The 91,723-nt window shown below is 71.0% G+C and carries 92 protein-coding genes and 1 pseudogene; 58 read left to right on the top strand and 35 right to left on the bottom strand.

The window, feature by feature from the left end; translation table 11 throughout:
• Window positions 1–112: 112 nt before the first annotated feature.
• The 8 genes from ACFVJX_RS21315 (at window position 113) to ACFVJX_RS21280 (ending at window position 7,036) form a co-directional block, all read left to right on the top strand.
• Window positions 113–757, top strand: coding sequence for an HAD family hydrolase (locus tag ACFVJX_RS21315; RefSeq protein WP_384135997.1), 645 nt, complete (start codon window positions 113–115; stop codon window positions 755–757).
• Window positions 758–799: 42 nt separating this feature from the next.
• The gene (locus tag ACFVJX_RS21310) at window positions 800–2,005 is read left to right on the top strand and encodes an MFS transporter (RefSeq protein ID WP_384135995.1); all 1,206 of its coding nucleotides are present in this window, start codon (window positions 800–802) and stop codon (window positions 2,003–2,005) included.
• Window positions 1,974–3,146, top strand: coding sequence for an acetoin utilization protein AcuC (locus ACFVJX_RS21305; protein ID WP_384135993.1), 1,173 nt, complete (start codon window positions 1,974–1,976; stop codon window positions 3,144–3,146). The genes ACFVJX_RS21310 and ACFVJX_RS21305 overlap by 32 nt, the downstream gene beginning before the upstream one ends.
• 136 nt (window positions 3,147–3,282) lie before the next feature.
• Window positions 3,283–4,098, top strand: coding sequence for a phosphatase (locus tag ACFVJX_RS21300; protein ID WP_384135991.1), 816 nt, complete (start codon window positions 3,283–3,285; stop codon window positions 4,096–4,098).
• A 128-nt stretch (window positions 4,099–4,226) separates the two neighbouring features.
• Complete coding sequence (locus ACFVJX_RS21295) at window positions 4,227–4,439, top strand: helix-turn-helix domain-containing protein (RefSeq protein ID WP_158072253.1); 213 nt, start codon at window positions 4,227–4,229, stop codon at window positions 4,437–4,439.
• Between the two features lie 110 nt (window positions 4,440–4,549).
• Window positions 4,550–4,648: a 30S ribosomal protein bS22 gene (locus ACFVJX_RS21290; protein WP_003948845.1), complete on the top strand. Its 99-nt coding sequence runs from the start codon at window positions 4,550–4,552 to the stop codon at window positions 4,646–4,648.
• Window positions 4,649–4,894: 246 nt separating this feature from the next.
• Window positions 4,895–5,992, top strand: a complete 1,098-nt coding sequence (locus ACFVJX_RS21285; protein WP_384135990.1) for an NAD-dependent epimerase/dehydratase family protein — start codon at window positions 4,895–4,897, stop codon at window positions 5,990–5,992.
• Window positions 5,993–6,007: 15 nt separating this feature from the next.
• Window positions 6,008–7,036, top strand: coding sequence for a lysophospholipid acyltransferase family protein (locus tag ACFVJX_RS21280; protein WP_384135988.1), 1,029 nt, complete (start codon window positions 6,008–6,010; stop codon window positions 7,034–7,036).
• Window positions 7,037–7,182: 146 nt separating this feature from the next.
• On the opposite strand, the gene ACFVJX_RS21275 is transcribed toward ACFVJX_RS21280, so the two are convergent.
• The 3 genes from ACFVJX_RS21275 to ACFVJX_RS21265 all read right to left on the bottom strand — a co-directional run bounded on the left by ACFVJX_RS21275 (window position 7,183) and on the right by ACFVJX_RS21265 (window position 10,672).
• On the bottom strand, window positions 7,183–8,379 hold the full coding sequence (locus tag ACFVJX_RS21275) for a DUF5667 domain-containing protein (protein WP_384135986.1): 1,197 nt from the start codon (window positions 8,377–8,379) through the stop codon (window positions 7,183–7,185).
• A gap of 225 nt (window positions 8,380–8,604) precedes the next feature.
• Window positions 8,605–9,381 (bottom strand): ECF subfamily RNA polymerase sigma factor, BldN family, encoded by a 777-nt coding sequence (locus ACFVJX_RS21270; protein WP_123460007.1) that lies wholly within the window; start codon window positions 9,379–9,381, stop codon window positions 8,605–8,607.
• Window positions 9,382–9,718: 337 nt separating this feature from the next.
• Window positions 9,719–10,672, bottom strand: a complete 954-nt coding sequence (locus tag ACFVJX_RS21265; protein WP_384135983.1) for an HAD family hydrolase — start codon at window positions 10,670–10,672, stop codon at window positions 9,719–9,721.
• A 148-nt stretch (window positions 10,673–10,820) separates the two neighbouring features.
• Here ACFVJX_RS21265 and ACFVJX_RS21260 point away from each other — a divergent pair, with 148 nt between their 5' ends.
• The 6 genes from ACFVJX_RS21260 (at window position 10,821) to hemB (ending at window position 17,408) form a co-directional block, all read left to right on the top strand.
• On the top strand, window positions 10,821–11,096 hold the full coding sequence (locus ACFVJX_RS21260) for a glutaredoxin family protein (protein ID WP_384135982.1): 276 nt from the start codon (window positions 10,821–10,823) through the stop codon (window positions 11,094–11,096).
• 272 nt (window positions 11,097–11,368) lie between these two features.
• A complete protein-coding gene (locus tag ACFVJX_RS21255) occupies window positions 11,369–12,136 on the top strand; it encodes a redox-sensing transcriptional repressor Rex (protein ID WP_384135980.1) in 768 nt (255 codons plus the stop codon).
• A complete protein-coding gene (locus ACFVJX_RS21250) occupies window positions 12,133–13,632 on the top strand; it encodes a glutamyl-tRNA reductase (RefSeq protein ID WP_384135978.1) in 1,500 nt (499 codons plus the stop codon). Before ACFVJX_RS21255 ends, ACFVJX_RS21250 begins: the two co-directional genes overlap by 4 nt.
• The gene (gene hemC / locus ACFVJX_RS21245) at window positions 13,629–14,615 is read left to right on the top strand and encodes a hydroxymethylbilane synthase (RefSeq protein WP_384135976.1); all 987 of its coding nucleotides are present in this window, start codon (window positions 13,629–13,631) and stop codon (window positions 14,613–14,615) included. The genes ACFVJX_RS21250 and hemC overlap by 4 nt, the downstream gene beginning before the upstream one ends.
• Window positions 14,612–16,279 carry a uroporphyrinogen-III synthase gene (locus ACFVJX_RS21240; RefSeq protein WP_384135974.1) on the top strand — a complete coding sequence of 556 codons (1,668 nt, stop codon included), beginning with the start codon at window positions 14,612–14,614 and terminating at the stop codon, window positions 16,277–16,279. The genes hemC and ACFVJX_RS21240 overlap by 4 nt, the downstream gene beginning before the upstream one ends.
• Before the next feature lie 130 nt (window positions 16,280–16,409).
• Complete coding sequence (gene hemB / locus ACFVJX_RS21235; RefSeq protein WP_384135972.1) at window positions 16,410–17,408, top strand: porphobilinogen synthase; 999 nt, start codon at window positions 16,410–16,412, stop codon at window positions 17,406–17,408.
• Window positions 17,409–17,429: 21 nt separating this feature from the next.
• On the opposite strand, the gene ACFVJX_RS21230 is transcribed toward hemB, so the two are convergent.
• The 4 genes from ACFVJX_RS21230 to ACFVJX_RS21215 form a co-directional block, all read right to left on the bottom strand.
• The gene (locus ACFVJX_RS21230) at window positions 17,430–17,960 is read right to left on the bottom strand and encodes a HEAT repeat domain-containing protein (RefSeq protein ID WP_384135970.1); all 531 of its coding nucleotides are present in this window, start codon (window positions 17,958–17,960) and stop codon (window positions 17,430–17,432) included.
• Window positions 17,961–18,009: 49 nt separating this feature from the next.
• Window positions 18,010–18,783, bottom strand: a complete 774-nt coding sequence (locus tag ACFVJX_RS21225) for a DUF4253 domain-containing protein (RefSeq protein ID WP_384135968.1) — start codon at window positions 18,781–18,783, stop codon at window positions 18,010–18,012.
• A 64-nt stretch (window positions 18,784–18,847) separates the two neighbouring features.
• Complete coding sequence (locus ACFVJX_RS21220; protein WP_384135966.1) at window positions 18,848–19,087, bottom strand: DUF397 domain-containing protein; 240 nt, start codon at window positions 19,085–19,087, stop codon at window positions 18,848–18,850.
• Window positions 19,084–19,908 (bottom strand): Scr1 family TA system antitoxin-like transcriptional regulator, encoded by an 825-nt coding sequence (locus tag ACFVJX_RS21215; RefSeq protein ID WP_384135964.1) that lies wholly within the window; start codon window positions 19,906–19,908, stop codon window positions 19,084–19,086. Before ACFVJX_RS21215 ends, ACFVJX_RS21220 begins: the two co-directional genes overlap by 4 nt.
• Window positions 19,909–20,021: 113 nt before the next feature.
• Between ACFVJX_RS21215 and ACFVJX_RS21210 the strand changes: the two genes are divergently transcribed.
• Window positions 20,022–20,417 (top strand): ATP-binding protein, encoded by a 396-nt coding sequence (locus ACFVJX_RS21210; protein ID WP_384135963.1) that lies wholly within the window; start codon window positions 20,022–20,024, stop codon window positions 20,415–20,417.
• An 11-nt stretch (window positions 20,418–20,428) separates the two neighbouring features.
• Here the strand turns inward: ACFVJX_RS21210 and ACFVJX_RS21205 are convergent, their stop codons facing one another.
• From ACFVJX_RS21205 to ACFVJX_RS21195, 3 genes are all read right to left on the bottom strand, one after another.
• A complete protein-coding gene (locus ACFVJX_RS21205) occupies window positions 20,429–21,238 on the bottom strand; it encodes a HEAT repeat domain-containing protein (protein WP_384135961.1) in 810 nt (269 codons plus the stop codon).
• 228 nt (window positions 21,239–21,466) lie between these two features.
• Window positions 21,467–22,207, bottom strand: coding sequence for a DUF4232 domain-containing protein (locus ACFVJX_RS21200; protein WP_384135959.1), 741 nt, complete (start codon window positions 22,205–22,207; stop codon window positions 21,467–21,469).
• 101 nt (window positions 22,208–22,308) lie between these two features.
• Entirely contained in the window at window positions 22,309–23,034 is a 726-nt protein-coding gene (locus tag ACFVJX_RS21195) for a DUF4232 domain-containing protein (protein ID WP_384135957.1), read from the bottom strand.
• 323 nt (window positions 23,035–23,357) lie between these two features.
• Here ACFVJX_RS21195 and ACFVJX_RS21190 point away from each other — a divergent pair, with 323 nt between their 5' ends.
• Window positions 23,358–24,761: a helix-turn-helix domain-containing protein gene (locus tag ACFVJX_RS21190; RefSeq protein WP_384135955.1), complete on the top strand. Its 1,404-nt coding sequence runs from the start codon at window positions 23,358–23,360 to the stop codon at window positions 24,759–24,761.
• A gap of 249 nt (window positions 24,762–25,010) precedes the next feature.
• Window positions 25,011–26,249 (top strand): phosphatidylserine/phosphatidylglycerophosphate/cardiolipin synthase family protein, encoded by a 1,239-nt coding sequence (locus ACFVJX_RS21185; RefSeq protein ID WP_384135953.1) that lies wholly within the window; start codon window positions 25,011–25,013, stop codon window positions 26,247–26,249.
• 19 nt (window positions 26,250–26,268) lie between these two features.
• Here ACFVJX_RS21185 and ACFVJX_RS21180 read toward each other — a convergent pair whose 3' ends face one another.
• Window positions 26,269–26,694 carry an ATP-binding protein gene (locus tag ACFVJX_RS21180; protein ID WP_384135952.1) on the bottom strand — a complete coding sequence of 142 codons (426 nt, stop codon included), beginning with the start codon at window positions 26,692–26,694 and terminating at the stop codon, window positions 26,269–26,271.
• Window positions 26,695–26,954: 260 nt separating this feature from the next.
• On the opposite strand from ACFVJX_RS21180, the gene ACFVJX_RS21175 reads away from it, so the two are divergent.
• Window positions 26,955–27,383 carry a hypothetical protein gene (locus ACFVJX_RS21175; RefSeq protein WP_384135950.1) on the top strand — a complete coding sequence of 143 codons (429 nt, stop codon included), beginning with the start codon at window positions 26,955–26,957 and terminating at the stop codon, window positions 27,381–27,383.
• A 123-nt stretch (window positions 27,384–27,506) separates the two neighbouring features.
• Here ACFVJX_RS21175 and argS read toward each other — a convergent pair whose 3' ends face one another.
• Window positions 27,507–29,279, bottom strand: coding sequence for an arginine--tRNA ligase (argS, locus tag ACFVJX_RS21170; RefSeq protein ID WP_384131297.1), 1,773 nt, complete (start codon window positions 29,277–29,279; stop codon window positions 27,507–27,509).
• Window positions 29,280–29,411: 132 nt separating this feature from the next.
• On the opposite strand from argS, the gene lysS reads away from it, so the two are divergent.
• Complete coding sequence (gene lysS / locus ACFVJX_RS21165) at window positions 29,412–31,172, top strand: lysine--tRNA ligase (RefSeq protein ID WP_384131286.1); 1,761 nt, start codon at window positions 29,412–29,414, stop codon at window positions 31,170–31,172.
• Between the two features lie 81 nt (window positions 31,173–31,253).
• On the opposite strand, the gene ACFVJX_RS21160 is transcribed toward lysS, so the two are convergent.
• From ACFVJX_RS21160 to ACFVJX_RS21150, 3 genes are all read right to left on the bottom strand, one after another.
• On the bottom strand, window positions 31,254–32,696 hold the full coding sequence (locus tag ACFVJX_RS21160; RefSeq protein ID WP_384131283.1) for a DUF2637 domain-containing protein: 1,443 nt from the start codon (window positions 32,694–32,696) through the stop codon (window positions 31,254–31,256).
• Between the two features lie 243 nt (window positions 32,697–32,939).
• Window positions 32,940–33,746, bottom strand: coding sequence for a DUF3558 family protein (locus tag ACFVJX_RS21155; protein ID WP_384131281.1), 807 nt, complete (start codon window positions 33,744–33,746; stop codon window positions 32,940–32,942).
• Between the two features lie 180 nt (window positions 33,747–33,926).
• Complete coding sequence (locus tag ACFVJX_RS21150) at window positions 33,927–34,727, bottom strand: DUF3558 domain-containing protein (RefSeq protein ID WP_384131278.1); 801 nt, start codon at window positions 34,725–34,727, stop codon at window positions 33,927–33,929.
• Between the two features lie 170 nt (window positions 34,728–34,897).
• On the opposite strand from ACFVJX_RS21150, the gene ACFVJX_RS21145 reads away from it, so the two are divergent.
• Entirely contained in the window at window positions 34,898–36,091 is a 1,194-nt protein-coding gene (locus tag ACFVJX_RS21145; protein WP_384131275.1) for an RtcB family protein, read from the top strand.
• 27 nt (window positions 36,092–36,118) lie between these two features.
• Here the strand turns inward: ACFVJX_RS21145 and ACFVJX_RS21140 are convergent, their stop codons facing one another.
• Both ACFVJX_RS21140 and ACFVJX_RS21135 read right to left on the bottom strand, forming a co-directional pair.
• The gene (locus ACFVJX_RS21140) at window positions 36,119–36,877 is read right to left on the bottom strand and encodes an SDR family NAD(P)-dependent oxidoreductase (protein ID WP_384131272.1); all 759 of its coding nucleotides are present in this window, start codon (window positions 36,875–36,877) and stop codon (window positions 36,119–36,121) included.
• Between the two features lie 54 nt (window positions 36,878–36,931).
• The gene (locus tag ACFVJX_RS21135) at window positions 36,932–37,267 is read right to left on the bottom strand and encodes a YnfA family protein (protein WP_384131269.1); all 336 of its coding nucleotides are present in this window, start codon (window positions 37,265–37,267) and stop codon (window positions 36,932–36,934) included.
• Between the two features lie 128 nt (window positions 37,268–37,395).
• Here ACFVJX_RS21135 and ACFVJX_RS21130 point away from each other — a divergent pair, with 128 nt between their 5' ends.
• Window positions 37,396–37,905: a hypothetical protein gene (locus tag ACFVJX_RS21130; RefSeq protein ID WP_384131266.1), complete on the top strand. Its 510-nt coding sequence runs from the start codon at window positions 37,396–37,398 to the stop codon at window positions 37,903–37,905.
• A gap of 60 nt (window positions 37,906–37,965) precedes the next feature.
• A complete protein-coding gene (locus ACFVJX_RS21125) occupies window positions 37,966–38,463 on the top strand; it encodes a MarR family winged helix-turn-helix transcriptional regulator (protein ID WP_384131263.1) in 498 nt (165 codons plus the stop codon).
• Window positions 38,464–38,480: 17 nt separating this feature from the next.
• Here ACFVJX_RS21125 and ACFVJX_RS21120 read toward each other — a convergent pair whose 3' ends face one another.
• From ACFVJX_RS21120 to ACFVJX_RS21100, 5 genes are all read right to left on the bottom strand, one after another.
• Window positions 38,481–39,239: a Mut7-C RNAse domain-containing protein gene (locus tag ACFVJX_RS21120; protein ID WP_384131260.1), complete on the bottom strand. Its 759-nt coding sequence runs from the start codon at window positions 39,237–39,239 to the stop codon at window positions 38,481–38,483.
• A 117-nt stretch (window positions 39,240–39,356) separates the two neighbouring features.
• Window positions 39,357–40,196, bottom strand: coding sequence for an NAD(P)H-binding protein (locus ACFVJX_RS21115; RefSeq protein ID WP_384131257.1), 840 nt, complete (start codon window positions 40,194–40,196; stop codon window positions 39,357–39,359).
• Window positions 40,197–40,405: 209 nt separating this feature from the next.
• Window positions 40,406–40,936, bottom strand: a complete 531-nt coding sequence (locus ACFVJX_RS21110; RefSeq protein WP_384131255.1) for a GNAT family N-acetyltransferase — start codon at window positions 40,934–40,936, stop codon at window positions 40,406–40,408.
• An 83-nt stretch (window positions 40,937–41,019) separates the two neighbouring features.
• Window positions 41,020–41,913 carry a DUF6597 domain-containing transcriptional factor gene (locus tag ACFVJX_RS21105; protein WP_384131252.1) on the bottom strand — a complete coding sequence of 298 codons (894 nt, stop codon included), beginning with the start codon at window positions 41,911–41,913 and terminating at the stop codon, window positions 41,020–41,022.
• 19 nt (window positions 41,914–41,932) lie between these two features.
• Window positions 41,933–42,241 (bottom strand): hypothetical protein, encoded by a 309-nt coding sequence (locus ACFVJX_RS21100; protein ID WP_384131249.1) that lies wholly within the window; start codon window positions 42,239–42,241, stop codon window positions 41,933–41,935.
• A gap of 238 nt (window positions 42,242–42,479) precedes the next feature.
• Here ACFVJX_RS21100 and ACFVJX_RS21095 point away from each other — a divergent pair, with 238 nt between their 5' ends.
• Genes ACFVJX_RS21095 through ACFVJX_RS21075 form a run of 5 tightly spaced genes read left to right on the top strand, consistent with a single transcriptional unit; the run spans window position 42,480 to window position 48,364 of the window.
• Window positions 42,480–44,027, top strand: a complete 1,548-nt coding sequence (locus ACFVJX_RS21095) for an ABC transporter substrate-binding protein (RefSeq protein WP_384131247.1) — start codon at window positions 42,480–42,482, stop codon at window positions 44,025–44,027.
• Between the two features lie 8 nt (window positions 44,028–44,035).
• Entirely contained in the window at window positions 44,036–44,983 is a 948-nt protein-coding gene (locus tag ACFVJX_RS21090) for an ABC transporter permease (protein ID WP_384131245.1), read from the top strand.
• Window positions 44,980–45,858 carry an ABC transporter permease gene (locus ACFVJX_RS21085; RefSeq protein ID WP_384131242.1) on the top strand — a complete coding sequence of 293 codons (879 nt, stop codon included), beginning with the start codon at window positions 44,980–44,982 and terminating at the stop codon, window positions 45,856–45,858. Before ACFVJX_RS21090 ends, ACFVJX_RS21085 begins: the two co-directional genes overlap by 4 nt.
• The gene (locus ACFVJX_RS21080; protein ID WP_384131240.1) at window positions 45,855–47,582 is read left to right on the top strand and encodes an ABC transporter ATP-binding protein; all 1,728 of its coding nucleotides are present in this window, start codon (window positions 45,855–45,857) and stop codon (window positions 47,580–47,582) included. The genes ACFVJX_RS21085 and ACFVJX_RS21080 overlap by 4 nt, the downstream gene beginning before the upstream one ends.
• A complete protein-coding gene (locus ACFVJX_RS21075) occupies window positions 47,531–48,364 on the top strand; it encodes a class I SAM-dependent methyltransferase (RefSeq protein WP_384131237.1) in 834 nt (277 codons plus the stop codon). The genes ACFVJX_RS21080 and ACFVJX_RS21075 overlap by 52 nt, the downstream gene beginning before the upstream one ends.
• A gap of 128 nt (window positions 48,365–48,492) precedes the next feature.
• Here the strand turns inward: ACFVJX_RS21075 and ACFVJX_RS21070 are convergent, their stop codons facing one another.
• Window positions 48,493–49,086, bottom strand: a complete 594-nt coding sequence (locus ACFVJX_RS21070) for a hypothetical protein (RefSeq protein ID WP_384131234.1) — start codon at window positions 49,084–49,086, stop codon at window positions 48,493–48,495.
• Window positions 49,087–49,215: 129 nt separating this feature from the next.
• On the opposite strand from ACFVJX_RS21070, the gene hemL reads away from it, so the two are divergent.
• The 8 genes from hemL (at window position 49,216) to ACFVJX_RS21030 (ending at window position 57,664) form a co-directional block, all read left to right on the top strand.
• Window positions 49,216–50,532, top strand: a complete 1,317-nt coding sequence (gene hemL, locus ACFVJX_RS21065; protein ID WP_384131232.1) for a glutamate-1-semialdehyde 2,1-aminomutase — start codon at window positions 49,216–49,218, stop codon at window positions 50,530–50,532.
• Window positions 50,529–51,224 carry a histidine phosphatase family protein gene (locus ACFVJX_RS21060; protein ID WP_384131229.1) on the top strand — a complete coding sequence of 232 codons (696 nt, stop codon included), beginning with the start codon at window positions 50,529–50,531 and terminating at the stop codon, window positions 51,222–51,224. The genes hemL and ACFVJX_RS21060 overlap by 4 nt, the downstream gene beginning before the upstream one ends.
• A 307-nt stretch (window positions 51,225–51,531) precedes the next feature.
• On the top strand, window positions 51,532–52,785 hold the full coding sequence (locus ACFVJX_RS21055) for a hypothetical protein (protein ID WP_384131226.1): 1,254 nt from the start codon (window positions 51,532–51,534) through the stop codon (window positions 52,783–52,785).
• 67 nt (window positions 52,786–52,852) lie between these two features.
• Complete coding sequence (locus ACFVJX_RS21050) at window positions 52,853–53,461, top strand: TlpA family protein disulfide reductase (protein WP_384131223.1); 609 nt, start codon at window positions 52,853–52,855, stop codon at window positions 53,459–53,461.
• A gap of 4 nt (window positions 53,462–53,465) precedes the next feature.
• Window positions 53,466–54,221, top strand: coding sequence for a cytochrome c biogenesis CcdA family protein (locus tag ACFVJX_RS21045; protein ID WP_384131220.1), 756 nt, complete (start codon window positions 53,466–53,468; stop codon window positions 54,219–54,221).
• A 7-nt stretch (window positions 54,222–54,228) separates the two neighbouring features.
• Entirely contained in the window at window positions 54,229–56,010 is a 1,782-nt protein-coding gene (locus ACFVJX_RS21040; RefSeq protein WP_384131217.1) for a cytochrome c biogenesis protein ResB, read from the top strand.
• Complete coding sequence (gene ccsB / locus ACFVJX_RS21035) at window positions 56,007–57,089, top strand: c-type cytochrome biogenesis protein CcsB (RefSeq protein WP_384131215.1); 1,083 nt, start codon at window positions 56,007–56,009, stop codon at window positions 57,087–57,089. Before ACFVJX_RS21040 ends, ccsB begins: the two co-directional genes overlap by 4 nt.
• Window positions 57,090–57,139: 50 nt before the next feature.
• Window positions 57,140–57,664, top strand: a complete 525-nt coding sequence (locus ACFVJX_RS21030; RefSeq protein ID WP_384131212.1) for an SRPBCC domain-containing protein — start codon at window positions 57,140–57,142, stop codon at window positions 57,662–57,664.
• A 21-nt stretch (window positions 57,665–57,685) separates the two neighbouring features.
• Here the strand turns inward: ACFVJX_RS21030 and ACFVJX_RS21025 are convergent, their stop codons facing one another.
• The 3 genes and pseudogenes from ACFVJX_RS21025 to ACFVJX_RS21015 form a co-directional block, all read right to left on the bottom strand.
• Window positions 57,686–58,141: a nucleoside deaminase gene (locus tag ACFVJX_RS21025; RefSeq protein ID WP_384131209.1), complete on the bottom strand. Its 456-nt coding sequence runs from the start codon at window positions 58,139–58,141 to the stop codon at window positions 57,686–57,688.
• Window positions 58,138–59,454 (bottom strand): aldehyde dehydrogenase family protein, encoded by a 1,317-nt coding sequence (locus ACFVJX_RS21020; RefSeq protein WP_384131295.1) that lies wholly within the window; start codon window positions 59,452–59,454, stop codon window positions 58,138–58,140. Before ACFVJX_RS21020 ends, ACFVJX_RS21025 begins: the two co-directional genes overlap by 4 nt.
• A pseudogene (locus ACFVJX_RS21015) lies at window positions 59,452–60,144 on the bottom strand (type 1 glutamine amidotransferase domain-containing protein); the annotation flags it as partial. The pseudogene ACFVJX_RS21015 and the gene ACFVJX_RS21020, both read right to left, overlap by 3 nt.
• 157 nt (window positions 60,145–60,301) lie before the next feature.
• Between ACFVJX_RS21015 and ACFVJX_RS21010 the strand changes: the two are divergent.
• A complete protein-coding gene (locus ACFVJX_RS21010) occupies window positions 60,302–60,766 on the top strand; it encodes a MarR family winged helix-turn-helix transcriptional regulator (protein ID WP_384131207.1) in 465 nt (154 codons plus the stop codon).
• A gap of 9 nt (window positions 60,767–60,775) precedes the next feature.
• Here ACFVJX_RS21010 and ACFVJX_RS21005 read toward each other — a convergent pair whose 3' ends face one another.
• On the bottom strand, window positions 60,776–61,171 hold the full coding sequence (locus tag ACFVJX_RS21005; protein ID WP_384131204.1) for a PLD nuclease N-terminal domain-containing protein: 396 nt from the start codon (window positions 61,169–61,171) through the stop codon (window positions 60,776–60,778).
• Between the two features lie 272 nt (window positions 61,172–61,443).
• On the opposite strand from ACFVJX_RS21005, the gene ACFVJX_RS21000 reads away from it, so the two are divergent.
• The gene (locus ACFVJX_RS21000; RefSeq protein WP_384131201.1) at window positions 61,444–62,901 is read left to right on the top strand and encodes a menaquinone biosynthesis decarboxylase; all 1,458 of its coding nucleotides are present in this window, start codon (window positions 61,444–61,446) and stop codon (window positions 62,899–62,901) included.
• Window positions 62,898–63,815 carry a menaquinone biosynthesis prenyltransferase MqnP gene (gene mqnP, locus ACFVJX_RS20995; RefSeq protein ID WP_384131199.1) on the top strand — a complete coding sequence of 306 codons (918 nt, stop codon included), beginning with the start codon at window positions 62,898–62,900 and terminating at the stop codon, window positions 63,813–63,815. Before ACFVJX_RS21000 ends, mqnP begins: the two co-directional genes overlap by 4 nt.
• Here mqnP and ACFVJX_RS20990 read toward each other — a convergent pair.
• The gene (locus ACFVJX_RS20990; RefSeq protein WP_384131197.1) at window positions 63,751–64,395 is read right to left on the bottom strand and encodes a rhomboid family intramembrane serine protease; all 645 of its coding nucleotides are present in this window, start codon (window positions 64,393–64,395) and stop codon (window positions 63,751–63,753) included. The genes mqnP and ACFVJX_RS20990 overlap by 65 nt on opposite strands.
• A gap of 98 nt (window positions 64,396–64,493) precedes the next feature.
• Here ACFVJX_RS20990 and ACFVJX_RS20985 point away from each other — a divergent pair, with 98 nt between their 5' ends.
• Entirely contained in the window at window positions 64,494–65,159 is a 666-nt protein-coding gene (locus ACFVJX_RS20985; protein ID WP_384131195.1) for a UbiX family flavin prenyltransferase, read from the top strand.
• 11 nt (window positions 65,160–65,170) lie between these two features.
• Here ACFVJX_RS20985 and ACFVJX_RS20980 read toward each other — a convergent pair whose 3' ends face one another.
• A complete protein-coding gene (locus ACFVJX_RS20980) occupies window positions 65,171–65,305 on the bottom strand; it encodes a hypothetical protein (RefSeq protein WP_384131192.1) in 135 nt (44 codons plus the stop codon).
• Between the two features lie 132 nt (window positions 65,306–65,437).
• Here ACFVJX_RS20980 and ACFVJX_RS20975 point away from each other — a divergent pair, with 132 nt between their 5' ends.
• The 6 genes from ACFVJX_RS20975 to ACFVJX_RS20950 all read left to right on the top strand — a co-directional run bounded on the left by ACFVJX_RS20975 (window position 65,438) and on the right by ACFVJX_RS20950 (window position 70,829).
• A complete protein-coding gene (locus ACFVJX_RS20975) occupies window positions 65,438–65,893 on the top strand; it encodes an Lrp/AsnC family transcriptional regulator (protein WP_363027324.1) in 456 nt (151 codons plus the stop codon).
• Window positions 65,894–65,971: 78 nt separating this feature from the next.
• Window positions 65,972–67,135 carry an aminofutalosine synthase MqnE gene (gene mqnE, locus ACFVJX_RS20970; RefSeq protein ID WP_384131292.1) on the top strand — a complete coding sequence of 388 codons (1,164 nt, stop codon included), beginning with the start codon at window positions 65,972–65,974 and terminating at the stop codon, window positions 67,133–67,135.
• Window positions 67,136–67,264: 129 nt separating this feature from the next.
• Window positions 67,265–67,789, top strand: a complete 525-nt coding sequence (locus ACFVJX_RS20965) for a GNAT family N-acetyltransferase (RefSeq protein WP_384131189.1) — start codon at window positions 67,265–67,267, stop codon at window positions 67,787–67,789.
• A 154-nt stretch (window positions 67,790–67,943) separates the two neighbouring features.
• Entirely contained in the window at window positions 67,944–68,198 is a 255-nt protein-coding gene (locus ACFVJX_RS20960; protein WP_384131186.1) for a DUF4229 domain-containing protein, read from the top strand.
• A gap of 424 nt (window positions 68,199–68,622) precedes the next feature.
• Complete coding sequence (locus tag ACFVJX_RS20955; RefSeq protein WP_384131183.1) at window positions 68,623–69,969, top strand: dicarboxylate/amino acid:cation symporter; 1,347 nt, start codon at window positions 68,623–68,625, stop codon at window positions 69,967–69,969.
• A 227-nt stretch (window positions 69,970–70,196) separates the two neighbouring features.
• Window positions 70,197–70,829 carry a TetR/AcrR family transcriptional regulator gene (locus tag ACFVJX_RS20950; protein WP_384131289.1) on the top strand — a complete coding sequence of 211 codons (633 nt, stop codon included), beginning with the start codon at window positions 70,197–70,199 and terminating at the stop codon, window positions 70,827–70,829.
• A gap of 37 nt (window positions 70,830–70,866) precedes the next feature.
• On the opposite strand, the gene ACFVJX_RS20945 is transcribed toward ACFVJX_RS20950, so the two are convergent.
• Genes ACFVJX_RS20945 through ACFVJX_RS20935 form a run of 3 tightly spaced genes read right to left on the bottom strand, consistent with a single transcriptional unit; the run spans window position 70,867 to window position 72,421 of the window.
• Complete coding sequence (locus ACFVJX_RS20945; protein WP_384131180.1) at window positions 70,867–71,214, bottom strand: hypothetical protein; 348 nt, start codon at window positions 71,212–71,214, stop codon at window positions 70,867–70,869.
• Window positions 71,211–71,834, bottom strand: a complete 624-nt coding sequence (locus tag ACFVJX_RS20940; protein ID WP_384131177.1) for an Asp23/Gls24 family envelope stress response protein — start codon at window positions 71,832–71,834, stop codon at window positions 71,211–71,213. Before ACFVJX_RS20940 ends, ACFVJX_RS20945 begins: the two co-directional genes overlap by 4 nt.
• Window positions 71,831–72,421 carry an RNA polymerase sigma factor gene (locus ACFVJX_RS20935; protein ID WP_384131175.1) on the bottom strand — a complete coding sequence of 197 codons (591 nt, stop codon included), beginning with the start codon at window positions 72,419–72,421 and terminating at the stop codon, window positions 71,831–71,833. Before ACFVJX_RS20935 ends, ACFVJX_RS20940 begins: the two co-directional genes overlap by 4 nt.
• Before the next feature lie 247 nt (window positions 72,422–72,668).
• Here ACFVJX_RS20935 and ACFVJX_RS20930 point away from each other — a divergent pair, with 247 nt between their 5' ends.
• The 4 genes from ACFVJX_RS20930 to ACFVJX_RS20915 all read left to right on the top strand — a co-directional run bounded on the left by ACFVJX_RS20930 (window position 72,669) and on the right by ACFVJX_RS20915 (window position 75,152).
• Window positions 72,669–73,169, top strand: coding sequence for an Asp23/Gls24 family envelope stress response protein (locus tag ACFVJX_RS20930; RefSeq protein WP_384131172.1), 501 nt, complete (start codon window positions 72,669–72,671; stop codon window positions 73,167–73,169).
• A 164-nt stretch (window positions 73,170–73,333) separates the two neighbouring features.
• Window positions 73,334–73,519, top strand: coding sequence for a hypothetical protein (locus ACFVJX_RS20925; protein ID WP_384131170.1), 186 nt, complete (start codon window positions 73,334–73,336; stop codon window positions 73,517–73,519).
• A complete protein-coding gene (locus ACFVJX_RS20920) occupies window positions 73,516–74,574 on the top strand; it encodes a DUF6286 domain-containing Asp23/Gls24 family envelope stress response protein (protein ID WP_384131167.1) in 1,059 nt (352 codons plus the stop codon). The genes ACFVJX_RS20925 and ACFVJX_RS20920 overlap by 4 nt, the downstream gene beginning before the upstream one ends.
• The gene (locus ACFVJX_RS20915; protein WP_384131165.1) at window positions 74,574–75,152 is read left to right on the top strand and encodes a hypothetical protein; all 579 of its coding nucleotides are present in this window, start codon (window positions 74,574–74,576) and stop codon (window positions 75,150–75,152) included. The genes ACFVJX_RS20920 and ACFVJX_RS20915 overlap by 1 nt, the downstream gene beginning before the upstream one ends.
• Here the strand turns inward: ACFVJX_RS20915 and ACFVJX_RS20910 are convergent.
• Together ACFVJX_RS20910 and ACFVJX_RS20905 are read right to left on the bottom strand one after the other, a co-directional pair.
• A complete protein-coding gene (locus ACFVJX_RS20910; protein ID WP_384131163.1) occupies window positions 75,115–76,011 on the bottom strand; it encodes a MaoC family dehydratase in 897 nt (298 codons plus the stop codon). The genes ACFVJX_RS20915 and ACFVJX_RS20910 overlap by 38 nt on opposite strands.
• A 4-nt stretch (window positions 76,012–76,015) precedes the next feature.
• Window positions 76,016–77,335 carry a 3-oxoacyl-ACP reductase gene (locus ACFVJX_RS20905; protein ID WP_384131161.1) on the bottom strand — a complete coding sequence of 440 codons (1,320 nt, stop codon included), beginning with the start codon at window positions 77,333–77,335 and terminating at the stop codon, window positions 76,016–76,018.
• A 76-nt stretch (window positions 77,336–77,411) separates the two neighbouring features.
• Here ACFVJX_RS20905 and ACFVJX_RS20900 point away from each other — a divergent pair, with 76 nt between their 5' ends.
• The 9 genes from ACFVJX_RS20900 (at window position 77,412) to ACFVJX_RS20860 (ending at window position 90,484) form a co-directional block, all read left to right on the top strand.
• Window positions 77,412–78,689: an acetyl-CoA C-acetyltransferase gene (locus ACFVJX_RS20900; protein WP_384131159.1), complete on the top strand. Its 1,278-nt coding sequence runs from the start codon at window positions 77,412–77,414 to the stop codon at window positions 78,687–78,689.
• Window positions 78,690–78,826: 137 nt separating this feature from the next.
• Complete coding sequence (locus tag ACFVJX_RS20895; RefSeq protein WP_384131156.1) at window positions 78,827–80,731, top strand: AMP-dependent synthetase/ligase; 1,905 nt, start codon at window positions 78,827–78,829, stop codon at window positions 80,729–80,731.
• 198 nt (window positions 80,732–80,929) lie between these two features.
• Window positions 80,930–81,925, top strand: coding sequence for a hypothetical protein (locus tag ACFVJX_RS20890; protein ID WP_384131154.1), 996 nt, complete (start codon window positions 80,930–80,932; stop codon window positions 81,923–81,925).
• A 127-nt stretch (window positions 81,926–82,052) separates the two neighbouring features.
• Entirely contained in the window at window positions 82,053–83,006 is a 954-nt protein-coding gene (locus ACFVJX_RS20885) for an LLM class F420-dependent oxidoreductase (RefSeq protein WP_384131151.1), read from the top strand.
• A 10-nt stretch (window positions 83,007–83,016) separates the two neighbouring features.
• Window positions 83,017–83,802: an SDR family NAD(P)-dependent oxidoreductase gene (locus ACFVJX_RS20880; protein WP_384131148.1), complete on the top strand. Its 786-nt coding sequence runs from the start codon at window positions 83,017–83,019 to the stop codon at window positions 83,800–83,802.
• A gap of 121 nt (window positions 83,803–83,923) precedes the next feature.
• On the top strand, window positions 83,924–85,045 hold the full coding sequence (locus ACFVJX_RS20875) for an LLM class flavin-dependent oxidoreductase (RefSeq protein ID WP_384131146.1): 1,122 nt from the start codon (window positions 83,924–83,926) through the stop codon (window positions 85,043–85,045).
• A 181-nt stretch (window positions 85,046–85,226) separates the two neighbouring features.
• Window positions 85,227–86,966, top strand: coding sequence for an amidohydrolase family protein (locus tag ACFVJX_RS20870; RefSeq protein WP_384131143.1), 1,740 nt, complete (start codon window positions 85,227–85,229; stop codon window positions 86,964–86,966).
• On the top strand, window positions 86,963–88,426 hold the full coding sequence (locus ACFVJX_RS20865) for an aldehyde dehydrogenase family protein (RefSeq protein ID WP_384131140.1): 1,464 nt from the start codon (window positions 86,963–86,965) through the stop codon (window positions 88,424–88,426). The genes ACFVJX_RS20870 and ACFVJX_RS20865 overlap by 4 nt, the downstream gene beginning before the upstream one ends.
• Before the next feature lie 642 nt (window positions 88,427–89,068).
• Entirely contained in the window at window positions 89,069–90,484 is a 1,416-nt protein-coding gene (locus ACFVJX_RS20860; RefSeq protein ID WP_384131138.1) for an MFS transporter, read from the top strand.
• Here the strand turns inward: ACFVJX_RS20860 and ACFVJX_RS20855 are convergent.
• The gene (locus ACFVJX_RS20855) at window positions 90,458–91,612 is read right to left on the bottom strand and encodes a serine hydrolase domain-containing protein (RefSeq protein WP_384131135.1); all 1,155 of its coding nucleotides are present in this window, start codon (window positions 91,610–91,612) and stop codon (window positions 90,458–90,460) included. The genes ACFVJX_RS20860 and ACFVJX_RS20855 overlap by 27 nt on opposite strands.
• Window positions 91,613–91,723: the final 111 nt, after the last annotated feature.

Genomic DNA, 91,723 nt, shown 5'->3' with positions numbered 1-91,723 from the left:
CAGGGGGGACCCTGTGGGAGAGTAGGACGCCGCCGAACTCCTTTTGATAGTTAAGCCCCGTGCCCTTGTGGCACGGGGCTTTTCTGCGTTCCCGACAGTTTAAGGTCGTGGCATGCGCTACGAACTGGTCATCTTCGACAACGACGGTGTGCTCGTGGACAGCGAGCCGATCTCCAACACCATCCTGGCCGAGTACCTCACGGAGCTCGGTCACCCCACCACGTACGAGGAATCCCTCCGTGACTACATGGGGGCCGCCATGCACCGGGTGCACGACCTGGTCGAGGAACGGGGCGGGGAGAAGCTGCCCGCCGACTTCGACGACGTGTTCCACTCGCGGGTGTTCGCCGCCTTCCGGCGGGAACTCCAGCCCGTACCCGGCGTCGAAGAGGTGCTGGGCAATCTCGTCGCCGAGGGGGTCCCGTACTGCGTCGCGTCCTCCGGAAGCCACGAGAAGATCCGGGTCGGGCACGTCAGGACCGGGCTCGACCAGTGGTTCGAGGAGGAATGGATCTTCAGCGCGGAGGACGTGGGGCGCGGGAAGCCGGCCCCCGACCTGTTCCTGCACGCCGCAGACCGGATGGGGGTGCCGCCTGAGCGGTGCGTCGTCATCGAGGACAGCCCGCTCGGGGTGGAGGCCGCCAGGGCCGCCGGGATGGATGTGTACGGCTTCACCTCGATGATGCCGGCGGACCGGTTGGCCGGGGTGACCGGGCACTTCTCCGACATGGGTCAGCTGCGGGAATTGCTTGGCTGACGGATCTACCCACGGGTAGAGACTGGCTCTACGCTCGCGCCCATGACAGATGCACGTTTGCGGCACGGCAGAGCCTCCCTCGCGTTGAGCTTCTTCGTGCAAGGCGTCACCTTCGCTCTTCTCGTGACGCGGATTCCCGCCATTCAGGACAGGTACGGGATATCCGACGGCCTGCTGCCCGTGTTCCTCGCCGCCGTGCCGATCCTGGCCGGTGTGGGCAGTGTGGTCACCGAGAAGGTGGTCGCCCGGGTACGGCCGCGAGTGGTTCTGCGCTGGGCACAGCCCGTCGTGCTGCTCGCGCTGCTCGGGGTCGGCGCCGGGAGCGAGTTGTGGGAGGTGGCCCTGGCACTCGGCGCGTTCGGGCTCGCCGTCGGCGCGCTGGACGCGTCCATGAACATGATGGGTGTCAGCCTCCAGCGGGCGTACGGACGTTCCATCATGCTCGGCTTCCATGCCGCGTACAGCCTGGGCGGGATCGCCGGGGCTTCGATGGCGTGGGCCGGGGCGCACTGGGATCTGTCGCTGCTGGTCTCGTACCTGCCGGTGGTCGTGGTGCTGTTGCCCGCCGCGCTCGTCGGGAGCCGTTGGTACGTCGAGGGGAACCACGAGGACGAGGAACAGGGTGCGGCGGCGCAGGGGAAGGCCGCTTCCGTCTCGTTCAGGCTGCTGATGCCGCTCTGCCTGGTGATGAGCTTCGCGTACATCGGGGATTCGACGGTCTCCAACTGGAGCGCCAAGTATCTGCAGGACGTGCTGGGGAGCTCGGAGCAGCTCTCGACCGTTCCGTACAACGTCTACATGGTGACGACACTGCTCGGGCGGGCTGTCGGGGACTTCGGGGTGCGGCGGTTCGGGGCGGTGGCCGTGGTGCGGTGCGGCAGCGTGCTGGCCGCGGCGGGGTTCGGTGTGGTGGCCGTCGCGGGCGGGGCCTGGGTGGGCATGCTCGGGTTCACGATGCTGGGGCTCGGGCTGTGCGTGATCGTGCCGCAGACGTTCGCGGCCGCGGGGCGGCTGTTCCCCGGTGCCAGCGATACCGCGATCGCCCGGCTGAACATCTTCAACTACGTGGGGTTCCTGATCGGCTCGCCCCTCGTGGGTGCACTCGGGGACGCGTGGAGCTACCGGGGCGCGATGCTCGTACCGATGGTGCTGGTGCTGGCGATGCTCGTGTACGCCAAGTCGTTCGGCGCGGAGCCCGCCCGATACGGTGGCGGGCATGAGCGGCCGCGCACAGTTGATGTGGGATGACGCAGTAACGGGTTACGACTTCGGGGACAGTCATCCCATGGACCCGGTCAGACTCGCGCTGACGATGGGCCTGGTGCGGGCGTTCGGCCTCGACCGTGAGGTGGACGTGGTGGCGGCCAAGCCCGCCGGGGAGTCCACTCTGCGGCTCGTGCACCGCTCGGACTATGTGGCGGCCGTGCGTGCGGCCTCCGCCGATCCGGGCCACGCCGACCAGGAATACGGCATCGGGACGGTGGACGATCCGGCGTTCGCCGGGATGCACGAGGTGTCGGCACTGATCGCCGGACAGTCGGTGGCCGCGGCCGAGGCGGTGTGGCGGGGGCGGACCGGGCATGCGGTGAACTTCACGGGTGGGCTCCATCACGCCATGCCGGGCAGCGCGTCGGGCTTCTGTATCTACAACGATCCGGCGCTCGCCATCGCGCGGCTGCTGGAGCTGGGTGCGGAGCGGGTCGCGTACGTGGATGTGGACGTCCACCACGGTGACGGCGTACAGGCGGCCTTCTGGGAGGACCCGAGGGTCCTGACGGTCTCGCTGCACGAGCACCCGCGCACGCTGTTCCCGCAGACCGGCTGGCCGGAGGAGACGGGGGCGGGGGCCGGTGAGGGCGGTGCGGTGAACGTGGCGCTGCCGGCCGGGACGGGCGACGCGGGGTGGCTGCGGGCCTTCCACGCCGTCGTGCCCGAGCTGCTGGCGGACTTCCGGCCGCAGGTCCTGGTGACGCAGCACGGGGCCGATACGCACTTCGAGGACCCGCTGGCCCATCTCGCGGTGTCGCTGGACGCCCAGCGGGCCGTCATGGCGGCCTGTCACGACCTCGCGCACGAGTACGCGGACGACGGGCGCTGGGTGGCGCTCGGCGGGGGCGGCTACGCGGTGGTGGATGTGGTGCCCCGGTCCTGGACGCATCTGGTGGGGATCGCCGCGCACGCGCCCGTCGACCCGGAGTCGGTGATCCCGTCGTCCTGGCGGGACGAGGTCTTCGCGCGGACGCGGCAGCTCGGGCCGGCCCGGATGACGGACGGGCGTACCCCGTCGTGGAAGTCGTGGGAAGAGGGGTACGACCCCGCGGACCGGCTGGACCAGGCCGTGTTGGCGAGCCGTCGGGCGGCCTTCCCGCTGCGTGGGCTGCTGACCTGACGCCCCGGCCGGCGGCTGATCCGACGCGCTTCCGGCCGGTGACCTGATTCCGGCCGGCCGGGAGTGGTTACGCCAACTGTGGGGCGCAACCCGGCTTTTGGCCCCTGGGCGGTGCGGGTACGGGAGCATCGGCAGGGTGTTGAGCACCGGAGCGCTGCGTGCGCATCTGCTGGCGGCCCGGCTGGCCGGGCCCGTGGCGACCTCGCGTGAGGTGAGTCTGCGGAGTTATCGGCTCTTCGCGGCCGGGGACCCCCGGGTCACGCTCGGCCTCGACCCCGGAAGGGGCTGGGGGGAGCTGGACCTGCTCCGTCTCATGGCCGACAGATGCGGGGTCTCGGCCGATCCCGCGCATGTCTCGGGTCCGGATGTGATCGATCCGGAGCGGACGCTCGCGGGGCTGGACGCTTTTGCCGCGCGGCTGTCGTACGCGGCCAGGCGACGGGCCCCGGTGCTGTTCGGTACGGGACATCCGCACCGGCTGCTCGGCTTCTACGCAGCGCTGGCAGACGCTTTGTCGGCGGTGGGATGTGCTGTACTCACCCCCGCGCAGGGGCGATGTATCGACATAACGACCCGGTTCGGCGTACGCACGCACAACCTGGACTACGTACGGGGAGTCGCGCTGGTGCGCGAACCCGGCGTGCGGACGCCAGGGGGTGGCACCGGCGCACACTCCCACTCTCCGCTGCCGGTCAGGGTCGTTCTGGAGGCCGCGGCGGAGGGTCGTGGGCCGCTGCCGGAACTGGTCGTGGGGGACCACGGATGGGTCTGCGGGGCAGGTCAGCTGGGCATCGAGGCGATCGGGCTGGCCGATACCGACGATCCGGCGCTGTTCGTCGGTGAGGCCGAGGGGCGGGTGTCGGTCGCCGTGCCGCTCGACGACGCCGTGCGGTCCGCCTACTACCTGCCGCTCACGCGCTATGTACTCAATCGGGCGTGTCTGTCACAGTAGGCGGCCGATGGCCTCTCCTCTTCCCCACTCGCATCACCCGCCCCTAATCTGGGGAGTGAGCGCACATCGACGAAGAGTCACCGGAGGGGAAGCCGGTGCGCGTCGCGTGCGGAAGGTACAGGTGGATCATGGCTGCTGACAGCGAGAGGCCTCTCAACGAGGTCAAGTTTCTGACCGTGGCGGAAGTCGCCTCGGTCATGCGGGTGTCGAAGATGACCGTGTACCGCTTGGTGCACAGTGGTCATCTGCCGGCGATCCGGGTGGGAAGGTCCTTCCGGGTGCCGGAGCAAGCGGTTCATGAGTATCTCCGGGAGTCCTTCGTGGGGGTGGGGTCGGCCTGACATTCCCCTCGGATTACGTCCCTCACCCGGTGGCGGGTAGGCTAGGCCGACGTAGGTCGTGTGGGCCCAGACGCCCCGCACCAGTGAAGAAGAAGTGAGCGAGGGTAGTCGTGGGCTCTGTCATTAAGAAGCGGCGCAAGCGGATGGCCAAGAAGAAGCACCGCAAGCTGCTCAAGCGCACGCGCGTTCAGCGTCGCAACAAGAAGTAGGCGAACGCAGTTCGTGAAATCCGCAGCCCTTCCGCCATTCCGGCGGGAGGGCTGCGGTGCTGTGCGGGCCCGGTGCTGTGCGGGCTCTGCGCACAACTGGTGCACGCATTCGGGCCATGAAGCACCGGAAGCCTGCCGCGCAGTCATCACAGGGCAACATCCACCGGCTACGGTGACGACCGGGAGAACCTTTTCGAAAGGTCCCTCTCCACTCACTTCACGGGAGACCGACGGAAGGCGCTGATCTTGGGGAAGGTCGTGCTCGTCACGGGAGCCGCCCGACAGCTGGGCGGCCGGTTCGTGCGGCGCATCCAGCGTGATCCGGATGTGGACCGGGTGGTCGCGGTCGACGCGATCGCGCCCGACCATCAGCTGGGCGACGCCGTCTTCGTCCGTGCGGACATCCGCCAGCCCGCCATCGCCAGAGTCCTCGCCGAGTACTCCGTCGACACGGTCGTCCACCTCGACGTCAGCGCGAAGGCGCTCGGGGCCCAGGGCCGTACCGCGGTCAAGGAGACCAACGTCATCGGCACCATGCAGCTGCTCGGGGCGTGCCAGAAGGCGCCGGCCGTGCAGCGGCTGGTGATCAAGTCCAGCACGGGTGTGTACGGCTCGGCCCCGCGCGATCCGGCGGTCTTCCACGAGACGACCCCGCCCAAGTCCCTGCCGAGCGGGGGCTTCGCGAAGGACGCGGTGGAGGTCGAGGGGTACGTACGCGGCTTCGCGCGGCGCAGGCCGGACGTGGCCGTGTGCGTGCTCAGGTTCGCGAACATCCTGGGGCCGGACGCGGATTCGCCGCTGGCGGACTATCTGTCGCTGCCGGTGCTGCCGACGGTGTTCGGCTACGACCCGAGGCTCCAGTTCGTGCACGAGGACGATGTGCTCGACGTGCTGGGCATCGCGGCGAGCGAACCGCGGCGCGGGACGCTGAACAGCGGCACGTTCAACATCGCCGGGGACGGGGTGCTGCTGCTCTCTCAGTGCTCGCGGCGGCTGGGGCGGCCGACGATGCCGCTGCTGCTGCCCGCGGTCACCTGGGTCGGGCAGGCGCTCCGTACGGTCGGGATGACGGACTTCTCACCGGAGCAGATCCGGCTGCTCACTCATGGCAGGGTGGTCTCCACGGTCCAGATGCGCGAGACCCTGGGTTTCCGGCCGAAGTTCACCACGGTGGAGACGTTTGCGGAGTTCGCGCGCAGCCGGGGGCCGGGACTGCTGCCGCCCGAGGCGGTGGGCCGGGCCGTCGGCAGACTGGCGGCGATGCCGTTCGCCGGGGGGACCGGCGAGGCTCCGGGGGTCACCGGGGCCGGCGGCGACACACACCCGACTCCGAGCGTCAGGTAGAGGAGCGCACCGACGATGGCGGATGCCAAGGTCATTCCGTTCGATGACGACCGTTCGCGGTCGGGGGGTCTGTCGCGTGGAGCGCGGCGGCGCTCCCCGGGACGCGGCAACGGGTCCGTGAGCGCCCTGCCGGGGCAGCCGGGCGCTGGGCCGCCGCCGGAGGAGCCGGAGGAGGCCGCGGTGGCCGCGGAGAGCCCGGAGCGGGGCGGCTGGGACCGGCGGATCGCGGGCGGGCTCGCGTTCCTGCGGCGGCGGGTCACGGGCGAGTACGACGTCGACGAGTTCGGCTACGACAAGGAACTCACCGACCAGGTGCTGATGTCGGTGCTGCGACCGATGTACGAGAAGTACTTCCGGGTCGAGGTGAAGGGCATCGAGAACATTCCGTCGGACGGCGGGGCGCTCATCGTGGCCAACCACTCCGGCACGCTGCCGCTGGACGGGCTGATGCTTCAGGTCGCGGTGCACGACAACCACCCGGCCGAGCGGCATCTGCGGCTGCTCGCGGCGGACCTGGTCTTCATGCTGCCGGTCGTCAACGAACTGGCCCGCAAGGCGGGACACACGCTGGCCTGTGCGGAGGACGCGGAGCGGTTGCTGCGGCAGGGCGAGGTCGTCGGTGTGATGCCGGAGGGCTTCAAGGGCATCGGAAAGCCGTTCGGCGAGCGGTACAAGCTCCAGCGCTTCGGGCGGGGCGGCTTCGTGTCCACGGCGCTGCGGGCCGGGGTGCCGATCGTGCCGTGCTCGATCGTGGGGGCGGAGGAGATCTACCCGATGATCGGCAACTCCAAGACGCTGGCGCGGTTGCTGGGGACGCCGTACTTCCCGATCACGCCCACGTTCCCTTGGCTCGGGCCGTTGGGGGCGGTGCCGTTGCCGACGAAGTGGACGATTCAGTTCGGTGAGCCGATTCCTACGGATGGGTATCCGTTGGAGGCGGCGGAGGATCCGATGCTGATGTTCAATCTGACGGATCAGGTGCGGGAGCAGATTCAGCACACGTTGTACAAGTTGCTGGTGCAGCGGCGGTCGGTGTTCTTCTGAGCTTGCCCGGGTGCCCGGGCGGGGGCCTTGTCCTCAATCGCCGGACGGGCTTGGTTTTGCCGGGGTCGGGCTCTTGTCCTCAACCGCCGGACGGGCTCGAATCTGTCGGGCCCGGGGTGGGCGCCCGTCCGGCGAGTTCTGGTGCGTCAGCTCTTGTCGTCCTGGCTGTTGATGCCCAGGCCTCCGATCAGGCCGGGGATCAGCGGGGGCAGGGTGACGTCGGGTGTCGGGGGTGTGCTCGGGGCGTCCTTCCCCGGGGTGGACGTGTCCGGTGTCGGCGGGTCGAAGAGGTTGTCGGCGCCGCCTCCGATCAGGCCCTCGGCGGGGGTGCTGCCCGAGTCCGACGGGCGGGGCGATGAGCTGCTGCCCTTGCCGTCCTCGTGGGCGCCGGTCGGCGACGAGGACGAGGGGGAGGGCTTCCGGGAGGAGGGGGCCGTGCCGGTGTCGGCGGAGCCGGACTCCTGGGATCCGCCGCTCTTCTGCGGGGCGCGGGGGAACAGCGACTGCAGCGGCGCCACTTCCTCGTCTATGGCCGCGAAGACCGAGCTGACCTGGTCACCGACCTCGGTCAGCTGCACGGGCAGCCGGTCGCGGAGGTTGCTCCAGCTGTCCCGGTGCGAGCGGGAGAAGGAGTCCAGGGTCTGCATCGGGCCGATGGCGCCGTCCCGCTCGTACGCCGTGTGCAGAAGGCGGTGGCCTTCGGTGGCGTCGTGGCTCATGCCGTTGAGCGTGCGCCTGACCTCGCCGAGCTGTTCGTGGTCGAGTGAGCCCGCGCGGGCCCGCTCCATCAGCCGCCGGGCCTCGCTGAGCCGGGTCGATGCCTGGTCCAGGTAGACCTCGCCGCGGTCGGTGTCGCTGCCGGCCAGGTTGAGGTGGATGTCCTCCATGCCGCGCTTCAGCCCGTAGAGCGAGTCACCCGGGAGGGCGTCGGAGCTGGCAGCGGCCACTCCGCCGAAGGCTCCGGCCGCCACACCGACGGTGAGTCCGCCGGCCGCGAGGCCCTTCGTCCAGCGCGATCTGGGGCGCAGTTTGCGGAGCGGGGAGGCCCGGTGGGCCCCCTTGCCCCGTTGTTCGGGAACGGTAGGGTCCGCGGGCGTACCGCCCGCGGCGTACATGGCCTCCATGGCCGCGACGAGCTGGGCTCGCTGCACCACTTTGACCTCGGGATCCAACGCCGGCTTCGGTAGCTCACCGAGGCCGTTCGCCAGGGCCAACAGCGGTCCGCGGTCGGCCGGTTCGGCCGGTTCCTCGGGCTGTACGGCCGCCGCACCGCGGAGCGACTGCTCCTCCAGGGCCTGGGCGAAGGCGTTCGCCCGCCGGTGTGCCGAGACGTTTGCGATCACTGGCGGCACCTCCTCTCGTCATGACGGTCGACTCCCCTGAGGGTCCGGAAGGTTGCACCCCTTGAGCGCATCCACACGATTGAGTGAGTGTCTGCGGACAGGGGGTGACGACAGGGGGCCTGCAACCGGCACAACGAGTGGCGCGGCACTTGGGTTACGCAGGAAGGATGATCGGACCAGTGCGTGATGAACGTATCGCCGAGAGTGATTCGGCCCGGGGTGGGGTCAGCGGGCATCGTCCGGAAGGAGCCGGGCAAGGGTGCGGACGGCGCGGTACTGCAGGGTCTTGATCGCGCCCTCGTTCTTGCCCATCACCCGGGCGGTCTCGGCGACCGAGAGTCCCTGCAGGAAGCGCAGGGTCACGCACTCCTGCTGCTGGGGGTTGAGTCGGCGCACGGCTTGCAGCAGTGCGGCATTGGAGAGGGACTCCAGGACGGAGTCCTCGGGGCTGCGCTCGACCTCGTTGGCGTCGAGCATTTCGCCGGTGGTCACTTCCAGCCGGAATCGACTGGATTTGAAGTGGTCGGCGACCAGGTTGCGAGCGATTGTGACCAGCCAGGCACCGAAGTCACGGCCCTGCCAGGTGAACGTGGAGATGCGGCGAAGGGCGCGCAGGAAGGTCTCACTGGTGAGGTCCTCCGCTGTCGCCTTGCCGCCCACGCGGTAGTAGATGTAGCGGTAGACGGTGTCGCTGTACTGGTCGTAGAGGCGGCCGAAGGCGTCAGCCTCACCGGCCTGTGCGCGCTCGACGAGATCCATCATGCGCGCGCTGTCGCTGTCGGCCGTCGGCCGACGAACGGTGGACGTGGTCGTTGCGCCGCGGTTGCTGCGTCTTCCGACCGCCGCACCGCGTTCGGCCAGGGCGTAGCAAGGGCCGGCAGGTGCAGGGGTGGCAAAGGCGGGTACGGCGTACGCGGTGGGGACGAAGCCGCGCAAGCGGTCGGCGACCGTTGCGCGCAGCGTAGCCAGGCCCGAGGCGTCAACCCCGACGTGTGGGTACACGGGACTCCCAGAGGCAGAGCTTCCATCACGTGCAGTTCGAAACCGTCACTCGTCGTAGTGAGTGGTGGGTTCCGGAATGCGTCTGAGGAGAATAACGCTTCGTACAGGCAGTGCTACACCCAGTTGCTCAAATCACCGGTTAGGTCGCTTCTGTAGCGACTATTCGACACATCAAGTAGCACATCGTGACCGGTTATTGATCGAATAGCTTCGAGATCTGCCGTCAGCCGCGACAGGTTGTGGTCGATCGTGGGTAACCCGACTGGCGGGGGCGGCCGCGGGGCACTGGGGCCCGATCGGCGGCGGCGGCCGGGCGTGGCCCGCCCCCGCCGACGGGTCAGCGGCGGCGGCGGTGCAGGGCGACGGCGGCGGCGGTACCGCCCGCGAGGGCGCCCACTCCTGCCGCGGCCGGGATGCCGACCTTGGCCGCCTTGCGGCCCGTCCGGTAGTCGCGCAGCCGCCAGTCGCGGGCGCGGGCGTACTTGCGGAGCTTGGTGTCCGGGTTGATCGCGTACGGGTGTCCGACCAGGGACAGCATCGGGATGTCGTTGTGCGAATCGCTGTACGCGGCGCAGCGTGCCAGCTCAAGGCCCTCCGCCGCCGCCAGCGCGCGGACCGCCTCGGCCTTGGCGGGTCCGTGCAGGGGTTCGCCGACCAGACGTCCGGTGTAGACGCCGTCGACGGATTCGGCGACCGTGCCGAGCGCGCCGGTCAGCCCGAGCCGGCGGGCGATGATCGTGGCGGTCTCCACCGGGGCGGCGGTGACCAGCCAGACCTTCTGGCCGGCGTCGAGGTGGGCCTGGGCCAGGGCGCGGGTGCCGGGCCAGATGCGGTCGGCCATGTACTCGTCGTAGATCTCCTCGCCGATGGACATCAGCTCGGAGACGCGGTGGCCCTTGACGATGGACAGGGCGCTGTCGCGCGCGTCCTGCATGTGTTCGGGGTCCTCGACGCCGGCCAGTCTGAACCAGGCCTGCTGCCAGGCGAACCGGGTGAGTTCGCGGCGCTCGAAGAACTTCCGCTTGTAGAGGCCGCGCCCGAAGTGGAAGATCGCGGCGCCCTGCATCACGGTGTTGTCGAGGTCGAAGAAGGCGGCGGCCCGGTCGTCGCCGACGACGGGGAACTCGGGCTCCTCGGCCTGGGTGCCGGACGGGGCTCCGGCTTCGGTTTCGGCGGACTGCTCGGCGTCGAGCGACGATTTCCGGGCGGCCTCCGCCGCAGCCTCGCCTGCCAGCACGCTCCGCGCTGTCGCGGAACGCCTACGGGGTGTGAGCCATCCAAGAGCGGCCATGTCGTGAGCATAGCCAGTTGGTTCGGCCCTTCCCGACCTGCCTGGATGCGATGGCGTGAACTCTCGGGGACCGAATTGTTAAACGGGCGATTCCGGGCGTAGGGGATGAGGGGCGGAGTGGGTCCGTACCCGGCGCAGAATGAAGGGTATGAGCCCCCTGTTGCGTCGTACGAAGAAGAAGCCCGCGGACCGGGTGGTGACCCTTGTCGGGAAACCCGGGTGTCACCTCTGTGACGATGCCAGGCTGGTGGTGCGGTCGGTCTGTGAGGAGACCGGCGCGTCCTGGGAGGAGAAGGACATCACCCGGGACGAGGAGCTGCACCGGGAGTACTGGGAGCAGGTCCCCGTGGTGCTCATTGATAACGAACAGCACACGTTCTGGCGGGTGGACCCGGCAAGACTGCGCAGCGCGCTGCTTTCCTGAGTGAAACCCGGTTACCATCGTGGGCGTTTTGAGTGGTCTCGGGGGCGTGGCTGTGAGGAGTGTGTACCGCTTTGCCCCCTTCGGGCCTGCAACGGGCTGATGCGATCGGTGGTTCCTGGATCGCGCGACGAATGTGCGTGACCCCGGTCACTTTGACCGGACAAATCGGACACTATCTTTGTGCACGCGTTCACAAAGACATAGCCTGCATTCGACGGGGCGGCCATGGGACATACGGCCGCCTGCAGCCCCGCTCATCCCGCAGGAGCACCGTGGCAACTGGCCGAAATCACCGACCGGCGACCCGTAGCCGAGGAATTCCCGAGGCCACCGTCGCCCGACTTCCGCTGTATCTCCGTGCGCTGACCGCTCTGTCCGAGCGCTCGGTCCCCACGGTCTCCTCCGAGGAGCTCGCCGCGGCGGCGGGGGTCAACTCCGCGAAGCTGCGCAAGGACTTCAGCTATCTCGGCTCGTACGGGACGCGCGGCGTCGGCTACGACGTCGAGTATCTCGTCTACCAGATCTCCCGTGAACTCGGCCTCACCCAGGACTGGCCGGTCGCCATCGTCGGCATCGGTAACCTCGGCGCCGCGCTCGCCAACTACGGCGGTTTCGCCTCCCGCGGTTTCCGGGTCGCCGCGCTGATCGACGCCGATCCCGCGATGGCCGGAACGCCCGTCGCCGGTATCCCCGTCCAGCACGCCGACGACCTGGACCGCATCATCAGCGAGAACGGCGTGTCCATCGGTGTGATCACCACCCCGCCCGGCGCTGCCCAGCAGGTCTGCGACCGGCTCGTGGCCGCCGGAGTCACCTCCATCCTGAACTTCGCCCCGACCGTGCTCTCGGTGCCCGACGGCGTCGACGTGCGCAAGGTCGACCTCTCCATCGAGCTCCAGATCCTCGCCTTCCACGAGCAGCGCAAGGCGGGCGAGGAAGCGGCCGACAACGAGCCCGACCCGGCGGCACCGCCCGTGCGCGCCGCGACCAGCAGCCGGAAGGGACCCGACGGGGACATGCCCGCCGTGATGCCGGCATGAGTCTCCTCGTCGTAGGGCTGAGCCACCGCAGCGCCCCCGTCTCCGTGCTGGAGCGGGCCTCGCTGGCCGCCGACGCCCAGGCCAAGCTGCTCCAGGACACCCTCGCCGCCGAACCCGCGGTCGAGGCCGCCGTCCTCGCCACCTGCAACCGCATCGAGCTGTACGCCGACGTGGACAAGTTCCACGCGGGCGTCGCCGAGCTGTCCACGCTCCTCGCCCAGCACAGCGGCGTCGGCCTGGACGAGCTCACTCCGTATCTCTATGTGCACTACGAGGACCGGGCCGTCCACCACCTCTTCTCGGTGGCCTGCGGACTGGACTCGATGGTCGTGGGCGAGGGGCAGATCCTCGGCCAGATCAAGGACGCGCTGGCGCTGGGGCAGGAGCTGCACACCGCGGGCCGGCTGCTCAACGACCTCTTCCAGCAGGCCCTGCGGGTCGGCAAGCGCGCCCACAGCGAGACCGGGATCGACCGGGCCGGGCAGTCGCTCGTCACCTTTGGTCTGGAACAGCTCGCCGAGGGGCGCGACCCCGCGCTCTGGGCGAAGGGCAAGCGCGCCCTGGTGATCGGCGCGGGCTCGATGTCCTCGCTGGCCGCCGCGACGCTGGCCCGTACCGGCGTCGCCGAGATCGTCGTCGCCAACCGCACCCGGGCCCGCGCCGACCGGCTGGTCGAGATCCTCAACCAGGCCGACGGCACATCGGTGGCCGCGCACGCGGTGGAGATGGCCGCGGTCGACGACGAACTGACACGTGCCGATGTCGTCGTCTCCTGCACCGGAGCCACCGGCCTGGTGCTGAGCACCGAGGCCGTCGCCGGTGCGCTCGGACTGGACACCGGCCCCGCGTACGAGGCGCCCGCCGCCCCCGTCGCCGCGCCGCCCGCCGAGCTGGACCAGCACGCCGCATGGGTGGAGAACGGTTCCGCCACCGTGACCGCCCAGGCGCAGGCCGTCCGCCGGGTCACCGTGCCCGCCCAGTCCACCGGACCGGTCCGCCTCGCCCTGCTGGACCTCGCCATGCCGCGCGACATCGACGGCGGCGCCGCCCGCCTCGACGGTGTGCGCCTCGTCGACATCGAGTCGCTCGCCGAGGCGTCCGCGGACGCCCCGATGGCCGCCGATGTGGACCAGGTGCGCACGATCGTCGCCGACGAGGTCGCCGCCTTCGGCGCCGCCCAGCGCGCCGCCCACATCACTCCCACCGTCGTCGCCCTGCGCACGATGGCCGCCGGAGTGGTCGCGGGCGAGATCGCACGGCTGGACGGGCGCCTCCCCGACCTGGACGAGAAGCAGCGCGCCGAGATCTCGCAGACCGTGCGCCGCGTCGTCGACAAGCTCCTGCACGCGCCCACCGTGCGGGTCAAGCAGCTCGCCAGCGAGCCCGGCGGCGCCGGGTACGCCGATGCGCTGCGGGAACTCTTCGACCTCGACCCGCAGACGGTCGCCGCCGTCTCCCGGGCAGACCTGAACGACCCGAATCGAGGGCGGTCATGACCGACAACTCACCCCGTGGCCCGGCGGCCACCCGGCCGCTGCGGCTGGGGACCCGGCGCAGCAAGCTCGCCATGGCGCAGTCGGGCCTCGTCGCCGAGGCCGTCAGCGAGGTGACCGGGCGGGCCGTCGAGCTCGTCGAGATCACCACGTACGGGGACACGTCCAAGGAGCAGCTTTCGCAGATCGGCGGGACCGGCGTGTTCGTCGCCGCACTGCGCGAGGCGCTGCTGCGCGGCGAGGTGGACTTCGCCGTCCACTCGCTGAAGGACCTGCCGACCACACAGCCCGAGGGACTCGTGCTGGCCGCGGTGCCGGAGCGCGAGGACCCGCGTGACGCACTGGTGGCGCGGGACGGGCTGACCTTCGAGCAGCTGCCGCCCGGTTCCCGTGTCGGCACCGGCTCGCCGCGCCGCATGGCGCAGCTCAACGCGTACGCCCGCAGTCACGGCCTCGACATAGAGACCGTGGCGATCCGCGGGAACGTCGATACGCGTATCGGTTTTGTACGAAGCGGTGAACTGGACGCGGTGGTACTCGCCGCGGCCGGGCTCAGCCGTCTCGGCCGGACCGGTGAGGTGACCGATTTCCTGTCGGTCGACACCGTTCTGCCCGCTCCCGGCCAGGGAGCACTGGCGATCGAGTGCGCTGCTTCCAGCGCCGACCTCGCCGCCGCGCTCGCCGAGCTCGACGACCCGTACACCCGGGCCGCCGTGACCGCCGAGCGTGCCCTGCTCGCCGCCCTGGAGGCCGGCTGCTCCGCACCTGTGGGTGCGCTGGCCGACCTCCTGGCCGACGGTCAGGCTGTCAACGAACTGCGCCTGCGCGGTGTCGTCGGGTCCACCGACGGTTCCTCGCTCGTGCAGCTGTCCACCACCGGTCCCGTCCCCACGTCGCACGACGACGCGGCGGCCCTCGGTCGCGAACTCGCGGCCGAGATGCTCGCCAAGGGTGCGGCCGGTCTTATGGGGGAGCGAGCACTTTGAGCCCCAACGGCCCCGCCGCATCCGATTTTCCTGTCCTGTCCGCAGGGCACGTCACCTTCCTCGGCGCCGGTCCCGGCGACCCGGGACTGCTGACTCTGCGCGCCGTCGAGGCGCTCGCGAGCGCGGACGTTCTTGTCGCCGAGCCGGACGTTCTCGGCGTCGTTCGCTGCCATGCGCGGGCAGGCGTAAGCACGCCTGAGCTGACGGTTGTTGACGCACAGTCAACAGCCGTCGGTGTTCCCGTTCTCAGGGATGCGGCCAATCTTGTCATGGAGGCCGCGAAGGGCGGCAGGCGGGTGGTCCGTGCCGTCGCCGGTGACCCCGGTCTGGACGGCAACGCGGGCGGCGAAATGCTGGCCTGCGCCGCCGCGGGCATTCCCTTCGAGGTCGTGCCCGGTGTCGCCAACGCCGTGGGGGTGCCCGCGTACGCCGGGGTGCCGCTGCGTGACGCGCAGGGCGCCGACGTCCGGTTCATCGACGCCCGTACCGCCTCGGACCGCTGCTGGAGCGAGGTCGGCGCGAGCGACGCCACGTGCGTCATCTCGACGCAGCTCGACGCGGTGGCCGCGGCCGCCGGTGAGCTGGTCTCGGCGGGCCGCAAGCCCGACACCCCGCTGACCGTCACCGTCGCCGGCACGACGACCCGCCAGCGCACCTGGACGGCGACGCTGGGCACCATCGCCCAGCTCTTCAAGCAGTCCAAGGTCCTTCCCTCGCCGGAGGGGCACCGGCCCGTCATAGCCGTGGTCGGGGAGCGCAGCTCCGCCGCCCAGCGCGACCAGCTCGCGTGGTTCGAGTCCAAGCCGATGTTCGGCTGGAAGGTGCTCGTGCCGCGTACGAAGGAGCAGGCGGCGTCGCTCTCCGACCAGTTGCGTTCGTACGGCGCGGTGCCGCACGAGGTCCCGACGATCGCCGTCGAGCCGCCGCGTACGCCCCAGCAGATGGAGCGTGCGGTCAAGGGCCTGGTCACAGGACGCTACGAGTGGATCGCCTTCACCAGCGTGAACGCCGTGAAGGCCGTCCGGGAGAAGTTCGAGGAGTACGGGCTCGACGCCCGCGCCTTCGCGGGGATCAAGGTCGCGGCCGTCGGTGAGCAGACCGCCGCCGCGCTCGTCGACTTCGGTGTGAAGCCGGACCTGGTGCCCTCCGGTGAGCAGTCCGCCGCCGGGCTGCTGGAGGACTGGCCTCCGTACGACCCGGTCTTCGACCCGATCGACCGCGTCTTCCTGCCGCGCGCGGACATCGCCACCGAGACGCTGGTGGCCGGTCTCATCGAGCTCGGCTGGGAGGTCGACGACGTCACCGCGTACCGCACGGTCCGCGCCTCGCCGCCGCCCGCCGACACGCGTGAGGCCATCAAGGGCGGCGGGTTCGACGCGGTGCTCTTCACCTCGTCCTCCACGGTGCGCAACCTCGTCGGTATCGCGGGCAAGCCGCACAACGTGACCGTCATCGCGTGTATCGGCCCGGCCACGGCGAAGACCGCCGAGGAGCACGGTCTGCGCGTGGACGTCCTGTCCCCGGAGCCCTCGGTGCACAAGCTGGCCGAGGCCCTCGCGGCCTTCGGCGCGCAGCGCCGGGACGCGGCGAAGGAGGCCGGTGACCCGGTCACACGGCCGAGCGAGCGCCGCCCGGGTGCGCGGAGGCGTCGTACGACGACCTGATCCGGTGTGCCGAGTGCACGGGCCCGGCCGCTTCTCCCCGAAGCGGCCGGGCCCCGCTCCGTTCCGCGGCTCCCTTTTCCCGGCACAGGTGTCGGTAAGACGGTGATGTGTGCGGGTCTAATCTCGAAGGATGACTGTGTACGGAAACTTCCCCGGCTCTCGCCCCCGACGGCTGCGGACGACCCCCGTCATGCGGCGGATGGTCGCCGAGACACGGCTCGACCCGGCGAACCTGATCCTGCCCGCGTTCGTGCGCGAGGGCGTCGGCGCCCCCGTCCCCATCGCGGCCATGCCCGGCGTGCAGCAGCACACCCTGGACACCCTGCGGAAGGCCGCTGTCGACGCGGTCTCGGCGGGCGTCTCCGGAATCATGCTCTTCGGTGTGCCGCTGGACGAGAAGAAGGACGGCCGCGGCACGGCCGGCACCGACCCGGACGGCATCCTCCAGGCCGGTCTGCGCGCGGTCCGCGAGGAGGTCGGTGACGATCTCGTCATCATGTCCGACCTGTGCCTGGACGAGTACACCGATCACGGCCACTGCGGTGTGCTGACCGAGGACGGCCGCGTCGACAACGACGCGACGCTGGAGCGGTACGCCGAGATGGCCCAGGTCCAGGCCGACGCGGGCGCCCATGTGGTCGGCCCCAGCGGCATGATGGACGGCCAGGTCGGGGTGGTCCGCGACGCGCTGGACCAGACCGGCCACGAGGACGTCTCGATCCTCGCGTACACGGTGAAGTACTCCTCCGCCTTCTACGGCCCGTTCCGTGAGGCCGTCGGCTCCTCGCTCAAGGGCGACCGCAAGACGTACCAGCAGGACCCGGCCAACGCCCGCGAGTCCCTGCGCGAGCTGGCGCTCGACCTGGACGAGGGCGCGGACATGGTCATGGTCAAGCCGGCCGGACCGTACCTGGACATCCTGGCGAAGGTCGCCGAGTCGACGGACGTCCCGGTCGCCGCGTACCAGATCAGTGGCGAGTACTCGATGATCGAGGCCGCCGCCGAGCGCGGCTGGATCGACCGGGACGCGGCGATCCTGGAGAGCCTGACCGGCATCCGGCGGGCGGGCGCGCAGATGATCCTGACGTACTGGGCGACGGAGGTCGCGCAGAAGCTGCGCCGTTCCTGACGGGCCCCGGCCCCGGCGGGCTCAGGCCGCCGGTTCGCGGCCCCAGGACGTGAGGATGCGGGCCGCCTCCCGGCCCAGCGTGCGGTCGTCGGCCAGCCGGTGCAGCACCCGGGCCCGGTCGTCGCTCGGGCCCGCGTGGTTGAGCGCGGCCAGGGCGTTGTCCCGGACGAGCTGGTCCTCGTCGTCCAGGACGGCGGCCGCCATCGCGTCGTGGACCTCGGGATCGTCGGCATAGGGCCCGAGCGCCATGGCCGCGTACTGCCGCACCAGATCTTCGTCCGGCCCGCGCATCACGGCGAGCAACGCGCGGGCCGCCCGCTGCCGTTGCGCGGCGTCCTCGGGCGGCGACAGCCGCAGGGCCGTCGTGGCCTCGACCCTGGCGAGGTCGTACTCCTCGGTGTCGGCCGCCACCGAGGCGAGGAACGTCAGGGCCGCCGGATGACCGGGCCGGTCCGTGAGTATGTCGGCTATCCCCGCGACGAGTTCGCGTCTTCTCTCGCTCTCGGCGGGCTGTGCGTGGAACTCGTCGATGAGGCTCTCTGTCCGGTCCATGGAGTGTGGGTTTCCCCGTGGACAGCGGTGCATTCCTCGGCGGTGCGCCTCAGTCCCACCAGAACGACCAGCCCTCCTGGCCGATGAGAGCGTCCGTGGCGTACTTCTCCAGGGTGTTCAGCGAGGTCTGCTGGATGTTGTCCGGGCAGAACGCGAAGTGCTCGGCGGCCAGTGCCAGCGCCTCGGCCTCCGTCGTGGGCGGACGCCCCACGCTGACGGTCAGGGTGTCGAAGCCGAGCGCCACCACCCGTATCCCGAAGCGGTCCTCCCAGGAGCGCAGTACCGCGCAGAGCCGGGCGACGTCGTTCTCGTGGTTGAGCGGTCCGCTCCAGCCGATCGCCGCCGGGATGTCCGCACTGCGCCTCGCCGGAACGAGCGCCAGGCGTGTGCCGTCATCGGTCAGCACGTCAGCTATCCCGGCCGCCAGCTTCTCCGGGCTGTCCGGGCCGTCGGCCAGGGGCGCGGGCGCCAGCCCGGGCCAGGCGGTTCCGGTGTCGAGCTCGTCCTGCGCGTACGCGTCCCAGACCTCGCTCAGGACGTCCTCGGCGTCATGGTCGCCGGGGTACGACGTACCGGCCGGGTCGAGGTCCCAGGCCTCGGGCCACTGGTTCCGCGGCCCGCCGTCGACGAGCACGGGCAGCAGCCCCAGACCCCGGCCCGCGTCACGGAGCCGGGCCCAGTCGCCCGGGGCCGCGGGCGCGTCCGCGTACCAGAGCAGCGGTTCGTGCCAGGGCCCGTCGGTCGTGGTGTCCACGAGGGCGCCGGGCGGGAGTTGAAGCCCTGACGTGGCCAGGGAAGGGAGCGGGTTCGGAAGCGTCGCCATGTCGGTGAGCGTACGGGCGCCCACTGACAGTCGGCCGCTTGCGGCCGATCCCTGCGCCGGTCGCTCAGGAGCCGATGTGCGCGGCGAAGGCCGACCAGGTGGTGGGGGCGAGGGTGAGCGTGGGGCCCTCGGGGTTCTTGGAGTCCCGGACGTGGACGGCGGCGGGGTGCGCGGCGATCTCTACGCAGGCGCCGCCCTGTTCGCTGCTGTAGCTGGACTTCTGCCAGTCGTAGGCGACTTCGAGGCAGGCGCCGCCTTCACTGCCGCTGTAGCTGGACTTGAACCACTCGTGTGCGGTGCTCATAACTCTCCTAACAGCCGGTCCAACAGGCCTTTTGTGTCTTCGGTGTTGAGGGCCTGCGTTCGCAGCATCGCATATTTCTGCGACAGGATGCTGACCTCGTCCGGGTCCGAAACGATCCGGCTCCCACGCTGGGTTTCGGTGTAGGCGAGGCGTTGGTAGTCCGGTGTTTCGAGCAGGATGAAGGGGCCGTCCAGGGCTGCATGCGTCTGTTGGCCGAACGGCATGACCTGAAGCGTGATCCCCTGGAGATCGGAGCAGGCGCGGAGGTGGCGCAGCATCTCCGCGTACACCTCGTCGCCGCCGAGGCGATCCCTGAGGATGGCCTCGGAGATGATGAAACTCGTGGTCGGCGGCACCCTGCGAGTCAGGATGGCCTTTCGTTCCAAACGGGACGACACCTGGTTGTTGATGTCCTCCTCGCTGATGACGGGCACCTTGCTCCGGAACACCGCGCGCGCATAACTCTCCGTCTGGAGCAGCCCCGGCAGCACCTGGTTCTCGAACCACGACAGGGAGAGCGCCTCCCGCTCCAAGTCGAGGTACTCCTCAGCCCAAGCCGGGATCAGGTCCACCTCCGGCATGTTCTCCACCGCCGTTTCCAAGGCCTCCTTGGTGTCCAGCAGGATGTCCATGCGACGGGCCAGCGGCAGCAGCAGCGCGCGTCTGCCCTGCTCGATCGAGGCGATGGTCTCCGGCTGGGTGCTCGTCTGCTCGGCCAGTTGGCGCTGGGTCAGCCCGGCCGCGATGCGGAACCGCGCAACCAGCGCGCCCACGAGTTTCATTGCCGACGCGTTCTTGCGCTGCCGCTTCCTGGGTTGCATACGGTCCCCACTTCCCACCCGTATTCGTACTTCACGCACGCCGGACCCGTACAAGAAATCTGTACGGGTGCGCACACTGCGACAGCCTAGTCACCGAGTGTGACGCTCGTCGCATGAACGAGACGATGCAACTCCCGCTGCTGCGCGAGCGGTTCTTCCGGCGGGAGCGCCGGTCGGTCCGGGCGGCGAGGGATTTCGTGCGGGACGCGCTGGCCGAGTGGGGGTTCGGCGAGGTGCGGGCGGACGACGTGGTGCTGTGTGTCAGCGAGCTCGCGACGAACGCGTTGGTGCACGGGGTGCCGCCGGGGCGTGGGTACCGGGTGATGCTGTGGCTGCGGGACGAGGGGCAGGTGCGGGTCGAGGTGCATGACAGCGGTGACGGGGAGCCCGGGGTGCGTGTGTCCGACGGGGAGTCGGGGCGGGGGCTGGTGATCGTCGGGGCGCTGGCGGACCGGTGGGGGGTGGGGGAGCGGACACCCGGGAAGGTCGTGTGGTGCGAGTTCGGCTGAGGTGGGCCGGATCAGCCCGGGGTCAGTCGGTCGGTGAGGTCGACGGCCTCGCGTACGTCCGGGTCCGGGTCCTCGGACAGGTGGCGGAGCAGCGCGTCGACGCCGGGGGTCGACCAGCCCGCCACCGTCTCGACCAGGGCGGTACGGACGGTGGCGTCGGGATGGTCGGCGAGGTGGGCGAGTTGGGCGACCGGGCCACGGCGGCGCATCCCGAGCCAGTGGAGGGTCGCGCGCAGTTGGGCGGGGTCGCCGGGGTCACCGGCTTCGGCGATACGGCGCAGGAGGACGGGGGTTGCGGGCGCGGGGCCGTCGAGCGGGTGCGGTCGGCGGCGGCGCAGGCGCTGCGAGCCGTACTCACCGCGCACCCTGCACCCGTAACAGGTGCAGGGCACCTTGCCGTTGGAGTCCGGGAAGTAGCGCCAGCCGGTGACCTGGCGGACGCCGCGTACGCGGTGGATCTCGGACCGGGTGACGGCCCGGGGGACGAAGACCTCCCAGCCGCGCGGGTCCTGGAGTGAGGCCACCCGGTGCACGGCGTCGCTCGCAGTGGTGGTGACGTGGGTCCGGCCGGGCCGTTGGCTGTAGTGGCCGACGGTGACGGTTTCGTCGTCCGGCAGCCGGAGCTGGACCGAGACGAGGCCGCGCGGGCCGCCGTGACGGGCGAGTTCGCGCAGCCACTGGTGGGTCAGCGTGTAGGAGGGCAGCACCGGGAAGCAGAACAGGCCCTTGTCGCCCTCGCGGCCGTGGCTGACGGCGCGTATCCCGGACTTGCGGATGCGGGCCGCGTTCGCGGCGGGTGTCAGGTGCACGAACATGGCCATGGCCGAGATCGTAGGGGAGTTGTGGGGGCCGGACACGCGGTCCGCCTGCGTCGGTTGTCTTCCTTGCGCCCCGCGGGGCTGCGAGGGCAGGCAACAGGGCGGCCAGGTCCGGTGCGGACAGCCAGGGACCGAATGACCTCGGTCTCTGGTTTGTCCCGCGCGTGACCGACCGCCCTCGGGGCCGTGCCTGCGTGCTGCTCCCCACTCGCACGGGGAGGAGCGGCGCGATCAGTAGGCCAGTGCGTCGGCCATCTCGAACTGCCAGTAGGTGACGAAGCCGTTGTCGCCCCAGTAGGTGTTGGCGGGCAGAGTCACGTTGGCCGGGGTGCCCGTGGAGCCTTCGAAGCTCCTGCTGGAGAAGTTCACCTGGAGGTGCTTGCTCGGGTGCAGGTTGTTCTCGTCGCCCTCGCCGGAGAGGCCGATGGCGGCGTACGAGGACTCGCCCGGGTTGAGCGTCACGACGGCCTGCGGCCGGCTCTCGTCGAGGATGCGGAAGACGGCCTGGGCGTCGTCGAAGCGGAGCTTGGGCGCGTGGTAGGCGTAGCAGGGGCGGTCGCCCGTGTTCGTGAGGGTGAGCAGCAGGTGGTTGACGGGGCGGTTCACCTTGCTGACGGTGGTCTTGGTGTTGTCGCCGGTGCAGACGACGGGTTCCAGGCTGGACTTCTTGCTCGCCCGGGGCGTGGAGCCCGTGGAGTGCCGCGCGGTGTTCGCTGCGGGGTGCGCGAGGGCCTTCGTCCCGGCGCCGGCGTCGGTGCGGGTGCCGGCTGCGGCGTCGGTGGTGACCTTCGTCTGGGTGGCGATCGAGGACCGCGTCTGCTCGGCGGCGCTGTTCGCTGCCGGAGCGCCCGACCGGGCCTTGCCGTTGTCGCTCGTGCCGCCGTTGTCACTGCTGCCGCATGCGGTGAGCGAGAGAGCGGCGAGCAGGGCGGTGGCGGCGAGGACGGTGGTGCGGATGCTGTTGCTGCGCATGGTGGAGGTTCTCCTCGTGGTGTGTGGTGGTGGTCCGTGCGTTCAGTTCCGGCGGTTCAGCACCGGGGCGGTCAGCACCGGCTGCGGTTCGGCGCCGGTGGTCAGTAGGCCAGCGCGTCGGCCATCTCGCTCTGCCAGTAGGTGACGAAGCCGTTGTCGCCCCAGGTGGTGCCGGCGGGCAGCTTCACGTTGGCCGGGCTGCCCGTGGAGCCTTCGGGGTTCCTGCCGGAGAAGCTCACCCCGAGGTTCTTGCTCGGGTGCAGGTTCTTCTCGTCGCCCTCGCCGGACAGGCCGATGGAGGCGTACGCGGACTGGCCCGGGTCGAGCGTCACGACGGCCTGCGGCTGGCTGCTGTCGAGGATGCGGAAGACGGCCTGGGCGTCGTCGAAGCGGAGCTTGGGCGCGTAGTAGGCGTAGCAGGGGCTGGAGCCCGAGTTCGTCAGGGTGAGCAGCAGGTGGTTGACGGGGCGGCTCACCTTGCTGACGGTGACCTTGGTGTTCGCGCTGGTGCAGGTGACGGTCTTGGAGTTGGTGGTGCCGCCGGTGTTCTTCCCGCTCGTTCCGCCGTTCTTGGCGGGCTGTGAGGTGGTCTTGGGTGCGGAGCCGGTGGTCGTGCCGGCTCCACTGTCGGCGTCCGGGGCGTTCGTGGCGCCCTTGTCCGGTGCGGCGGACGGGGACTGCTCGGTGGTGCCGGCGTTCGTCGCCGGGGCGGTCGATCCCGACTTCGCGCCGTCGGTGCTCCCGTTGTCGTTGCATGCGGTGAGCGAGAGCGCGGCCAGGAGTGCGGTGGCGGCCAGGACGGTGGTGCGGATGCTGTTGCTGCGCATGGTGGTGCTCCCCGTGAAGTGGTGATGGCGAAATGGTGGTGGTGCGAGGCGTTCAGTGGCTGGTGATCAGTACCAGGACGACTGTGCCGGTCACGATCACTACGCCGATGGCGAGAAGATCGACGATCTCGATGCGGAAGAGGGTTCGCATTGCTCGTCCCCCGGTCTCTGCGGTGTGGTCACAGCTTGTGGGGTGACGGATTCCGGCCGCAACGCCCGCCGGGCCATTGGGGATACTGGAATGCCTGCGCGTACTGTGACCTGGGCAGATTCCACGTCCCTGGAATGGTGTTCCGGGACGAACCAGGAGGGGGAACGCTGCAGTGGCGACGCCGGAGGCCGAAGAGTTCGCGGCCCTGCTCAAGCAATTGAAGGATCGTTCGGGGCGCAGTTACGGGGTGCTCGCCACGAAGCTGCACGTCAGCACATCGACGCTGCACCGGTACTGCAACGGGGACGCCGTGCCCAACGAGTACGGGACGGTGGAGCGGCTGGCCCGGCTGTGCGGGGCCACGTCGGACGAACTGGTGGAACTGCACCGGCGGTGGATCGTCGCGGAGGCCGCGCGGCGGCGCGGGAAGCCGGAGACCCCGGCGGCGGACCCCGTCGCCGATGCGGTTTCCCCTGCGGTGAGTGCGTCCGTCCCGGCTCCCGAGGCCGAGCCCGAGCCCCGGCACGGGCCGGAACCGGAGCCCGGCTCCGGGCCCGCGGCCGAACCCGAGCTCGAACCGGTGGCCGAAGCCGGCCCGGAGCGCGAGCGGGGGCCCGCTCCCGGGCCCTTGGGGGCGGCCCGCTGGCGACGCGCGTCGGCCCGTACCCGCGTGCTGCTCGCGGCTGCCGCCGTCGTCGCGCTCACCGTGCCCACCGCCGTCGTCGCCAACCAACTCGCCGGAGCGAGCGAGGACGCCGCCGTTGGCGGCCCCCGCGCGACCGGCCCCGGGGACGGCGACAAGGCGGACGCCGTGGCCGACGCCTCCGAGAGCGCCTCCACATCACCCAGCCCCACGCACTCGCCCAGTCCTTCCGCGACCACCGGGTCGGCCACCCCTTCCGCCCGTCCCACCACCTCCGCCTCGCACACGTCGGGGGCCGGGCCGAAGAGCAGCACCGGGCGCCCGCCGACCGTCACCGTCGGCTCGTACGACTGGGACGGGCCGTGCGGCCAGTACTACCTGCTGGCCGGCGGCTCCCAGTTCGTGCCCCCGCCGCCCACGCAGCCGCTGGACAACCGCGGGTGGGGCCGTTCGCTCAAAGGGGTGGAGGGCAAGCAGATGCGGCTCGAACTGACCGTGCAGGGAACCTCGGAGGAAGCGGTCGTCCTGCGGAGCATGAGTGTGCGGGTGCAGAGCCAGCGCGCTCCCCTGAAGTGGTCCGCGTACTCGATGGGCGAGGGGTGCGGGAGCGGTATCGAGCCCCAGTCCTTCGACGTGGACCTGGACGACAGCCGTCCCACGCTCACCCCTGTGGCGGGGCAGCAGGGGGACGAGACCGTGCCGGCGAAGAACTTCCCGTTCCGGGTCTCCTCCAGCGATGTGGAGGTCTTCGACCTCGACGCGCACGTGGAGGGCCACGACGTCAACTGGTACCTGGAACTGGCCTGGAGCAGCGGCGGCCGGACTGGCGTCCTGCGCATCGACGACGGCGGCAAGCCGTTCCGTACGAGCAGCATCGCGGGGCGGCCGGAGTACATCTACGACAGGAGCGACTCCAAGTGGGTGCCCCGCTGACCTGCGGGATCAGGGAGTTGTCCCCGATTCGTCCCGGTTCTCGCCGTCCCGGTGCGTGGTCTCGGCCCGTGCCACCTGCGTGACGACGGCCGGCTGTTCGCGGATCGGGGACGAGCGTGGAGAGCAGTGGTCCGAACCTCGCGGAGGGCCTTCGAACGCGTCGCCGACACGGGCATGGGAAGCTGCCCGGGGCCACTTCCGCGGGGAGCGGTGAACCGGGCGGCCCGGTGACGATCGTCGAGGAGACGCATGACCAGCAGCACGGACGACAGACCGGACCTGGATGACAGGAAGCCGGCGGGTTCAGACGGATCCGGGGACTCCGGCCTCTTCGCGGAACGCACCCTGCGGTTGCGGCGCCGGCTGGAACGGCTGATCGGCATCGCCGCCACCGAAGGGAATCTGCTGGTCCCCCTCCGCAACGGCGACGAGATCTTCGCCGCGATGCTGGGAGCCATCCGCGGCGCCGAGCACACCGTGGACATGATGACGTTCGTCTACTGGCGCGGCGACATAGCCCAGGAGTTCGCCGACGCGCTCGCCGAACGGGCCCGCGCCGGGGTGCGCGTCCGGCTGCTGCTGGACGGGTTCGGCAGCAGGCTGATCGAGAAGGACCAGCTCGCGGCGATGGACGAGGCCGGTGTGCAGGTGGCGTGGTTCCGTAAGCCGATCCACCTCTCCCCGCTGAAGCAGAACCACCGCTGCCACCGCAAGGTTCTCGTCGTGGACGAGGAGACGGCGTTCACCGGCGGCGTCGGCATAGCCGAGGAGTGGTGCGGCGACGCGCGCAACGAGAACGAGTGGCGCGACACACATGTGCAGGTGCGCGGCCCGGCCGTGGACGGCCTCGCGGCGGCGTTCGCCCAGAACTGGGCCGAGTGCCACGAGGAGCTCTTCGACACCCGCGACCGCTTCATCGAGGCGCAGCCGTGCGGGAGCGCGGTCGTGCAGGTCGTGCGCGGATCGGCCAGCTTCGGCTGGCAGGACATGCAGACACTGCTCCGGGTCGTACTGGAGTCCGCCGAGGAGCGGGTACGGCTCACCACGGCCTACTTCGCGCCCGACTCGTACTTCGTGGAGCTGCTCTGTGCCACCGCGCGGCGCGGGGTCACGGTCGAGATCCTGCTCCCCGGTCCTTACACGGACAAGCGGGTCTGCCAGCTCGCCGGACAGCGCTACTACGAGCAGCTCACCGACTGCGGCGTGAAGATCTTCCAGTACCGGCCGACCATGATGCACACCAAGGTCATCACCGTCGACCGGGTCGCCGCGCTGATCGGCTCCACGAACTTCAACCGCCGCTCGCTGGACCACGACGAGGAGGTGATGCTCGCCGTGATGGACCCGGCGTTCACCGCGACCCTCGACGGCCACTTCGACCAGGACATGCGGGCGAGCGAGCTGATCGAGGGCCGCCGGTGGAAGCGGCGGTCGGTGGTGCAGCGGCTCCGCGAGGTGTCGGTCGTGCCGATCCGCCGCTATCTGTGAGCGCCGGCCGCGAACCGCATCAGCGCGCCATGGTGGCGAGGATGGTCTTCCCCCGGCTGCCGTGACGGTGGACGGAGACGCTGCTGGCCAGCCGCAGCACCATCGGCCACCCGAAACCGCCCGCCTGGCCGGTCATGTCCGGGACCCGGCACTGCGGAGGGGTGGGGCTGGGGTCGTCGACCCGCACCTGCAGCGTGCCGTGATCGGCGCCGAACGACAGGGCGGTGACGGCTCCGGCGTACCGGATGGCGTTCGTCACCAGTTCCGATGAGAGCAGCAGCAGATCCTGGACCGTGCGGGCGGATGGCGCGGGATTCAGTTTCGCGACGAACGCGGTGGCGGCCGCACGGGCGTCCGCCGCCCGGAGCGGAGCGGCCACGGTCTGCGAGGAGACTTCCGTCGGGACTTCCGTCGGGACTTCCGTCACTTCCGAACGGGCTTCCATGGCGGCTTCCATACCGGCGGGATCGGGTGCGACGCACTGGTCGGTCATGTGGATTCACCCCGTGGAGAAGTTCGTGTCGGCTGGTCTGACCCTCCGTGTACCCGAGCAATTCACGTGTATCCGAAATTGATTCGCACGGGTGACAGCACGCCCGCAGGCGTGCGGCTGTTCCTTCGGGGAAGGTGAGCGGGACCAGACAGTGCGGTCCGCCCGGAAGTGGTTCCGTTCCGGGGCGGCCGCCGCGGCGAAGGGAAGCGCTCATGAACGAGTCCGTCGACATCGCACCGGACTCGACCGCGGTGATCACCGAGCCGGTGCCCGACATCCAGCTCCAGCTGCTGATCCAGTTGCTCGACCGGGAAATGCGTTCCGGTCTGCCGCTCACCCTGACCATTCCGGCCGGTGTACTGCACGGCGACGTGATCGGGCACGAGGCCTGGAAGGCGGACTGGGCCAGGAGCCTGCGACAGGTCGAGGGCGAGGGCGCCAACCTCATCGCCGAGTTCCCCGAGACGGTGGACCAGGGAATCAGGGAGCTGCGCGCCGACGAGGACCCCCAGCAGCTCCCCAGGTGGATCCATCTTCGGGACGCCACGCTCGTCTTCGGCGGGACGGCTCCGCTGCGGCTGCCGCTGTGGCGCGGGCGGCTCTCCGACGTCTCCGGCTGGGCGCTCGGCCGGCCGGAGTAACCGGAACGGAAAAACGGCTTTGGACTAACCGGAACGGGCTGGAACGGAAAAGAGGGCGGGGTCCGGCACACCGATGTGTGCCGGACCCCGCCCTCTGCCGTCCGCCCGCTGCGGCGGAGGCGATCAGAGCCGCTCGGGGGTCCTGATGCCGAGCAGCGTCATGCCCTGGTGCAGGGTGCGGGCGGTGACGTCGCAGAGGAACAGCCGGTTCTCCACGACCTCCGCCGGGTTGTCGTCGCTCAGGACGTGGCACTGGTCGTAGAACGTCGTGTAGAGCGAGGCGAGCTGGTAGAGGTACGCGGCCAGCTTGTGCGGCTCGGAGCCCGCCGCCACCTCGGACAGCACCTCACCGAACTGGTCCAGGTGCAGACCCAGCGCCCGCTCGGCCGGGGCCAGCTCCAGCTCCGGGTGCGCGACCGGCTTCGCGTCGCCCGCCTTGCGCAGGATCGACCGGATACGCGCGTACGCGTACTGGAGGTAGACGGACGTGTCGCCGTTCAGCGAGACCATCTGGTCCAGGTCGAACTTGTAGTCCCGCACGGCCGAGGTCGACAGATCGGCGTACTTCACCGCGCCGACGCCGACGTACCGGCCGTTCTCGACGATCTCCTCCTCGGACAGGCCGACCTTCTCGGCCTTCTCCCGGACCACCGCCGTGGCCCGCTCGACGGCCTCGTCCAGCAGATCCTCCAGCTTGACCGAGACACCCTCACGGGTCTTGAACGGCTTGCCGTCCTTGCCGAGGACCGTGCCGAAGGCGAGCTGGTGCGCCTTCACGTCCTCGTTGAGCCAGCCCGCCCGCCGGGCCGTCTCGAAGACCATCTTGAAGTGCAGGGACTGCCGCGCGTCCACCACGTACAGCAGGGTGTCCGCCTTGAGGTTCTGCACCCGGTCCCGGATCGCGGAGAGGTCGGTCGCGGCGTAGCCGTAACCGCCGTTCGTCTTCTTCACGATCAGCGGTGTCGGGTTCCCGTCCGGTCCCTTCACATCGTCGAAGAAGACACACAGCGCACCCTCGGAGCGGACGGCGACGCCCGTCTCCTCCAGGATCCGGCAGGTCTCCTCCAGCATGTCGTTGTAGCCGGACTCGCCGACGATGTCGGGGTCGCTGATCTCCATGTCGAGCTTGTCGAAGACCGAGTAGAAGTAGATCTTCGACTCGTCGACGAACCGCTGCCACATGGCGAGCGTCTCCGCCTCACCGGCCTGGAGCGCCACCACCCGGTCCCGCGAACGCGCCTTGAACTCCTCGTCCGAGTCGAAAAGGGTCCGCGAGGCCTTGTAGAGCCGGTTGAGCGAGGACATGGCGGCCTCGCCGTCGACCTTGTCGCCCTCGTGGTCCAGCTCGTCGGGGTGCTCGATGAGGTACTGGATGAGCATGCCGAACTGCGTGCCCCAGTCGCCGATGTGGTGGCGCCGGACCACGGACTCCCCGGTGAACTCCAGGATCCGCACCATCGCGTCACCGATCACGGCCGACCGCAGGTGACCGACGTGCATCTCCTTGGCCACGTTCGGCTGCGCGTAGTCGATGACGGTGGTGCCCGCGGAGCCGTTGTACGGCACGCCGAGCCGGCCCTCGTCATCCGCTCCACGGGCGGCGAGCGTCGCGATGATCGCCCTGTCCGACAGCGTGACGTTCAGGAAGCCCGGGCCGGAGACCTCGATGTCCTTGATCAGGTCCGTCGCCGGGAGGGCCGACGTGACCCGGGCGGCCAGCTCGCGCGGGTTGCCCTTGAGCTTCTTGGCGAGCGCGAGGATGCCGTTGGCCTGGAAGTCCGCCCGGTCGCTTCGGCGCAGCAGCGGGTCCGCGGTACCGGCATCCGGCAGCGCTGCCGTCAGGGCGTCCGCCAGCTGCTGCTGGAGCGTGGAAGCGAGGGAATTGACCGAGGCCATCAGCTGGCTGCCGTTTCCGTAGGAGTACAGGGGATGCCCCAAGTATCCCACGGTGTGTAAAGCCGTTTTCGCGCTGTGGGCGGTACCTGGGAGAATGGCTCCGCCCCTATGAGTCCTACAAGAGAGAAGGACGTGCCGACCGTGGCTCAGAGTCAGAGCAGCACCGAGACCGACTGGGTCTCCCGCTTCGCGGACGATGTCATCGCCGAATCGGAGCGTCGTGCGCCTGGCAAACCGGTCGTCGTCGCCTCCGGCCTCTCCCCGTCCGGCCCGATCCACCTGGGCAACCTGCGCGAGGTCATGACCCCGCACCTGGTCGCCGACGAGATCCGCCGCCGCGGCCACACCGTGCGGCACCTGATCTCCTGGGACGACTACGACCGCTACCGCAAGGTCCCCAACGGCGTCCCGGGCGTCGACGAGTCGTGGGCCGAGCACATCGGCAAGCCGCTGACCTCGGTCCCCGCCCCGACGGGCTCCGCCTACCCGAACTGGGCCGAGCACTTCAAGGCCGCCATGACGGCCGCGCTGGACGAGCTGGGCGTCGAGTACGACGGCATCAGCCAGACGGAGCAGTACCTGGCGGGCACCTACCGCGAACAGATCCTGCACGCGATGCGGCACCGCGCCGACATCGACGCCGTCCTGGACCGCTACCGCACCAAGAAGGACCCGGCGGGCGGCGCCAAGGGCGGGAAGAAGCCGCAGCAGAAGAAGGCGGACGAGGCCGAGCTGGAGGCCGAGGCGGGCTCCGGCGCGGCGAGCGAGGACGACGGCAGCGGCGGTTCGTCCGGCTACTTCCCGTACAAGCCCTACTGCGGCAACTGCGAGAAGGACCTCACCACGGTCACGTCGTACGACGACGACAGCACCGAGCTGAACTACACCTGCTCGGCCTGCGGCTTCGCGGAGACGGTCCGGCTGAAGGAGTTCAACCGGGGCAAGCTGGTCTGGAAGGTCGACTGGCCGATGCGCTGGGCGTTCGAGGGCGTGATCTTCGAGCCGAGCGGGGTGGACCACTCCTCGCCCGGTTCCTCGTTCGTCGTCGGCGGCCAGATCGTCCGCGAGATCTTCGACGGCGTGCAGCCGATCGGTCCGATGTACGCCTTCGTCGGCATCTCCGGCATGGCCAAGATGTCCTCCTCCAAGGGCGGGGTGCCGACCCCGGCCGACGCGCTGAAGATCATGGAGGCGCCGCTGCTGCGCTGGCTGTACGCGCGCCGCAGGCCCAACCAGTCCTTCAAGATCGCCTTCGACCAGGAGATCCAGCGGCTCTACGACGAGTGGGACTCGCTGGGCCGCAAGGTCGCCGACGGCTCCGTGCTGCCCGCGGACGCCGCCGCGTACGCCCGCGCGATCGGGACGGCCGCCCGTGAACTGCCGAGCACACCGCACCCGCTCCCGTACCGGACGCTCGCTTCGGTCGCCGACATCACCGCCGGGGCCGAGGACCAGACGCTGCGCATCCTCAGCGAGCTGGACCCCTCGACCCCGCTGACCTCGCTGGACGAGGCCAGGCCGCGACTGGACCGGGCGCAGAACTGGATCACCACCCAGGTCCCGGCCGAAGCCCGCACCGTCGTGCGCGACGAGCCGGACAAGGAGCTGCTCGGCTCGCTGGACGAGGACGGGCGCGCCTCGCTGCGGCTCCTGGTGGAAGGCCTCGACTCGCACTGGTCACTGGACGGGCTGACCACGCTCGTCTACGGCGTGCCGAAGACACTGGCCGGCCTGGAGGCGGACGCCAAGCCGACCCCCGAGCTGAAGACCGCCCAGCGGTCCTTCTTCGCGCTGCTGTACCGGCTGCTCGTCAGCCGGGACACGGGACCGCGACTGCCCACGCTGCTCCTCGCCGTCGGGGCGGACCGGGTGCGCAGGCTGCTCGGAGCGTAGGCACCGCCGATTCCGCACAGGTACGACGAGGGGCCGCTTCCCGCTGGTGCGGGGGCGGCCCTTCGCCGTACGCGGCGTGCCTTACGCGATGTGGTCCGCTTCGAGCTCCGCGTGGTAACGGTTCTTGAAGCCCTGGATCAGCTGGCGGAGCAGGGCGGCGCTGCGCGGGTGCCGCACGTTGTGCCCGTCCGACAGGTGTATGTCGAGGACCTCGATGCTCGGGTACGTGCTGTGCTGCGTCACGAACGCGGCGAAGACCTCGTAGGCGATCTCGCTGAACTCCGCGTCCTCGTGCGCCCACTCCTCGGCCCATTCCTCGGCCGCCACCGCGACGGGCTTCGGCCCGGCCTGCGGCTCGTCGGCCTCGGGGACACCGTCGAAATCGTCGGTCTCGTCGGCCTCGTGCGTCGGCAGCGGCGGCTGCGCGCCACGGGGCCCGGGCATGGCGCCGATCGTGCCCACGTTGCCCAGCGGACGGTTGCGGTTCGGGCCGGCCGGGATCATCACCGGGGAGGGCTCCAGACCGTCGACGTACGTCGGGTTGTACGAACCCTCGTACGCGCCGTCCGGCGCCTGCGCCGCGAACCACGGGCTCTCGTGCGTGGCGGGGGCCTCCTGCTCCCGGGGCAGCTCCTCGGCGGCGGGGGCCGCGCCCTGGGCGTGCACCTGGAAGTCGCTCTGCTGCTGAGCGTGAGCCTGAGTCCGCACCTGGTCCTGCGGGTACTGCGGGTGCTGCTGGGCGTCGGCGTACTGCTCCTGCTGCGGGGCGCCGGCCAGCTCGGGCTGTTGGGACCAGGCGGTCTCGGCAGCGGCGACGGCGGCGGGGGCCGGTGGCAGCAGGACCGGTTCGATACCCGCGGCGGCGAGCCCGGCGGGGCCGGTGTCGGCGAGCGGGACGCCGTACTTCGCGAGCCGGAGCGGCATCAGGGACTCGACGGGTGCCTTGCGGCGCCAGTTGCGCCCGAAGCGGGCCTGGAGGCGGGCCTGGTAGATCAGCCGGTCCTGTTCGAGCTTGATGACCTGCTCGTACGACCGCAGCTCCCACAGCTTCATCCGCCGCCACAGCCGGAACGTCGGCACGGGCGAGAGCAGCCAGCGGGTGAGGCGGACGCCTTCCATGTGCTTGTCGGCCGTGATGTCGGCGATCCGGCCCACGGCGTGCCGCGCGGCCTCGACGGAGACCACGAACAGCACCGGGATCACGGCGTGCATGCCGACGCCGAGCGGGTCGGGCCAGGCAGCCGCGCCGTTGAACGCGATCGTCGCGGCGGTCAGCATCCAGGCCGTCTGGCGCAGCAGCGGGAACGGGATGCGCAGCCAGGTCAGCAGGAGGTCCAGGGCGAGCAGGACACAGATGCCCGCGTCGATGCCGATCGGGAAGACCAGCGAGAAGTTCCCGAAGCCCTTCTGCAGGGCGAGCTCGCGCACGGCGGCGTACGAGCCCGCGAAACCGATCGCCGCGATGAGTACCGCGCCGGCGACCACGAGCCCGATGAGTATCCGGTGCGTGCGTGTCAGCTGCATCGCGGCCACCCGCGATCCCCTCCCCGTTTCTCCGTCTCCGACGTTCGTCCGACGTTCCGTCCGACGCTCTGTCCTGAGGCACGATTTCGAGTTCTGGCGGGCACAGCCTGGCACATGCGGGCGCGCCGCGTTGCGTGGGGAGGGGCGAAGCCCGGTTCTCGGACGAGGACCGGGCTTCGTAAATCCGCTTCGGCGCGGGGGCGTTGGGCCGCCGGAGAGCTGCGGACGGCGGGCGGCGTGGGGCTACTGGGAGGCCTTGTCCGTCGCCTTGCCGGTGGCCTTGTCGCTCGCCTTGCCCGAGGACTTGGTGGCGTCGGGCGACGGGCTCGACTGTCCGCTCCCGTTGGCGGAGGCGACCGCGGCGACGGCGTCCTTGGCCCCCATTTTGGCGCCCTTCAGGATGGTGTCGGCGGACGGGGTCTTCGAGCCCGCGTAACCCGCGCCGTTGTAGGTGAGGGTGACGACGACATTGCCCGTACGGGCGACGATCGTGGCGTACCGGAAGTCCTCACCCGTCTTGTCCAGGTCGTACGTGATCGTGGTCGCCTGGTCGCCGACGCCGCTGAGGGGCGTCGTTTCGAGCTTCTTCGCGCCCTCGGCCGCCTGGGCCTTGGCGACCTGCTTCGTGAGGTCGTCCCCGGCCCGGTCGGCACCGCTGCCCAGGGACTGGTCCGAGGCGAAGCGGGTGAAGCCGACGTCGAGCCAGCGGTACTGGGAGCCCTTCACGCCGTTGTCGTCGAGGCCGTTCCAGGAGCAGCTGCCGCGGGCGGCGGTGTCGCTGGACTTGCCCTGGGTGCCGTTCTTGTCCTTGGCCGACGGGACCAGGGACTTGACCGTCTTCGCGGTGATCGACTTGCACGGGTCGGGCAGCTCGGCGAACCGCGCCGCCGCGACCTTCGCCTCCGACTTCGTCGCATCCGGCGCGGGGGACGAGGACGAGGCCTCGTCCTTCTTGCCGTCGGAGTCCGACGAGCAGCCGGCGACGACGAGCATCACCGGGACGGCGGCGCAGGCGAGTATGCGGGTGAGTCGCGGAGCTGATCGGTGCATGGTTCCTTCACTCGGATGGCGCGGCGGCCGGGCCGCCCGGTGTTCGGTGGGCGGGGGCGCCGGCGTGGTCGGGTGGTCGGCGGACGGTGGTTCCGGAGGGCCACGGTACGACGTACGGCAGCCGGATGCCGCCTCGGCCGGACGGTTCCCGGGGTGGCCCCGGAGGGTCCGGGGGAGGGGTTACTCGCTGAACCTGTCGACCAGTTTCCGGCCCAGTGCCTGGGCCTTCTCCTGGAGTTCCTTGCTGTCGGGGACCTCGGTGGAGAGGTTCGGCTGCGCGGTGTACTCGATGGTCACGACGACGTTCGATGTGCGGAATACCACGCTCACCGTGCGGTGCTGTGCGGCGGAACCTGCCCGGGTGAGCTGATCGTCCAGAAATGCGCTGTCGCCGAGCTCCTCGAGGAGCCGGGGTCGGAGATCCTCGGCGGCGCCGACGCCCGTGCCGTCCCCGTCGGCCGGGTCCGTGCTCCCGTCCGCGCCCTCGCCGGGCTTCGCGCTCCCGGTCGGGGTGTCCGAGGGGTCCGGGGAGTCGTCGGACGGGAGGGAGGAGGAGGGCAGACCCGCGGCGCTCTCCTTCTTCGCGTACACCTGGCGGGCGCTGTCGTCGTCACTGACGGACGGGTCGTAGGAGACGACGCGCTCGAAGTCGACGGAGAGGCTCCGGGCCCCGCCGGGCGCCTCGGTCTTCCAACGGCAGCCGACCCGGCGGTCGGTGTCGTAGGTGACGGCGGGCGAACCGTCGAGCACCTTCTCCTGCTGGGCCTCGGGCAGTTCGGCCGCCCCGGGCAGCAGGTCCTTCAGGGTGGCGGGTGCGATGGAGCGGCAGGCCTCGGGAAGAGTGGCGTACTTGCCGGGAGGCGCGGCGGACGTGGTCGTGGCACCGGGCTTGCTGTCGGCGGCGGAATCGCCGGCTCCGGTGCCGCCGCTGCAGCCGGCCGCGAGCGCTGCGATGAGCACGGCGCCGGATGCGTACGCCATTCGTCGCACGGTCCTGAGCTCCCTTCGTGCGAAAAACGGTTGCCGCTCATGTGCGGCCGATGGACACAATGTGTATCGCACGCGCCGCTGTGAATGCCGGTCGGCCGATACTTTTGCCGACCTTGGCACCGGTTTTGCGCTTTCAGGCTTTTCGGGGGAATCGAGGAAATATGTCATACGTAGAGGTGCCGGGTGCGAAGGTACCCATCCGGATGTGGGCCGATCCGGCGTCGGTCGAGGACGTCGCGATGCAGCAGCTCCGGAACGTCGCCACGCTGCCCTGGATCAAGGGCCTGGCCGTCATGCCGGACGTCCACTTCGGCAAGGGTGCCACGGTCGGCTCGGTGATCGCGATGCACGGTGCGGTCTGCCCGGCCGCGGTCGGCGTGGACATCGGCTGCGGAATGTCAGCGGTGAAGACCTCGCTGACCGCCAACGACCTGCCGGGGGACCTCTCCGGGCTCCGGTCGAAGATCGAGCAGGCCATTCCGGTGGGCCGGGGGATGCACGACGACCCGGTGGACCCGGGTGGGCTGCACGGTCTGGCGGCGACCCGCTGGGACGACTTCTGGGACCGGTTCGACGGGGTGGCCGAAGCGGTCAAATTCCGTCAGGAACGCGCCACGAAGCAGATGGGGACGCTCGGAAGTGGGAATCATTTCATCGAATTTTGTCTCGATGAGGCGGGTTCGGTCTGGTTGATGTTGCACTCCGGGTCCCGGAACATCGGCAAGGAGCTGGCCGACTTCCACATCGGCCGGGCGCAGAAGCTGCCCCACAACCAGGACCTGGTCGACCGCGATCTGGCGGTCTTCATCGCCGATACTCCGGCGATGCAGGATTACCGCAACGATCTGTTCTGGGCGCAGGAGTACGCGAAGCTCAACCGCGCGGTGATGATGGCGCTCTTCCAGGACGTGGTCCGCAAGGAGTTCAAGAAGGCCAAGGTCACCTTTGAACCGGTCATCTCCTGTCACCACAACTACGTGGCGGAGGAGCGGTACGACGGCATGGACCTGTTGGTCACCCGGAAGGGTGCCATCCGGGCCGGCTCCGGTGACTTCGGGATCATTCCGGGCTCGATGGGCACCGGCTCGTACATCGTGAAGGGCCTCGGCAACGAGAAGTCCTTCAACTCCGCCTCGCACGGCGCGGGCCGGAAGATGAGCCGGAACGCGGCGAAGAAGCGCTTCTCGACGAAGGACCTGGAGGAGCAGACGCGGGGCGTGGAGTGCCGTAAGGACTCCGGCGTCGTGGACGAGATCCCGGGCGCGTACAAGCCGATCGAGAAGGTCATCGATCAGCAGCGGGATCTGGTGGAGGTCGTCGCGAAGCTGAAGCAGATCATCTGCGTGAAGGGCTGAGGGGGCCCACGGCGGGGGCCGTGGGTCTCAGTTCGTGCGGTGGACCTTGGAGTTGGAGGCCTGTGCGCGGGGGCGGACCACCAGCAGGTCGATGTTCACGTGGCTGGGGCGGGTGACGGCCCAGGTGATCGTGTCGGCCACGTCGTCGGCGCTGAGGGGGGCGTCGACGCCCGCGTAGACCTTGGCGGCCTTCTCGGTGTCGCCGCGGAAGCGGGTGGTGGCGAACTCCTCCGTCTTGACCATTCCGGGGGCGACCTCGATGACGCGGACCGGGGTGCCGACGATCTCCAGGCGCAGGGTCTCGGCCAGGACGTGCTCGCCGTGCTTGGCGGCCACATAACCGCCGCCGCCCTCGTAGGTGGAGAGGCCGGCGGTCGAGGAGAGGATGACCACCGTGCCGTCGCCGCCCTCGGTGAGGGCGGGGAGCAGGGCCTGGGTGACGTTGAGCGTGCCGATGACGTTCGTCTCGTACATCAGGCGCCAGTCGGCCGGGTCACCGGTGGCGACGGGATCCGCCCCGAGCGCGCCGCCCGCGTTGTTGACCAGCACGGCGAGTGAGCGGAACGCGGTGGCGAACTCGTCGACGGCGGCGCGGTCGGTGACGTCCAGGGCGTACGCCGTGGCCTGGTGGCCCGCTGCGGTGATCTCGGCGGCGAGCGCCTCGATGCGGTCCTTGCGACGAGCGGTCACCACGACGCGGTAGCCGGCGGCAGCCAGCTGCCGGGCGGTCGCGGCACCGATGCCGCTGCTCGCTCCGGTGATGACGGCGATGGGGGTTGCGGCCATGGCGGGCTCCTCGGACAGCAGATCGGTACGGGGCCAGGATAGGCAGGGGCGCCGTCAGTGGTTGCGGGGGGCGTACATGATCACGGCCATGCCGGCCAGGCAGACCAGCGCGCCGGTCACGTCCCAGCGGTCGGGCCGGTAGCCGTCGGCGGCCATGCCCCAGACGATCGACCCCGCGACGAAGACCCCGCCGTACGCGGCGAGCACGCGCCCGAACTCGCCGTCCGGCTGGAGCGTGGCGACGAATCCGTACGTGGCCAGCGCGACGACCCCGGCACCGATCCAGGCCCAGCCGCGGTGTTCCCGGACGCCTTGCCAGACGAGCCAGGCGCCCCCGATCTCGAAGAGCGCGGCGACGGCGAACAGGGCGATGGAGCGGAGCACGGACATGCGAGCAGGGTGCCACGGGTGGTGCGGCGGCAGGCATCCGGACTGCGGCCGGTCAGGGCGGGAACATGCCGACACGCCGAAGTGGTCGGAATATATGGATATTTCGTGCAGATCTGTATCTTCGGGGCATGGTAGTGACGGGTAAGGCCCTGCTGAGGGTGTGCGCTGCGGCGGCGATGGCGTCGGCTCTGGCGCTGTGTGCGGGCGGGACGGCCACGGCCGTCGGTGCGCCGGTGGCGCGGACCATCGCGCCGGAGGCGGATGTCTCGCACCACGGCCATGTCTCGCTGTGGGGCACCGGGCTCGGGGTCTGGCTGATCAGCCAGAACAGCGGCCCCTCCGACCTCGCGGGGGTGACCGTCCGGCTGCGGGTCTCCGTTCCGCTCGCCGGCCGGCAGGAGCTGCCCGGGGAGTGCCTGCAGGCCGACCGCGAGACCGTGCTGTGCCGGACGGGTCCGCTGCGCGCGGACGGCTCGCAGCCGAGGCAGCTCGCGCTCGAACTGCAGCTTCGGGGGCGGCCGGCCGAGGTGGTCGTCCGGATCGACACCGTGTGGAACGGCGATGCGACGGACCGGAATTCGGAGAACAGCGAGCACGAGGTGCTGGCGCCGGCGACCGGTGACGAGTACGTCTTCTGACTTCGCGGGCCCGCTCGGTCCCGGTCTCGATAAATGATCTCCGCTTCGTACACTCTCCGCATGCCGCAGAAGTCCCCCGCCCGCCGCAGCCGCACCGCCATGCTCGCCGAACTCTCCGTCGTGGCGCGCCGCTACATGGCCGCGTACGCCCTGTTCAACCAGGCCGTCGCCGACCGGCTGGGGCTTCACCCCACCGATCTCCAGTGCCTCAACCTGCTCAGCCTGGAGGCGGCTCCCGTCACCACGGGCCGGATCGCGGAGCTGACCGGGCTCACCACGGGCTCCGCGACGAGGCTGGTCGACCGGCTGGAGCGGGCGGGTTACGTCACGCGTGCCCGGGACACGGTGGACCGGCGGCGGGTGCTCGTCGCGACGGTGCCCGAGCGGATGACGGAGTTCGGTGCGGTCTGGGAGCAGCTGAACGCCGGCTGGGCGGCCATGTTCGAGGGCTACGACGATGCCGAAGTCGCCCTGCTCATCGCTCATATGCGGCGGACGGTGGAGCTGAGCGCGGTACAGGTCGCGGGGCTGCGGGAGGGTGACGGCGCCCCGGGCTGAGGCCGCCCGTGTCCCGTTCAGCCGTCCGACGGGCCCTGCGGGCCGGCCGGGGCGCTCCCGAACTCACGGACCGCTTCGCTGACGATCGCCTCCAGCCGGGCGTGGTGCGCGCCCCGCCAGTACACCCGGTCGCACTCCGCGCACTGCGCGAAGACGTCGTACGAGCGCTGCGTGCCGTCCTCCAGCCGCCCGCGCACGGTGTCCTTGCCGGCCGCCGTCAGCCGCCCGTTGCAGGCGGTGCACCGGGTCCACGGGGCGAGCGCGGGCGCGAACCGTTGCAGTACGTCGCGCAGTTGCTCGTCGGGCCGGTCGCTGTAGACGTACGCCCCCGCCCAGAGTTCCCGCCGGTGCAGCAGCCCCCGGTCCCGGGAGAGCAGGACGCGCCGCTCCTTCGCCGAGAGCGTGGCCAGCGCGGGGTCGCCGATGTCCTCGTACGCGTAGGCGGCGTCGATGCCGAGCAGTCGCAGCCGCCGCGCGAGGGTGCCGAGGTGGACGTCGAGGAGGAAGCGCAGGGGTGCGCCCGGCACCTGTTGAGGGCGCCGCACGGCGCGCACGTCGACCACTTCGCCCGCTGCGGGAATGTGCGAGACCGGTACCGGGCGGCCGTCGACGAGGAGTTGACCGGCCTCGGTGAGCGGGACCCCGAGTGACTCGACGACATGGCCGAGGGTGGACGAGCCGTCGGTGGTGACGGCCGTCCGCCCCCTGCGGCGTTCGTGCGCGACGAAGAGTCTGAGTTCAGGGGCGACTTCGAGGTGGATCTCCGGCCCGTTCACCTGGTCAGGATGCCATCGGGCCGGGTGCGCGGGCCAGGGATTTCGAGCCGGGCGGGCGCGCGGGCCCATGGTGCGGGGTGCGGGGTGCGGGGGCGAGCTGCGGAGGCGCGGGGGTGCTCAGGCGCGAAAGGCCGCCGCGTGCTCGGCGGCCCAGGAGGCGAACGTGCGCGGCGGGTGGCCGATGAGCTTCTCGGCGTCGCCGGTGACCGCGGCCGGAGAGCCGTCGGTGGCGGCCCAGTAGGTGAGCAGAGCCTCGGCGATCTCGGCCGGCACGAAGGGGAAGACGGAAGCCTTCCAGTCCTCCCGGCTGACGGCGTTGACGGTCACGGGGCTGCCGGCGGACGCGGCCAGCAGCTCGACCTGCTCGGTGGCGGAGAGCGATTCGGGGCCGGTCAGGTGATAGGCCGCGCCCTGGAGCCGGGTGTCGGTGAGGACGGCGAGGGCCGCCTCGGCGATGTCCGTCTCGTCGATGGGGCTGGTCCGGCTGTGGGGGTAGGGCAGGTCGACGGGTTGCCCGGCGCGGAAGGCGCCCGACCACTGGTACGCGTTGCCCGCGAAGGCGCCGGGACGCAGGAGTGTCGCGGTGAGGGGTGCGGCTGTGAGGGCCTCCTCCACCGCGTGGTGCGAGGCGGCGATCGGGTTGGTGGCCGCGTCCGCATCGAGTACCGAGCTGGAGGAGAGCAGCACGATGTGCCCGACCCCGGCGGTCCGCGCGGCGGTGAGGAAGTCGTGGATGCGGGAGGGCTCGGCGTAGAGGAAGACGGAGTCGACGCCCTCCAGTGCGGCGGCGAAGGTCGCGGGGTCGCCGAGATCGCAGGCCGTGAGCGGGATGTCCGCGGGCAGGGAGAGCTGAGCGGGGTTGCGGGATGCGGCGCGCACGGCGTGCCCGCCGTTGTGCAGGAGCGAGGCGAGTGCGGAGCCGACGCGGCCGCGGCATCCGGTGACGAGGGTGAGCATGGCGGTGGAGTCTCCTCTGGTGTCCGGTTGCACAGAGTGTCTGTGGTGCGCATAAGCTGCGCGACGCAGATAAATATTCAGGAGGGGGGCCCGGCCGTCAAACGCTTTACGCGTGGCGTGCGAGCGCGTGAGCCTTCCGGCGATCCGTCAGTGACCCCGGGGTGGCTTCCGGTGGCCCCTCAGTGATCCGGGTGGCTTCCGGTGATCCGTCAGCGATCCGGGTGGAGGTCCAGCCGCCAGTCGTTCGTCAGCAGGGGGTGGCCCGGCGGGTACTCGATCTCGCACTCGCCGAGCAGGGTGAACCCGGCCTTGCGGCAGACCCCGTTCGACGCGCCGTTGTCCACGGACGGGTAGGCGTGCAGATAGCGGTGCTTGTGCTCGGCACGCGCCTGCTCGGCCACGGCGGCGGTCGCGGCGGAGGCGATGCCCCGCCCCTGGAACCCGGCGAGAACGGCCCACCCCGTCTCGTACACCGCCTGGCCCTGCCAGGTGCGTTCCCAGAATCCGATGGTGCCCACCGCCGCGTCCTCGCCGGTCAGTGCGATGCGGAACATCCTGCCCCGGCCCGTCCGGTCGGCGCTCAGTGCCACGTAGCGCCCATGGCGGCCTATGAGCTGCTCCTCGGACTCGGGGCCGCCGAGGTGGTCCATCAGCTCCGGTGCGTTGGCGCGGCGCAGGAGCTCCAGATCGCTCTCCGACCAGGGCTCGATCCGTACGGATGGTGCTTGGGTGCGCTCCATGACGGAACTGTAGGACGGGGCACTGACAGTCGGCGGCTGTTCGGTGGGTGTTCGGTGGCTGTTCGGCGGGCCGGGGTGCGTGGTCAGTGGTGGCTCAGGGCGGTGGGCGGCACGCCCACCGTTGCCGTGAAGTCCCTGACCAGGTGCGCCTGGTCGCTGTAGCCGAGGTCCGCGGCCAGTGCGGCCCAGTCCACGGCCGGGTCCGTCTCGGCGCGCTCCAGTGCCTCGTGGACGCGGTAGCGCAGGATGACCCACTTCGGGCCGACCCCGACGTACGTGGCGAACAGCCGCTGGAGCGAGCGTGCCGACACTCCCTCGGTGCGGGCGAGTTCGCCGACGCGGCGCACCGTGCGGTCGGTGCGCACCAGCTCGACCAGGGCCATCGCCCGGTCCGCCAGTGGGTCCGGTGCGGGGCCGAGTGCCAGCAGGTACGCGTCGAGTGCGGCGATCCGCTCGTCCTCCCGGGCGGGGTCCAGAACGGCCGACGGAGGGGCGGGTGGTGCGAACACCTCGGGTGCCGGGACCCGCCGCCCCGTCCACCGCGACACCGGCCCCTCCGGCGCGAACGGCCGGAAGCCGCCCGGCCGGAACTGCACCCCGCAGACCCGCCCCCGCCCCTCCAGCCTCTGCGTGAAGAGTTCCAGGCCGATGCCCGAGACCTCGGCGAACCCTGCCTCGTCGTCACCGCAGCCCGCGTACCGCTCGAAGACCAGGTTCACGCTGGGGTGCGGCACCAGGTGGGAGACGTACGGCTGTGGCAGGTCCCAGTCGATCAGCCAGTAGTGCTCCAGGTACGGCCGCAGTTCCGGAGCGGGTTCGCGGCGGCGGAAGCGGACGTGGGTGAAGAGCTCCGGCGCGTCGACGATGCCCCGGGTGTCCCGCCGCGGACCGCGGGCTCCTCGGGGTTCTCGGGCGCCTTGAGACCCTTGGGTTCCTCGGGGGTCCTGAGGTTCTTGGGGTCCTTGAGGTCCGGCCATGGCGGTCGATCCTATGGGCCTAGTTCCGGCGCGCGGGCTCCGACGTCCGCCGGTCGCGGTCCGGGGCGGTGGTGGAACCGGGCCCGGCGTCGTTGGCCGGAAAGCGCGCGTCCGGCCCGTCGTAGAGGCCGCCCAGGGTGACGTAGGCGCTGTCCACGATCCTCTCCGCGTCCACCAGCATCGCGCGCTCGGCGAGCCGGGCGGCCCCATGGGTGTACGGGGACGGCGGGGCGGGGTGCCGGCGTCGCCACCAGCTCTCACACGCGGCGTAGACACCACTGGCGAAGACCAGCACGGGGATCGACAGGGCCAGCAGAGTGTCGCCCATGGCAGGTCTCCTTCGGTGTCGGTGCCTCGTGCATCGGCAGGTTCGACAGGTCGACTGAAGATCATTCTTCGGCCAATGAATGGCCGGATGTGCGTGGATATGGCCGGCCGGCGGGCCGGGCGTCTCCCGGCGGGGCGCGCCGGGGCGGCCTCCGGGGCATATTGCACATGAGTTGCATCTGCGTGTTCAATGCAGATATCTGATCACTCAGCCCCCTGCCTGTGGAAGGACGTCCAGCGTGCCGATCGACCGGACCCGCAGGGGGTTCCTCCGGATCGCGGGCGGCGTGTCGGCGGGCGCGGCCGGTCTGCTCGCGGGCTGCGGCCCCGAGGACGGCCCCGGCTCGTCCACTCCCCGCAAGGGGGGAACCGTCCGGGCCGTGTTCCCGGGCGCGGGGGTGAAGGAGACGCTGGATCCGCACACCCAGAGGCAGTTCGTCGACATCGCCCGGCACAAGGCCGTCTTCGACAAGCTCGTGGACCTGGACCCGTCCCTGCGCCCCGTCCCCAGGCTGGCCACTCGCTGGTGGTCCAACAGCGACGACACCGTATGGCGCTTCGAGCTCCGGCCGGCCCTCTTCCACGACGGGCACGCGCTCGACGCCGACGACGTCCTGTTCAGCATCGCCCGCATCCTCGACCCGGCCGCCGAGGGCCGTCGCGCCAAGGAGACGCTGACGCCGGTGATCGACCTGCCCCGCTGTCGCAGGATCGGGCGGCGCACCGTCGAACTGAGGCTGAAGGCCCCCCACGCGGAACTGCCCTCGCTGCTGGCCATGACCGGGACCGCGGTGGTGCGCGAGGGCTACCGCGACCCCACCCGCCCGGTGGGCACCGGCCCCTTCCGGTACCGGTCCTTCACGGCGGGAAGGTCCTTCACCGCGCGCCGGTTCGACGACCACTGGGCGGGTGCGCCCTACCCGGACGAGATCCGGCTGCTGTCGGCGGACACCGAGGCACGGGCCAACGCCGTGCAGGCCGGCGAGGTGGACTACGCCCACGAGATGAGCGCCACCTTCGCGCGCCTGGCCGACGGCAACCCGCGCATCCGGATCGTCGCCGCACCGCACGCGGGCGCCGAGGGGATCGCCGTCAAGACCGACCGGCCCCCGTTCGACGACCCGCGCGCCACCCTCGCCCTCAAGCTGCTCGCCGACCGCGAACGCCTCGTGGAGGTGGTCTCCGGGGGCCGCGCCGCCGTCGGGAACGACATGTTCGGCAAGGGCTTCGAGTACTACCCCACCGAAATCCCCCAGCGGAAGAGGGACGTCGAGGAGGCGCGGAGCCTGCTGCGGCGCACCGGGGCGCTGAACCGCGAGATCTCCTTCTACACCTCCACCGCCGCCGACGGATTCGTCGAGGCGGCCCATCTGTTCGCGGAGCAGGCGGGCGAGGCGGGGCTGCGGGTGCGGGTGGTCACCGGGCCGCCGGAGACCTACTTCACCGACCAGCTGACCACCGGCACGCTGGGCAGTCACCGCTGCGGTGCGATGCCCATCCCGACCTACCTCGGCGACCGCATGCTCACCAACTCCCCACAGAACGCGACGGCCTGGCGGCACAGCGACTTCGACGCGGCGTTCGCCCGCGCCCGCTCGACCACCGACGGCGAGGAGCGGAGCAAGGAGTACGCCGCCCTCCAGCGTCGTGTGCACGACCAGGGAGGGCTGCTCATGTGGGGCCACTCCGACTGGCTCAACGCCGTCTCGGTCCGGCTCCACGGAGTGGCTCCGGCACCGCCCAACACCGTCGACTGGGCACGGTTCGACACCGTGTGGCTCGGCTGAGGAGGGGCATGCTGCGCTACGTCCTGCGGCGCCTCGCACTCGCCGCCGCGCAACTCGGCCTGCTGGCCGTCCTGGTGTTCCTGCTGACCGCCATGCTGCCGGGCGACGCGGCCACCGTGGCCTTCAACGAACTCGCCACACCGCAGCAGATCGCCGAGTCCCGGCACGCGATGGGCCTCGACCAGCCGCTCGCCGAACGCTTCGTCCACTGGGCCGGCGGCCTCCTCACCGGCGATCTGGGCACATCCCTGGTCGGACACGGACCGGTGAGCGCCGTACTGACGGGCTCGCTCGCCGTCACGGCGCTGCTCGCCACCCTCACACTCGTCGTTCTCGTCCCCCTGGCGACTGCCCTCGGCCTGCTCACGGGAGTGCGCGAGGGCAGCCGCCTCGACCGGGCGGTCTCCGCCGTCGTCCTCTTCCTCAACTCCGTACCGGACTTCGTCCTCGCGCTGTTCCTGGTCGCCGTCGTCTCCCTGCGCCTGGGATGGCTCCCGTCGACCTGGGTCGGTGTGGACGGCGGAGGGTGGTGGGACCGGCCCCAGTTGCTGGTCCTGCCGGTGGCAGTGCTTCTAGCCCGGACCGTCTGCCTGCTCTCCCGGCAGATCAGGGCCGGGACCATCGACGCCGTAAAGGCCGGCTACGTCGCCCAGGCACGGCGGCTGGGCGTTCCGCGACGGGCACTCGTACTGCGCCACGTCCTGCCGAACGCGGCGGTCCCGGGCATTCAGGAACTGGCCCGAGCGGGTGACCAGTTGCTCGGCGGAGTGCTCATCGTCGAGGCGGTCTTCGCCGTCCCCGGCAGCGCCACCGCGCTCGTGGAGGCCGTCCAGAGCCGGGACGTCCCCACGGTGCAGGCGCTGACCCTGCTGCTCGCGGCCCTGGCCCTGCTCCTCAACGTCGCGGCGGACGTGGCCTGTCAGCGGCTCGCCCCGCGCTCGGAGGTCCTGCGATGACATCGGACGCCCCCGCCCTGCCGGCCGCGGGCCGCCGGGTCCCCGCACGGCCCGGTGAGCGGCACGTCCGCTCGCGGGCCGTCACCGTCCTCGCCGCCGTGCTGCTGGTGCTGCCCGTCGGCGCCGCCGTGGCCGGCCCGTTCCTCGCCGGCGCGGTCGCCGGCCCCGACGGGCCGCCCTACGTGCTGCGGGACGGCAACCTCCTGGGCACCGACGGTCTCGGACGTGACGTCCTGGGGCTCCTGCTGCGCGGCGGGCCGAGCACCCTCGGGGTCGCCTGCGGAGCCGTCGCACTCGCCTGCCTCCTGGGAGCCGCCCTGGGGCTGGCGGCCGCCACCACTCCGCGGCGCTGGGTCGACGAGACACTGGTGCGCCCGGTGGAACTGCTCCTGCCGCTGCCGTCCCTGCTGGTGATCAGCGTGGTCGGGGTGCGGTGGCATGCCGCGCCGCTCGCCATCGCACTCGCCGTCGCGGTGCTCAACGTGCCCGCCGTCACGCGACTGGTGCGGGCCGCCGCCCTCACGGCGGCCGGCAGCCCGGTGGCCGAGGCGATGCGCGTGCAGGGCGAGTCCCGGCTGCGCGTCACCCTCGGGTACGTCGGCCGGTCCGTGCTGCCGGTGATGGCCGCGGACATCGGGACCCGGGTGACCGGCGCCGTGTTCACCGTCGCCGCCGCCAACTTCCTGGGGCTCGGCCTGGAGCCGACCTCGGCCGACTGGGGTGTGACGGTGGCGGCGAACCGGCAGGCGCTCCTCGTCCAGCCGTGGGCCGTCTGCGCCCCCGCCGCGATGCTCGTGCTGTTCACCGTCGGCTTCAACCTGCTGGCCGACAGCCTGCTGGGCCGGCGCGGGAAGCGGAAGGAGACGGCCGGATGAGCTCCCACGAGGACGTCGTGGAGGTCCGCGGGCTGCGCGTGTGGACGCCCCGGACGACACTGCTGCACGGAGTGGACCTGACCGTCGCCGCAGGCGGGATCACGGCACTCGTGGGCCCGTCCGGCAGCGGCAAGACCACCACCGCGCTCGCCCTGCTCGGTGAGGCGCCGGCCGGGGCCGGGATCAGCGGCGCGGTACGGGTGGCCGGCGTCGACGTGGTCGACGGCGACGGCATCACCCGGCAGGCGCGCACGATCCGCGGCAGGGGCATCGCCTACATGCCGCAACATCCCGGCAGCGCCCTCAACCCGGTGCGCAGGGTCGGCCCGACCCTGCGCGAACTGTCCCGGCTGCACGGCGCCGACCGCGACGCCGGCCGGACCAGAGCCGCCTCCGCGCTGCGCGAGGCCCAGCTGCCGGACACCAGGGAGGTGCTGCGCCGCCTGCCGCACGAGTTCTCCGGCGGACAGCGGCAACGCGTCGCGCTGGCCCAGGTCCTGGCCTGCGGGCCGCGCGCCCTCGTACTCGACGAACCCAGCACCGGCCTCGACACGGTGACCCGGCTGGGCCTGGTCCGCGAACTCGCCGCACTGGCACGGGGCGGCCTCGCGATCCTGCTGCTCAGCCACGACCACGACATGGTCCGCGCCCTCGCCGACCGGGTCGTCCTGCTCGACGCGGGTCACGTCACCGCCACCGGACCGGCCCCGCGGCTCCTGCCCCCGGCCGCACCGCTCCCCGCGCCCCGACCGGAACGGGCGGCCGCCGCGACGGGGCCCGCCCCTCGGGCGGACGGCCCGGCCGCCGCCCTGAGCGTGCGGGCACTGACCGCCTGGCTCCGGACCCGGCAGCGGAACACCGTCCTGCACGACGTCTCCCTGGACGTTCCCCCCAGCGGCTGTGTCGCGCTCGTCGGCCCGTCCGGCAGCGGCAAGACCACGCTGGCACGGTGCGTGGCGGGCCTCCACGAACGTCATGGCGGCCGACTGCTCCTCGACGACGTACCGCTGCCCGTGCTGCGCCACCGCGACCGGGAGACGAAGCGCCGTGTCCAGTACGTCTGGCAGGAGAGCCGCAGCTCCTTCGACGATCACCGCCCCGTGATCGACCAGATCGCGCGGACCGCCGTGCGGCTGCGCGACCGCCCTCCCCGACAGGCGGCGCGGGAGGCCTTCGAGGTACTCGCCCGGCTCGGCGTCGACGAGGCCACCGTGCGCCGGCACCCCGAAGGACTGTCCGGCGGCGAACTGCAGCGGGCCGCCTTCGCGCGGGCCGTGCTCGCCGAACCCCGGATCCTGGTCTGCGACGAGATCACCACCGCCCTGGACTCCTCCGCCACCGAACACGTCCTCGCCGAGGTGCGCCGCCTGCGCGACGAGCACGGCACCTCCGTACTGTGGATCGGCCACGACCTGGCGCTGACCGCGCGCGTGGCGGACCGCGTCGCCGTGCTGGACCAGGGGCGCGTGGTGGAGGAAGGCCCGTGCGATGCGGTGCTGTCCACCGCTCGCGCACCGGCGACCCGACTGCTGCTGCGGGCCCGGACGTTGCCGCGCCGCACCGCCCCACCGGAACGGAACCCACCGGCCGGGGAACCCACCGCAGACGGCACGACTCCGCACCGCGAGGACCCGTGCTACCCGCACCGCGAGGACCCGCACCGCGAGGACCCGTGCTACCCGCACCACGAAGACCCGCACCACGAACAGGAGACACACCGGTGACCACCACAACGCGCCCGTCCGACTGGGCCGCCTGGCAGGAGAGCTGGGACCGGCAGCAGGCGTGGTACATGCCCGACCGCGAGGAGCGGTTCCGCGTCATGCTGGAGACGACCGAAGCCCTGGTCGGACGTGCGCCCCGGGTCCTGGACCTCGCCTGCGGGACCGGCAGCATCACGGACCGGCTGCTGCGCCGCCTGCCCGACGCCCGGTCCACCTGCCTCGACCTCGACCCGGCGCTCCTGACGATCGCCCGGGGCCACTTCCGGGACGAGGAGCGCGTCGACTTCGTGACGGCCGACCTCACCGATCCCGACTGGACTCGGCTCCTTCCGCACCGCTCCTACGACGCCGTGGTGACGGCGACCGCGCTGCACTGGTTGGACACCGCCCCCCTGCGCCGCCTCTACACGGACCTGGCGGGCGTCCTGCGCGAGGGCGGGGTGTTCCTCAACGCGGACCACATGAAGGACCCCTCAGCCCCGCGCATCAACGCGGCCCTCCGCACCTTCCACGAGGCCCGCAAGGAGCGCGAGCACGCCGCCGGCGCCACGGACTGGGCCTCCTGGTGGGACAGCGCCGCCGCAGACGAGCACCTGGCCGAGGCCACCCGGCGCCGCTTCGCCCTCCTCGGCGACCCCCGCGAGCCCGCAGCGCCGTTGGCGGAGCGCGACCGTCCGACCACCACCCAGTGGCACGAGAACGCCCTGCGCGAGGCGGGGTTCGCCGAAGCCCGTCAGGCCTGGTGCTCCACGAGTGACGCCCTGGTCGTGGCGATGCGCTGAGCAGACGGCAGACGGCAGGCGGCAGACGGCAGACGAAAGGCAGCACGCAGCAAGTAGCACCTACATGACTACATGACGAGGGCGGAGCTCGAAGGAAAGCTCCGCCCGGTTGCCTGTGTAACCCCGGCTCAGGGCCACACCAGGCAGTACGCCTGGTGCCCCGCGTCATGCAGTCGGTGCGAGAAGTCCTGCCACTCATGCAGCAGTTGGTAGACGTTGAACGCGTCGCGCGGGCCGCCGCGGTCCGGGACCGTGGACCAGATGAAGGCGGCCGCGCCCACCGACTCCTCGCCGACGCCGCGCAGCGGGTCGACGACCGTCATCGGAAGTCTCACCACCGCGTAGTCGGGGTGCAGGACGACCAGCTCGAGCGGCGGGACCTTGTGCAGGGGTATGCCCTGTATGCCGGTGAGGACCATCGCGGCCACGGTCTCCGGCTTGATCTTGCTGAACATGCCGCCCATGCCCAGTTCGTCGCCACCGAGCTCCTCGGGGCGCATGGAAACGGGCACGCGTGCGGCAGTGGCCCCGTCGGGAGCCCCGAAGTACTTGTAGGTCACCCCCACCCGGCCACCACTCCTGCTTTCGGCTCCGCCGCCCACCTGCGCACCACCGGCCTGTATGCCCTGTCTGCGCTCAGCCTCGCGCCGGTGCCGACCTCGCCGGGCAGGCTCGGGCCCCAGGTCGTCGGTCCCTTCGCCCACTCCGCCACCGCGATGCATATCTCATCCACCCGACTACTAACTAGGAGACACAGCCCCCGCCGCGCAACCCGATCATCGTGTCAGTGACCTCCCCCACGGGCGTGCGGTGAAACACCTGTCCGCAAGACCGTCCGTGGCTCTGACACCATGGCATGTGTGAGCTTTCCCTATGACGCCCCAGTTTCGCAGACGCTTTTCGACCGCGCGTCCCTCGTGACGCCCGGCGGCGTGAACTCTCCCGTCCGTGCCTTCCGGGCCGTGGGCGGTACGCCCCGGTTCATGGTGTCCGGTACCGGTCCGTACCTCACCGATGCCGATGGCCGAGAGTACGTCGACCTCGTGTGCTCGTGGGGGCCGATGATTCTCGGCCATTCCCACCCCGAGGTCATCGCCGCAGTTCAGGAGGCTGTCGCCCGCGGCACCTCGTTCGGCACGCCCGGTGAGGGCGAGGTCGCGCTCGCCGAGGAGATCGTGGCCCGGGTCGACCCGGTGGAGCAGGTGCGACTCGTGTCGTCCGGCACCGAGGCGACCATGTCCGCGATCCGCCTCGCCCGAGGATTCACCGGCCGCGCGAAGATCGTGAAGTTCGCCGGGTGTTACCACGGTCACGTCGACGCGCTGCTCGCCGCCGCCGGGTCCGGGGTGGCCACCTTCGGGCTGCCGGACACGCCGGGGGTCACCGGCGCCCAGGCCGGCGACACGATCGTGGTGCCGTACAACGACCTGGAGGCCGTGCGGGCCGCGTTCGCCGCGCAGCCCGGCGAGATCGCCTGCGTGATCACCGAGGCCTCGCCCGGCAACATGGGCGTCGTGCCGCCGCTGGACGGTTTCAACGCCGGGCTCAAGGAGCTCTGCGCCGCCAACGGCGCCCTGTACATCTCCGACGAGGTCATGACCGGCTTCCGTACGTCGAAGGCCGGCTGGTTCGGTATCGACGGGGTGCGGCCCGACCTGATGACCTTCGGCAAGGTCATGGGCGGCGGCTTCCCGGCCGCGGCCTTCGGCGGGCGCGCCGACGTCATGGCGCACCTGGCCCCGGCCGGCCCCGTCTACCAGGCGGGCACCCTGTCCGGGAACCCGGTCGCGACCGCCGCCGGTCTCGCCCAGCTGCGACTGCTGGACGACGCCGCGTACGCGAAGGTCGACGCGGTCTCCGCGGAGATCCGCGGGCTGGTGAGCGAGGCCCTGGCCAAGGAGGGCGTCGCGCACACCGTGCAGGCGGCGAGCAATATGTTCTCCGTCTTCTTCACGGACCGTCCCGTCCGCGACTACGAGGACGCCAAGCAGCAGGAAGCTTTCCGCTTCACCCCGTTCTTCCACTCGATGCTGGCGCAGGGCGTCTATCTGCCGCCGTCGGCGTTCGAGTCGTGGTTCGTCTCGACGGCCCACGACACCCGGGCCGTGGAGCGGATCGCCGCCGCGCTGCCCGCCGCCGCCCGCGCCGCATCGGAGGCCACCGCATGAGCGAGACCAGCACGGAACGCAAGGACATCACCGTCGTCCATCTGATGCGCCACGGAGAGGTGCACAACCCGGACGGTGTGCTCTACGGGCGCCGCCCCGGGTACCACCTCTCCGAGCTCGGCCGGCAGATGGCCGACCGGGTCGCCGAGCACCTGGAGAAGCGGGACATCACGCATGTCGTCGCCTCCCCGCTGGAGCGCGCCCAGGAGACGGCCACCCCGGTCGCCAAGGCGCACGGTCTGGACCTCGCCACCGACGGGCGGCTCATCGAGGCCGCCAACGTCTTCGAGGGCAAGACCTTCGGGGTCGGCGACGGGGCGCTGCGCAAGCCGGACAACTGGAAGCACCTGACGAACCCGTTCCGGCCGTCCTGGGGCGAGCCGTACATCGAGCAGGTCGTACGGATGATGGGGGCGCTGGACGCGGCGCGTGACGCCGCCCGTGGGCACGAGGCGGTGTGCGTCAGCCACCAGCTGCCGATCTGGATCGTGCGGAGCTTCGTCGAGCGGCGGCGGCTGTGGCACGACCCGCGCAAGAGGCAGTGCACGCTCGCCTCGCTGACCAGCTTCACGTACCAGGGCGACAAGATCGTGTCGGTCGGGTACTCGGAGCCGGCCCGGGATCTGGTGCCCGCGCATCTGCTGGCGGGGGCCAAGCCGGTGAAGGGCGCGTCCAAGGGGGTCGGGGCGTAGTCGGCCCCCGGGCCGGGGTCTTCGGTCCGGGTCTGCCCCGGTTGGTCGGAGCGATCCCGGGGCCGGCCCGGCGGGCGTTCCGTTTTTGGTCGCCGTGCGGGCTCGATCGTGCCCGCACGGGGCTTGACCGTGCCGGGGTCCGGGCCTGAGTGTGGCCGGGCCCGTCGGACTTATGTTCGGTCAAGGCTGGGGTCTGGTTCCGTAAAGAATTGTGTGCTATTTCAGGGAACCCTCGTGTTGCTTTGCCCATCTAAGCCTTCGGCAGTTTGTATGGACTTAGGGCAAAACGACCGCAGATGGGAACCGCATGCGTGACATCAGCCGAAGGGGTCTGCTCGGAGCCGGACTTGGGGCCGCGGCCGCCATCGGGGTGGCGGGCTGCAGTTCCTCCGATTCCTCCGACACCGGCCGGGCCGGGCCGGGCAAGGGTGAGAAGGGTGCCGACGGGACCGCCAAGGGCTCCGGGCCCGCGAAGAAGGACGTCAGGTCCATCGGGGACGGTTCCACCGCCGACACCGGGAAGCAGCCGCACCAGCCGGCCGCGCCGGTCCCGCTCGAACCGGGTCAGGAACCGCCGCAGTTCGTGATCTTTTCCTGGGACGGCGCGGGCGAGGTCGGCAACGGGCTGTTCCCGCGATTCCTGGAACTCGCCAAGGAACACGACGCGGCGATGACCTTCTTCCTCTCCGGGCTCTATCTGCTTCCGGAATCGAAGAAATCCCTCTACCGCCCGCCCAACAACCCCATCGGCGCCTCCGACATCGGTTATCTCACCGACGGTCACATCAAGGAGACGCTGAAGAACGTACGCCAGGCCTGGTACGACGGCCACGAGATCGGCACCCACTTCAACGGGCATTTCTGCGGCGGTTCCGGATCCGTCGAGAAGTGGACGCCCTCCCAGTGGCAGAGCGAAATCGATCAGTCGGTTTCCTTCGTCACCGAATGGCGCACCAACACCGGCTGGACGGACCAGGATCCGCTGCCCTTCGACTACCGCAAGGAACTCGTCGGCGGCCGCACCCCCTGTCTGCTCGGACAGGACAATCTGCTCCCCACGGCGAAGAAGCTCGGCTGGCGCTACGACGCCAGCTCGCCCGGCGGCACCCAGGTGTGGCCCACCAAGCGCATGGACGTCTGGGACCTGCCGCTCCAGGGCATCCCGTTCCCCGGGCACAGCTTCGAGGTCCTCTCGATGGACTACAACATCCTGGCCAACCAGTCACAGAATTCGACCAAGGGAATGCCGGCCCGGTATCCCGGCTGGCGCGAACAGGCCACCCAGGCGTACATCAACGGCTTCAAGCGCGCCTACGAGACGAACCGCGCTCCGTTCTACATCGGAAACCATTTCGAGGAGTGGAACGGCGGCATCTACATGGATGCGGTCGAGGACGCGCTCAAGCACATCGCGGGGAAGAAGGACGTGCGCCTCGTATCCTTCCGCCAGTTCGTCGACTGGCTCGACGTCCAGGACCCGGCCGTGCTCGCGAAGCTCCGCACACTGGAGGTCGGACAGGCCCCCGCCGGCGGCTGGAACGCCTTCTTTAAACAAGCCTGACAACGGGCTTTACGGGCACCGAGGGGGGTGCCCAAGATCCCCGAAACCGCCATGCGAAACTTTTCACATGAGCCATGGCCGCGCATCCCGACGCCGCTTCACCCTGCTCGCCGCCCCCGCGGCGGCCGTCGCGCTCGCGGCGACGCTGAGCGCGTGCGGCTCGGGCGGCAAGTCCGGCGGCGTCGGCGACACGCACTTCGCCACCAGCTCCGGCGGCATCTCGACCGTGGCCAGGAACGAACGCGTCGCCGCTCCGGAACTCGACGGACAGAGCGTGGACGGCAAGGCGCTGGACCTGGCCGACTACAAGGGCAAGGTCGTCGTCCTCAACGCCTGGGGCTCCTGGTGCGCCCCGTGCCGACTGGAGGCGAAGCACTTCACCGAGGTGGCCAAGGCGACCGAGGGCAAGGGCGTCCAGTTCATCGGCATCAACACCGGCGACGCGCAACGCGGATCGGCGGCCGGTTTCGAGAAGGACTTCGGGGTCGAGTACCCGAGCTTCTTCGACCCGACCGGGAAGCTCCTGCTGCGCTTCCCCAAGGGCATGCTCAAGGTGCAGACCATCCCGTCGACCATCGTCATCGACCGGGACGGCAAAATCGCCGCCCGCTCCCTGACGGCGCTCGACGCCACCAAGCTGCACGAGATGATCGACCCGCTGATCACGGAGAAGTGATCAGGTGATCATCCTCGCCGAAACCAACGAGACCGTCCTGAGCGGCGCACTGCTGGCCGCCCTGCCCCTCGCGGTCCTCGGAGGGCTCGTCTCCTTCTTCTCGCCCTGCGTCCTGCCGCTCGTCCCCGGCTACCTCAGCTACGTCACCGGGGTCAGCGGCGCGGACCTGGCGGACGCCCGGCGCGGCCGCATGGTCGCGGGCGCCTCGCTCTTCGTCGTCGGCTTCACCGCCGTGTTCGTCTCGGGCGGCGCGCTCTTCGGCTACTTCGGCCAGACCCTCCAGGAGAACAGCGGGATCCTCTCCAAGGTCCTCGGCGTGCTGATGATCCTCATGGGGGTCTTCTTCATGGGCCTGATGCCGTGGATGACGCAGCGCGAGTTCCGTATCCACAAGAAGCCGGTCTCCGGCCTCGTGGGCGCCCCGCTGCTCGGCGCCCTCTTCGGAATCGGCTGGACGCCCTGCCTCGGCCCGACGCTCAGCTCGGTCAGCATCCTCGCGATGGACCAGGGCACCGCCGGACGCGGGGCGATACTGACCATCGCCTACTGTCTCGGCCTCGGCGTGCCCTTCGTCCTCGCCGCCGTCGCCTTCCGCAAGGCGCTCGGCGCCTTCAGCTGGGTCAAGCGCCACTACGCCTGGGTCATGCGCATCGGCGGCGGCATGATGATCGTGACCGGGCTGCTCCTGCTGACCGGCGCGTGGGGCAGCATGATGCAGGAATTGCAGGGCTGGTCCAACGGCTTCACTGTGGGGATCTGAGTTTCCGATGAGCAACACCAAGTCCAACCCCTCCCAGGAGCGCGAGCGCCCCGACGAGCGGGAGGTACGCGCCGAGCAGGACCGGGAGACCGCCCGTGAACTCGGTGCGGCCGGCTCACAGCTCTCCACCGCCCCGCGCGAGGAGACCCTGGCCAACCTGCCGGCCATGGGCGTCATCGGCTGGGCGCGCTGGTTCTGGCGCCAGCTCACCTCCATGCGGGTCGCGCTGATCCTGCTCTTCCTGCTGTCCCTCGGCGCCATCCCCGGATCGCTGATCCCGCAGAACAGCGTCGACGAACTGAAGGTGGAGACCTTCAAGAAGGCCCACACCGCCGTCACGCCGATCTACGAGAAGCTCCAGTTCTTCGACGTCTACAGCTCGGTGTGGTTCTCCGCGATCTACATCCTGCTGTTCGTCTCGCTCATCGGCTGCATCGTGCCGCGCACCGGCACCTTCGTCGGCCAGCTGCGCAGCCGCCCGCCGGGCGCCCCCAAGCGGCTGACCAGGCTGCCCGCGTACACCACCTGGCGCACCGAGGCCGAGCCCGAGCAGGTCCGCGAGGCCGCGCTCGCCATGATGCGCGGACGCCGCTACCGCGCCCACACCGCCGGGGACGCGGTCGCCGCCGAGAAGGGCTACCTGCGCGAAGCCGGGAACCTGATGTTCCACATCGCGCTCATCGTGATGCTGGTGGCCTTCGCCACGGGACAGCTCTTCAAGTCCGAGGGCGCCAAGCTCGTCGTCGAGGGCGGCGGCTTCTCCAACACGATCACCCAGTACGACGACTTCAAGTCCGGGTCGCTCTTCGACAAGGACTCGCTCTCCCCCTTCAGCTTCACCCTCGACGACTTCATCGGCACCTACGAGCGCAGCGGCCCGCAGATCGGCACGCCCCGCACCTACGAGGCGCACGTGACGTACTCCGAGGGTGCCGACGGCAAACCGAAGAAGTCCGTCATCAAGGTCAACGATCCGCTGGTCGTCGACGGCACCAAGGTCTACCTGAACGCCCACGGCTACGCGCCCGTCGTCTCCGTCAAGGACGGCCGGGGCAAGGAGGTCTACCGCAACGCGGTGCCGCTGCTGCCCCTCGACAACAACGTCACCTCCAGCGGCGCCATCAAGGTGATGGACGGCTACCGGGACAAGAACGGCAAGAAGGACCAGCTGGGCTTCCAGGCCTTCTTCGTGCCGACCTTCGCCGGCAACGGCAAGGGCACGATGTTCTCCCAGTTCCCGGCAGCCGACATGCCGGTCCTGGCGCTCAACGGCTACCACGGTTCCCTCGGCGTCGACTCCGGACTGCCGCAGAACGTGTACCAGCTGGACAAGACCAAGATGAAGGAGTTCAAGGACTCCAAGGGCGATCAGCTCAAGCAGCGGCTGCTCGTCGGCGAGACGATGAAGCTGCCCGGCGGCGCAGGCTCGATCACCTTCGAGGGCATCCACGAGTGGGCCAGCTTCCAGATCTCGGAGCAGCCCGCCAGCGGCTGGGCGCTCACCGGGGCCATCGGCGCCATCGCCGGCCTGGCCGGTTCCCTCTTCATCCAGCGGCGCCGGATCTGGGTCCGGGCCGTACGCGGCGGTGACGGCGTCACCGTCGTCGAAATGGCGGGACTCGGCCGCAGCGAGTCCGCGAAGCTTCCCGAGGAGCTGGCCGATCTCGCGGTCACGCTCAACGCCGCGGCGCCCATGGCGTCCGGCCCAGACACCGACCCCGACACCGATCCGGACCCCGACGTCGTCGACGCGTCCTCCGCAGAACCTTCCGAAGGGGCTGAGAAGTGAATCTCGCCGCCGCAACCAACGAGAACCTGGCACACACCAGCAACGTGCTGATCTACTCGTCGATGGCCGTCTACACGCTGGCCTTCTTCGCGCACATCGCGGAGTGGGTCTTCGGCAGCCGGAGCAAGGTCGGCCGCACCGCCGCCGCGCTGACCGGTGAGCAGCCCGCGGCCGCGACCGTGAAGGTCGAGGTCGCACAGAAGGCCGGGTCCACCGCCGTACTGGACCGGCCGAAGATCGTCACCCGGTCCGCGCCCGGGTCCCGCGACGTCCCGGACGGGCCCGGCGCGGCCGGTGGCACATTCAAGGGCGACCTGTACGGGCGGATCGCGGTCTCCATGACCGTCCTCGCCTTCCTCATCCAGGCCGGCGGCGTCGTCGCCCGTGCCCTGTCCGTGCAGCGTGCCCCCTGGGGCAACATGTACGAGTTCTCCATCACCTTCTCCGCGGTGGCGGTCGGCGCGTACCTGACCCTGCTCGCCCTGAAGAAGAACGTCCGCTGGATGGGCCTGATCCTGGTCACCGTCGTGCTGCTGGACCTCGGGATCGCGACCACGGTGCTCTACACCTCCAGCGACCAGCTGGTGCCCGCCCTGCACTCGTACTGGCTGTGGATCCACGTTTCCACCGCCATCATCTGCGGCGCTGTGTTCTTCATCGGCGGCATCGGCACCCTGATCTACCTCTTCCGCGACAGCTACGAGAACAAGCTCGCCAACGGACAGGAGCCCGGCGCGTTCGCCCAGTCCGTGCTCTCCCGGATGCCGTCCGCGTCGACCCTCGACAAGTTCTCGTACCGGATCAACGCCGCCGTCTTCCCGCTGTGGACGTTCACGATCATCGCGGGCGCGATCTGGGCGGGCGACGCCTGGGGCCGCTACTGGGGCTGGGACCCCAAGGAGGTCTGGTCCTTCATCACCTGGGTCGCGTACGCCTGCTACCTGCACGCCCGCGCCACCGCCGGCTGGAAGGGCCGCAAGGCCGCCTACCTGGCGCTGATCGCCTTCGGCTGCTGGATTTTCAACTACTACGGCGTGAACATCTTCGTCACCGGCAAGCACTCCTACGCCGGCGTCTGAGACCACCCGCCAAGGGTGCGGAACGCGCCCCGCCGGGTCACGCTGGAACCATGACCGATGCGACGCCCGTGATCGAGCCCGGTACCAGCGAGACCCACGGTGACCTGCACAATCTGCGGTTCACCCTTCGGCTGCCCCACCCCGTACCACGGGTGTGGGCAGCCGTTGCCAGTTCCGAGGGACTGCCGCAGTGGCTGGCCGCCGCCGACCCCTTCGAACCGCACGTCGGCGGGGCCATCACACTGACCTGGCTGAACACCGCACCGGACGGGCAGGCCACGACCGCCTCCGGCACCGTCACCGCGTGGGACGTCGAGCGGGTCGCCGAGTACACCGTGGACGGGCTGCACGGCCGGATGCGCTTCCACCTGGAACCGCCACGCGGGGACCACGTGCTGCTGCGCTTCACCAACGAGTTCCGCGGCGACGACGCACTGCGACTGGACTGCCTCGCCGGCTGGCACGACCACTTCGGCTACCTCGTGGACGCGCTGCTGGGCTACCCCGCCGACTGGTCGAAGTGGACGCCGGTGCGCTGGGCGGGACTGCGCGAGGAGTACGCGGCCGGGACGTGACGGGCCCGTCCGCGCAGGTGATCACTCCTGGCCGATGTCCTCGTTCCACAGAGCGGGGTGCTCGCGCACGAACCGGCGCATCAGCCCGGCACACTCCGCGTCGTCGAGCAGCACGATCTCCACCCCGTGCCGGGCCAGCCAGTCGTGACCGCCGGTGAACGTCACGGCCTCACCGATCACCACCCGCGAGATCCCGAACTGCCGCACCAGACCGGAGCAGTACCAGCACGGCGACAGCGTGGTCACCATCGTCGTGCCCCGGTACGAGCGCTGCCGGCCGGCGGCCCGGAACGCGGCCGTCTCCGCGTGCAGCGACGGATCACCGTCCTGCACCCGGCGGTTGCGGCCCCGGCCGAGCAGCGCACCGTCCGCCCCGTACAGGGCGGCGCCGATCGGGACGCCGCCCTCGGCGAGGCCGGCGCGGGCCTCGGCCAGTGCGGTCGACAGCCACGCCGCGTCCCGGCCGGCCGTGCTCATGAGGGCATCGGGGTGTCCAGGACCGCCTTGCGGTGGCTGAACGTCTCCAGCGAGTACCGGCCGTGGTAGTTGCCCATTCCGCTCTCGCCGACCCCGCCGAACGGCAGGTCCGACACGGTCAGATGGGCCAGCGGCAGCCCGATCCCGACGGCCCCCGACGACGTCTCGGCGACCAGTCGTTCGCGTACCGGGTCCGAATCGGTGAACGCGTACAGCGCGAGCGGCTTGTCCCGGTCGTTGATGAAGGCGATCGCCTCGTCCAGGCCGTCCACCGTGACGATCGGCAGCACCGGACCGAAGATCTCCTCGCGCATCACGGGCGCGTCCGGCGCCACATCGGCCAGGACGGTCGGCGCGATGTACTTGGCGTCCCGGTCGTACGTCCCGCCGGTCACCGTGCGGCCCGAGCCGAGCAGGCCCGTCAGCCGGTCGAAGTGGCGACGGTTCACGATTCGCCCGTACTCCGGGTGCGTCGAGGCGTCCGCCCCGAACAGGCCCTCGACGGCGGTGGCGAGCGCCTCCGCGAGTGCGGCGCCCGTCTCGGGGTCGGTCAGTACGTAGTCGGGGGCGACGCACGTCTGGCCCGCGTTGAGGAACTTGCCCGCCGCGAGCCTCCCCGCGACCTTGGCCGGGTCCGTGCCCCGGTCGACGAACACCGGCGACTTGCCGCCCAGTTCGAGCGTCACCGGCGTGAGGTTCTTCGCCGCGGCGGTCATCACGATCCGGCCGACCGTGCCGTTGCCGGTGTAGAAGATGTGGTCGAAGTGCTCGGCGAGCAGCGCGGTCGTCTCGGGGACCGCCCCCTCCACGACGGCGACGGCGTCCTCGTCCAGGTAGCGCGGGAGCAGCCGCGCGACGGCGGCCGAGGTGGCGGGCGCCAGCTCGCTCGGCTTGGCCACCACCGCGTTGCCCGCGGCCAGCGCACCGGCGAGCGGGGCGAGCAGCAGCTGCACGGGGTAGTTCCAGGGCGCGATGACCAGCACGACACCGAGCGGGTCCTGCACGGTGTGGGCCCTCGCCCCGCCCAGTGAGGCCGGCACGGGGGCGGGCTCGGGGCGCAGCCAGTCGGCCAGGCGCTCCAGCGTGTGGTCGATCTCGCGGATGGTGAAGTCGATCTCGGTGCGGTACGCCTCCTTGCGGCTCTTGCCGAGGTCGGCGCGGAGCGCGTCGGCGAGCTCGTCACCGCGTTCGGTGAGCAGTGCGCGCAGCTGCCGGAGCTGGCCGGTGCGCCAGTCGAGGCTCTTGGTGCGGCCGGTGCGGAAGGTGGCGCGGAGCCGGTCGACGGTCTCGGCGGGGGACTCGACGGGGGCCAGCGCGGTGACGATCTCCCGGGCCAGCTGCTCGGAGGAGGCCGGGTTCTGGCCGGTGTGCAGCGTGCGGTCGGTGACGGTGTGCGGTGTGAAGGGGGCGGCGGCGGTGTAGTCGGCGCCCAGTTCGACGAGCCGGTCCTCCAGCAGCCAGGGGGCCTTGTCGGCGAGCCCGCCGATGGTCTCCTCGGCGTTGCTGAACCCGGTCATGCGGTAGCCGGCGAAGGGCCGGCCGCCGTCCTCGCGGCGGGCGGCGAGCAGCGCGGCCGGCCCGTGGCACAGGACACCGATCCGGATGCCGGAGTCGAGTGCGGTGGTCAGCAGCCGCCCGGACAGCTCGTCCACGGCCAGATCCTCCATGGGCCCGTGGCCGCCGGGGTAGAACACGGCGTCGTAGCGGTCGGGGCGGATGTCCTCCAGCCGGGCCGGGGCGCCGAGCTCGGGGCGGATCGAGTCGAGGTAAGCGGCGACGGCGTCGGCCTGCTCCTGTCCGCCGTTGGCGGCGGCCGTCAGGCTGCCGGAGTCGGCGGTGGGGGTGACGCCGCCCGGGGTGGCGAGCGTGACGGCGTATCCGGCCTCGGTGAAGACCCGGTGCGGTGCGGCCAGTTCCTCGGCCCAGAACCCGGTGGGGTGAGTGGTGCCGTCGTTGAGGGTCCAGTGGTCGGCGCCGGTGAGGACGAACAGTACGGAGGGCATGGGGGGTACTCCCTGCGACGAACGGGGTGCGGTGAGCGAACGCGGTGTCGGCTCGGGACAAGAACTTGATATGCTCAAGCAACTCAATCCATGTAACTGCCAACGGTTGAGCATGTCAAATAAAAGTCGGCAGACGCCGATCGAAGAATGGCCGACCATGACCACCGAACCGACGCCCCGCGCCGTCACTGCTCCGGACGATCGAGCCGCCCCGGCCCCGGACGACCTCCTGGAGCCCCTGGCCCTCGTCGTCCGCGGTCACCACGACGACCTCACCGCCGTCGCCGCCCGCCACGGCCTGTCCACCTCCCAGGCGCGTGCGCTGATAGCGCTCAACGAGCCCATGCCGATGAGCGCACTCGCCGCCCACCTGGTCTGCGACGCCTCCAACGCCACCGGCCTCATCAGCCGCATGGAGACCCGCGGCCTGGTCAGCAGGGCCCCCGCCCCCGGCGACCGCCGCTCCAAGGTCGCGAGCCGCACCCCCGAGGGCACCGCACTCGCCCACACGATCCGCGCCGAGATGCGCGCCGTGCACGGCGCGCTCGAAGCACTCACGCCCGAGGAGCGCACAACGCTGCTGCCCCTGCTCAACCGGCTGGGGCAGCTGCTGTACGCGTGATCCGCCCGGCTACGGGGCGGGCGGCGCCTCCGGCCCGCCCTCGCGCCGCTTGAGCTCGTCCTCCCGGCGGCGCAGGTCCGCCTCCCAGTCCTTGAGGAGCGACTCCTCGCTCCGGGCCCCGCCCTGCTTGTCCTCGTCCTTCAGCGACTTGAGGAACTCGGGATTGTCGTCCGGCGCCACCCACTGCCCGCGCCGGCCGGAGAACGCACGGCTCCCCTCGGACACCTCGCGCACCTTGCCCGCGGCCAGCCACACGATCGGGCCGACGATCCAGAACAGCAGGATGATGAAGACCCAGCCGACCTTCGGCAGGTGCTTGACCTCTTCCTCCGGCGTGTTCAGGCAGTCGATGAACGCGAAGATCGTCAGCGCCAGCGGCAGAAGATAGATCAGGGCCCGGAGCATGGTGGAAGAGTCCCCCCGAAGAGAGTTGGCGGGGCATGTGCCCCGACCCGGTGACCGCCCAGGGTAACCGGTGTCAGCTGCGCCCCACGGCGAGCAGGCGCGAACGGGCGGCGAGCAGGTCCGGCTACGGTTCGGCCGCGCGGGCGGCCGCCCGCACGGAGGCGAACACGCGCGAGCCGGCGAGGGATTCCCGGTGCGCAACCGCACCGGCCGACGGCCGAGGTGGGGGAGCCCCGGCAGCCGACGCCGGGGAGGATGCCAAACTGGACGGCATGGCTTACGACGATCTTCGATCCCTCCTCCGGGCTCTGGAGCGCGAGGGCGAGCTCAAGCGCATCAAGGCCGAGGTCGACCCCTACCTGGAGGTCGGTGAGATCGTCGACCGGGTGAACAAGGCCGGCGGGCCCGCGCTGCTCTTCGAGAACGTCAAGGGCTCCTCGATGCCCCTGGCCATGAACGTGTTCGGCACCGACAAGCGGCTCCTCAAGGCGCTCGGGCTGAAGTCCTACGCCGAGATCAGCGACAAGATCGGCGGGCTCCTCAAGCCCGAGCTGCCGCACGGCTTCGTCGGCGTCCGGGAAGCCTTCGGGAAGCTCGGCACGATGGTGCACGTGCCACCGAAGAAGGTGAAGGCCGAGAACGCCCCCGTACAGGAGGTCGTCCTCACCGGCGACGACGTGGACCTGGACCAGCTGCCCGCGCTGTTCACCTGGCCCAAGGACGGCGGCTCGTTCTTCAACCTCGGGCTCACCCACACCAAGCACCCCGAGACCGGAGTGCGGAACCTGGGGCTCTACCGGCTCCAGCGCCACGACCGCCGCACCATCGGGATGCACTGGCAGATCCACAAGGACAGCCGCAACCACTACCAGGTCGCCGCCAGGCGCGGGGAGCGACTGCCCGTCGCCATCGCGTTCGGCGCGCCGCCCGCGGTGACGTACGCCTCCACCGCGCCGCTGCCCGGGGACATCGACGAGTACCTCTTCGCCGGGTTCATCCAGGGCAAGCGCATCGAGATGGTCGACTGCAAGACCGTGCCGCTCCAGGTCCCGGCCAACGCCGAGGTCGTCATCGAAGGATGGCTGGAGCCCGGCGAGACGCTGCCCGAGGGGCCGTTCGGCGACCACACCGGCTTCTACACGCCGCAGGAACCGTTCCCCGCGCTGACGATCGACTGCGTGACGATGCGCAGGCGGCCGCTGCTCCAGTCGATCGTGGTGGGCCGGCCGCCGACCGAGGACGGACCGCTGGGGCGGGCCACCGAGCGGTTCTTCCTGCCGCTGCTCAAGATCATCGTGCCGGACATCGTGGACTACCACCTGCCCGAGTCCGGTGGTTTCCACAACTGTGCGATCGTCTCGATCGACAAGAAGTACCCGAAGCACGCCCAGAAGGTGATGAGTGCCATCTGGGGCGCGCACATGATGTCGCTGACCAAGCTGATCGTCGTGGTGGACTCCGACTGTGACGTCCACGATCTGCACGAGGTGTCCTGGCGCGCGCTCGGCAACACCGACTACGCGCGGGACCTCACGGTCGCCGAGGGGCCCGTCGACCATCTCGACCACGCCTCCTACCAGCAGTTCTGGGGCGGCAAGGCGGGTATCGACGCGACGAAGAAGTTGCCCGAGGAGGGCTACACCCGGGACGGGGGCTGGCCGGACATGGTCGAGTCCGATCCGGAGACGGCGGCGAAGGTCGACCGCCGGTGGAAGGAATACGGACTGTGAGCGCCGCCGAAGCGACTCTGGGCTCCGGCCCCGCGCAACCGAACAGCAGGGTCAAGGCGTTCCTGCGGCTCGTGATGATCGAGCACTCGGTCTTCGCGCTGCCCTTCGCCTTCATCGCCGCGCTGACCGCGATGTTCCAGGACGACGGGTCGATCCACTGGGTGACGCTGCTGCTGGTCACCGTGGCCATGGTCGGTCTGCGGACCTTCGCGATGGCCGCGAACCGGATCATCGACCGGGAGATCGACGCCCGTAACCCGCGTACCGCGGGCCGTGAGCTGGTGACGGGCGCGGTGTCGGTGAGGTCGGCGTGGACGGGGGCGCTCGTCGCCGTCGTCGTCTTCCTCGGTGCGGCGGCCCTGCTGAACCCGCTCTGCCTGGCGCTCGCGCCGCTCGCGGTCGTCCCGATGGTGGTCTATCCGTACGGGAAGCGGTTCACGCACTACCCGCACGCGATCCTGGGGATCGCCCAGGCCATGGGGCCGGTCGGGGCCTGGCTCGCGGTGACCGGGAGCTGGTCGTGGGACGCGGTGATACTGGGTCTGGCCGTCGGTATCTGGATCGGTGGCTTCGACCTGATCTTCGGGTGCCAGGACGTGCAGGCGGACCGGGCCCACGGGGTGCTGTCCGTCCCGGCGCGCTTCGGTATCCCGGCCGCGCTGTGGGGGGCGCGGGTCTGCCACGTGGTGACGACCGGCCTGCTGGTCTGGTTCGGGCTGGCCACCGGGGCGGGGCTCTTCTACTGGATCGGCATGGTGGTCGTCGCGGTGGCCTTCGTGTACGAGCACCGGGTGGTGCGGCCGCACGATCTGTCGCGGCTGGACCGGGCGTTCTTCCAGGTCAACGGGTTCATCGGAATCGCCCTGTTCGCGTGTGCCCTGCTGGATCTGCTGGTGCGGGGCCTGACGGTCTGAGCGGGCGGCTGCCGCCGCGGCGCAGGACGAACGCGGCGACCGCTCCGCCGATCAGGCCGAAGAGGTGGCCCTGCCAGCTGACGCCCGGGTCGGTCGGCAGGACGCCCTGGAGCAGCGAGCCGTACACCACGGCGATGATCAGGCCGACGACCACGTCCAGCGGGCGGCGGTCCACGAAGCCGCGGACCAGCAGGTAGCCGAAGAGACCGAAGACCACGCCCGACGCGCCGAGCGTGTTCGTGTTCTCCGGGGCGATGAGCCAGACGCCGAGGCCGCCGACCACGATCACGGTGAGCACCACACCGGCGAAGCGGCGCAGTCCGCCGAGGGCGGCTATGAAGCCGAGGACCAGCAGCGGGACGCTGTTGGAGGCGACGTGCGGCCAGCCGCTGTGCAGGAAGGCGGCGGGCACGATGTCGAGCAGTTCGCCCGGTTCACGCGGGCTGATGCCGTGACTTTCCAGGCCGTGGCCGGTCGCGAGGTCGATGCCCTCCAGCACCCAGAGCAGCCCGACCCAGCCGAGCATGAGCGCACCGGCCATCAGGGCCCGGGTTCCGGTCCGTGTCTCCATGACGGTCATGACCACACCCCCCTCGTCCCCGGAACGTACGGAGCCCCTGACTCGGTTCCGGGTGGCGGGTGCCGGATAGGCTCGGGTCTGTGGATTCCGGGATTTCAGTGAGTCAGCACCAGCGGCAACCTTGGATTGTCGGGGTTTCGGGCGCTTCGGGCACACCATTCGCCGCCGCGGTGCTGCGCGGTCTGCTGGCCGCGGGGGAGAGCGTCGATCTGGTGGTGAGCCGGGCCTCGCGGCTGACGTTGCTGGACGAGACCGGGATCGCCTTCCGGGACGCGCACTGGCGGGAGGACCTGCGCGGCTGGCTGGCACGGGGTGCGGACGGCAAGCCGCACACCTTCGACGTCGATGTGTCCGGGGTGCGGCACTGGCCGGCCGGTGACCTGGCGGCGGGGCCGTCCTCGGGTTCGTATCCGGCGAAGGGGATGCTGATCGTTCCGGCCTCGACGGCTTGTGTGGCCGGGGTGGCGCTCGGGCTCTCGAAGGACCTGTTGCAGCGGGCCGCGAGCGTGACGCTCAAGGAGCGGCGGAAGCTGGTCGTCGCGGTGCGCGAGACCCCGCTCGGCGGTCAGACGCTGAAGCATCTGGTGACCCTGGACGAGGCGGGCGCGGTCGTGCTGCCCGCCTCTCCGGCGTTCTACGCGGGTGCGACGCACATCCAGGATCTGGTGGATTTCGTCGCGGGGCGGGTGCTGGACGCGGCGGGGGTGCCGCACCGGCTGTACCGCCGCTGGGAGGGAGAGCTCGGTGGCGGCTCCCGTGACTGACCCGGCCGGGGTCAGCGCTTCTTGGCTGCGCGCGGGATGCGGGTCCTGTCGACCCGGTGGGCAGCGGCGGGCTGATGGGCACGCGAGCGGTTGGCCAGGTCCTGCAGCTCGCGCATCCGGGCGTAGGCCATCTCGATCGTGTACACGGTGTTTTCACTCCTGAAGATTCGAAAGCATTTTTTGGATGTTCGGGAAGTTTTACAGGCTCTGACGCCTGCATGCCTTAGATTCTACACGTAGACTCGCGATATTGCTGAATAATGGAAGGTTCCAGTCACATGGACGCGGTGGACAGGCAGCTCATCCAGGCCCTCAGGGAGAACGGCAGGGCCTCGTACGCCGAGCTGGGGCGGCTCGTGGGGCTCTCCGGGCCCAGCGTCACCGACCGCATCAACCGGCTGGAAACCGCCGGTGTCATCACCGGCTACCGCGCCACCGTCGACGCCGCCTCGCTCGGGCTCGGGGTCACCGCGCTGATCGGCATCTCGCTCTCCGACGCCGCCGACCACGAGGACGTCGCGCACCGGCTGAAGGACCTCGCCGAGATCGAGGACGCCTGGTTCATCGCGGGCGACGACTCCTACATGCTCAAGGTGCGCGTCGGCGATGTGGACGGCCTGGAGAAGACCATCCGACGGCTCAGCGGCACCCGGGGCGTCTCGCGGACCCGGACCACGATCGTGCTCTCCACGAAGTGGGAGAACCGCGTCGGCGAGCTGCCCGAGGAGGGCTGACGGGGGGTCCGCCGGCCGCGCCGGACGGGGGAGTACCGTGAGCGAAGTCTGTTACGTAGAGAAATGGGAGGCGCCCTAGTGGACGCGGGACTCAAGCGCGAGCTGGAGCAGAAGGTCCGGGCCGGCGAGCGGCTGACCCGCGAGGACGGGATCGCGCTCTACGAGTCCGACGACCTGGCGTGGCTCGGCGGTCTGGCCCATGAGGTGCGCACGCGCAAGAACGGCGACGTCGTCCACTTCAACGTCAACCGTCACCTCAACATGACCAACGTGTGCACCGCTTCGTGCGCGTACTGCTCGTTCCAGCGCAAGCCGGGCGAGAAGGACGCGTACACGATGCGCATCGAGGAGGCCGTCCGCCTCGCGAAGGCGATGCAGGGCGAGAACCTCACCGAGCTGCACATCGTCAACGGGCTGCACCCCACCCTCCCGTGGCGCTACTACCCGCGTTCGCTGAGCGCGCTGAAGGAAGCGCTGCCCGAGGTCTCCCTCAAGGCGTTCACCGCCACCGAGATCCACCACTTCGAGACCATCTCCGGGCTCTCCGCCTCCGAGATCCTCGACGAGCTCATCGAGGCCGGTCTGGAGTCGCTGACCGGCGGCGGCGCGGAGATCTTCGACTGGGAGGTCCGTCAGCACATCGTCGACCACGCCACCCACTGGGAGGACTGGTCGCGGATCCACCGCCTCGCGCACGAGAAGGGGCTCAAGACCCCGGCGACGATGCTGTACGGGCACATCGAGGAGCCCCGGCACCGCGTCGACCACGTGCTGCGGCTGCGTGAGCTCCAGGACGAGACCGGTGGTTTCCAGGTCTTCATCCCGCTGCGCTACCAGCACGACTTCGTGGACATGAAGGACGGCAAGATCCGCAACAAGCTCCAGGCGCGGACGACGATGGCGACCGGTGCGGAGGCGCTGAAGACCTTCGCGGTCTCCCGGCTGCTCTTCGACAACGTCCCGCACGTCAAGGTGTTCTGGGTGATGCACGGCGTGCAGACCGCCCAGCTCGCGCTCCAGCACGGCGCGGACGACATGGACGGCTCGGTCGTCGAGTACAAGATCACGCACGACGCGGACAACTACGGCACGCCGAACAAGCTCGGCCGTGAGGATCTGCTGGACCTGATCCGTGACGCGGGCTTCCAGCCCGTCGAGCGCAACACCCGGTACGAGATCATCCGTGAGTACCCGGGCCCGGACGCGGAACGGCGCGAGTCGCCGCAGCCCATGCGGGTCTGAACCGGCGCGCGCCCCGCGCGCGCAGTGCTGTAATGCTCCACGAAAGCTCCGGCCGCCGTCCCCGGCCGGAGCTTTCTCGCGTTTCGGACGGGGCTTGAGGGCCGGGCGGGTAATAGTTAATCTGCCCGTATGGCACTTACTTTTGAACTGGACCCCTCATTCGACAGGCCCCTGCGGGACGGTGTCGCCGCACTCTGGGCCGATGTGTCCAACGCCGGCGGCGCGGTGGGCTTCGTCCCGCCCGTCTCGGTCGAGGACGTCCGGCCCGATCTGGTCAAGCACCTCACCGCCATCGCCGAGGGCCGCACCCGGCTCCTCGTCGGCTACGACGACGAGGGCGCCGTCGCCGCCACGGCCTTCCTCACCCTCAACACGCACCGGCTGATGGCGCACTGGATCTGGGCCTACACGGTGATGGTGCACCCCCGCCACCAGGGCCGCGGATACGGACGCGCCCTGATGGCGGCGGCCGCCGACGCCGCGCGGACCATCGACGGCGTGGAGGCCATCCGGCTCACCTGCCGCGGCGGCACGGGCGCCGACCGCTTCTACGCCTCCTGCGGGTACAAGGAGGTCGGGCGGGTGCCGGGCGCGATCCGGGTGGCCGACGGGGACGACCGCGACGACATCATCATGCTGCTGCCGCTCCACTGAGAACGGCCGGCCGGGCTCGCCGCCCGGCGCTTGCCGGAGCCCTCCGAACTGATCGATTGTGGGGCATGCTTCACTGGACGGGCAGGACTGTCACGTAGAGAGAAGGCGAGCTGTGTCCGCTGCAAAGCCGAGCGCAACGATCCGGTACACCGCGATGCGTCTGAGTATCTTCGTCGGCTGCTTCGCGCTCGCCGCCGTGGCTGTGAACTTCGGGCTGCTGCCGTCCGGTGCGGGCGGCTCGAACATCATCTGGGTCGTCCTGCTCGCCCTCGTGCTGTCGGCGCCCCTCAGTTACGTCCTGCTGCGCAAGCAGCGTGACGAGATGTCCGAGCAGATCATCTCCACGGTCGACCGGACCAAGGCCCGCCTCGAGGCGAACCGGACCCGCGAGGACAGCGTCACCCAGTAGTTCACTCCGTAAGGGAAATGTAAGCTCCCTCACACTCACCCCAATTCTTCTCGAAACCCCAGCGCCGGAGCCAACGCTCCCGTACTGGGGTTTTCGTGCTCCCAGGGCCCGTTGGCGATCTCCACCCGCGATGCGGGGCCGTTCCGGGGCCGGTTCGAGCCCAAAGAAGACCTTTGAGCTTCTCAAAGTTCAAGTGTTAACGTGTTCGACATGAAGACAGCTGTGCGCCTCAACCCTGCCGCGAGCATCCCGCTCGTGGAGCGCCTGCATGTCGATCTCTGCCGCTGTATGTCCGCGGTCTGTTGCCGCATCGTCTGAACGGCATCATGCAGCGGCGCCGTCCCCGACACGGGCGCCGCACCCCCGTCCCCCGCAACGCACACCGTCCCCGTGCGTCCCGATGCGTCACATCTGGAGTGTGTCCGTGTCCGCGAACCCCGCGTCCGCCACCACCGAAGAGCCCTCCGGCTCCGGTTTCCGCATACCCAAGGTCCCGTTCTGGGCCCAGATCGTCGCCGGCCTCGTACTCGGTGTGCTGCTGGGCTGGCTCGCCCGCAGCCAGGACATCAACTGGCTCTACACCACGCTCGACAAGGTCGGCCACATCTTCGTCCAGCTGCTGAAGCTGGCCGTCGCGCCCCTCGTCTTCTTCGCGATCCTGGTGTCGATCACCAATCTGCGCAAGGTCAACAACGCCGCCCGGCTGGCCGGCCGCACCGTCCTCTGGTTCATGATCACCTCACTGATCGCGGTCGCCATCGGCCTCGCGATCGGCCTGATCACCAACCCGGGCTCCGGCACCGGCCTCACCCCGAAGGACGGCCAGGCCCCCGAGCACGCCGGCTCCTGGCTCGACTTCCTGACGGGCATCATCCCGGAGAACGTGATCACACCGTTCACCGAGCTGAACGTCCTCCAGATCGTCTTCATGGCCGCCGTCGCCGGTATCGCCGCACTTCAGCTCGGTGAGAAGGCCCAGCCGATCCTCAACCTCAGCGAAGCCATCCTGGAGCTCCTCCAGAAGGCCCTGTGGTGGGTCATCCGCCTCGCCCCCATCGGCACGATCGGCCTCATCGGCTACGCCATCGCCGACTACGGCTGGGACCTGATCGGCAAGTACGCGACGTTCACCGCCGACGTCTACATCGGCTGCGCCCTGGTGATGTTCGGCGTCTACCCGCTGCTCCTCGCCACGGTCGCCAAGGTCAGCCCGCTGCAGTTCTTCAAGGGCGCCTGGCCCGCGATCCAGCTGGGCTTCGTCTCGCGCTCCTCGGTCGGCACCATGCCGGTCACCCAGCAGGTCACCGAGCGCCTCGGCGTTCCGAAGGAGTACGCCTCCTTCTCGGTCCCGTTCGGTGCGACGACCAAGATGGACGGCTGCGCCGCGATCTACCCGGCGCTGGCCGCGATCTTCATCGCGCAGATCTTCGACGTCCAGCTGGGTGTCGGTGACTACATCCTGATCGCGTTCGTCTCGGTGATCGGTTCGGCGGCCACCGCCGGCCTCACCGGCGCCACGGTCATGCTGACCCTGACGCTGTCGACGCTGGGCCTCCCGCTGGAGGGCGTCGGCCTGCTGATGGCCATCGACCCGATCCTGGACATGATGAGGACGGCCACGAACGTCGCGGGCCAGGCTCTGGTCCCGGTGATCGTCGCGGCCCGCGAGAAGATCCTCGACCACGACGCGTACAACTCGGCCTCGTCCTCCCCGGTCGACGACGCCGAGGTGCGCGACACCGAGTCGGACCGGGTGCCGGTTCCGGCCTGATCCCACCCCGGCTCTGCGCGACATCCACGTGGGCCCCTTCTCCGATGCGGAGGAGGGGCCCACGTGCGTGCGCGGCCGGGCCGGCGGCACCGGGCGGGGGATCCGGCCAGGGGGCCGGCCGGGAGCCCGGTGCGTACGACGCGATCCGGGCCCGCGCCGTAGTCTTACCGGGGAGTGGCGCACGGGGGTGGGAGGAAGTCGACGTGGGTGCTGTGAAGAGCAAACGGATGCCGCGCGCGGTGCGTGAGCAGCAGATGATGGATGCCGCAGTACGGACGTTCGGGCAGCGCGGGTTCCGGGCGGCCTCGATGGACGAGATCGCCGAGCTGGCCGGGGTGTCGAAGCCGCTGGTCTACCTCTACCTGAATTCCAAGGACGAGCTCTTCTCCGCCTGCATCAGGCGTGAGGCGAAAGCGCTGGTCGAGGCGGTACAGGCGGGCGCCGATCCGGGTTTGCCCGCCGACCGGCAACTGTGGGCCGGGCTGCGGGCGTTCTTCACGCACACGGCGGAGAACCCGGACGGCTGGGCGGTGTTGTACCGGCAGGCGCGCACGCACGGGGAGCCGTTCGCCACCGAGGTGAACGTGATGCGTGAGGAGATCGTTGCGTTCGTGACGGGTCTGATCGGGGCCGCGGCGCGCGAGGTGCACCGTGATCCGGCGCTTCCCGACCACGATGTGGCGGGGCTGGCACAGGCGTTGGTGGGCGCCGCGGAGTCGCTCGCCGGCTGGGCGAACGAGACTCCGGGCGTCTCGGCCAAGGAGGCCGCGGCCACCTTGATGAACTTCTCCTGGGCGGGCCTGGAGAACCTTATGAACGGCCGTCCCTGGCAGCCGCGGGGTCAGTCCGGGCGCGCGTAGCGTCCGATGGGGCCGATCCGGGCGGATGGCCCCGGCCTCAGGCGAGACCCGTGATGGTCACGGCCACGCGTACGGCGGCGGCCTCCGCCGGGACCACCGTGGCCAGGCAGGATTCGACGGCCTTGCGGGTGGCCCTGGCGACGTCCAGCGCGCGGGCCTCGCGGCGGGCGACGATCTGGATGTCGATCTGCCGGGGCGAGGCGCCGCTTCCCCGGCTGAGCCGCACGCCCGAGTGGTGCGCGGCGGTTGTGGGCCGTGCGACGGGCGGCAGCGCCGAGCGCAGCAGCTGTGCCACTCCCGGTCTGAGGAATGCCACTCCTTCGACGCCCTCCACGGCTCGGGCGACCTGCTCCGTCAGTGCGGTCCGTGCCGGGTCGCGGGTCATCGGGTGCCTCCTTCCCCGGTGGAACGGTCGGTGGGTTCGCGCAGGTCGGTGATGCGGATGTCGATCTCCGTGATGTCGAGGCCCAGTTGCCTGTCCACCGTCTCCAGGACCCGCAGGCGGACCTCTTCGGCGAGTTCCCGCAGATCGGCCGTGACGGGTGCGTGGATGTCCAGGGCCACGGCGACCCGGGCCGGGCCGGGCCGGTCCGGAGCGATCCGGCAGGAGCCCGCACGTACCCCGGTGACCGTCTCGGCGGCGGCGCGTACGGTGCGGGCGGCGACCGCCTCCATGATCCAGATGTCCTCGTCGGGTTCGCCCAGCGGGAGCGGTCGCCCCGGCCGCAGTTCGAGCCGTACGACGTCCATCACGCGCTGGGTCAGCGGAGCGGCGTCGTAGGCCTCCGCGGCATCGGTCTCCTCGCGCAGGTCCCGGACCGCGGCTTCGAGACCCTCCAGCTCGTCCGTGGCCCGCCGGCAGTGGGGGCAGTCGTCGAGGTGCGGGTCGGGAGCCTGCTGCTCCCAGGTGTCGTAGAGATCGCAGAGGAGGCGTCCGCAGGGCAGCCGTTCGTCCTCCGGGCCGTCGGCGCGTGCGTGGCCGGGAGGGTCGGTGTGGGTGGTCATCGCCAGGCCCCCAGTTCCTGTGTCAGGCAGCGTCGTGCTCGGAAGATACGCGCTCGGACAGCCTCCTGGCTGATGCCGACCGCGGCCGCGATGAATTCGTAGGACTGACCGTCCAGTTCTCTCAGCACCCAGCAGGTGCGCTGTTCGGGCGAGAGCGAGGAGAGCGCGGTCCGGAGCTCCCCGACGGCGGCCCGCGACTCGGCGATCCGGGTCGGCGAGACGGCGTGGTCGGGCGCCGGCACCTCGTCCGCCGCCTCCAGCGGTGCGTCCGGTCGCCGGCCGCGCAGGACGTTGAGGCAGCGGTTGGTCACGATCCGGTACATCCAGGTGCGGAAGGACGACTCGTGCCGGAAGCCGGGCAGTTTGCGCCAGGCGGTGATGAGTGCGTCCTGCACGGCGTCCTCGGCCTCCGGCGCGTTGCCCAGGAGCCGCGTGGCCAGACGGATCAGCGTCGGCGCGTGGCGGCGGACGAGGACCGCAAAGGCTTCCTCGTCACCCTCTGCGGCACGCACGGTCAGCAGTCCGTCGTCGCTGTCGGCCGGCGGGTCGTCGGTCGCTGGTGCGGCGTGTCTGCGGGGCCCCGGCACAGGGCGGCTCCTCTCGTCGGTTCTCTGTGGGTTGGACACAAAAACTCCGGTCCTGTGACGCGTGCCTTGATGACACGGGCGCTGATTGCGCGTGCCTCGGTTACGAGCGGGACCGGTGGACGGATGCGGCCCGCCCGGTGCCGGTGGGGCCGCGAAAAGAATCTCCCCGAATCCGCGTCACGGATGCCTCCCGTCGGGGTCTGTCGGTATGAGAGCACTTCGCAGAGCTTGCAGAGAGGACTTCCTCATGACCACGCAGACGGCACCAGTAGCCGAGAACGCATCCGCCGCCCGGCCGGTGAAGGCCCCCCAGGGGACGACTGCCCTCGCGGGTGGCGCCGTGGGCGCGGACGAGCCGGCCGCGACGCGGGGCAGGACATCGATCGCCGATGTCGTCGTGGTGAAGATCGCGGGCATGGCGGCGCGGGAGATCCCGGGTGTCCACGACATGGGCGGCGGCCTGTCGCGCACGCTCGGCGCGGTCCGCGACCGGGTGCCCGGCGGCCGCCCCAACGTCGGCCGCGGTGTGAAGGTCGAGGTGGGGGAGCGGCAGACCGCGATCGATGTCGACCTGGTCGTCGAGTACGGCGTGGCCATCACGGATGTGGCGCGTGACGTGCGCGAGAACGTCATCGCGGCCGTGGAGCGGATCACCGGTCTGGAGGTCGTGGAGGTCAACGTCACCGTCAACGACGTGCACCTGCCCGAGGACGACGAGGCCGGCCCGGCCGACTCCCGGGTGGAGTGACTCAGGGGCCGCACCATGATCCACCGGACGAGGCGCGGCCCGCCCGACGCGGCGTGGCCCACCGGACGAAGCGTGATCCACCGAACGATGAGTGATCCACCGGCCGTTGCGGGACGAGGGCACGGCCGTCCGCCGCATGATCCGTCGCATGAGAGGTGAGCAGGATGAGCAGAGCAGCCGCCGGAACGGTCGCGGGCATGGCCCTGGCGTTCGCCGCCTGGTTCGGCGGCTTCGGGGCGTTCCTGCTCGTGGCCGCACTCGGCTCGGTCGGTTACGGGGTGGGCCGCTGGCTCGACAACGGCGGCAGCCAGGAGGAACTGCGCGAGCTGTTCGAACGGGGGCGCCGGTGAGCACCCCGGCGCAGCGGGGGACGACGACCGTCTCGGACCGGGCGGTGCGCAGGATCGTGGAGCGGGCGGCGGCGGAAGCCCTGCCCGGGGACACCGCGGGAGCCACGGCGCGGGGCTCGGTGGCGGTGCGTGGGCAGCGGGCGCGGGTGCGGATCGGAGTCGCCGTGGCCTATCCGGCGCCGTTGGCCGACACCGTGCGCCGGGTCCAGGAGCACGTCACCGAGCGCACGCGCGGGCTCGCGGGGCTCGATGTGACCAGGGCCGAAGTCCGGGTCGACAGGCTCACTCTGCGGGCCGTGCCGGTACCGGTCGCGCAGCCGGAGGAGCGGCCTGCGCGCCGAAGTGTGCGCCGCTTCCGGTCGTCGCGCCGGGTGCCGGTGGCCGTGCTCCTGCTGGCGGCCGTCGTCGGCTGCGGCGCCGTGGGCCTCGACGTGGTCCGGGTGCACGTCCGGGACCGGCCGGCCGCCGGGTGGCGCACCGGTGCGGTGGACTGGCTGTCGGGGCACGGGCCGGGGGATGTGCCCGTGGTCCTGGGCGGTGCCGCCCTGGCCCTGCTCGGTGTGTGGCTGGTGGTCCTGGCCGTTGCTCCCGGGCAGCGGCGGCTGTTGACCCTTGCCGCGCCGGCCTCGTACCCGGAAGCGGCCGTCGACCGCTCGGTGGTCCTGGCGCTGGTGCACGGTGCGGTGAGCGGCGTTGCCGGGACGGGCCGGGTGCGGGTGCGGGTGCGGCGCCGGAGTGTCAGGGTCCGGGCGGGGCTGGCCTTCGGTGATGCGGCGGCGGTGCGGAAGGACGTCGATGTGGCTGCCCGCCGGGCGCTGACCGGCTGTCTGCTGGGCCGCGCTCCGCGACTGCGTGTCCGGGTGCGGCCGGAGCCGGTCTGGCACCCTCCCGAGCCTGATGCTTCCGGGCGTGGTGCCTCCGAGCCCGATGCCGCCGGGCCTGGTGCTCGTGAGCCGGATGTTTCCGAGCCGCCTGCGGCCGGTGTTCCCGAGGCGCCTGCCGCCGGGCCCTCCGGGGCGGCACCACTCGGGCAGCCGACGACGGGAGACGCGTGATGGACCGGCGCTCGGCCCTCAACCGGATCGTGCTGGGCGTGACGGGGCTTGCCCTGCTGGCGGGCGGCGGCTGGCTGGCGGGCACCGGCCGGTCCGTCGGTTCCCGGCTGCCGGGCCGGTGGCCCGTGGCGGAGCCGGGCAGTGTCCTGCTGGACCGGGAAGGGCTTGCCGGACTGCGCACGCACGGCTGGTGGCTGCCCGCCGTCATCGTCTGTTCGCTGGTGCCGGTCCTGCTGCTCGTACGGTGGTGCGCCGGCCGGGTCCGAGGCGGCGGGCGGTCCTTCCTGAACCTTCCCTCCGCAGGCGGCGCGGTGCGTTCGGGGGCGCTGGCCGACGTCCTGGCCCGGCGGACGGCCTCGCTCGCCGGGGTGTCCCGTTGCCGGGTGGACGTCAGGGCGCGGCGCGCCCGCCTTCATGTCCGCACCCGCGTCTGGCTCGCCCCCGACACGGACCCGGCGGAGGTTCTCGCCCCGCTCGCCGCTCTGCGCACCGAGGCGGCGGAGTCGGCCGCGCCGTACCGGGTCGTCAACCGGGTCCGGATCAGCGCCCGTTCCCCTCGGCGGGCGCGGGTCCGCTGAGGGACTCCCCCGGCGAGGGGGCGGGCGCTGTCGTCCCCGTGAGGTGGACGCGGGCGTCGTCGCCGGCGCCGTCGCGGAGCTGGAAGCGGGTGCCGTCGGCCGCGTAGGTGACGGTGCCCGGCAGCAGGACGGGCGCCTTGAAGTCGGCCCGCACGGTGTGGGCGGGGTGCGGCTGCGGTGCCTCGGCGAGGCAGCGGGCCACCGTCCACATGCCGTGCGCGATGGCCCTCGGGAAGCCGAACAGCCTGGCCGTCAGCGGGTACAGGTGGATCGGGTTGCGGTCGCCCGACGCGGCTCCGTAGCGCCGCCCCAGGTCGGCCGGCAGCCGCCACTCGGCGACGGCCGGGAGTACGGGTTCCGGTTCGGGGGCCGGGGGAGCCGGGGGAACCGGCGCCGTACCGATGCGTGGGGCGTGGCGGGAGAGGTAGCCGCTGCGGGACTCCCACACCAACTCGCCGGAGAGTCGCGCCTCGGTGACCACGGTGACCTCGGTGCCGCGCCGGTGCGGCACCAACCGGTCCGCGTACACCGTGAGTTCGAGGTGGTCCGACGGGCTGAGCGCCCGGTGCGCGGTGATCTCGATCCAGGTGTGGACGAGTCCGGTGACCGGCAGCGGGAAGCTCCACCGGGTCATCAGCCGCATGGCCAGCGGGAAGGCCAGGACGTGCGGGTAGGTGACCGGCAGGGTGTCCGGTCCGGTGAAGCCGCAGATGTCGCGGTACGCGGCCAGTGGACCGGCGGCGAGGGGTGCGGCCGGGCGGGTGGGGCGGTCGGCCGGCAGCACGGCACCGGGCCGGCCGGCCTTCTTGAACGGGGAGGTGGCGGCTCCGCGCAGCAGGGAGAGGATCAGGCTCGGCACCGGCTCACGCTCCCAGCAGGCTCTGGCCGCAGACCCGGACGATCTGGCCGTTGACGGCGCTGGAGGCGGGCTGGGCGAACCAGGCGGTCGTCTCGGCGACATCGACGGGGAGGCCGCCCTGGGAGAGGGAGTTCATCCGGCGGCCCGCCTCGCGGATGAAGAGCGGGACGGCCGCGGTCATCTTCGTCTCGATGAAGCCGGGGGCGACCGCGTTGACCGTGACGCCGTGGTCGGCGGCGGCGCGCGGGGCGAGCGAGCGGACCAGGCCGATGATGCCGGCCTTGCTGGCCGCGTAGTTGGTCTGGCCGTTGTTGCCGGCGATGCCCGCGATGGAGGCGGTGGTGACGATCCGGCCGCCGCGGTTGACGGTGCCGTTCTTCAGCAGTGCGTCGGTGGTGCGCAGGACGCTGTCGAGGTTGACGTCGATGACCGAGGACCAGCGGTCGGCGGCCATGTTGGCGAGCCGCCGGTCGCGGGTGATGCCGGCGTTGTGGACGAGGATGTCGAGGCCGTCCGGGGCGGCGGCGGCGATCCGGGTGGCCGCGTCGTCCGCCGTGATGTCCAGCGGGAGGGCGGTGGCGCCGAGCCGGTCGGCGGTGCGCACCAGGTCCTCCTTGGCCTGCGGGATGTCCAGGCAGATGACGTGCGCGCCGTCCCGGGCCAGTACCTGGGCGACCGATGCGCCGATGCCCCGGGCCGCGCCGGTGACCAGCGCGGTGTGCCCGGCGAGCGGGGCGGCCCAGTCGGCGACCGGGTCGGGAAGGGCCGATGTGACCTCGATGACCTGGCCGCTGATGTATGCGGACCGGGGGGAGAGCAGGAAGCGCAGGGTGGATTCGGCGCCCGCGACGGCTCCGGGGGCCAGCCGCAGCAGCTGTACGGTGGCGCCCTTGCCGATCTCCTTGCCGAGTGAGCGCACGAAGCCTTCGAGGGCCTGCTGGGCTGCGGCCTGGTGGTGGTCGTCCGGGGAGGGGCGCACGCCGAGGACGACGACGCGGCCGCCCGGTGCGAGCGAGCGGACGACGGGGTGCAGGGCGGCGTGCACGTCGCCGAGTCCGGCGGCGGTGTCGACGGCGGTGGCGTCCAGGACGATGGCGGCGGGCCGGTCCGCGCTCGCGGTGACCTCCAGGCCGGTCGCGGTGAGGATCGCGCCGATCCGTTCCGTGACGGTGGAGTCCCCGGCGGTGAGGTGGAGCACCGGGCCGGTCAGCGACTGGGTCTCCAGTGACCAACGGCGCAGCGGCGCGGGCTGCGGCAGGCCGATCCTGCGGGTCAGAAATCGGCCGGTTGCCGTGCCGGTGAAATGCAGATAGCGGTCGGCCATTGTCCAGACTCCCTGCTCGGTCGTAGATTTACTCCAGAGTAAGGTTACTCAAGAGTCAGGAGTAGGTCGAGATGAGTTGGTCGAGTTGATCCCCCTCGCACTCCCGCAGCCCCGCCGGGTCGCGGTCATCGGCGGCAGCCGCATCCCCTTCGCACGTTCCGACGGCCCGTACGCGCAGGCCTCCAACCAGCAGATGCTGACCGCCGCGCTGGACGGACTGGTCGAGCGGTTCGGGCTCCAGGGGCAGCAGGTCGGCGAGTTCGCCGCGGGCGCGGTCCTCAAGCACAGCCGGGACTTCAACCTGGCCAGGGAGACCGTGCTCGGCTCCCGGCTCGACCCGCGCACCCCCGCGTACGACATCCAGCAGGCCTGTGGCACCGGTCTCCAGGCCGTCGTCGCCGCAGCCAACAAGATCATGCTCGGTGCCGTCGACTCCGCGATCGCGGGCGGCGCGGACACCACGAGCGACGCGCCCCTCGGCGTCAACGACGAGCTGCGCAGGCTGCTGCTGTCGGCCCGGCGGGCGAAGTCGACGGGAGCCAAGGTGTCCGCCCTGGCGGGGGCACGTCCCCGCCATCTCGTCCCGGACATCCCGCGCAACGCCGAGCCCCGCACCGGCCTCTCGATGGGCGACCACGCGGCGGTCACCGCCCGGCAGTGGCACATCGGCCGCGCGGAGCAGGACCTCCTCGCCGCCACCAGCCACCAGCGGCTCGCCGCGGCCTACGACCGGGGCTTCCTGGACGACCTCGTCGTCCCCTACCTCGGTCTGGAGCGCGACCAGAACCTGCGCCCCGGCTCCACGGTCGAGAAACTCGCCACCCTGAAGCCGGTGTTCGGTGCCGACCACCCGGACGCGACGATGACCGCGGGCAACTCCACCCCGCTCACGGACGGCGCCGCGACGGTGCTGCTGGCGAGCGAGGCGTGGGCGGAGCGGCACAGTCTCGAGCCCCTCGCCTATCTCTCGCTGTACGAGACCGCCGCGGTGGACTACGTGGGCGGCGAGGACGGTCTGCTGATGGCGCCCGCGTACGCCGTGCCGCGGCTGCTGGAGCGGGCCGGGCTGACGGTGGAGGACTTCGATCTCTTCGAGGTCCACGAGGCGTTCGCCTCCCAGGTGCTCGCCACGCTGGCCGCCTGGGAGAAGGCGGGCCTCGCCCCGGTCGACCGGGAGAAGCTCAACGTGGCCGGTTCCTCGCTGGCCACCGGGCACCCGTTCGCCGCGACGGGCGCGCGCATCGTCGCGACCCTGGCCGGACTCCTCGCGGAACGGGGTGCCCCGGGACGGGGGTTGATCTCGATCTGCGCGGCGGGCGGCCAGGGCGTCACAGCGATCCTCGAACGCGCCTGACACGTCGAGGGACGAGACGTCAGGCGTCCGAGACGTCAGGCGTCCGAGACGTCAGGCGTCCGAGACGTCAGGCGTCCGAGACGTCAAGCGCCCGACCGGATCCGAACCCGCCCGACCCCGATGCCGAGGAGCCGCACGTGTCCACGCCACCCGCCACCACCACCGCGCCCGTCCTGGTCGAGCCGACCAAGGTCAGGGCTCCCGACGGCAGCGTCCAGCAGGTCTCCGTACCGGCGTTCGCCCCGCCCGTCCGCCGCGGCTCACTCGCCGAGATCCCGTTCGACAACGCCCGGGAGGCCCCCGACGACGCCGTCCTCAGCCGCAAGCAGCCCGACGGCGGCTGGCAGGACGTGACCGCGGCGGAATTCGCGGCCGAGGTGCTCGCCGTCGCCAAGGGCCTGATCGCGGAAGGGCTGCGGGGCGGCGACCGCATCGCGATCATGGCCCGTACGACGTACGAATGGACGCTGCTCGACTTCGCGGCCTGGGCCGCGGGCCTCGTCACCGTCCCCGTCTACCCGACCTCATCCGCCTTCCAGGCCCGCTGGATACTCCAGGACTCGGGCGCGGTCGCCTGCGCGGTCGAGACGGCCGAACAGGGCCGCGTCATCAGCCAGGAACGCAAACAGCTCGGCGACCTCGCCCACCTGTGGCAGTTCGACACCGGGGTGCTGGGCCGGCTGAAGACGCTCGGCAGGGACATCCCCGACGACGCCGTCGCGGCCCGCCGGGCCACGCTGGAACCGGACACCCCCGCCACCCTCATCTACACCTCGGGCACCACCGGCCGTCCCAAGGGCTGTGTGCTGACCCACGGCAACTTCTTCGCCGAGGTCGACAACGCCATCGAGCTGCTGCACCCGGTCTTCAAGTCGGTCAGCAAGTACCCCGCGTCCACCCTGCTGTTCCTGCCGCTGTCGCACGTCTTCGGCCGGATGGTCGCGATCGGCTGTCTGCGCGCCCGGGTCCGCCTCGGCCACGCCCCCTCCATCCAGACCGAGGACCTGCTCGCCGACCTGGCCGGCTTCAAGCCCTCGTTCCTGCTGGCCATCCCGTACGTACTGGAGAAGGTCTACAACACCGGCCGGGCAACCGCCGAGAAGATGGGCCGCGCCTCGTCCTTCGACCGGGCCGCGCGGATCGCCCAGCGGTACGGGCAGGCCGTGGAGGCGGCCGAGCACGGCACCGGGCCCGGACCGGGCCTCGGGCTGCGGGCCGCCCGTGCCCTGTACGACCCGCTGGTCTACCGCCGCATCCGGGCCGCGCTCGGCGGCCACGTCCGGTACGCGATCTGCGGCGGCTCCCCGCTGGGCAGCCGGCTCGCCGCCTTCTACGCCGGCGCCGGCATCGAGATCTTCGAGGGCTACGGCCTGACGGAGACCACCGCGGCCGCTACCGTCACCCCGCCGCTCCGACCCAGGCTGGGCACGGTCGGCTGGCCGATGCCGGGCACCGCCGTCCGCATCGCCGAGGACGGCGAGGTCCTGCTCAGCGGCGGTCAGGTGTTCCAGGGCTACTGGGACACCGAACGCGGCGCGCCGGCACCCGCGCTGGACGGCGGCTGGTTCGCCACCGGTGACCTGGGGGCGCTCGACGAGGACGGCTACCTCACGATCACCGGCCGCAAGAAGGACATCATCATCACCTCGGGCGGCAAGAACGTCACCCCCGCCCCGCTGGAGGACTGGCTGCGCGCCCATCCGCTGGTCAGCCAGTGCATCGTGGTCGGCGACAACCGCTCGTTCATCACCGCGCTGATCACCCTGGAGCCGGACGGGCTGTCCCACTGGCGGCAGATGAAGAAGAAGCAGGGCGTCCCGATGCGCGAGCTGGTCCAGGACGAGGAGCTGCGCACCGCTCTGCAGCGCGCGGTGGACGAGGCCAACCGGCTCGTCTCGCGTGCCGAGTCGATCCGGAAGTTCACCGTCCTGCCGGTGGACTTCACCGAGGAGCGCGGCCATCTCACCCCGTCGCTGAAGCTGAAGCGGGACGCGATCACGCGGGACTTCGCGGCGGAGATCGAGGAGCTTTACCGCAAGTGAGACCACGGCGGGGCCCACGGGCCGTTCTCACCCGCGGGCCCCGCCGCGACCTTCGTCCGAGACCACGGCGGGGCCCACGGGCCGTGCTCGTCCGCGGGCCCCGCCGCGACCTTCGTCTCCCGGCCGGATACTTTCGTCCGCCGGTCCTGGACCATCGGCCGATGCCCGCCGCATGGTGCCCGGCCTAGCTTCGATGGCATGGCCTCCGAACGCGCACGCCACCACCGCTTCCGGTCGGCGATCGGCCTCTTTCTGCTGGCCCCGCTGATCGGGGAGTTCCTGCTGGGCAACCAGCCGGTCACTGCCCTGCCCTCGGTGTTCCTGCTCGCGCCGCTGTACGGGGGCGGCGCGCTGCTGGTGCGGGAGGCCGCCCGGCGCGCCGGGCGGGGCTGGCCCACGATGATCCTGCTCGGGGCGGCCTACGCCCTGATCGAGGAGGGCCCGGTCGACCAGATGCTCTGGAACCCGCACTACGGCGGCTTCGACCTGGGTGCCGCGTACGCCGGAGGCCGGGTGCCGCTGCTGGACACCAGCGTCCAACTGCTCCAGGACGTGCTGACGATGCACACCGTGTGGAGCATCTGCGTGCCCATCGCCCTGGTCGAGGCCTTCGCCGGGGACGGCGACCGCACCCGCCCCTGGCTCGGCCTCCCCGGCCTCTGGGCGACCGCTGTCGTCTTCGTCGCCGGCTCGGGCTTCCTCGCCCTGGCCCAGGCGGAGTCCGAGGACTTCGTGGCCACGCCGGCGCAGTTCACCGTTGCGGGACTCGTCATCGCCGCCCTGATCACCGCGGCCTTCCTGTGCCGCCGGCGGGGCGAACGGCCCGGTACCGGACCACGGCCGCCGGCCCCCTGGGTGGTCGGCGCGCTGTCCTTCGCCGCCACGAGCGGGTACTGGGGCCGGGAGTACCTGCCGGACGGCGTACCGGCGGCGGTGCCGGTCCTGGGCTGGGTGGTGCTGCTGGCGGCGGTGCTGGTGCCGTGCGTGCGCTGGGCGCGCGGCGAGGGGTGGAGCGGGGCGCACCGGCTCGGGCTCGCCGGGGGCGCGCTGCTCACCTACGCGTGGGTGGGATTCGAGCAGAGCCGGTATCTCGATGTGTCCCGGTCCACCGGGATCGTCGGCAGCGCGGTGTTCGCGGCGGGCGCCCTGGTGCTGCTCACGGCGGCCGCGAGGTCGGGTGCCCGGCGGCGATAGGGGGCGGTCCGCGCCGGGCATCCGGTCCGCCCCACCCCTTGTCTGATAGGTCGTCAGGCACGACGATGGCCCCGCGTTCGTCATGTGACGAGCCGTCAGGTCAGCTCCAGGGGAAGGAGGCCGGACGGTGCCGATACTGCCCGCCGGGCCGCTGTCGTACGGGATGCAGCTCCCGATCCAGTCGCAGAGCGCCATCTACGCGGAGTCCTGGGAGGCCGGGGCCCCCGCCGCGGATCTCGCCGAGATCGCCCGCACCGCCGACCGCTGCGGCTTCGCCTATCTGGCGAGCTGCGAGCACGTCGCCATCCCGCGCCGGCTCGCGGAGGCCATGAGCACCGTCTGGTACGACCCGGTGGCCACGCTCGCGTTCCTCGCCGGTGTCACCGAGCGCGTGCTGCTGATGAGCCATGTCGCCGTCGTCGGGCTGCGGCACCCCCTCTCCACCGCCAAGCAGTACGCGACCCTCGACCACCTCAGCGGCGGCCGGCTGATCCTCGGGGTCGGGGCCGGGCACGTGCGGGAGGAGTTCGAGGCGCTCGGAGCGGACTTCGACGGGCGGGGCGCCGTCCTCGACGAGACCGTCGAGGCGCTGAAGGCGGCGCTCGGACCCGAGGAGTACCCGGAGTTCGCCGGGGAGCGGTTCTCCTTCAGCGGGCTCGGCCAGCTGCCCAGGCCGGCCCAGGAGCGGGTGCCGGTCTGGGTGGGCGGCTCCTCGCCCGCCGCGGTGCGCCGGGCGGCCGTGCGGGGGGACGGCTGGCTGCCGCAGGGCGACCCGAGGGAGCGGCTGCCCGCACAGATCGCCCGGCTGCACGCCCTGCGCGAGGAGGCGGGGATCGCCGCCCCGATCGTCGTCGGCGCCATCACCGAGCCGCTGTACGTGGGCGAGCCGGACTGGTCCGTGGGGCGGCGCACGCTCAGCGGGAAGCCGGAGGTGCTCGCCGAGTCCCTCCGGGAGTACGCGGCGATGGGCGTGCACCAGATCCAGGTGCGGTTCCGCAGTCGCGGCCGGAACGAACTCACCGATCAGATGGCGGCGTTCGCCGCCGACGTCGCACCTCACCTCGACAACCTCGACAGGTAGGAGTCAGGCCATGGGCAAGCTGGACGGGCGGACCGTGCTGATCAGTGGCGCGGCGCGCGGGCAGGGTGAGCAGGAGGCGCGGCTCTTCGTCGCCGAGGGCGCGCGGGTGGTGATCGCCGATGTGCTCGACGAGCAGGGCGAGGCGCTCGCGAAGGAGCTGGGGGCGGAGTCGGCGCTCTTCGTGCACCTGGACGTGGGCCGGGAGGCGGACTGGCAGGCCGCCGTCGCCGCCGCGAAGGACGCCTTCGGCAGGATCGACGGGCTGGTCAACAACGCGGGCATCCTGCGGTTCAACGAGCTGGTGAGCACGCCGCTGGAGGAGTTCCAGCAGGTGGTTCAGGTCAACCAGGTGGGGGCCTTCCTGGGGATCAAGACCCTCGCGCCGGAGATCGGGGCGGCGGGCGGCGGGACCATCGTCAACACGGCCTCGTACACCGGGCTCACCGGCATGGCCTTCGTGGGCGCGTACGCCGCGACCAAGCACGCGGTCCTCGGCCTGACCAGGGTGGCGGCGGTGGAGCTTGCGGCGAAGGGGATCCGGGTCAACGCCCTGTGCCCCGGAGCCGTGGACACCGCGATGACCAACCCCGCGGCGCTGGACCCGGACGCGGATCCCGAGGCGTCGAAGGCCGCGGTGGACGAGCTCTACCGCAAGCTCGTCCCGCTCGGCAGGATCGGCCGGCCCGAGGAGGTCGCGACGCTCGCGCTGTTCCTGACCTCGGACGACTCCTCGTACATCACCGGGCAGCCGTTCGTCATCGACGGCGGCTGGCTGGCCGGGGTCAGCCTCTTCTGACCGCACCAGCCCAACGCACCTGACGAGGCGTCAGGTATTGACGGGTCATGGTGTCGGTGGAACAGTCGGACGCAGCAGAATCTGACGGAGTGTCAGAAACGATTGAGGACGGTGAACCCCCTTGGAATTCGGGCTCTTTGTACAGGGGTACGTGCCCGCCGCGCGGGCCGAGGCGGACCCCGGGGCAGAGCACAAGGCGCTGATCGAGGAGACCGAGTACGTCATCCAGGCGGACAAGTCCGGCTTCAAGTACGCCTGGGCCTCCGAGCACCACTTCCTGGAGGAGTACTCGCATCTCTCGGCCAACGACGTGTACCTGGGCTACCTCGCGCACGCCACGGACCGCATCCACCTCGGGTCCGGCATCTTCAACCCGCTCGCCCCGGTGAACCACCCGGTGAAGGTGGCCGAGAAGGTGGCCATGATGGACCACCTCTCCGAGGGGCGCTTCGAGTTCGGCTCCGGCCGGGGGGCGGGTACCCACGAGATCCTCGGGTTCATGCCGGGCATCACCGACATGAACCACACCAAGGAACTCTGGGAGGAGACCATCGCCGAGTTCCCCAAGATGTGGCTCCAGGACGAGTACGTCGGCTTCCAGGGCAAGCACTGGTCGTTGCCGCCGCGCAAGATCCTGCCCAAGCCGTACGGGAAGTCGCACCCGGCGATGTGGTACGCGGCCGGCTCGCCGCCCTCGTACGCCATGGCGGGGAAGAAGGGGCTCGGCGTGCTGGGCTTCAGCGTGCAGAAGGTCTCCGACATGGAGTGGATCGTCGAGTCCTACAAGAACGCCGTCAAGGACGCGGAACCGGTCGGTGACTTCGTCAACGACAACGTCATGGTCACCTCGACGGCGATCTGCGCCGAGACGCACGCGAAGGCCGTGGAGATCGCGGTCGGCGGCGGCCTGAACTACCTCCAGTCGCTGCTGTTCCGCTACCACGACACGTTCCCCCGGCCGGAGGGCATCCCGGAGTGGCCCGAGCTGCTGCCGGAGTACTCCGAGGAGATCATCGAACTCCTCATCGCCGAGGAGCTGATGATCTGCGGGGACCCGGACGAGGTGCTGGGGCAGTGCCGGCGCTGGGAGCAGGCCGGAGCGGACCAGCTGAGCTTCGGACTGCCGATCGGGATCAGCCCCGAGGACACGATGAACTCGATCAAGCTGATCGGTGAGCACGTGATCCCGAAGATCGACACGGACCCGGTCCACCGGACGACCCGCTTCCGCGAAGCGGCGTGACGTTGCGGGGGCCCCGCCCCCGTACCCCCGCGCCTCAAGCGCCGGCGGGGCGTGAGTTCGCCCGGCGGTGCTTGAGTGACGGGCGGCGTCTTCCCGGACCGCCGCTCCGCGAGCCGGGGTGCGTACCGCGGCCGTACGCACCCCGGCGCACCCTCACCACCACGGAGAAAGGGACCCCGTCATGCTCGACCACCTCATCCGCGGAGCGACCGTCGTGGACGGCACCGGCGGGCCCTCCTACCGCGCGGACGTCGGTATCCGCGACGGCCGCATCGCCGTCATCGCCGAACCGGGCCGGGCCCCCGGGCCCGCCGCGACCACCGAGGACGCCACCGGCCTCGTGCTCGCACCCGGGTTCGTCGACCCGCACACCCACTACGACGCCCAGCTCTTCTGGGACCCGTACGCCACCCCGTCGATGAACCACGGCGTCACCACCGTCGCCGGCGGGAACTGCGGATTCACCCTCGCCCCGCTCCACCCGGACCGGCCCGAGGACGCCGACTACACCCGGCGCATGATGTCGCGGGTCGAGGGCATGGCCCTCAAGGCGCTGGAGGAGGGCGTCGACTGGAGCTGGTCCAGCTTCCGCGAGTACCTCGACGCACTCGACGGGCGGATCGCCGTCAACGCCGGGTTCATGGTCGGGCACTGCGCGCTGCGCCGCCACGTCATGGGCGCGGACGCGGTCGGCGGACAGCCCACCCCCGCCCAACTGGACGCCATGCTGGCCCTGTTCCACGACGCGATGGACGCCGGGGCGTGGGGCCTGTCCACCACCCAGTCCTCCACCCACGCCGACGGCGACGGACAGCCGGTGGCCTCCCGGCACGCGCTGCCCGAGGAACTCCTCGCGCTCTCCCGCGCGGTCGGCGAACACGAGGGCACCCAGATCGAGGCGATCGTCGCGGGCTGCCTGGACCAGTTCTCCGACGACGAGATCGACCTGTTCGTCGACATGACCGCAGCAGCCGGACGCCCGCTCAACTGGAACGTCCTGACCATCGACGCCGCCGTCCCCGAACGCGTACCGCGCCAGCTGATACCCAGCGAACGCGCCCGCCGCGCGGGCGGCCGGATCGTCGCGCTCACCATGCCGATCCTGACGCCGATGAACATGTCGCTCGGCACGTTCTGCGCCCTCAACCTGATACCGGGCTGGGGCGACATCCTGTCCCTGCCCGTCCCCGAGCGCATCGAGCGGCTCCGCGACGCGGACACCCGCGCCGAGATGCTCCGCCGCGCCGACAGCAAGGAGGCCGGCGTCTTCCGCCGCCTCGCCAACTTCGGCCGGTACGTCATCGGGGACACCTACAGCGAGGCGAACGAGGGGCTCGGGGGCCGGGTCGTCAACGACATCGCCGCCGAGCGCGGTCAGGACCCCTTCCACTGCCTCGTCGAGATCTGCGCGGCCGACGGACTGCGCACGGTCCTGTGGCCGATGCCCACCGACAACGACCCCGACTCCTGGGCGCTGCGGCAGCGCACCTGGGAACACGAGGACGTCATGCTCGGCGGCTCCGACGCCGGCGCCCACCTGGACCGGATGTGCGGCGCCCCGTACACCACCCGTTTCATCGGCGACTGTCTGCGCGGCCGCAAGCTCGTACCGCTCGAAGCGGCCGTCAGGATGCTCACCGACGACCCGGCCCGCCTCTTCGGACTGCGCGACCGGGGCAGGATCGCGGAGGGTTTCCACGCGGACCTCGTCCTCTTCGACCCCGAACGCATCGACGCGGGTCCCGCCACCCTCGTCCACGACCTGCCCGGTGACAGCCCACGGCTCGACTCCAAGGCGCTCGGCATCGTCTCGGTCCGCGTCAACGGGGTGGAGACCCTGCGCGACGACAAGGTGACGGGCGCGGTCCCGGGGACGGTGCTCCGCTCCGGCCGCGACACCCGGACGGTGAGCACGCAGTGACCACCACGCCCCAGCGCCTCTTCATCGGCGGCGAGTGGACCGAACCCGCGGACGGCCACTACGAGGTGATCAACCCGGCCACCGAGGCGGTCGTGGGCCTCGCCCCCGAGGCGAGCCGCGCGCAGGTGCACGAGGCCGCCGCGGCGGCCCGCGAGGCCTTCGCCACCTGGTCCCGTACCCGCCCCGAGGAACGCGCCGCGGTCCTCGACCGCGCCGCCGACCTGATGCAACGCGACCTCACGGCCAACGCCGCCCTCGCCCAGGCGGAGAGCGGCGCCACCACCGGCACCGCCCGAGGCATGCAGGTGGCCGTCGGCGCCGCCCGGTTCCGGCGGTACGCGAAGGGCGCGCTGGAGCCGGTGGAGGAGGCGGTCCCGCCACAGATCAACGAGGCCGGGCCGATGGGCCGGGCCGGGATCTTCGGGGCGCTCGCCGTCCGCCAGCCCGTCGGCGTCGTCACCTGCATCACCTCGTACAACAACCCCTGGGCCAACCCGGCCGGCAAGATCGCCCCCGCGCTGGCCATGGGCAACACGGTTGTCGTGAAACCCGCCCCGCAGGACCCGCTCTCCGTCTTCCGGATGGCCGAGGCACTGGCCGAGGCGGGTGTGCCGGCGGGTGTCGTCAACGTCGTCAGCGGTACGGGCGCCGGGGTGGGCGAGGCCGCCGTGGACTGCGCGGACGTCGACATGGTCAGTTTCACCGGCTCCACGGCCGTCGGGCAGCGCATCGCCGAGGTCTGCGGCCGTGGAATGAAAAGGCAGTTGATGGAGCTGGGCGGCAAGGGCGCGGCCCTCGTCTTCGACGACGCCGACCTCGACTCCGCGGTGGCGGGCATCGGCACCACGTTCTCCTTCTACAGCGGTCAGATCTGTACGGCTCCGACCCGCGTCCTGGTCCAACGGGCCGCGCACGAAGCCCTGGTCGCGAAGCTCACCGGATACGCCCGGCAGCTGCCGGTCGGGGACCCGACGGCCAGGGGCACGGTGGTCGGCCCGGTCATCTCGGCCGCCCACCGCGACCGCGTCGAGTCGTACGTGGAGCTGGGCCGGAAGGAGGGGGCCAGGGTCGTCACGGGCGGCGAACGTCCCGGCCCGGCCGGCCGCGGCTTCTACGTGGCGCCGACGCTGCTCACCGACTGCACGCCGGACATGCGGGTCGTGCGGGAGGAGATCTTCGGCCCGGTCGTGGTGGTCGTCCCCTTCGACGACGAGGAGGAGGGCATCGCGCTGGCCAACGACAGCGACTACGGGCTGATCGACTACGTCTGGTCCGGCGATGTGGCCCGCGCCTTCCGCGTCGCCCGCAGGCTGCGCGCGGGCGGGGTCGGCGTGAACACGATCGGCCGGAACATGGAAGCCCCGTTCGGCGGGTTCAAGCGGAGCGGTGTCGGCCGCGATGTGGGCTCGTACGCCCTGCACGCGTACAGCGAACTCCAGGCGATCGTCTGGCCCGGGTGAGGCGGGGCGGCCGGCCGCCGAACCACCGCTTGTGGACGTCCGCTTCGAGGGCCGGCCACGCCGGCCTGCGAAGTCGGCGCGGTGCGGTCGCCACCCGTCGGCGTAGCGACGGTGGTTCCCGGTCCGAAACCGACGCGACCTGCGTCCTGTTGGAGATGGCCGCGCCCCTGAACTGTCCGCACTGCCGGCGGCCGGTCGCCGTCGTCGCGCTTCTGGCGCCCCTGACCGGCTTGCCCACCAGCTCGGCAGGCTCCCCATTCTCGCCCCGCGGAGCAGCCCCGTTCCGGTCAGTCTGCCAATTGCCGGTCATGGCCCGAGCCCAATGTCGCCTTCCTGTCGCCGTCCTGACGCGACCGGACGCCACGAGAGACCCGCAGTCGCTTGGCCTTCCTCGCCGGTGCTGCCCTGCTGGGCGAGCAGGCGATCGGTTCGGACCGTTGGCGCGTGCACGACCTGACCCACCTGTACGCCGCCGGGCTACCGCCTGGCAAGGGCGTGTGACTGAGCCCTGTGGCTGTGTCCGTGCGGACTCGACGTTCGCACGAGTATCTCGCCATCAAGTATCTTGACATCGAGAAAAACCCCCGGCAGGCTTCCTCCGGTCTGCTGATCTCTTGATGTCGAGGTATTCGGGGGTGGAAGGTGCGACGACGCACTACGAGGGGCCGGGGCGCACGGGCGCCGAAGAGCGGGCAGCCCGGGCTGCTGGCGCAGTTGCGTAACCCGCCGGGCGGCCGGGATGCCCGGATCATGCTGCTGGCGCTGTCGGTCGACCGCACCGGATCAGGGCTGTGGGCCGCGTCGTCGGTTCTGTACCTGACCTTCGTGACGCATCTGAGCGCCCAGGAGATCGGGGTGCTGCTGGGTGTGGCCGGGGTGGCCGGTATCGCCGGTTCGCCCCTGGCCGGACGGCTGGCCGGCCGCTTCCCGGTGCGTCCGCTGCTGATCGGCTGCCATCTGCTGAGACTGGTGACGCTGACCCTGGTGCTGACGTGCTCGGGCTTCGGGGCGCTGCTGCCCGTCGTCGCCGTGACCTACCTGGGGGACCGGGCGGCGAAGACGCTGGAGATGCTGTTCGCCACCCGTGCGGCGGGCGAACGGCGGGCGGCCTACCAGGCGTTGTCCCGGAGTGCGGCCAACGCGGGCTACGGGGTGGGCGCCGGTATCGCGGCCATCGGCCTGGCCGTGGGCACCACGGACGCCTACCGCGCCCTGATCCTCGGCAATGCCCTGTCCTTCGTCGTCGCCGCGGTCCTCGTGTGGCGTACGAGCGAACTGCCGGAGAGGACGGTCGAGGTGGCGCGGGCCGCGCCCGGCGCACCGGCCGCAGCCACCGATGCGCCCGCAGGGGAGCCCGAACCGGCCCGGCCGAAGAGCCCTTGGCGGGACCGGGGCTACCTCCGGTTCGTCCTGTTCGACATCCCGATGAACCTCGACGACTCCGTGCTCGGCGTCGGCCTGCCGCTGTGGCTGGTGAACCGCACCTCAGCGCCGCACGCCCTCGTCCCGGCCTTCCTGGTCATCAACACCGTGCTGGTCGTGGTGCTCCAACTGGGCGTGTCCAGAAGGGCCGAGGGCCCGAGCCGGGCGGCACGCGCGGTTCTGCTGTACGGCGCCCTGATGTTCGTGAGCTGCGCCTTCCTGGCCCTCGCCACCCGGGGCGGGGCCTGGGAAGCGGCGGCCGTGCTGCTCGGCGCGGCGGTGCTGGTCACCCTCGCGGAGCTGATGCGCTCGGTGAGTTCGTGGGAACTGGCCGTCCTGCTCGCGCCCGAGGACGCGCGGGCCGCGTATCTGGGGGTGGCGGGCATGTCCCAGTCCATCCAGAAGTCGGCGGGGCCGCCCCTGCTGACCGGTGTGGTCATGGCCTCGGGCCCGGTGGGCTGGCTGGTGCTGGGCACGGTGGTCGCGGGACTCGCGGTGGCCCAGCAACGGTCCTGCGCACACCGGCTGGCCGCGTCCGGGCATGCGCCCGCGCCGGTATCCGCGCCCGCCCTGCCCGTCGAGCAGGCGGCCGGGGCCGTCCCGCACCGCTCAGGCGGCTTCGATCCCCAGGGCTGAGCGGATCTCGGTGGCGACCGCCCCCGCGGCGATGTCCTGGTCCCCGCAGACCAGCCGGTTGCGGGTAAGGGCGAAGGACAGTCCGTGCTCCGGGTCGGCGAAGGCGACGCTGCCGCCGCTGCCCTTCATGCCGAACGCGGAGCGCCGCCCGCCGGCCGCGGGCAGACCGAGGAAGTAGCCGAGCCCCTTGGGGACCGGACCGCGCATGATCTGGTCCTGTTCCTCGGTCGCGACGGCGCTGATCAGAGCGGTCCGCTCGGCCGGCAGCAGCCGTACGCCGTCGACCTCGCCGATCAGCGCGGCGTACATCCGGGAGACGGCCCGTGCGCTCATCGTGCCGCCGGCCGGAATGTCGGCCCGCAGGAAGTCGGGCCGGTTGGCGAGCCGGGCCACCGGCCAGACGGAGCGGTTCGGCACGGCGCGGAAGAACGACCAGCTCGCGGGGGCGAGGTCCAGCGCGGCCTCCCAGTTCCCCTCGACGAGCGTCGCGGTGCGGGCGGCGGCGTCCTCGGGGATGCCGAAGAACAGGGAGTCGGCGATGCCGAGAGGGGCGGCGACCTCGTCGTGCAGCGCCTGGGCGACGGGGCGTCCGGCGGCCCGGCGGATCACCTCGCCGACGATCCACCCGAAGGTCCACCCGTGGTACCCGGTGGCGGTGCCCGGCTCCCACTCCGGCGACTGTCCGGCGATCACGGAACACATGTGGTCCCAGTCGGCCATCTCCTCCGGGGTGGTCCCGGCGGGGAGCTGCGGCACCCCCGCCGAGTGCGTCAGCGCGTGCCGCACGGTGGCGTGCTCCTTGCCGTGGGCGCCGAACCCGGGCCAGTAGTGGGCGATCGGGGTGTCGTAGTCGATGAGCCCCTGTTCGGCGAGTACGTGCACGAGGGTGGCGGTCACGCCCTTGCCGGCGGAGAAGCTGTGGAAGAGCGTGTCACCGTCCACCGGCCGCCCGGAGTCCGGATCGGCGACGCCCGCCCAGGCGTCCACGATCAGTTCACCGCGCAGATGGGCGGCGACCTGGAGGCCGGTGTCCTGCCCCGAGTCGACCAGCCGCCCGATGACCCCCTGCACGCGTTCCTGTACGTCAGCCCGCACGCTCTCACGTACGTCGTCCCGTACGTCGTCCATGGCCGTGCTCCCCTCCGCCCCGACGGTTTTCGCCGAAGCGCTGCCACCCTAAGCGGTCGGCTCCGCAAGTCCTTCGGGGTTCGGCGCGTGGCGCCTCGCCCGGCCGGGCGA

The organism is Streptomyces sp. NPDC127177 (genome assembly GCF_042672475.1).
Taxonomy (GTDB): Bacteria; Actinomycetota; Actinomycetes; order Streptomycetales; family Streptomycetaceae; genus Streptomyces.
This window is presented reverse-complemented; position numbering and strand designations above follow the sequence as displayed.

Coding starts and splice junctions, on each gene's coding strand:
- ACFVJX_RS21315 (WP_384135997.1), top strand. CDS start 113: ATGCGCTACGAACTGGTCATCTTCGACAACGACGGTGTGCTCGTGGAC.
- ACFVJX_RS21310 (WP_384135995.1), top strand. CDS start 800: ATGACAGATGCACGTTTGCGGCACGGCAGAGCCTCCCTCGCGTTGAGC.
- ACFVJX_RS21305 (WP_384135993.1), top strand. CDS start 1,974: ATGAGCGGCCGCGCACAGTTGATGTGGGATGACGCAGTAACGGGTTAC.
- ACFVJX_RS21295 (WP_158072253.1), top strand. CDS start 4,227: ATGGCTGCTGACAGCGAGAGGCCTCTCAACGAGGTCAAGTTTCTGACC.
- ACFVJX_RS21280 (WP_384135988.1), top strand. CDS start 6,008: ATGGCGGATGCCAAGGTCATTCCGTTCGATGACGACCGTTCGCGGTCG.
- ACFVJX_RS21265 (WP_384135983.1), bottom strand. CDS start 10,672: ATGGCCGCTCTTGGATGGCTCACACCCCGTAGGCGTTCCGCGACAGCG.
- ACFVJX_RS21260 (WP_384135982.1), top strand. CDS start 10,821: ATGAGCCCCCTGTTGCGTCGTACGAAGAAGAAGCCCGCGGACCGGGTG.
- ACFVJX_RS21250 (WP_384135978.1), top strand. CDS start 12,133: ATGAGTCTCCTCGTCGTAGGGCTGAGCCACCGCAGCGCCCCCGTCTCC.
- hemC (WP_384135976.1), top strand. CDS start 13,629: ATGACCGACAACTCACCCCGTGGCCCGGCGGCCACCCGGCCGCTGCGG.
- hemB (WP_384135972.1), top strand. CDS start 16,410: ATGACTGTGTACGGAAACTTCCCCGGCTCTCGCCCCCGACGGCTGCGG.
- ACFVJX_RS21230 (WP_384135970.1), bottom strand. CDS start 17,960: ATGGACCGGACAGAGAGCCTCATCGACGAGTTCCACGCACAGCCCGCC.
- ACFVJX_RS21225 (WP_384135968.1), bottom strand. CDS start 18,783: ATGGCGACGCTTCCGAACCCGCTCCCTTCCCTGGCCACGTCAGGGCTT.
- ACFVJX_RS21220 (WP_384135966.1), bottom strand. CDS start 19,087: ATGAGCACCGCACACGAGTGGTTCAAGTCCAGCTACAGCGGCAGTGAA.
- ACFVJX_RS21215 (WP_384135964.1), bottom strand. CDS start 19,908: ATGCAACCCAGGAAGCGGCAGCGCAAGAACGCGTCGGCAATGAAACTC.
- ACFVJX_RS21210 (WP_384135963.1), top strand. CDS start 20,022: ATGAACGAGACGATGCAACTCCCGCTGCTGCGCGAGCGGTTCTTCCGG.
- ACFVJX_RS21205 (WP_384135961.1), bottom strand. CDS start 21,238: ATGGCCATGTTCGTGCACCTGACACCCGCCGCGAACGCGGCCCGCATC.
- ACFVJX_RS21200 (WP_384135959.1), bottom strand. CDS start 22,207: ATGCGCAGCAACAGCATCCGCACCACCGTCCTCGCCGCCACCGCCCTG.
- ACFVJX_RS21195 (WP_384135957.1), bottom strand. CDS start 23,034: ATGCGCAGCAACAGCATCCGCACCACCGTCCTGGCCGCCACCGCACTC.
- ACFVJX_RS21185 (WP_384135953.1), top strand. CDS start 25,011: ATGACCAGCAGCACGGACGACAGACCGGACCTGGATGACAGGAAGCCG.
- ACFVJX_RS21180 (WP_384135952.1), bottom strand. CDS start 26,694: ATGGAAGCCCGTTCGGAAGTGACGGAAGTCCCGACGGAAGTCCCGACG.
- ACFVJX_RS21175 (WP_384135950.1), top strand. CDS start 26,955: ATGAACGAGTCCGTCGACATCGCACCGGACTCGACCGCGGTGATCACC.
- argS (WP_384131297.1), bottom strand. CDS start 29,279: ATGGCCTCGGTCAATTCCCTCGCTTCCACGCTCCAGCAGCAGCTGGCG.
- ACFVJX_RS21160 (WP_384131283.1), bottom strand. CDS start 32,696: ATGCAGCTGACACGCACGCACCGGATACTCATCGGGCTCGTGGTCGCC.
- ACFVJX_RS21155 (WP_384131281.1), bottom strand. CDS start 33,746: ATGCACCGATCAGCTCCGCGACTCACCCGCATACTCGCCTGCGCCGCC.
- ACFVJX_RS21150 (WP_384131278.1), bottom strand. CDS start 34,727: ATGGCGTACGCATCCGGCGCCGTGCTCATCGCAGCGCTCGCGGCCGGC.
- ACFVJX_RS21145 (WP_384131275.1), top strand. CDS start 34,898: ATGTCATACGTAGAGGTGCCGGGTGCGAAGGTACCCATCCGGATGTGG.
- ACFVJX_RS21140 (WP_384131272.1), bottom strand. CDS start 36,877: ATGGCCGCAACCCCCATCGCCGTCATCACCGGAGCGAGCAGCGGCATC.
- ACFVJX_RS21135 (WP_384131269.1), bottom strand. CDS start 37,267: ATGTCCGTGCTCCGCTCCATCGCCCTGTTCGCCGTCGCCGCGCTCTTC.
- ACFVJX_RS21130 (WP_384131266.1), top strand. CDS start 37,396: ATGGTAGTGACGGGTAAGGCCCTGCTGAGGGTGTGCGCTGCGGCGGCG.
- ACFVJX_RS21125 (WP_384131263.1), top strand. CDS start 37,966: ATGCCGCAGAAGTCCCCCGCCCGCCGCAGCCGCACCGCCATGCTCGCC.
- ACFVJX_RS21115 (WP_384131257.1), bottom strand. CDS start 40,196: ATGCTCACCCTCGTCACCGGATGCCGCGGCCGCGTCGGCTCCGCACTC.
- ACFVJX_RS21110 (WP_384131255.1), bottom strand. CDS start 40,936: ATGGAGCGCACCCAAGCACCATCCGTACGGATCGAGCCCTGGTCGGAG.
- ACFVJX_RS21105 (WP_384131252.1), bottom strand. CDS start 41,913: ATGGCCGGACCTCAAGGACCCCAAGAACCTCAGGACCCCCGAGGAACC.
- ACFVJX_RS21100 (WP_384131249.1), bottom strand. CDS start 42,241: ATGGGCGACACTCTGCTGGCCCTGTCGATCCCCGTGCTGGTCTTCGCC.
- ACFVJX_RS21090 (WP_384131245.1), top strand. CDS start 44,036: ATGCTGCGCTACGTCCTGCGGCGCCTCGCACTCGCCGCCGCGCAACTC.
- ACFVJX_RS21085 (WP_384131242.1), top strand. CDS start 44,980: ATGACATCGGACGCCCCCGCCCTGCCGGCCGCGGGCCGCCGGGTCCCC.
- ACFVJX_RS21080 (WP_384131240.1), top strand. CDS start 45,855: ATGAGCTCCCACGAGGACGTCGTGGAGGTCCGCGGGCTGCGCGTGTGG.
- ACFVJX_RS21070 (WP_384131234.1), bottom strand. CDS start 49,086: ATGCATCGCGGTGGCGGAGTGGGCGAAGGGACCGACGACCTGGGGCCC.
- hemL (WP_384131232.1), top strand. CDS start 49,216: ATGGCATGTGTGAGCTTTCCCTATGACGCCCCAGTTTCGCAGACGCTT.
- ACFVJX_RS21060 (WP_384131229.1), top strand. CDS start 50,529: ATGAGCGAGACCAGCACGGAACGCAAGGACATCACCGTCGTCCATCTG.
- ACFVJX_RS21055 (WP_384131226.1), top strand. CDS start 51,532: ATGCGTGACATCAGCCGAAGGGGTCTGCTCGGAGCCGGACTTGGGGCC.
- ACFVJX_RS21050 (WP_384131223.1), top strand. CDS start 52,853: ATGAGCCATGGCCGCGCATCCCGACGCCGCTTCACCCTGCTCGCCGCC.
- ACFVJX_RS21040 (WP_384131217.1), top strand. CDS start 54,229: ATGAGCAACACCAAGTCCAACCCCTCCCAGGAGCGCGAGCGCCCCGAC.
- ACFVJX_RS21030 (WP_384131212.1), top strand. CDS start 57,140: ATGACCGATGCGACGCCCGTGATCGAGCCCGGTACCAGCGAGACCCAC.
- ACFVJX_RS21025 (WP_384131209.1), bottom strand. CDS start 58,141: ATGAGCACGGCCGGCCGGGACGCGGCGTGGCTGTCGACCGCACTGGCC.
- ACFVJX_RS21010 (WP_384131207.1), top strand. CDS start 60,302: ATGACCACCGAACCGACGCCCCGCGCCGTCACTGCTCCGGACGATCGA.
- ACFVJX_RS21005 (WP_384131204.1), bottom strand. CDS start 61,171: ATGCTCCGGGCCCTGATCTATCTTCTGCCGCTGGCGCTGACGATCTTC.
- ACFVJX_RS21000 (WP_384131201.1), top strand. CDS start 61,444: ATGGCTTACGACGATCTTCGATCCCTCCTCCGGGCTCTGGAGCGCGAG.
- ACFVJX_RS20990 (WP_384131197.1), bottom strand. CDS start 64,395: ATGACCGTCATGGAGACACGGACCGGAACCCGGGCCCTGATGGCCGGT.
- ACFVJX_RS20975 (WP_363027324.1), top strand. CDS start 65,438: ATGGACGCGGTGGACAGGCAGCTCATCCAGGCCCTCAGGGAGAACGGC.
- ACFVJX_RS20965 (WP_384131189.1), top strand. CDS start 67,265: ATGGCACTTACTTTTGAACTGGACCCCTCATTCGACAGGCCCCTGCGG.
- ACFVJX_RS20960 (WP_384131186.1), top strand. CDS start 67,944: ATGCGTCTGAGTATCTTCGTCGGCTGCTTCGCGCTCGCCGCCGTGGCT.
- ACFVJX_RS20950 (WP_384131289.1), top strand. CDS start 70,197: ATGCCGCGCGCGGTGCGTGAGCAGCAGATGATGGATGCCGCAGTACGG.
- ACFVJX_RS20945 (WP_384131180.1), bottom strand. CDS start 71,214: ATGACCCGCGACCCGGCACGGACCGCACTGACGGAGCAGGTCGCCCGA.
- ACFVJX_RS20940 (WP_384131177.1), bottom strand. CDS start 71,834: ATGACCACCCACACCGACCCTCCCGGCCACGCACGCGCCGACGGCCCG.
- ACFVJX_RS20930 (WP_384131172.1), top strand. CDS start 72,669: ATGACCACGCAGACGGCACCAGTAGCCGAGAACGCATCCGCCGCCCGG.
- ACFVJX_RS20925 (WP_384131170.1), top strand. CDS start 73,334: ATGAGCAGAGCAGCCGCCGGAACGGTCGCGGGCATGGCCCTGGCGTTC.
- ACFVJX_RS20915 (WP_384131165.1), top strand. CDS start 74,574: ATGGACCGGCGCTCGGCCCTCAACCGGATCGTGCTGGGCGTGACGGGG.
- ACFVJX_RS20905 (WP_384131161.1), bottom strand. CDS start 77,335: ATGGCCGACCGCTATCTGCATTTCACCGGCACGGCAACCGGCCGATTT.
- ACFVJX_RS20890 (WP_384131154.1), top strand. CDS start 80,930: ATGGCCTCCGAACGCGCACGCCACCACCGCTTCCGGTCGGCGATCGGC.
- ACFVJX_RS20880 (WP_384131148.1), top strand. CDS start 83,017: ATGGGCAAGCTGGACGGGCGGACCGTGCTGATCAGTGGCGCGGCGCGC.
- ACFVJX_RS20870 (WP_384131143.1), top strand. CDS start 85,227: ATGCTCGACCACCTCATCCGCGGAGCGACCGTCGTGGACGGCACCGGC.
- ACFVJX_RS20855 (WP_384131135.1), bottom strand. CDS start 91,612: ATGGACGACGTACGGGACGACGTACGTGAGAGCGTGCGGGCTGACGTA.